At 69.6% G+C, this 88,818-nt stretch carries 73 protein-coding genes, 2 tRNA genes and 1 other RNA gene (1 of these 76 running past the window's edge); 18 read left to right on the top strand and 58 right to left on the bottom strand.

Annotation, left to right across the window (positions count from 1 at the left end):
* From ACP93_RS20815 to hflK, 6 genes are all read right to left on the bottom strand, one after another.
* Positions 1–2,202: tetratricopeptide repeat-containing diguanylate cyclase (locus tag ACP93_RS20815; RefSeq protein ID WP_131721599.1), on the bottom strand; the 2,202-nt coding region annotated here is incomplete at its 3' end.
* A gap of 302 nt (positions 2,203–2,504) precedes the next feature.
* Complete coding sequence (locus ACP93_RS08120; RefSeq protein WP_048490197.1) at positions 2,505–3,740, bottom strand: DUF1444 domain-containing protein; 1,236 nt, start codon at positions 3,738–3,740, stop codon at positions 2,505–2,507.
* A 309-nt stretch (positions 3,741–4,049) separates the two neighbouring features.
* The gene (locus tag ACP93_RS08115; RefSeq protein ID WP_010340110.1) at positions 4,050–5,342 is read right to left on the bottom strand and encodes an adenylosuccinate synthase; all 1,293 of its coding nucleotides are present in this window, start codon (positions 5,340–5,342) and stop codon (positions 4,050–4,052) included.
* Positions 5,343–5,609: 267 nt separating this feature from the next.
* On the bottom strand, positions 5,610–5,795 hold the full coding sequence (locus ACP93_RS08110) for a DUF2065 domain-containing protein (RefSeq protein WP_048490196.1): 186 nt from the start codon (positions 5,793–5,795) through the stop codon (positions 5,610–5,612).
* A 235-nt stretch (positions 5,796–6,030) separates the two neighbouring features.
* Positions 6,031–6,897 carry a protease modulator HflC gene (locus ACP93_RS08105; protein ID WP_048490195.1) on the bottom strand — a complete coding sequence of 289 codons (867 nt, stop codon included), beginning with the start codon at positions 6,895–6,897 and terminating at the stop codon, positions 6,031–6,033.
* Positions 6,894–8,036 carry an FtsH protease activity modulator HflK gene (gene hflK, locus ACP93_RS08100; RefSeq protein ID WP_048490194.1) on the bottom strand — a complete coding sequence of 381 codons (1,143 nt, stop codon included), beginning with the start codon at positions 8,034–8,036 and terminating at the stop codon, positions 6,894–6,896. Before hflK ends, ACP93_RS08105 begins: the two co-directional genes overlap by 4 nt.
* A 142-nt stretch (positions 8,037–8,178) precedes the next feature.
* Between hflK and ACP93_RS08095 the strand changes: the two genes are divergently transcribed.
* Complete coding sequence (locus ACP93_RS08095; RefSeq protein WP_048490193.1) at positions 8,179–9,183, top strand: acrylyl-CoA reductase family protein; 1,005 nt, start codon at positions 8,179–8,181, stop codon at positions 9,181–9,183.
* 82 nt (positions 9,184–9,265) lie between these two features.
* Positions 9,266–9,643 (top strand): twitching motility response regulator PilH, encoded by a 378-nt coding sequence (pilH, locus tag ACP93_RS08090; RefSeq protein ID WP_048490192.1) that lies wholly within the window; start codon positions 9,266–9,268, stop codon positions 9,641–9,643.
* Positions 9,644–10,164: 521 nt separating this feature from the next.
* Here pilH and ACP93_RS08085 read toward each other — a convergent pair.
* Together ACP93_RS08085 and ACP93_RS08080 are read right to left on the bottom strand one after the other, a co-directional pair.
* Positions 10,165–11,052: a DnaJ C-terminal domain-containing protein gene (locus tag ACP93_RS08085; protein WP_048490191.1), complete on the bottom strand. Its 888-nt coding sequence runs from the start codon at positions 11,050–11,052 to the stop codon at positions 10,165–10,167.
* 136 nt (positions 11,053–11,188) lie between these two features.
* Entirely contained in the window at positions 11,189–11,656 is a 468-nt protein-coding gene (locus ACP93_RS08080) for an Hsp20/alpha crystallin family protein (protein ID WP_048490190.1), read from the bottom strand.
* Between the two features lie 169 nt (positions 11,657–11,825).
* Between ACP93_RS08080 and ACP93_RS08075 the strand changes: the two genes are divergently transcribed.
* Together ACP93_RS08075 and ACP93_RS08070 are read left to right on the top strand one after the other, a co-directional pair.
* Entirely contained in the window at positions 11,826–12,308 is a 483-nt protein-coding gene (locus tag ACP93_RS08075; RefSeq protein ID WP_048490189.1) for a peroxiredoxin, read from the top strand.
* A gap of 31 nt (positions 12,309–12,339) precedes the next feature.
* Positions 12,340–12,924, top strand: coding sequence for a ferritin-like domain-containing protein (locus ACP93_RS08070; RefSeq protein ID WP_048490188.1), 585 nt, complete (start codon positions 12,340–12,342; stop codon positions 12,922–12,924).
* A gap of 581 nt (positions 12,925–13,505) precedes the next feature.
* Here the strand turns inward: ACP93_RS08070 and pbpC are convergent.
* The 6 genes from pbpC to ACP93_RS08040 all read right to left on the bottom strand — a co-directional run bounded on the left by pbpC (position 13,506) and on the right by ACP93_RS08040 (position 23,531).
* Positions 13,506–15,899, bottom strand: coding sequence for a penicillin-binding protein 1C (pbpC, locus tag ACP93_RS08065; protein ID WP_048490187.1), 2,394 nt, complete (start codon positions 15,897–15,899; stop codon positions 13,506–13,508).
* A gap of 305 nt (positions 15,900–16,204) precedes the next feature.
* Positions 16,205–16,693 (bottom strand): sensor histidine kinase, encoded by a 489-nt coding sequence (locus tag ACP93_RS22120; protein ID WP_204243657.1) that lies wholly within the window; start codon positions 16,691–16,693, stop codon positions 16,205–16,207.
* A gap of 799 nt (positions 16,694–17,492) precedes the next feature.
* Positions 17,493–18,887: a sigma-54-dependent transcriptional regulator gene (locus tag ACP93_RS08055; RefSeq protein ID WP_048490185.1), complete on the bottom strand. Its 1,395-nt coding sequence runs from the start codon at positions 18,885–18,887 to the stop codon at positions 17,493–17,495.
* A gap of 163 nt (positions 18,888–19,050) precedes the next feature.
* Positions 19,051–21,492, bottom strand: coding sequence for an ADOP family duplicated permease (locus ACP93_RS08050; protein ID WP_048490184.1), 2,442 nt, complete (start codon positions 21,490–21,492; stop codon positions 19,051–19,053).
* Positions 21,489–22,259 (bottom strand): ABC transporter ATP-binding protein, encoded by a 771-nt coding sequence (locus ACP93_RS08045; RefSeq protein ID WP_048490183.1) that lies wholly within the window; start codon positions 22,257–22,259, stop codon positions 21,489–21,491. The genes ACP93_RS08050 and ACP93_RS08045 overlap by 4 nt, the downstream gene beginning before the upstream one ends.
* Before the next feature lie 21 nt (positions 22,260–22,280).
* Positions 22,281–23,531, bottom strand: a complete 1,251-nt coding sequence (locus ACP93_RS08040) for an efflux RND transporter periplasmic adaptor subunit (RefSeq protein WP_048490182.1) — start codon at positions 23,529–23,531, stop codon at positions 22,281–22,283.
* Between the two features lie 303 nt (positions 23,532–23,834).
* Here ACP93_RS08040 and ACP93_RS08035 point away from each other — a divergent pair, with 303 nt between their 5' ends.
* Complete coding sequence (locus ACP93_RS08035) at positions 23,835–25,106, top strand: alpha/beta hydrolase (protein ID WP_131721598.1); 1,272 nt, start codon at positions 23,835–23,837, stop codon at positions 25,104–25,106.
* 144 nt (positions 25,107–25,250) lie between these two features.
* On the opposite strand, the gene ACP93_RS08030 is transcribed toward ACP93_RS08035, so the two are convergent.
* The 14 genes from ACP93_RS08030 to prpB all read right to left on the bottom strand — a co-directional run bounded on the left by ACP93_RS08030 (position 25,251) and on the right by prpB (position 48,903).
* Positions 25,251–26,192 carry a glycerophosphodiester phosphodiesterase family protein gene (locus ACP93_RS08030; RefSeq protein WP_048490180.1) on the bottom strand — a complete coding sequence of 314 codons (942 nt, stop codon included), beginning with the start codon at positions 26,190–26,192 and terminating at the stop codon, positions 25,251–25,253.
* A gap of 19 nt (positions 26,193–26,211) precedes the next feature.
* Positions 26,212–29,124 carry a TonB-dependent receptor gene (locus tag ACP93_RS08025; protein ID WP_048490179.1) on the bottom strand — a complete coding sequence of 971 codons (2,913 nt, stop codon included), beginning with the start codon at positions 29,122–29,124 and terminating at the stop codon, positions 26,212–26,214.
* A gap of 245 nt (positions 29,125–29,369) precedes the next feature.
* Positions 29,370–30,161, bottom strand: a complete 792-nt coding sequence (locus ACP93_RS08020; RefSeq protein ID WP_048490178.1) for a DeoR/GlpR family DNA-binding transcription regulator — start codon at positions 30,159–30,161, stop codon at positions 29,370–29,372.
* Positions 30,158–30,817 carry an HAD family hydrolase gene (locus tag ACP93_RS08015; RefSeq protein ID WP_048490177.1) on the bottom strand — a complete coding sequence of 220 codons (660 nt, stop codon included), beginning with the start codon at positions 30,815–30,817 and terminating at the stop codon, positions 30,158–30,160. The genes ACP93_RS08020 and ACP93_RS08015 overlap by 4 nt, the downstream gene beginning before the upstream one ends.
* Before the next feature lie 28 nt (positions 30,818–30,845).
* Positions 30,846–31,934, bottom strand: coding sequence for an MFS transporter (locus ACP93_RS08010; RefSeq protein ID WP_228135975.1), 1,089 nt, complete (start codon positions 31,932–31,934; stop codon positions 30,846–30,848).
* 441 nt (positions 31,935–32,375) lie between these two features.
* Positions 32,376–37,265 carry an alpha-2-macroglobulin family protein gene (locus ACP93_RS08005; RefSeq protein ID WP_204243656.1) on the bottom strand — a complete coding sequence of 1,630 codons (4,890 nt, stop codon included), beginning with the start codon at positions 37,263–37,265 and terminating at the stop codon, positions 32,376–32,378.
* Positions 37,266–37,830: 565 nt separating this feature from the next.
* Positions 37,831–38,826: a nucleoside hydrolase gene (locus ACP93_RS08000; RefSeq protein WP_048490174.1), complete on the bottom strand. Its 996-nt coding sequence runs from the start codon at positions 38,824–38,826 to the stop codon at positions 37,831–37,833.
* A gap of 69 nt (positions 38,827–38,895) precedes the next feature.
* Positions 38,896–41,115 carry a TonB-dependent receptor gene (locus tag ACP93_RS07995; protein ID WP_048490173.1) on the bottom strand — a complete coding sequence of 740 codons (2,220 nt, stop codon included), beginning with the start codon at positions 41,113–41,115 and terminating at the stop codon, positions 38,896–38,898.
* Between the two features lie 409 nt (positions 41,116–41,524).
* A complete protein-coding gene (prpF, locus tag ACP93_RS07990; RefSeq protein ID WP_048490172.1) occupies positions 41,525–42,718 on the bottom strand; it encodes a 2-methylaconitate cis-trans isomerase PrpF in 1,194 nt (397 codons plus the stop codon).
* A 37-nt stretch (positions 42,719–42,755) separates the two neighbouring features.
* Positions 42,756–43,259: an SRPBCC family protein gene (locus ACP93_RS07985; RefSeq protein ID WP_048490171.1), complete on the bottom strand. Its 504-nt coding sequence runs from the start codon at positions 43,257–43,259 to the stop codon at positions 42,756–42,758.
* Between the two features lie 30 nt (positions 43,260–43,289).
* Positions 43,290–45,905: a Fe/S-dependent 2-methylisocitrate dehydratase AcnD gene (gene acnD, locus ACP93_RS07980; protein ID WP_048490170.1), complete on the bottom strand. Its 2,616-nt coding sequence runs from the start codon at positions 45,903–45,905 to the stop codon at positions 43,290–43,292.
* A 263-nt stretch (positions 45,906–46,168) separates the two neighbouring features.
* Positions 46,169–47,335 carry a bifunctional 2-methylcitrate synthase/citrate synthase gene (gene prpC / locus ACP93_RS07975; protein ID WP_048490169.1) on the bottom strand — a complete coding sequence of 389 codons (1,167 nt, stop codon included), beginning with the start codon at positions 47,333–47,335 and terminating at the stop codon, positions 46,169–46,171.
* A 40-nt stretch (positions 47,336–47,375) separates the two neighbouring features.
* The gene (locus tag ACP93_RS07970) at positions 47,376–47,984 is read right to left on the bottom strand and encodes a DUF1003 domain-containing protein (protein ID WP_048490168.1); all 609 of its coding nucleotides are present in this window, start codon (positions 47,982–47,984) and stop codon (positions 47,376–47,378) included.
* 31 nt (positions 47,985–48,015) lie between these two features.
* Complete coding sequence (gene prpB, locus ACP93_RS07965; protein ID WP_048490167.1) at positions 48,016–48,903, bottom strand: methylisocitrate lyase; 888 nt, start codon at positions 48,901–48,903, stop codon at positions 48,016–48,018.
* Between the two features lie 118 nt (positions 48,904–49,021).
* Between prpB and ACP93_RS07960 the strand changes: the two genes are divergently transcribed.
* The 5 genes from ACP93_RS07960 (at position 49,022) to ACP93_RS07940 (ending at position 56,205) form a co-directional block, all read left to right on the top strand.
* Positions 49,022–50,263 carry a citrate synthase family protein gene (locus ACP93_RS07960; protein WP_048490166.1) on the top strand — a complete coding sequence of 414 codons (1,242 nt, stop codon included), beginning with the start codon at positions 49,022–49,024 and terminating at the stop codon, positions 50,261–50,263.
* A 75-nt stretch (positions 50,264–50,338) separates the two neighbouring features.
* On the top strand, positions 50,339–50,947 hold the full coding sequence (lexA, locus tag ACP93_RS07955) for a transcriptional repressor LexA (protein ID WP_048490203.1): 609 nt from the start codon (positions 50,339–50,341) through the stop codon (positions 50,945–50,947).
* Positions 50,947–51,567: a translesion DNA synthesis-associated protein ImuA gene (gene imuA / locus ACP93_RS07950; protein WP_048490165.1), complete on the top strand. Its 621-nt coding sequence runs from the start codon at positions 50,947–50,949 to the stop codon at positions 51,565–51,567. The genes lexA and imuA overlap by 1 nt, the downstream gene beginning before the upstream one ends.
* A 10-nt stretch (positions 51,568–51,577) precedes the next feature.
* The gene (locus ACP93_RS07945) at positions 51,578–52,996 is read left to right on the top strand and encodes a Y-family DNA polymerase (RefSeq protein WP_048490164.1); all 1,419 of its coding nucleotides are present in this window, start codon (positions 51,578–51,580) and stop codon (positions 52,994–52,996) included.
* On the top strand, positions 52,993–56,205 hold the full coding sequence (locus tag ACP93_RS07940) for an error-prone DNA polymerase (RefSeq protein WP_048490163.1): 3,213 nt from the start codon (positions 52,993–52,995) through the stop codon (positions 56,203–56,205). Before ACP93_RS07945 ends, ACP93_RS07940 begins: the two co-directional genes overlap by 4 nt.
* 117 nt (positions 56,206–56,322) lie before the next feature.
* On the opposite strand, the gene ACP93_RS07935 is transcribed toward ACP93_RS07940, so the two are convergent.
* The 16 genes from ACP93_RS07935 to ACP93_RS07870 all read right to left on the bottom strand — a co-directional run bounded on the left by ACP93_RS07935 (position 56,323) and on the right by ACP93_RS07870 (position 70,082).
* The gene (locus ACP93_RS07935; RefSeq protein ID WP_048490162.1) at positions 56,323–57,090 is read right to left on the bottom strand and encodes a DNA-formamidopyrimidine glycosylase family protein; all 768 of its coding nucleotides are present in this window, start codon (positions 57,088–57,090) and stop codon (positions 56,323–56,325) included.
* A gap of 294 nt (positions 57,091–57,384) precedes the next feature.
* Positions 57,385–58,125, bottom strand: coding sequence for an HIRAN domain-containing protein (locus ACP93_RS21070; protein WP_131721597.1), 741 nt, complete (start codon positions 58,123–58,125; stop codon positions 57,385–57,387).
* Entirely contained in the window at positions 58,122–58,994 is an 873-nt protein-coding gene (locus ACP93_RS21065) for a HipA domain-containing protein (RefSeq protein WP_228135977.1), read from the bottom strand. The genes ACP93_RS21070 and ACP93_RS21065 overlap by 4 nt, the downstream gene beginning before the upstream one ends.
* A gap of 103 nt (positions 58,995–59,097) precedes the next feature.
* A tRNA-Val gene (locus tag ACP93_RS07930) sits at positions 59,098–59,172 on the bottom strand.
* 87 nt (positions 59,173–59,259) lie between these two features.
* Entirely contained in the window at positions 59,260–59,613 is a 354-nt protein-coding gene (locus ACP93_RS07925) for a PilZ domain-containing protein (RefSeq protein ID WP_010342469.1), read from the bottom strand.
* On the bottom strand, positions 59,610–60,572 hold the full coding sequence (locus ACP93_RS07920; protein ID WP_048490161.1) for a DNA polymerase III subunit delta': 963 nt from the start codon (positions 60,570–60,572) through the stop codon (positions 59,610–59,612). Before ACP93_RS07920 ends, ACP93_RS07925 begins: the two co-directional genes overlap by 4 nt.
* On the bottom strand, positions 60,569–61,240 hold the full coding sequence (tmk, locus tag ACP93_RS07915; RefSeq protein WP_048490160.1) for a dTMP kinase: 672 nt from the start codon (positions 61,238–61,240) through the stop codon (positions 60,569–60,571). Before tmk ends, ACP93_RS07920 begins: the two co-directional genes overlap by 4 nt.
* Complete coding sequence (gene mltG, locus ACP93_RS07910) at positions 61,237–62,298, bottom strand: endolytic transglycosylase MltG (protein WP_048490202.1); 1,062 nt, start codon at positions 62,296–62,298, stop codon at positions 61,237–61,239. Before mltG ends, tmk begins: the two co-directional genes overlap by 4 nt.
* A 74-nt stretch (positions 62,299–62,372) precedes the next feature.
* Entirely contained in the window at positions 62,373–63,725 is a 1,353-nt protein-coding gene (locus ACP93_RS07905; RefSeq protein WP_048490159.1) for an aminodeoxychorismate synthase component I, read from the bottom strand.
* A 183-nt stretch (positions 63,726–63,908) separates the two neighbouring features.
* Positions 63,909–65,144 carry a beta-ketoacyl-ACP synthase II gene (fabF, locus tag ACP93_RS07900; RefSeq protein WP_048490158.1) on the bottom strand — a complete coding sequence of 412 codons (1,236 nt, stop codon included), beginning with the start codon at positions 65,142–65,144 and terminating at the stop codon, positions 63,909–63,911.
* 129 nt (positions 65,145–65,273) lie between these two features.
* Entirely contained in the window at positions 65,274–65,513 is a 240-nt protein-coding gene (gene acpP / locus ACP93_RS07895; RefSeq protein WP_010342475.1) for an acyl carrier protein, read from the bottom strand.
* Between the two features lie 198 nt (positions 65,514–65,711).
* Positions 65,712–66,455, bottom strand: coding sequence for a 3-oxoacyl-ACP reductase FabG (fabG, locus tag ACP93_RS07890; protein WP_048490157.1), 744 nt, complete (start codon positions 66,453–66,455; stop codon positions 65,712–65,714).
* A gap of 91 nt (positions 66,456–66,546) precedes the next feature.
* Positions 66,547–67,491 (bottom strand): ACP S-malonyltransferase, encoded by a 945-nt coding sequence (gene fabD / locus ACP93_RS07885; protein WP_048490156.1) that lies wholly within the window; start codon positions 67,489–67,491, stop codon positions 66,547–66,549.
* Between the two features lie 704 nt (positions 67,492–68,195).
* Entirely contained in the window at positions 68,196–69,179 is a 984-nt protein-coding gene (locus ACP93_RS07880; RefSeq protein WP_048490155.1) for a beta-ketoacyl-ACP synthase III, read from the bottom strand.
* Between the two features lie 97 nt (positions 69,180–69,276).
* On the bottom strand, positions 69,277–69,471 hold the full coding sequence (rpmF, locus tag ACP93_RS07875; RefSeq protein ID WP_010342479.1) for a 50S ribosomal protein L32: 195 nt from the start codon (positions 69,469–69,471) through the stop codon (positions 69,277–69,279).
* Positions 69,472–69,572: 101 nt separating this feature from the next.
* Positions 69,573–70,082: a YceD family protein gene (locus tag ACP93_RS07870; RefSeq protein ID WP_048490154.1), complete on the bottom strand. Its 510-nt coding sequence runs from the start codon at positions 70,080–70,082 to the stop codon at positions 69,573–69,575.
* A gap of 138 nt (positions 70,083–70,220) precedes the next feature.
* Between ACP93_RS07870 and ACP93_RS07865 the strand changes: the two genes are divergently transcribed.
* Complete coding sequence (locus ACP93_RS07865) at positions 70,221–70,793, top strand: Maf family protein (RefSeq protein ID WP_048490153.1); 573 nt, start codon at positions 70,221–70,223, stop codon at positions 70,791–70,793.
* 268 nt (positions 70,794–71,061) lie between these two features.
* Here the strand turns inward: ACP93_RS07865 and ACP93_RS07860 are convergent, their stop codons facing one another.
* Genes ACP93_RS07860 through ACP93_RS07850 form a run of 3 tightly spaced genes read right to left on the bottom strand, consistent with a single transcriptional unit; the run spans position 71,062 to position 75,784 of the window.
* Positions 71,062–72,906 carry a glycosyltransferase 87 family protein gene (locus ACP93_RS07860; protein ID WP_082143394.1) on the bottom strand — a complete coding sequence of 615 codons (1,845 nt, stop codon included), beginning with the start codon at positions 72,904–72,906 and terminating at the stop codon, positions 71,062–71,064.
* Entirely contained in the window at positions 72,903–73,889 is a 987-nt protein-coding gene (locus ACP93_RS07855) for a glycosyltransferase family 2 protein (RefSeq protein ID WP_048490152.1), read from the bottom strand. The genes ACP93_RS07860 and ACP93_RS07855 overlap by 4 nt, the downstream gene beginning before the upstream one ends.
* 50 nt (positions 73,890–73,939) lie before the next feature.
* The gene (locus ACP93_RS07850; protein ID WP_048490151.1) at positions 73,940–75,784 is read right to left on the bottom strand and encodes a glycosyltransferase family 39 protein; all 1,845 of its coding nucleotides are present in this window, start codon (positions 75,782–75,784) and stop codon (positions 73,940–73,942) included.
* A 36-nt stretch (positions 75,785–75,820) separates the two neighbouring features.
* Here ACP93_RS07850 and ACP93_RS07845 point away from each other — a divergent pair, with 36 nt between their 5' ends.
* Genes ACP93_RS07845 through ACP93_RS07830 form a run of 4 tightly spaced genes read left to right on the top strand, consistent with a single transcriptional unit; the run spans position 75,821 to position 80,193 of the window.
* Complete coding sequence (locus ACP93_RS07845; RefSeq protein ID WP_048490150.1) at positions 75,821–76,774, top strand: AAA family ATPase; 954 nt, start codon at positions 75,821–75,823, stop codon at positions 76,772–76,774.
* Between the two features lie 5 nt (positions 76,775–76,779).
* Positions 76,780–77,736 (top strand): DUF58 domain-containing protein, encoded by a 957-nt coding sequence (locus tag ACP93_RS07840; RefSeq protein WP_048490149.1) that lies wholly within the window; start codon positions 76,780–76,782, stop codon positions 77,734–77,736.
* On the top strand, positions 77,729–79,678 hold the full coding sequence (locus ACP93_RS07835; RefSeq protein ID WP_048490148.1) for a transglutaminase TgpA family protein: 1,950 nt from the start codon (positions 77,729–77,731) through the stop codon (positions 79,676–79,678). Before ACP93_RS07840 ends, ACP93_RS07835 begins: the two co-directional genes overlap by 8 nt.
* Entirely contained in the window at positions 79,675–80,193 is a 519-nt protein-coding gene (locus ACP93_RS07830) for a Slp family lipoprotein (protein WP_048490147.1), read from the top strand. Before ACP93_RS07835 ends, ACP93_RS07830 begins: the two co-directional genes overlap by 4 nt.
* An 81-nt stretch (positions 80,194–80,274) precedes the next feature.
* Here ACP93_RS07830 and ACP93_RS07825 read toward each other — a convergent pair whose 3' ends face one another.
* From ACP93_RS07825 to dnaX, 4 genes are all read right to left on the bottom strand, one after another.
* On the bottom strand, positions 80,275–80,622 hold the full coding sequence (locus tag ACP93_RS07825) for a histidine triad nucleotide-binding protein (protein ID WP_048490146.1): 348 nt from the start codon (positions 80,620–80,622) through the stop codon (positions 80,275–80,277).
* Positions 80,623–80,697: 75 nt separating this feature from the next.
* Positions 80,698–81,312, bottom strand: a complete 615-nt coding sequence (recR, locus tag ACP93_RS07820; protein ID WP_048490145.1) for a recombination mediator RecR — start codon at positions 81,310–81,312, stop codon at positions 80,698–80,700.
* Between the two features lie 216 nt (positions 81,313–81,528).
* Complete coding sequence (locus ACP93_RS07815; protein ID WP_048490144.1) at positions 81,529–81,849, bottom strand: YbaB/EbfC family nucleoid-associated protein; 321 nt, start codon at positions 81,847–81,849, stop codon at positions 81,529–81,531.
* A 6-nt stretch (positions 81,850–81,855) separates the two neighbouring features.
* On the bottom strand, positions 81,856–83,715 hold the full coding sequence (dnaX, locus tag ACP93_RS07810; protein WP_048490143.1) for a DNA polymerase III subunit gamma/tau: 1,860 nt from the start codon (positions 83,713–83,715) through the stop codon (positions 81,856–81,858).
* 235 nt (positions 83,716–83,950) lie between these two features.
* Here dnaX and ACP93_RS07805 point away from each other — a divergent pair.
* A tRNA-Ser gene (locus tag ACP93_RS07805) sits at positions 83,951–84,043 on the top strand.
* A gap of 260 nt (positions 84,044–84,303) precedes the next feature.
* Positions 84,304–84,400, top strand: an RNA gene (gene ffs / locus ACP93_RS21060) — signal recognition particle sRNA small type.
* 209 nt (positions 84,401–84,609) lie between these two features.
* On the opposite strand, the gene ACP93_RS07800 is transcribed toward ffs, so the two are convergent.
* From ACP93_RS07800 to ACP93_RS07770, 7 genes are read right to left on the bottom strand one after another with little or no spacing between them, the layout of a single operon-like run.
* Positions 84,610–85,056 (bottom strand): molybdenum cofactor biosynthesis protein MoaE, encoded by a 447-nt coding sequence (locus ACP93_RS07800; protein WP_048490142.1) that lies wholly within the window; start codon positions 85,054–85,056, stop codon positions 84,610–84,612.
* A gap of 3 nt (positions 85,057–85,059) precedes the next feature.
* Positions 85,060–85,305 (bottom strand): MoaD/ThiS family protein, encoded by a 246-nt coding sequence (locus ACP93_RS07795; RefSeq protein ID WP_048490141.1) that lies wholly within the window; start codon positions 85,303–85,305, stop codon positions 85,060–85,062.
* On the bottom strand, positions 85,302–85,820 hold the full coding sequence (moaC, locus tag ACP93_RS07790; RefSeq protein WP_048490140.1) for a cyclic pyranopterin monophosphate synthase MoaC: 519 nt from the start codon (positions 85,818–85,820) through the stop codon (positions 85,302–85,304). The genes ACP93_RS07795 and moaC overlap by 4 nt, the downstream gene beginning before the upstream one ends.
* A gap of 31 nt (positions 85,821–85,851) precedes the next feature.
* A complete protein-coding gene (locus tag ACP93_RS07785) occupies positions 85,852–86,226 on the bottom strand; it encodes a nuclear transport factor 2 family protein (protein WP_048490139.1) in 375 nt (124 codons plus the stop codon).
* A 3-nt stretch (positions 86,227–86,229) separates the two neighbouring features.
* Entirely contained in the window at positions 86,230–87,264 is a 1,035-nt protein-coding gene (moaA, locus tag ACP93_RS07780; RefSeq protein WP_048490138.1) for a GTP 3',8-cyclase MoaA, read from the bottom strand.
* The gene (locus ACP93_RS07775) at positions 87,261–88,019 is read right to left on the bottom strand and encodes an MBL fold metallo-hydrolase (protein WP_048490137.1); all 759 of its coding nucleotides are present in this window, start codon (positions 88,017–88,019) and stop codon (positions 87,261–87,263) included. Before ACP93_RS07775 ends, moaA begins: the two co-directional genes overlap by 4 nt.
* Entirely contained in the window at positions 88,019–88,768 is a 750-nt protein-coding gene (locus tag ACP93_RS07770; protein ID WP_048490136.1) for a 3-deoxy-D-manno-octulosonic acid kinase, read from the bottom strand. Before ACP93_RS07770 ends, ACP93_RS07775 begins: the two co-directional genes overlap by 1 nt.
* Positions 88,769–88,788: 20 nt before the next feature.
* Between ACP93_RS07770 and ACP93_RS07765 the strand changes: the two genes are divergently transcribed.
* Positions 88,789–88,818: the start of a glycosyltransferase family 9 protein gene (locus ACP93_RS07765; RefSeq protein WP_048490135.1), read on the top strand. The gene runs 1,020 nt beyond the window's last position; the window shows 30 of its 1,050 coding nt (coding positions 1–30); the start codon lies at positions 88,789–88,791; the stop codon falls past the right edge of the window.

The following is an 88,818-nucleotide window of genomic DNA, read 5'->3' as shown; positions in this document are numbered from 1 at the left end:
CACCACCCCATCGCCCCCACCCCCCGTCTGCCGCAGCTGCCCTTCCGCCTCCAGCACCTCCAGCGACACATCGGCGCCGAGGTCGCTAGCCCCACCTTCCAGCGTCAGCCCCACCCACCGATCGCGACCGGCGCGCTTGGCGCGATACAGGGCGGCATCGGCGATGCGCAGGCTCAGCGGCCAGTCGCCGCCAGGATGGGCGGGGAACAGGCTGACGCCCATCGACACGGTGAGGGCAATGCGTCCGGTCGGGCGCACCAGCGGGTCGGCCTGCAGGCGCTCGCGCAGGCGGCGGAACAGGCGCGGGGCGTCGGCCAGGGTGCCGCCGGGGCAGATCCACAGGAATTCTTCGCCGCCCCAGCGGGCGATGACGTCGGAACTGCGCGCGCACTCGCGCAGCAGGTCGCCCAGGTGCATCAGCGCGTGGTCGCCGCCTTCGTGGCCGTGCAGGTCGTTGACGCGCTTGAAGTGGTCGATGTCCAGCAAGGCGATCAGCAGCGGTTCCTGCGTGCGCTCGGGCGTCGCGGCGGCCTCGCGCGCCTGCAGCCAGGCGGTGACGTAGCGGCGGTTGCGCAGGCCGGTGAGGGCGTCCTCTTCGCTCTGGCGGCGAATGGTGGCGGTGAGTTGTTCCAGTTCGCGGTGCTGGGTCTGGATCTCGTCGTTCTTGCGCGCCAGTTCGGCGTTGACGCGCCGGCGTATGCGGCCTTCGCGCACCTTCAGCAGGAAGAAGCCGGCCAGCGCCAGCAGCGCGGCCAGCAAGCCGTAGAGCACGCTGCGCTGGCGCTGTTCGCGCGCCTGCAGTTGCGCGTAGGCGGCCTGTTCGGCGGCGCGGGTGCGGCCAAGCGCCGCCAGTTCGCTCTTCTTGCGCGCCAGGTCCACCGCCGATTCCAGCTCGGCGATGCGGGTCTTGGATTCGACGTTCACCGCATCGTCGTTGACCGCTTTGTACTCGCGCATCAGCGCCAGCGCCTCGCGGTCGCGGCCGAGTGCGTCGAGGTTGTCGATCATGCGCGGGTACAGCTCCAGCCGCCGTGGCACGTTGTCCGACTGCGCGAACAGTTGCCGCGAGCGCTCGAACGCGGTGGCCGCCGCCTCGCGCTGGCCGAGGTCGGCGAGGGTGACGCCGAGGTTGGAATAGACGATGGCCGCCTCGCCGTTGTCACCATGATCGCCGCCACGCGCGACGTTCTCCAGGGCGGCGGCGGCTTCGCGCAGCAGCGGCAACGCCTCCTGCGGGCGATGCTGGCGACGCAGCACGTTGGCGAGGTTGTTCAGGGGACCGATCACCGACGCCTTGTCGTCGGCGCGCGCCGCCGCCAGCGCTTGCCGGTAGATGGCCTCGGCGCGCGGCAGTTCGTTGGCGCCTTCGTAGGCCGAGCCGAGGTTGTTGAGCACGTCGGCACGCGCAAGCCCCTTGCGCGGCTTGAGGTCGTAGGCGGCCAGGGCGCGCTGGCCATATTCGATCGCCTTTTCCCATTCGTGCGCATACACGAACACGCCGGTGGCGTTGTGCAACATGGCGGCGTCGTCCGGCTTGCCCAGCGCCTTGCCCACCCGCTCCACTTCGAGCAAGGCGGCGATGGCATCGGGCATGCGCCCCTGCTGCGAGGACACGATGAAGATGATCTGGTTGGCGTTGTACTCCACCAGGTCGGGATGTTTGCGCACCTTCGACAGGGCGATGCGCGCGACCCGCAATGCATCGTCCTGCGCGCCCATCAGGTAGTAGGAAGCGGCCAGCTGCCGCCACAGTTCGGCGATATGCGGGTCGTCCGGCAGGTCCTTCTCCAGCCGTCGCATGTCGGCTTCGAGTTCGGCGATGCGGGCGGCGTCGCGCGGCTGCCAGATGGCGCCGTTGAGTTGCTTGAACAGGCGCAGGCGCTGCGGCGGCGACAGCGGCTGGGTGAGCAGGGCCGAGCCGAGGGCGACCACGGTCTCCGGCTTGCCGGCGGCAGAGGCCGCGTCCACCAGTTCCAGGCCGAGGGGAATCAGGCCCTGCTTGTCGGTGGCGGCGTCCCAGGCCGGCATGCCCATGCGCAGCGCAGCCGCCGGGTCGTCGGCACGCACGGCCGCCACGCAGGCCGGCAACGCCTGTGCCGGCGCACACGCGGGCGTTATCACCGTCTGTGCCGCCACGCCCGGCACGAGCACACCCCACCACAGCAGCGCCCCGAGCGACTGCCAAACCAAGCGACTGCGCACTGCCGTTCTCCCCCAAGATGCCACGGCGCACGACGGAGCCCTGGGCGCGGCGGCTGCCGTCGCAAGCGGGTCCCCGCGTGTCGCTGCCGATGTGCAGCGACGCCGATCCGTGCGCTGCTATCGGCCGCAGAGGCGATTTCTTGAGTTTTATCCCATGCGGAAAGCTACGTAATGCACGCTAAGCCTGCACGCGCCTGCGCCAGGGTGTACCGCAATCAGCCCATCTCCAACCGGGAGAGCGGCTGGGGTGAGGTCGGTAGCAAGCAGAACACCCACGCAGCCCCAGTCGTGATCCCCGCCCATTACAGCGGCGTAAGCTGCTTGAGCTGCGCGTCATCGGGAAACGCTTGCACGCGGTAACGCGACGGATACAGCGGCGGCTGTGGCTCCATCAGGTCGCCGAACGCCGCAACAGCTTCGCCCCAGGACACCAGGACGACCTCTTCCTCCTCGGCGTCGTCGCGCGGAACGACCAAGGCGATCCGGTCGGCCCTGGGCAGCAAGGTATCGACGCCCTTGGTCCAGGTGCAGAGCGAAAACTGCCGCCCACCGTCGTCGCGCTCCTGGTAGACACTGAACGACGCGACGAAGATGTCCTGGTCGGTCGCGTCGTGGAGCTTGTCCAGCGCTGCCTTCTGATCGGCATAGGCAGGCGCGTCCAGCAACCGGCGCAGGTCGGCCTGGCGCTGGCGATGCTCGGGCAACGCCAGCGCGAACGGCACCATGCGGCGTGCCTCGTCGTAAGTGAACACCAATGCGGAAACGTTGCGACCTTGCGCGGCTGCTTCCACGCTCAGCTCCAGCATCGCGCCGATGGCGGCGGCGTCACGGTCGCCCACCACCAGCAGGCAGTCGCGCGCCGGCAGCATAAACAGCGGATTGCCCGCCACCGGTACGCGGTACAGCACGTCGGGCAGCAAGGCGCGGCTGGTGTCGTAGGCATCCTGCCATGCGCCGCGGAACACGCCCGGCGCGACTTCGACGAAATGGTCGACCGTTGCATCGCGCAGATTGTCGCGGGCGATGGCCAGGCCTTCGTCCAGAGTGATCCCCCATGCCGCACGCGGGCCCTGGAACAGCGTGGAGATCGTGTCCGGCAGGTCCAGCGCCAGCAGCTCGACGCAATCCTCGGCAATGTCGCGCCATGCGTACGGTAATGGCGCATCGAGGCCTTTCTCCAGCAAGTGCTCCAGCCGCATCTCCTCGAACATGCCGCGATTGCGAATCACCGGCATCAGCGTCGCGCGCACTTCGTCGAATGTCTTTTCCCTGCCACTCTCTTCCTGCGCGTTGAGCGAGGACGTCACATAGGCGCGCAATGCCTCGGCGCGGCCTTTGCGCGTCGCGGTCCTGTAGGCCTGATAGGCGTTGTGCAGGTAGATGGTGTAGCCATTGCCGCCGACCAGCCGGAACGCGTCAGACTGATAGACCAGCTCCTCGCGATAGCCCCGCGCGCGCAGGGCGTCGGTGTACAACCTGGCGAAGGCATCGGGGCTGGGCGTGCGGTTGAACAGCGTGTCGAACAGTGCAGCGAACATCGGCGGTCGTCCTTGTCGAGTGGCGGCATGCGTGCGCCGCGCGGAATGCTAGCGCAGCTTTGCGGCAGCCGCAGATGGACGCGGACCGCAGTGTAGGCAATGGCACTCCGGCAACTCCGATTGCGTCGAGCAGCCAGAAAGCGTGCGCACGCTGCTCGGCCAGCTGTCCTCCCACGTGCATGCACGGCGCACTGCATTACGCGTGTCAGTGTGCGGTGTGAAATAAAAAGCCCCGCTGTCGCGGGGCTCTCTGGAGACTCGGTACTTCCTTCTCCCGCATGCGGGAGAAGGAGCCACGTGCTGCCCGCCTCAGGCGAACGGATCCTGCAGCACCATCGTGTGCTCGCGGTCCGGGCCGGTGGAGACGATCGAGATCGGGCAGCCGGCCAGTTCCTCCAGTGCGCGCAGGTAGGCGCGGGCGGCGGGCGGCAGTTCGTCCCACACGGTGATGCCGTGGGTGTTCTCGCTCCAGCCCGGGAACTCCAGGTACACCGGGGTGCACTCTTCCCAGCCCTGCGCGTCCAGCGGCGCGTACTCGGTGCGCTTGCCGCGGTATTCGTAGGCGATGCACACCTTCAGCTTCTCCATGCCGTCGAGTACGTCGAGCTTGGTGATGCACAGGCCGGAGATGCCGTTGATGGCCACCGCCCGCTTCAGCGCGACGATGTCCATCCAGCCGCAGCGGCGCGGGCGGCCGGTGGAGGCGCCGTACTCGGCACCGCGGTCGCGGATGCCCTGGCCGATTTCGTCGTCCAGTTCGGTCGGGAATGGACCGCCGCCGACGCGGGTGGCATAGGCCTTGGCGATGCCCAGCACGTAGTCGATGTCCTGTGCGCCCACGCCGGTGCCGGCCAGCGCGCCACCGACGGTGGTGTTGGAGCTGGTGACGTAGGGATAGGTACCGTGGTCGATGTCCAGCAGCGCACCCTGCGCGCCTTCGAACAGCACGCGCTTGCCCTGCTTGCGCAGGTCGTGAAGGATGCCGGCCACGTCGGACTTCATCGGCTGCACGTACTCGCCGAAGGCCAGCGCTTCGTCGAAGGTCTTCTGGAAGTCGACCGCTTCCACGCCCAGGTACTTGGTCAGCACGAAGTTGTGGTAGTCCAGCGCGGTGCGCAGTAGCTCTTCCAACTGCGGCGGGTAATGCAGGTCGGCGACGCGGATGCCGCGGCGCGCCACCTTGTCTTCGTAGGCCGGGCCGATGCCGCGGCCGGTGGTGCCGATGGCCTTGCCGCCGGCGGCCTTCTCGCGGGCCTGATCCAGGGCGATGTGGTACGGCATGATCAGCGGCGCGGCCGGCGAGATCTTCAGGCGCGAACGCACTTCCACGCCGGAGGTCTCCAGCTCCTCGATCTCCTTGCGCAGCGCGGCCGGGGAGATCACCACGCCGTTGCCGATCAGGCACAGCGCGTCGGCGCGCAGGATGCCGGACGGGATCAGGTGCAGGACGGTCTTCTTGCCGTTGATAACGAGGGTGTGGCCGGCATTGTGGCCGCCCTGGAAACGCACGACGGCACCGATTTCCTCGGTGAGCAGATCGACGATCTTGCCTTTGCCTTCATCGCCCCACTGGGCGCCGAGCACGACAACTGACTGACCCATGGCTGGGTAACTCCTGGTTTGCTGCGCGACCGTCGGGGCCACGCGGATGTGGTGGCCGTGCGGGGATCGACCGACACCAGCGCGGTTGCTCCATCGGGGAGCGTCCAGGCGGCGGCAGGGCCCATACACGGAAAAAGCCGGTCGAGACGCTCGCGTGGAGCGGGCCCGGCCGGCTTTTGTGCATTATCCGGGTTTTGGGTGGCGGTCACCACCCCTTCCCCTGCCGCGTTCAGCGACCTGCCCGACGGCAGCAATCGGGATGCGGGGTCAGGCGCGAACCCACAGCAAGGCGAGCAATCCCACCGCCAGGGCCACCCCACCGGCGATCCGCAATTGCGTGGCCGGCATGGCCAGCATCTGCTGCACCATCCGCTTCCAGGCTTCCGGCGCCACCAGCAGGATCAGGCCTTCGAAGACGACGACCAGGCACACCGCGGCGATCAGATCGTGCATGGGGGTCTCGGCAAGCGGGAATGGGCGGAGCGCGCGGCGCTCAAGCGTGTTGACCTTGTAGGAGCGACTTCAGTCGCGACAGGCTTTACCAGGAAGGCTCGTCGCGACTGAAGTCGCTCCTACAAAGGCTTCCAGCGCCGGGCGCCAGCCGCATGCAGCCGGCCCCCCTGTACATCGTCAGAGACCGGGGACCCGCTCTTGCGAATCCCCACTCTCGACTCCCCAATCCCCGCCCTCAGCGCTCGCTCTTGAGGTACTGCAGGAACGGATCGTTCTTGTCGAGCACGATCACGCCGTTGCCGTCGGCCATGGCGCCGCGGTAGGCCTCCAGGCTGCGGTAGAACGCGTAGAACGACGGGTCGGCGGAGCCGGCCTTGCCGTACACGCTGGCGGCCTCGGCATCGCCTTCGCCGCGCAGCTTCTGCGCGTCGCGTTCGGCCTCGGCGACCAGCACCGTGCTTTCGCGGTCGGCCTGGGCGCGGATGGTCAGCGCCTGCTCCTCGCCCTCGGCGCGCAGCTTGGCCGCTTCCTGCTTGCGCTGCGCGCGCATGCGCTCGTACACGTCGGTGATCACCTGGCTGTCGGTCGGCAGGTCGATCTGCTTGATGCGCAGGTCGACGATCTGCATGCCCAGGGTCTTGCTGGCCGCGTTGATCGCCACCAGCTGCTTGGCGATCAGCTCGCTGCGGTCGCCGGACACCAGCTGCTGCAGGGTGCGCGAGTTGATCTGGTTGCGCAGTGAGTCGGTGATGATCGGCGCCAGCAGGCTGTTGGCCACCTTCTCGTCGCCGCCTTGGGTGGCGCGGTAGAAGGCGCGCACGTCGGAGATGTAGCCGATGGCGAAGAAGCTGACGCTGACGTCCTTCTGCTCGGCGGTGAAGTAGCGCGCCGGGTTGGTGTCGATCACCTGGAAGCGGCGGTCGAACATGCGCACCGACTCGACCAGCGGCACCTTGAAGTGCAGGCCCGGCTTGAGGTCGGCACGCACCACGCGGCCCAGGTTCAGCACCATCGCCGCCTTGTCCTCGGGCACCACGAACACCGAACTGAGCAGCGCGAACAGCGCGACGACGGCAATGCCCGCCCACAATGACAGTTTCATCGCTGGATCTCCTCACGGCCGGTCGGGCGCGGCGTGCGCTCCGGGTTGCGGACACTTTCGGCCGAACTGCTGTTCAACGCCGGCATCAACACCTCCTGCGGCACCGTCGGCAGCGACGTGGTCGGCGTCGGCGGCGTCGAAGCAGCCGGCGCCTTGTTGTCGGCCGGCATCGGCACGTAGATCAGTTGGCGGCCATCGCCGCCGATGACCTTGCGGTTCTCCGCCAGCACCTGCTGGATCGTCTCCAGCCACAGCCGCTTGCGGGTGACCTCCGGCGCGTTCTGGTACTGCTGCTGCAGCAGGGTGAAGCGCTCGGCGTCGCCCTGCGCGCGGGCGATCGCCGCTTCCTTGTAGCCTTCGGCGACGGTGCGGGTGCGTGCCGCCTGGCCGCGCGCCTCCGGCACCACCTTGGCGGCGTAGGCCTGGGCCTCGTTGATCAGCCGCTCCTTGACCTGCTGGGCGCCGTTGACCTCGTCGAAGGCCGACTTCACTTCTTCCGGCGGACGTGCGTCGGGCAGGGTCAGACCGGTCACGATCAGGCCGGTGTGATAGGCCTTCAGCGCGGCCTGCAGGCGCTCGCGCGCGGCCACCGCCATCGGCCCGCGGTTGTTGAGCACAGTGTTGAGATCCGAACGACCGATCTGCTCGCGCACCGCGCTCTGCGCGGCCTGCTCCAGCACCAGGTCGGCGTTGCGCGCGCCGAACACGTAGGTGCGCGGGTCCTCGACCCGGTACTGCACGTTGAGCGAGACGTTGACGATGTTCTCGTCGCCGGTCAGCACCGGCAACTGGCTGTCGAAGGTCTTGATGCGGGTGGCATCGACCTTGCGCACGGTCTCGATTGGCCACGGCAGCTTGAAGTTCGGGCCCGGCTGCAGGATCCGCGAGAACTGGCCGAAACGCAGGACCACGCCGCGCTGCTGCTCGCCGATCAACTGGAAGCTGCTGAACAGCAACACCAGCACCACCGCACCCAGGATCCAGCGGCCGATGCCGCCGCCGTCGCCGAACAGGTCCTTCAACGGACCGGGCAAGCCGCCCCACTTTCCTCCCCCATTGCCGCCACGCGGCGGCCAGGGACCGCGCCCGTGATTGTCGGGGCCGTCTCCGCCCTTGCCGCCAGGTGTGTTCCAGGCCATGCATGCTCCAAGAAGGAAGGTGGCGACGCGTCGGTCACGCGCCGGTCACCGGATAATGAGTCGCCGATTCTACAAGATGGGGCAGACCCGCCGTTTCGAAAGGGTATCTTGGTGCATTCCTGCGTGCCGACCAAGGTGTTCCATGTCCGTTCCCGCCCAGTTCTCCGCCTTCCGCATCCACCAGGACGCCAGCGGCTACCACGCCGGCCTCGTGCCGCTGTCGCTGGACCAGCTCAGCGACGGGGAGGTGGTGATCCGCGCCGCCTGGTCGTCGGTGAACTTCAAGGACGCGCTGGCCGGCACCGGCCAGGGCAAGATCCTGCGCCGCTTCCCGCTGGTCGGCGGCATCGACGTGGCCGGGCACGTGGTCGCCTCCAGCGACCCGGCGTTCAAGGAAGGCGACGCGGTGCTGGTCACCGGCTGCGGCCTCAGCGAGACCCGCGACGGCGGCTACAGCGCATACGTGCGCCTGGAATCCAGGTGGGTGGTGCCGCTGCCGGCCGGGCTGAGCCTGCGCGAGAGCATGGTGCTGGGCACCGCCGGCTTCACCGCGGCGCTGGCGCTGCTGCGCCTGCTCGACAACCGCCAGACCCCGGCGCACGGCCCGCTGTGCGTGACCGGCGCCACCGGCGGGGTCGGCTCGCTGGCGATCGACATCTTCAGCCGCGCCGGCTTCGAGGTGCATGCGGTCAGCGGCAAGGCCGAGCGCGCAGAGCAGCTCAAGGCCTGGGGCGCCACCCAGGTGCTGGGGCGCGAGGCCCTGCAGACCAGCCGGCCGCTGGAATCGGTGCGTTTCGGCGGCGGCCTGGACAACGTGGGCGGGGCGATGCTGACCAGCCTGCTGGCGCAGACGGCACCGTACGGCAACGTCGCCAGTGCCGGGCTGGCCGCGACCGCGGAGCTGGACATGACGGTGATGCCCTTCATCCTGCGCGGGGTGTCGCTGCTGGGCATCGGCTCGGCCGGCACCGCGCGCGACCTGCGCGACCGCATCTGGCAGCACCTGGGCAGCGACTGGAAGCCGCGCCACCTGGAGACCATCTGCACCCGCGAAGTGGACCTGGCCGGCCTGCCGGAGGTGTTCGCCACGATGCTGGCCGGGCAGTCGTTCGGGCGCACCGTGGTGCGGCTGGATCCAGGCGCGTAGCCACGCCGGCGCTTTGTGACACGCAACGCTTTCCGCCCTCGCGCCGCTGCCACTACACTCCAAGCTTCCTAGGGGGAACCACATGGCACGCATTCTGATCGTCGACGATTCGCCGTCGCAGTTGCTGGGCATCCAGCGCATTGTCGAAAAACTGGGGCACGAAACGATCACCGCCACCGACGGCGCCGCCGGCGTGGAAGCGGCCAAGGCGTCCTTGCCGGACCTGGTGCTGATGGACGTGGTGATGCCCAACCTCAACGGCTTCCAGGCCACCCGCACCCTGCGCCGCGAGCCGACCACGCAGAACATCCCGGTGATCCTGGTGACCACCAAGGACCAGGACACCGACCGCATGTGGGGCATGCGCCAGGGCGCCCGCGCCTACATCACCAAGCCGTTCTCCGAGGACGAGCTGTACGAGGTGATCGAGCGTGTGTTCAGCGGCGAGGATGCGCCGTAGAAGCCGGGAATCGGGATTGGGGATTGGGGATTCGTAAGGGCGGGTTTCCGGGCGGTGTTTGAGCGCGCGGCGTAAGGCTGCATTGCAATCGGCGCCCCTTGTAGGAGCGGCTTCAGCCGCGACGGGCGTTACCGGTAATGCCTGTCGCGGCTGAAGCCGCTCCTACGACAAGCCGGGCAATGCATGGAACCATAACGAAGAGCCGGTGGCGTCTCTTGTGGGAGGGGCTTCAGCCCCGACGCTTCAAAGGTTGAGGCGTCGGGGCTGAAGCCCCTCCCACAGAAAAGCAGCACAGCTGCAGACTTGCGAAGCGCGTATGCGGATCGGCGACGCCGCTGCGGCCGTGCGTCGCAGCGGCTCCAGCGCAGTCACGCCTGCAGGCGCAGGCCGGGCCGGGCCGCACAAGCGGGTACGGCCGCTTTATCGGGCCGGCATTGCGGCTGATGCCGCCCCCACAACGCCACAGCGCGAAGGGACGCCGCTCTTGCGAATCCCCAATCCCGACTCCCCAATCCCCGCAATCAAACGGCCTCGCCAAACGCCTTGGCCAGCCCGCGATACGCCTTGCGCTGCGCTTCGGTTTCCGGTGCCGGCGCCAGCACTTCCAGTTCGACGATCTGGTCGCCCGGCGGGGTGCCGGGCAGGCCGCGGCCGCGCAGGCGCAGCTTGCGGCCGGCATCGGACTCGGGCGGGATCTTCAGTTCCACCGCCCCGCCCAGGGTCGGCACGCTGATGCTGGTGCCCAGCGCGGCCTGCCAGGGCGTCACCTGCAGGGTGTAGAGGATGTTGCGGCCGTCCACCTCGAACTGCGGATGCGCGGCGTACTCGATCTCCAGCAGCAGGTTGCTGCCGCCGTTGCCCTGCCCGCTCAGCCGGATCACCTGGCCGGGGCGCACGCCCTTGGGCACGCGCACGTCCAGCTGCTTGCCGTTGATGGTGATGCGCACGCTGTCGCCGGCATACACCGCCTCCAGCGGCACCGCCAGCTTGGCGCGGGTATCGCCGCGCGGTGCACCCGGCCCCGGACCGGGGCCGGCGCCGCCCTGGCGGGCGCGCTGCTGGCGGGCGAACAGGCTCTCGAAGAAATCGCTGAAGCCGCCGCCGGCGCCGCCGTTGCCGAACACTTCCTCGAAGTCGAAGCCCTGCGCACCACCGTAGTTCGGCGGCGCGTGGAACTCCTCGCCCGGGCGGTAGCCCTGCGCGCGCAACTGGTCGTAGGCGGCGCGCTTGGGCGGGTCGCGCAAGGCCTCGTAGGCCTCGTTGATCGCCTTGAACTTCTCTTCGGCCCCAGGCTCCTTGCTGACGTCGGGATGGTACTTGCGCGCCAGCCGCCGGTACGCGGTCTTGATCTCGGCATCGCCGGCGCTGGGTTCCACGCCCAGGGTCGCGTAGTAATCCTTGAATTCCATCCATCACCTCAAAAAAGAGTCGGCCCGCCGCCTTGCGGCAACGGGCCGGTTGCATGCATTGCACCATCGCCCGGCCATTCTACGGCCGGCCGCGAGGGCGCGGCGTCGCGGTGGCGACGCCGCTGCGAGCGGGCGCTTACTGCACGATCGTGGCCCCGGTATCGACCTGGATGCGGCGCGGCGTGCTCGCCGGACGCTTGGGGATGCGCACTTCCAGCACGCCATGGTAGCCGGTGGCGGAAATGCCGTCCGCATCGGCGCTGTCGGGCAGCGCGAAGCGGCGGTGGAAGCTGCCGTAGCGGCGCTCGATGCGCGAGAAACGCTCGGTGTCGGCGGCCGATTCGCTCTTGCGTTCGCCCTTGATCGAAAGAATGCCCTTGTCCATCGACACCTCAATCTCCGACGGGTCGATGCCCGGCAGGTCGGCGTACAGCACGAAGCGCTCCGGCTCCTCCTTGATGTCCACGCGCGGCACCCACTGCGCAGTGACGACGGCCGATTCGTCGGTGCCGCCGTTGGGATCGAAGAAGCGGTCGAACACCTGCTTGATCTCGTTCTGGAATGCGGCCTGGGCCGGCCACTGGCGATAACGGACGATGCTCATCGTGGTCTCCTGAAACGTGAATGAGGTACACCCCGAAGGGGACGGTTCGCGGCGGCGGGACCGGCCCGCCGTCCATGCCCGTCAGATAGGCCTGCCACGGCGCTTTTCAAGGCGTTGACGCCACCTTCCCATTTCCGTTTCTAGACTCGGTTCATCCAAGGAGCCCGACATGCCCATCCAGATCGGCGAACGCATTCCCGAAGTGGTGCTGCAGCACATCCGCGACGGCGTGGAAGCCGTGGATACGCGCACCCTGTTCGACGGCCGCCGCGTGATGTTGTTCGCGGTGCCCGGCGCCTTCACCCCGACCTGTTCGGAGAAGCACCTGCCCGGCTATGTCGAGCACTTCGAGGAGTTCCGCAAGCGCGGCATCGAGGTGTACTGCATGGCGGTGAACGACCCGTTCGTGATGCAGGCCTGGGGCAAGAGCCAGCTGGTGCCCGACGGCCTGCAGATGCTGTCCGACGGCAACGGCGACTTCGCCAAGGCGCTAGGCCTGGAGCTGGACGCCAGCAGCTACGGCATGGGCGTGCGGGCGCGTCGCTTCGCGCTGTACGCCGACGACGGCGTGGTGAAGGCGCTGTTCGTCGAGGCGCCGGGCGAGTTCAAGGTCTCCTCAGCCGACTACGTGCTGCAGCATCTTCCCGACTGATCCCCTTACCCACCACAGGAAACGGCCAGCCATGTCCAACAAGCCAGCCTCCCCGAACACCGACGCCAAGCCGCTGCAGCACACCGCCGGCCTCACCGACACCGCCACGCTGCGCGCCAACGCCCGCCAGAGCATCGAGGACGGCGCGATCACCAAGAGCTACAGCGCCGACCGCGAGGCGGTGATCAAGATGCTCAACGACGCGTTGGCCACCGAGTACGTGTGCGTGCTGCGCTACTACCGCCACTACTTCATGGCCGCCGGCATGCTCGCCGACGCGGTCAAGTCCGAGTTCCTGGAGCACGCGCAGCAGGAGCAGGCGCATGCGCACAAGCTGGCCGAGCGCATCGTGCAGCTGGGCGGCGAGCCGGATCTCAATCCGGATACGCTGACCGCGCGCTCGCACGCCGAGTACAAGGAAGGCGAGGACCTGCGCGACATGGTCAAGGAGAACCTGATCGCCGAGCGCATCGCCATCGACAGCTACCGCGAGATGATCAACTTCGTCGGCGACAAGGACACCACCACCAAGCGCATCCTGGAAGAGATCCTGGCCCAGGAAGAAGAGCACGCCGACGAGTTCTCGGACATGCTGGAAGGCTGGATCGGCAAGTAAGCCGGCTCAGGCTTTATGCTCTCTCGTAGGAGCGGCTTCAGCCGCGACAGGCCGTCTCGATGGTGCCTGCCGCGGCTGAAGCTGCTCCTATGGTGCTTCTTTTCGCACTACAGGCAAATCTCAAGCCACGGCAAAGGCTTTCGCCCTTACGGGCGAGTTACTTTTCTTTGCTCGCGCAAAGAAAAGGTAACCAAAAGAAAGCGCGCCCTGCCTACGCGCCCTCCGCGCTGCGCGCTCCGGGTCCGCGAACCAGACGGGATCCGCGGAAGGGGCATCCTGCCCCTGCCGCGGACGGCGCACGTCCCTGTGCGCCGCCCTTCGGGTGTTTCCCGCCTGGTTCGCCGCTTCGGAAGGGAACCCGGCAAGTCAAAAGCAAAAGCAAGAGCTAGAGCAACAGCCAAAGCCAAAGCCAAAGCAAAAGCCAAGCGACCGCGACTCCCATAGGGATTCGCGGTTATCGGTGTCCGGGAGCGATGTGGGAGGGACTTCAGTCCCGACTGCTTCCGAGGTCGGATCGCCCGCCTACGCTGATCGTCGTGGCTGCATGACAGTTGGCTTCTACGAGCGCGCGCCACCGCTGCTCAACGCAACACCCGGAACCGCACCTGGGTCCAGGCGCCGTTGCTGGCCAGGGCGGTCAGGGTGTGGTCGCCGGCGTCGGCGAAGTCGCGCTGGAAGGTACGGGCGCCCTCGGTGCGGGCGATCCAGCGGCCGTCCAGCAGCCAGTCCACCGGCGCGCTCGTGCCCAGCGCGCGCACCTGCAGGCGCACGCTGGTGCTGCCTGGCGCGCGCGCCAACGTGGCGCGATCGTTGAGGCCTTCGATGCGCAGGACGTCGCTGCGGCCGCGGCCGTCGTCGCGGCAATCCGGCGCCAGCGCCGGCAGTTGCCCGGCCTGGCGCTCGCTGGCGTGCAGCCACGGCGTCAGCAGCGCCGGCCAGCGCGCCAGGTCGCGGGTGACCGCCTCGTGCGGTTGCGCGCAGTCCGGCGACAGGCGCAGGCCGCTGTGCGCGTCCACCTGCACGGTCTCGCGGCCGGCGCTCCACAGCCGCGCGTCGCGCTCGGCGAAGGTCGGCGGCACCGCGCCGTCCAGCGCATAGGCGGAGAAACGGCGCTGACACAACGACGGCGGGGTCTGCTCGGCGGCGATGCCCAGTGGCCAGCACACGTCCACCTGCTGCACGTTGGCGGGCATCGGCCGCGGTGCGTTGTCGCCGCGCAGGCGCGGCAGGCTGTCGATGGTCTCGAACATCAGCGGCAACGCGGTCACCGCGCCGTACTGGCCGGGCAGCGGCGTACCGTCGGGGCGGCCCACCCACACGCCGACGGTGTAGCGGCGGGTGCTGCCGATCGCCCACGCATCGCGGTAACCGTAGCTGGTGCCGGTCTTCCACGCCACGCGCGGGCGCGTGCCGACGTCGAAGGTGCCGACGCCGTAGCCCGGACGCGGATTGGCCTCGAGCATCTCGCGCACGATCCAGGCCGCACCGGGCGACATCAGCCGCCGTTCGATGCGCTTGTCGGACGCGCTGTAGCGCACGTGGCCGGCGATGCCGTCGCGGTTGAGCGCGGCGAAGGCGCCCACCAGTTCCTCGAGTTTGGCGCCGGTGCCGCCGAGGATCAGCGCCAGGTTGGGCGTGCTGCCGCGCGGGAACTTCAGGCCGATGCCGGCGTTGCTCAGGCGCGCGGCGAAGCGCGCCGGCCCGACCCGGTCGAGCAGGTCCACCGCCGGCACGTTGAGCGACAGGCGCAACGCGCTGGCGGCGCCGATCGGGCCGTTGAAGGCTTCGTCGAAATTGCCCGGGCGGTAGTCGCCGAAACTCTGCGGCGCGTCGACCAGCAGGCTTTCGGAGTGGATCAGGCCGTCGTCCAGGGCCATGCCGTACAGGAACGGCTTGAGCGTGGAGCCGGGCGAGCGCCAGGCCTGCACCATGTCCACGTCGCCGAGCCGACGGCGGTCGCCGAACTGCACCGAGCCGATGTAGGCGCGCGCCTGCAGGTCGCGGTTGTCCACCACCAGCAAGGCGGCGGAGGTGCGCTCGGGCAGTTGCGAGAAGTAGGCGCTGACCCGGTCCTCGAGGGTGCGCTGCAGGTCGGCGTCGAGGGTGGAAACGATGTGCGCGGCGTGCGGGCGCTGCCGGCGCAGGCGCTCGGCCAGCAGTGCGGCATGCAGCGGCGTCTGCAGCGAGCGCGCCACCACCGGCTCGATGCGCGCGTCGTCGACCTGCGCGCGCGGCCACACGCGCAGCGCGACCATGCGTTCGAGCACCTTGTCGCGCGCCGCGCGCGCCGCCTCCGGATGCCGGTCCGGGCGCAACCGGCTCGGCGCCTGCGGCAGTACCGCCAGCAGCGCCGCCTCGGCCTGCGACAGGCGTGCGGCCGGCTTGCCCAGGTAGGCCCAGCTCGCCGCTTCCACGCCCTCGATGGTGCCGCCGTAGGGCGCGCGTTCCAGGTACAGCTGCAGGATCTGCCGCTTGCTCAGGTGCGCTTCCAGTTGCAGCGCACGCAGCGCCTGCTGCGCCTTGCCCCACGGCGTGCGCGTGCTGACCTCGGGCGGCATCAGGATGCGCGCCACCTGCATGGTCAGGGTGGAACCGCCGGAGACGATGTGGCGCGAGAACAGCCACTGCTTGGCCGCGCGCAGCAGCGCCCAGGGATTGACCCCGGGGTGCTGACAGAACCAGCGGTCCTCGTAGTTCAGCAGCGCCTGCAGGTACAGCGGCGAGACGCTGTCCGGCGTGGCCGGATAGCGCCAGACGCCGTTGCCGTCGGCGAAGGCGCGCAGCGGGCCGCCGTCGGCGGCGACCACCAGGGTCGAGGTGTCGCGCGACTTCGGCAGCGGCAGCGGGAACGCCAGGTCCAGCAGCAGCAAGGTCGACAGCAGCGCCACCGTGCCCCAGCGCAGCCACGGCAGCAGGCGCGTCCAGCGCCGGGGGCGCCGCGCGACGTGCGAGGCGGCGGTGTCGTCCAGTGGCATGCGTGCTCCCGATCGAAGCGGCCATTTTGCCTGTTGCGGCGGCGACGCGGCGAGCGGGATCGCCCCGGTGCGTACGGCGTCATCGGCGATACGCGGGCTGGCGTCGGGACACCGCCAACCGTTCGCGGTTGCCACGACGCGATTGAAGCGCTTGCGTTCTGTAGGAGCGGCTTCTGCCGCGACGGGGTTATCGGGACCGCCCGTCGCGGCTGAAGCCGCTCCTACGACGGCAAGGAACCTCCCGAAGACGCGCAATGCCAGCATGTGGCGCAAGGGTGGATCCCGCCGAAGCTCCCCACCCCACCCTACGCCAGCGGCAGGCGCAGCGTCGCCACGCTGCCGGGCGCATCGGTGCGGGCTTCCAGGTACAGGCTGCCGCCCTGCGCTTCCAGGATCTGCCGCGACAGGACCAGGCCGATGCCCGAGCCGCCGGGCTTGGTGGTGAAGAACGGCACGAACAGGTTGTCGCTGGGCGGCAAGCCGGCACCGCCGTCGCGCACTTCGATCAGCACAGCTGCGCCGTCGTCGCACGCGCGCAGCGTCACCGGCGCGGTGCCGCCGGCTTCCAGCGCGTTGCGCAGCAGATTGATCAGCACCTGCTCGAGCTGATCGGCGTCGGCGCACGCGTGCAGCGCCGGTGCGATCTCCAGCTGTATCCGGGCATCATCCAGCAGCCGCTGCACGCGCGCGCACAACGGCGCCAACGCCACCGGCGCCGGCACCGGCGCGGGCAGCCTGGCCAGCCGCGCGTAGCCGCCCAGGAAGCGCTGCAGCGCGGCGCTGCGCTGTTCGATCACACCCAGTCCGTTGTGCAGATCGACCTGCAAGTCGGCGTCGAGTGCCTGCGGCGCGGCCGCCAGCAGCCGCGCGAGGGTGTCGGCGATCGAGGCGATCGGCGTCAGCGAGTTGTTGATCTCGTGGCTGAGCACGCGCAGCAGGCGTCGGAAGGCCTGCGCCTCCTCCTCGCGCAGCGCGCGCTCCATCGGCTGCACCAGCAGCAGCCGCCCGGCCTGGCTGCGGCTGCGCAAAGCGGCGTGGCCGATCTGCCAGCGCCCCTGCTGCCCGGCGAACGCGTGCGCCTGGATGCTGCCCGAGGGCACATCGAACAGGCCGGCGAGTCCCAACGCCTGCGCGGATTGCCCGATCGCCTGCTGCGCGGCGACGCCGAGCAGGCGCTCGCCGGCCGGATTGACCAGGCGCAGGCGCTGGTCCTGTTCGAAGGCGAACACCGCCCCGTCCAGTGCCGCCAGGGTCTTGCTCAACAGTTGCAGGCTTTCGTGCGAATCGCGCTGTTCGTCCTGCAGGCGTTGCGCCAAGGCATTGAACCGCGCCAGCAGGCCGTCGGCATCGCGCGCGTCCTGCGCCGCGCGCACGCTGTAGTCGCCCTCGCGCAGCGCGTCGAGCAGGCCGCCGAGGGTGCGCAGGCGCTGTCCGGCGTCGCGCTGCTGCCGGCGCCACAGCGCCGCGGTCAGCAGCAGCACGCACACCAGCAGCACCGCCGCTTCGGGCAGCCGCGGCGCGCCGGCGACGAGCACCAGCAGCAAGGCCAGCAAGGCCGGCGCCGCCAGCCACAACGGCCGCCGGCGCTGCCGCTCAGCCGCCGTCATCGCTGCGCAGCCCATGCTTGCCCAGGCGCCGATACAGGCTCTGCCGGGTGATGCCGAGCTGGTCGGCGGTGCGCTGCAGGTTGCCCTGCTGCTGTGCCAACGCCTGCTTCAGCAGCAGCGCTTCGGCCTCTTCCAGCGTCAGTTGCGTCGACAGTGTCGGCGCAGCGTTGGTCGCCGGCTGCAGCCGCAGATCGTCGCTGCCCAGGGTGCTGCCGTCGGCGAGCAGCGCCGCGCGCTCCATGGCGTGCGCAAGTTCGCGCACGTTGCCGGGCCAGGCGTAGCCCAGCAGGGCGCGCTCGGCGTCGCGCGCCAGCGTCGGCAGCGGCCGCCGATAGCGGGTGCAGGCGGCGGCCAGGTAGTGCCGCGCCAGCGGCAGGATGTCGGCACCGCGCTCGCGCAGCGGTGGCACCCGCACCTGGAACGTGTTGAGCCGGTACAGCAGATCCTGGCGGAAGCGGCCGGCCGCCACCTCCGCCTCCAGGTCGGCATTGGTCGCCGCAACGATGCGCACGTCCACCCGCTGCGTGCGAGAAGAACCGAGCCGCTCGAACTCGCCGTCCTCGATCGCGCGCAGCAGCTTGGGCTGCTGCTGCAGCGGCAGGCTGCCGATCTCGTCCAGGAACAGGGTGCCGCCATCGGCCAGTTCGAAACGGCCGGCACGGTCCTGGCGCGCGTCGGTGTAGGCGCCGCGCACGTGGCCGAACAGTTCGGCCTCGAACAGGGTCGGCGCCAGCCCGCCGATGTTGACCTTGACGAAGGCCTGCGCGCGCCGCGGCGACCACTGGTGCAGCAACTGCGCCAGCAGGCTCTTGCCGGTGCCGTTCTCGCCCAGCAGCAGCACGTTGGCGCCGCTGCCGGCGATGCGCAGCAGGTCCTCGACCAGGCGCTGCATCGGTGCCGATTCGGCGACGAAGCCGGCCGCGCCGTCCTGCAGCAGCCGCGCCTGCGCCTCGCCCAGCCGCTGCGCGCTGCGCCGGCTGCGCTCCAGCGCGATGCGGCTGTCCAGCACCGCCAGCACCCGCGCGTTCTGCCAGGGCTTCTCGATGAAATCCACCGCGCCCTCGCGCATCGCCGCCACCGCCAGCTCGATGCTGGCCCAGGCGGTCATCGCGATCACCGGCAGCCCCGGCCATTGCGCGGCAATCTCCGCGATCAAGGCCAGGCCTTCGGCGCCGGAGGTGGTGTCGCGGGCGTAGTTCATGTCGACCAGCACCGCGGCGAACGCGTCGCCGCGCAGGCAGGCCAGCGCCAGCTCCGGCGATTCGGCACCGACCATGCCGTAGCCGGCGCTCTTGAGCAGCATGCGCAGGGCCTCGCGCACGTCGGCCTGGTCGTCGACGACGAGAATGCGCGGCAAGGGCGGGAGACGAGGCTCATTCATGGCGCAGAGTCTAGGGCGTACGCCGCAGGTTGCGGCCAGACGCGGCCCGCGCCCGGCATCGGCGGGTGCCACGCGCGTGTCGCGCGGCACCCACGATGCGGCAGGCCACCGGCAGGCGCCACGGCCGCTGCCGCGGCGCCCGCGCCTCGGTTGCCGGCGCCCATCATTCGGCGCGCAAGGCCTGCATCGGCGGCACCCGCGCCGCGCGCCGCGCCGGCGCCAGCGCGGCGAGCACGCCGGCCGCGGCCAGCACCAGCAGCACCGCGCCGATCGCCAGCGGGTCGGCCACACGCACCTCGAACAGGAACCGCTGCAGCAGCCGCGACACCGCCATCGCCACGCCCAGGCCCAGCAGCAGGCCCACGCCGATCTGTACGCCGGCCTCGCCCAGCACCTGCCGGCGCAGCCGTGCCGGCGGCGCGCCGAGCGCGGCGCGCACGCCGAACTCGTGCTGGCGCGCGGCCACCGCCACCGCCATCACCGCGTACAGGCCGACCGCCGCCAGCAGCAAGGCCAGTCCCGCGAACAGGCCCACCAGCAGCAGGTTGAGCTTCTGTTCGCCGGTGGTGGTGGCGACCAGCGCCTGCATCGGCTGCAGGCCGGCGATCGGCTGCTGCGGCGCCACCTCGTCGATCGCCGCACGCAACGCGTGCTCGTCGGCGCCCAGTGCGCCGGCCCGCAGATGGATGGCATAGGTCAATGCGCCGAAACCGCGGATGATCTGCCACATCGGCTCGCTCATCTGCGCCAGCGGCTGGTACACCGTCGGCTCCGGCGGCTCGGCCGGGCTGGTGTGGCGCACGTCGCCGACCACGCCGACCACGCGCATCGTCAGGCGCTGATCGCCGCCGTCGTCGGGCACGGTGACGAGTTTGCCGAGCGCCTGCCCGTGCAGGTAGCGCGCAGCGAAGCTGGCGCTGACCACGCAGACGCGCTCGGCACCTGCCACATCGCTGTCGGCGATCCCGCGCCCGGCCAGCAAGGGGATGCGGAACACCTCCAGGAACTGCGGCGTGGCCAGCCGGTACTGGCTGTCGACGGACGGCGCGCCATCGATCTCCACGCTCCAGCTCAACCGCGTCGCCGTCGGCGGATTGGTCGACACCCCCACCTGGTCGATGCCCGGCACCTGCTGCAGTCGCGCAACGATGCGCCGTGTCTGCTCCACCGCATCGGCCGCGGTGGCGTAGCGCTCCTTCACCGGCGCCAGGGTGAATACCACCGCCGAGCGGCTCTCGAAACCCATCGGCACCTCTGCCAGCTTCTGCAGGGTGCGGGTGAACAGGGCCGCGGCGATCAGCAGCACCACGGCGATGGCCACCTGCGCGATCACCAGGACGCGGCCGAGGCGGCCGGCCTGCAGGCTCCAGCCCCCGCGCCCACCGCCGGCCAGTTCAGTGACCAGATTGCGACGGCGGCCGCGCACGACGCCCAGCGCCGCCGCAAGCAACGCGGTGGCGCCACCGGCGAGCAGCGCGAACAGCACGCTAGCGCCGCTCAGATGCGGCGCCTCGCCGCGCATCCACAGCAGCGGCACCCAGCCGCCGAGCAGGCGCAGCCCGAGCCAGGCCAGCGCCAAGCCGGCCAAGCTGCCGAGGGCGCCGATCAGCACGCCTTCGGCCAGCGCCGGCAGGCTCAGCCGCAGCCACGATGCGCCGAGCGCGGCGCGCACCGCGCTGTCGTGGCTGCGCCCGAGCGCACGCAACAACATCAGGCTGGTCAGGTTGATCGCGGCGATCAACAGCACGCAGGCGGCCGCGGCGAAGAATAGCCACAGCGTGTTGCCGCTGTTGGCGGCGTACAGGCTGTCCTGCAGCGGCAGCGCATTGGGCGGCCGTCGCTGCAAGGACGCCCACCACGACGCGTCCATGTGCGGGCTGTTGCGCAAGAGGGCCTGGAGCGTCGTCGCGGTCTGCGCAGAAGCGGCGGCCACGCTGACGCCGGGCCGCAACCTTGCCACCACGATCTCGTTGGTGGACAGGTTGGTCGCGGCCAGGTCCGGCTGCATGTTGCGGATCAGGTCGAACGGTTCGGCCCAGGGAAACTCCGCCGGCAACACGCCGACGATCTGCACCGGCTTGCCTTCCACCTGCAGGGTGCGCCCCACCGCCGCCGGATCGCCACCGAAATAGCGCTGCCAGAAGCGATGGCCGAGGATCACCGCCTGCGGCCCGCCGGGCCGGCTTTCCTCGTCGTTGAAGTTGCGCCCGGCCGCCATCGGCAGGCCGAGCGTGCGCAGGAAGCCGGCATCGGCGCTGATCGCGCTGACCACCTCGCTGGCAGCGCCGCGGGCGACGTTGGCCGGCACCGGGAACCCGCGCGCAATGCCGATCGACTGCAGGCTCGACATGCGCCGCAACACCGGGTAGTAGCCGGGCGCGGCGACATTGCGACCAGGGTCGCTGGACAGGCCAAGGGTGACCAGCCGCTCCGGCTGCGGGAACGGCAATGGCTTGAGCAAGGCCTGGTCGAGCAGCGCGAACACCGCGGTGGTGGTGGCCACGCCGAGCGCCAGGGTCAGCACCGCCAGCAGCAGATAGCCCGGCTTGCGCGCCAGCGCGCGCCAGGATTGGCGCATCTCGGCCCAATGCAGGGCGGCGCTCATCGTGCCTGCCCCGCGGCGCGCGCCGGCAACGCCACGTCCTGCTCGTGGCGTAGCCGCTCGAAGGTGTCCTCGTCGACGATGCGGCCGTCGAGCATGTGCACGATGCGCTGCGCGCGCCGCGCGAACGCCGGATCGTGGGTGACCATGCACAAGGTGGTGCCGTTGTCGTGCAGTTGTTCGAGCAACTGCATCACCGCCTCGCCGTTGCGGCTGTCCAGGTTGCCGGTGGGCTCGTCGGCCAGCAGGATCGACGGATTGCCGGCCAACGCGCGCGCCACCGCCACGCGCTGCTGCTGGCCGCCGGACAACTGCCCCGGATAGTGCTTGTGGCGATGCTGCATGCCGACCAGTTCCAGCACCTCGCGCACGCGCTGGCGGATCTGGCTGCGCTGGGCACCGGCGCGGTAGGTCAACGGCAGCGCCACGTTCTCTTCCACGGTGAGGTCGGCGATCAGGTTGAAGGCCTGGAAGATGAAGCCGATCTCGGCGTTGCGGATGCGCGCGCGGCCGACCGTGTCCAGCTCGGCGACGCTGCGGCCGTTGAGCCGGTAGGTGCCGCCGCTGGGCGCATCGAGCAGGCCCAGGATCGACAGCAGGGTCGACTTGCCGCAGCCGGATGGGCCGGTGATGGCGACGAAATCGCCCGGCGCCACGTCCAGTGCGATCTCGGCCAGGGCGTGGGTTTCCACTTCCTCGGTGTGGAAGACCTTGCTGAGCCCGTGCAGGTGGATCAGCGGCGCGGCGGATGGTGCGGGAACTGCGGTCATGCGGGATCTCTCCTGGTGAGGCTAGCGTAAGCGCAAGGTGGCGTCGGCATTCCACTGGCTGGTGTCGGACAGCACGACGCGGTCGCCGGCGCGCAGGCCTGTGCGGACTTCGATGCGGTCGCTGGAGGCGGCGCCGAAGCGCACGCGGATGCGCTGTGCGGTGTCGCCGCCGTCGCGCAGCACGAACAGGCTGCCGGCGGTGTTGGGCACGGCCAGCGCCGGGCGCGGGATGCTGACCACGTCGCGCAGCGTGCCGAGCACGATGCGTCCGTCCACCGACAGGTCCGGGCGCACGCCGGGCGGCAGCGGCAGCGTCAGCCGCACGTCGACCGCCACGCTGCCGCTGCGCACCGCCGGATCGATCCGCGCCACCTGCCCGCGAACCACGCCGTTGTGCGTGTCCACCGCCACCGGCAGGCCTTCGATCACGTCCTTGGCCAGGACTTCGGGCACCTGCAGGCGTGCCAGCAGCTCGTCCGGGCGCGCGACCCGCGCCAGCTTGGCGCCGGCCTCGACGCGCTGGCCAGGCTCCACGTCCACCTGCTGCAGGATGCCGTCGCTGCCGGCGCGCACCTGCAGCGAGGCGGCCTGTTGCATGGCGATGGCCAGCGCACTGGCGGCCTGCTCGCGCCGTGCCTGTGCCGCACGCAATTGCGCCGCCATGTTCTGCCGGAATGCGGCGACGCGCTTGCGTTCGATGTCGGCGCGGCCGCGCTGCTGCGCCTCGACGATCTGGCTCTGGGTCAGGTCGATGGCCGAGATCGCACCGCCCGCGTGGCCGCGCTGGTAGGCCTTGGCCTTGATCTGCGCGATCTGCAACTCGGACTCGGCCTGCGCCTGCAGCGCCTGCTGGTCGAGCAATTGCGAGGCCAGCGCCGCGTGCAGTGCGGCCAGGTCGGCATCGGCACCGGCCAGCGCGGCGCGGGCGCGGTCCAGGCCGGCGTCCAGTTCGGGATTGGCCAGTTGCAGCAGCGGCGTGTCGGCCTGCACGCGCGCGCCGGCCTCGACCAGTTGCTGTTGCACGGTGGCCGGCGCGCCGGCGGTGATCCAGCGGATCTGTCGCGGCACCAGCACGCCGTTGGCGCGGACCTCGCGACGCATCTCGCCGCGCGTGGCCGCATCGATCCACACTTCGCTGCGCGCCACCCGCGGTGCGGCGCGGCCGCTGCCGAGCAGCGCCACGCCCAGCAGCACCACGCCGATGGCGGCCGCCACCAGCCAGCGGCGGCGCTGGCGCCAGAACGAACGGTTCGGGGATTTCGCGATATCCATGGCAACAGATGAAGCAGATGGCGTGCCACGCCACACCTTCCGCAAACCATTGAATCCACATCATTTCCGGGAGAACCGCTGTACCCCAGACGTCCGTCTACGGACGATTGCCGACCGATTCCGGACATTTCGCACAGCGTTGCCTGCAACCCGGGATGCCGGCTCTGCAGCACACTGCGATGCCGAGTCTACGGAACGACGTGACGCTCGAGAATGACATACGAGCTGAGATAGAGTGAGCCGCGCAGATGCGCGCCCTCAGCGGAGACACTTCGACGCCATTGAGCAAACGGAAATTGCTGTGTGACGGACGATGACCTCGCGCAAGTCAACAACAGCACCGGAACAAGAACAATGCAGCATCGAAAATTTGGGTTCGACCCGGCTATCATCACGCGGGCCATTTGCACCGAGATTCCTTTACGCCAGATGGCAACTGCCGCACGGAGGCTCAGCATCCTGCTTGCCATGCTCGTCTGGTACAGCCCTATGGCGGCAGCGACTCAGCGGTTCCCCGCGCCAGCAGCCGAAGTCTCCATCAACAACAGCTACAAACATGCATTCGTTGCCAGCAATGGCGTTTCTTATGATTTGACCGTGTTCCTGCCCAAGGGATACGACCCCGAAAAGAACAATCGTTATCCCGTCTTCTATTTCATCCCGGGAGATGGATTCGAGATCTTTTTCAGCCAGGTCATCTCGTTCCTCTCGGCAGGCGATATCCCAAAAATGATCCTGGTAAGCGTGGACCTGTCCGACGACGATTACTTCAAGGACCTGCCCAGCGCGGGGCATGACACACATTTCGATGTCCCCAACGAACGGGGCGCCGGGAACTTCCTCAAAATACTCACCACCGAGATCAAACCCTGGGTGGATACGCAGTTCCCGACCAATCCACACGACACCGGGATCGGCGGCCATTCGCTCGGCGGCTTCTTCGCGCTATACGCCTTCCTGCACCAGCCGGAGACGTTCCGCCATGTCTACGCGTCCAGTCCGTCGCTGGTGTGGCAGGATTTCATCCTGCTGCGTTACGAGGCCGACCTTGCCGCGCGCGTCAAGGATGTCAATGCCAGCGTGGTGGTCGACCAAGGCGGACTGGAGGGCGACGACGGGCGCCTTGAACAGCTTTCCCACGCGATCACGGGCCGAGGCTATCCGTCGCTGCGCTGGACGGCGGAGCGTATTCCAGGACAGACGCACCAGACGATCGCGCTGGCCAACGGACTGAATGCGCTGTACGCCATCTATGGGCCGACGCTGCGCACGGCGCCGACCGACGAACTGAACACGCTCGCTGGCACCTACCTCGCCTCCGATGGATCGAAGTTCGCCATCAAGGTGGAATCGGGAAGGCCCTATCTTGTGGGATTCAGCCACAGCGACGGAGGGCGGCTCGAGTTGCAATCCTCCGAACCCAACCGTTGGTTCGTTCGATATCTGGAATGGCGCTTCGACGTCGTTCCTGCCGATCGGGGCCCAACCAAACTGACGATCCAGTTGGAGAGCACTCCAGGTCCGAACGGAGCACCGACGACCCCCAAACTCAGCGCCACCCGATTGGAGCGTTGAGCGTCGCCGCACGGACGTAGTGAACGTCTGACGCAACACGCGGTGGCGGCGGGCTGCTTGCGCTGGATGCCGCCGATCCTGCACCCACTGCAGCGCAGGATCGGCAATCACGTGGCAGCGGCGCGTCTCTTGTGGCGCGCAGCGTCAGCGCGCCTCCAGCGATGCGCGATAGCGCAGCAGCGCTTCCGGCTCGTCGGTCTGGAAGGCGCCGATGCCGGCGCGGTACAGCCGCCCCCACACCGCTTCCGGATCGCGCACCGCATCGGCATCGCCACCGACGTCGGCGACGAAGCCCTCCCACAGCGTATTGACCAACAGCCGCAGGTGCCGCTGCCTGGCCAGCGCCGCCACCCCCGGCAACTGGGCCAGGCGCATCCGCGGCAGTTCGATCGCCACCGGCCGCACCTTGCCGCCGGTCTGTGTGCGCACGGTCTGCACGAGGTCGTCGGTGCCGGGCGGGTTGAGCAGCACCGGGGTGAAGTTGATACGGTCGAACGGCGGCATCGACGCCAGATCCTGGCTGGCGACGCCGACCTCGGTCTTGACCACCACCTGCCGCTCCATGCCGGCGCGGCGCACCGCGTCGACTACCTCGGCGTAGATCGGCGCCTTGACGTCGAGGTTGAGCATGATCCGGCCCTTGGCCGCGGCCAGCATCTGCTGCAGGGTCAGCGGATGCTGGTCGGTGAGCGGCGCGTCGGCCCCGCCCTCGTCGTCGCGCAGGCGCAGCCGCGCCAGTTGCGGCCAGGTCAGTTCGGCGACCTTGCCGGTGCCGTCGGTGGTGCGGTCGACGGTGGCGTCATGGAACATCACCAGGGTGCCGTCGCCGGCGCGGCGGATGTCGGTTTCCAGCATGTCCACGCCCAGCGCCACGCAGCGCTCCAGGCCCAGCAGCGAGTTCTCCGGTGCGTGTCCAGGAAAGCCGTGCGCGGGCGCGGGGTTGTGGCAGCCGCGGTGGGCGACGACGAAGATGCCGCCGTCGGGATTGGCCAGGCGCGCCTGGATCGGGGCAATCGCGGCGACGGCCGGGGCCGTCGCGGTCAGCAGCGCGGCAATGACGGCACCGCGCGAGAAAAGCAGATTCATGGAAGGTCTCCGGCAACGGTCACAGCGACGGGGTGAAGCGCAGGCCGAGCCAGTAGGTGGTCGGCATCGAATAACTGTCCTTCAGCAGGTTCTCGCCGGGGCCGGTGAAGCTGGTGAGGCGGCTGTGGGTGACATTGCTGATCTGGCCGACCACGCTGAGTTGCTTGCTCAGCGCCCAGGTCGCCGACAGGTCCAGCTGCGAGCGCGGCGCCCAGTACAGATCCTGCCAGGCGATGTTGCTGACGATGGCGCGCAGCGCCTTGCCCTGGCGGTTGTAGGCCGCACGCAGTTCCACGCCGCCGACGGTGTAGAACAGCGAGGCGTTGGCGGTGTAGTCCGGCTGCCCGACCAGGCGATCGACGGTGCGCTGACTCTGCACCAGGTTGGGCGCGCTGCCGCTGGTGAAAGGCACGTCCATGCCGCCATCGAGCAGGGCCAGGTTGGCGCTGGCGCCCAGGCCGGACAGCGCCGGCACGCCCGGGAACAGGGTGTTGAACACCGCGCTCAGCTCCAGGCCGCGCACATGCGCCTTGGCGGCGTTGGCTGGGGTGCTGATCAGCACGTTGGAATAGGTGGTGCCGTTGAAGCTGAACTGGTCGGTGCGCGAGAGGGTGAAGATCTCGTCCTGGATGCGCTTGTCGAACAGCGCCGCGGCCAGCATGCCGTCGAAGTCGTCGGGCAGGCGCCATTCCAGCGACAGGTCCAGGTTGGTGGACACGCGCGGCTTGATGTCGGGGTTGCCGATGGTGACGGTCACGCCCTGCGCGTTGGGATTGCCCATGTCGCTGCTGTTGACGAAGCCGATCGAAGTGCGCGCGGCATAGGCGTCGTAGGGCGGGCGGCCGAGCGTGCGGCTGGCGCCGGCGCGCAGGTCGAGGCGGTCGTTGACGTGATAGGTCATCACCGCCGAGGGCAGCACCTTGGCGTAGCGCGACTCGGTCGGCGCGTCGACGTAGACGTAGCTGCCGCTGGCCGCATCCAGTTGCCGCTGGCGGCCGACGGTGGACTGGTCGGTGTGGTCGTAGTGCAGGCCGGCTTCCACGTCGAATGCGTCGGTGCGGTAGCCGAGCAGGCCGTAGGCGCCGAAGATCTCCTCGCGATGGCTGAAGTTGTCCTGGTTGCTGAAGGCGCTCTGATCGGTGCGGTTGAACGCGCTCAGCGGGGTGGCGCTCAGCACTTGGTTGGCCTTGTCCGGATCGATCGCGATCAGGTTCAGGCCCAGGTAGCGCATCGGCGCGTTGGACGGCGCAAGCACGTCGGCGATCTTCAGCGGCGGCACGCTGCGGTTGGGCTGGTATTCCACGCGGTAGATATCGAAGCCGGGTTCGTCGCGGGTATAGCTCAGGCCGCTGCCGAAGCCGAAGCCGCGGTCCATCTCGCCGCGGTTGAAGGCGTAGTCCAGGCGCCCGGTGAGCACCTTGTCGCGCGCATTGCGCTGGTAGTCCGGTCGCCAGTACAGCAGGCTGTAGTTGTCGTAGTTGTAGTACGACTGCGCCGACATCGGGAAGCGCTGGTTCAGCGCGGAGGTGTCGTAGTTGAAGCCATAGGCCGCCGTCGGCACCACGGTGACGCCGGGGCCGGTCTGCCCGGTGGGCACCGCCGCCGGGCGCTGCGCGCCGGTGACGTACTTGATCATCTTGATCGGTTCGGCATAGGTGGCATCGGACCAGGAGCCGCGCGCCGACAACGCCTGCCGGTCGTCCGGGCGCCATTCGAAACCGGTCTGGGCGAGCTTGGTGCGGGTGGTGGTGATCTGGTGGGAGTAGCCCACCTCCACATCGCCGACCGGGTACGTGCCGCTGGTGGCGGTCTGGTTGTAGACGCGGTTGCGATTGCGCGGATCGAGGATGATCTCGTTGCGCTCCATGTTGTCGCGGAAGTAGTAGTAGCCGGCCGTGGCGTAGGCCTGCAAGGATTCGCTCAGCCGCGCCTCGAACTTGCCGGTGAGACCGTAGCGGTCGCGCTTGTCCATCACGTACCAGTACTTGTCCTGCTGCGGCACGGCCCAGCCGTTGCCCAGGTTGGTGCCGTTCTGCAGTACGCCGCTATTGTCGTAGAACCCGTAGTGCACCGTGTCGGTGGTCATGTGGGTTTCGGTGTAGCTGCTCAGCGTCTGGTAGTTGCCGGACAGGGTCAGGCCGTACTGGCCTTCACTGCCGAAGGTGCGGCTGCCGGTGGCCAGCAGGCGGTAGCCCGGGTCGTCCTGGTCGCGCGGCTTGCCGACGTCGTTGGCATGGCCCAGCGAGGCCTCGGCGGTGAAGAACGGCTTGCCGCCGTTCTCGAACGCGCTGCGGGTCTTGAGGTTGATCGCACCGCCGGTGGCGTTCGGGTCCAGGTCGGGGGTGAAGGTCTTGATGACCTGCAGTTCGCTGACCATCGAGGCCGGCAGGATGTCCAGGCGCACGCCGCGGGTGATCGAGCCGAGCGTGCCGTTGGGCGTGCCCGGCGAGGCCACGGTCAGGCCATCAATGGTGACGTTGTTGTACGACGGGCCGAGGCCGCGCAGCACCGGCGTGGCGGCTTCGTCGCGCGGATGCTCGTTGTCGGTGGCCGGCAGCACCGACAGGCCCGGGATGCGGCGCAGCGCCTCGACGATGGTGGTGTCCGGCAGCGCGCGCACGTCGGTGGAGCTGACCACGTCGGTGATGTTGGTGGCCGCGCGCTTGCTCTCGATCGCCGCGGCATTGGCCTTGCGCACGCCGGTGACCTGCACGCCGGACAGCGTGGTGGTGCCGTCGCCGCTGGCGCCGTCGTTGGGCGTGGTGTCGGGCGTGGTGTCGCCGGCGGCCGGCGCAGTGGCGGCCGCGACGGCGCTGGCGTCGGCGGCGACCGTCGCGGTGGTGGAAGCGGCGTCCTGCGCCAGCGCGGCCTGGCAGCTGGCGGCGAGCGCGCAGACGATCAGCGCGCGGCGCCGATGGGTGAGTGGTTGCATGGCGATGTCCCCTGGGTGACTGAATTAAGTAACTTAAAGTTCGTTATTTAATCCCAGGGATATGACGCTGCGATGGCGGCCTCCGGAAAGTGCGAAGACACGGCGGCCCTGCCGATCTTGCTCACGCTCAGGCGAGCAGCTCGCAGCAGGCAGACGCGACGCAATGGCGTGGACCTGCGGGCGGATGGAATCCGTGCCGCGTCCGCCGTCGCTGGTGGATGCAGCGGCCGCTTGGCGGCGACGCCTTAGTCCTTGGCCGCCGGCGCGGCGCGGTGCACCTGCACCGCCTGGGCGGCGAACGCGGCGAGCACGCCGGCCGGGGCGTCGTGCTCCACCACCAGCCGGTCGATCGCCTCCACGCCGACCACGCGATGCGCGGCCAGGGTGCCGAGCTTGTCGCTGGTCACCACCGCCGCGGTCTCGGCGCTGGCCTCGACCATCGCCCGCTTGAACAGGCTTTCCTCGTCGTCCACGCCCCACAGGCCGCGCTCGGGGTCGATCGCGCAGGCGCCGGGGAAGCACAGGTCGGCGCGCAGCTGCCGCAGCTGCTGCAGCGCCTGGGCGCCCACCGCCGCGCCGCTGCGCGGATCCAGCCGGCCGCCGATCAGCAGGATCGCGATGCCCTCGCGGCGCAGCAGGATCTGCGCGATGTCCGGTGCATTGGTCACCACGCTCAGCCCAAGGCCCGCCGGCAGTGCTGCGGCGATGGCGCTGTTGGTGGAGCCGGCATCGATCAGCAGCCGCTGCCCAGGCTGGACCAGCGCCACCGCGGCCAGCGCCAGTGCGCGCTTGCGCTCGGCATGCTCGGCCTGGCGCTGCGGCAGCGGCGCGAAGGTCGGCGTGGGCAGCAGCGCGCCGCCATAGACGCGCCGGCACAGGCCCTGCGCGGCGAGTTCGCGCAGGTCGCGGCGGACCGAATCCTCGGACACGGCGAAGCGCTCTGCCAGTTCCGCCGCCACCACCCGGCCGTGCTCGCGCAAGCGCTGCAGGATCGCCTGCTGCCGCTCCTGCGGCAGCGTGTCGCGCTCGCCGCTCATGGCGCCGCGGCGTCGGTGCGCGGCAGCAGCAGGCCCAGTGCGACCAAGTCCTCGCGCAGCGTGGCGGCGTCGCGGAACTGCAGCGCGTGCATGCCAGTGGCGGCCGCGGCGTGCACGTTGCGCGGCGCGTCGTCAATGAACACCGCACGTACCGCGTCGATCGCATAGCGTTCGCACAGCAGCGCGAAGATCGCCGGATCCGGCTTGACCAGGCGTTCTTCGCCCGATACCAGCACGCCCTCGAACCACCGCAGGAACGGATAACGTTCGCGTGCGATCGGGAAGGTTTCGTGCGACCAGTTGGTCAACGCGTACAACCGCAGCCCCTGCCCGCGCAGTTCGTCCAGCACCGCCACGGTGGCCTCCAGCGCGCCGCCCAGCATCTCCGGCCAGCGCGCATGGTAGGCAGCGATCATTGGCGCATGCGCCGGATGCAGCGCACTCAGTTCGGCCACCGCCTCCTGCCACGGCCGCCCGGCGTCCTGGCGCTCGTTCCACTGCGGGCTGCACACCTCGCGCAGGAAGGTTTCCATCGTGGTTTCGTCGTCGAACAGGCGGCGATACAGATGGCGTGGATTCCAGTCGATCAGGACGCCGCCGAGATCGAACACCACGGTGTCCAGGGAGGGTGCGGCGGGAGGATCGGACGACGGCATGACAGGCTCCAGCAGACGAAAGTGAGGATCAACGACGCACCAAGCGCGCAGCGGCGGCGACCAGCAACAGCAGCGCCGCCACCGCCGCCAGCGCCAGCGGCAGGCCGATGGCGTGGGCCAGGAACCCGATCAGCGCCGGCCCGGCGAGCAGGCCGGTATACCCGAGCGTGGTCAAGGTCGCCAGCGCCAGGGCGGGCGAAGTGCCGGGCATGCGCCCGGCGGCGCCGAACATCACCGGCACTAGATTGGAGGCGCCCAGGCCGACCAGCACGCAGCCGAGCAGGCCGCTGCCCGCCGCCGTGCCGGTGCTGGCCAGGAACAGGCCTGCGGCGGCCAGCACCGCGCCGAAGGCGACGGTGCGCACCGGCCCCAGCCACGCCACCAGACGGTCGCCGCCGAGCCGGCCCAGCGCCATCGCCACCGAGAACGCGGCATAGCCCAGGCCCGCCACGCTCGGCGCCAGGCCGTGATGCTCGCGCAGCAATACCGCGCTCCAGTCGAGCATGGCGCCCTCGGCCAGCAGGCAGACGAAGCACAGCGCGCCCAGCAGCAGCACCGGGCCGCGCGGCAGCCGCATCGGCACTGCTTCGCTGGTCGACGTCGCGTGGCGCAGCAAGCCGCCGCGCTGCCACAGCAGCACGCCCAGCAGCAGCACGGCGACCAGGACGGCGCCGGCCAGCAGCGGCAGCCCGGCGCCGAGCAAGGCGCTCATGCCGGCCGCACCGATCAGCCCGCCGACGCTGAACACGCCGTGGAAGCCGGACATCGCCGCCTTCTGCAGGCGCCGCTCCACTTCCACTGCATGCGCATTCATCGACACGTCGAGTGCGCCCAGCGCCGCACTGAAGTACAGCAGCGCCGCCACCAGCAGCGGCACGCTGGGGGCAAGCGCCAATGCCGGCAGCGCCAGGCACAGCGCAAGGGCGCTGATCACGATGACCTTGCGGGCGCCCAGGCGGTGGCTGAGCAACCCGCCCAGCGGCATCGCCAGCACCGAGCCGGCGCCGAAAGCCAGCAACACCATGCCCAGCCGCGCGTCGTCCAGGGCGAAGCGCGCCTTGACATAGGGAACCATCGGCGCCCAGGCGGCCATGGCCATGCCCGACAGCAGGAACATGCCGCAGGTGGCGGCGACGGCGCGGGAGACGGTGGGCGTTGGGGCTGGCGCGGAAGCTGGAGGCGAGGCGGACGGCATGCGGGGACCCTGGTGATCGAATGCCGGGGCAGCTTAGACGAACATGCATAATCATGCAAAAACGTGCATTAATAGACAGCGGAAGATTGCGATGGTAAGTCGGCCTCCCATCAGCGGCGGCCGCAATCCCATTCGAGAGCCAACGCAGCGGCGACTTTGCGCTGGCCCAAACGACGACAAGACCCTGCGGGTCCTGTCTTGGGTGCTGCGGAGCATGGGAAACGTGTGCGGCGCGATGGGTACGGCGGTCTCTGGTCGCCTTACCCGGGGGAGAGGGGAGTTTGGTGCAGCGGTCTTTGGCGCATCTCTGGCGGCCGTACCCTCACCCCCGACCCCTCTTCCGTGGGGAGAGGGAAGTTTCGATCAGGGCTGCACGACGTTGATCGTGCCGGGGTTGCTGCGGCCCACCCCGCGCAGGTCGGGACGGTACATGTCCTCGACCAGCGACGGCGGCACCGTATAGGTGCCCGGGGTCACCGCGCGCACCAGGTAGAACACTTGCGCCTTGCTGCCCGCCGACAGGCTCAGCGCGGCCACGTAGCGGTCGTCGCGGAACTCCTCGTGCTTGACGTCGGCGGCGTTGGAGCGGTCGCTGATCTCGATGCCGTCCACCACCACGTCGGCCCACTGCTTGGCGTCGCCCAGGTTGAAGTTCTCGATCTCCAGGCCGGCCGGCAGCAGGTCGGTCAGCAGCGCGTCGGGCATGCTGGTGTCGGAGGTGATGGTCACGCGCACGATCAGCGCCTCGCCCTCCTTCAGCGGCTGCGGCGTCCACGGCTTGCCGTCGGTGCCGTAGAAGCTGCGCTCCACCTTCAGCGTGCTGTCGTCGGCCACCGGCGGGGTGCGCGGCACGCCGGCGATTTCCAGGCTGGCGTACAGCGGCGGCTGGCCCTGTGGCACGAAGTGCACGCCGCGCGCCAGCTCGGCCTCGTCGAACTGGCGACCAAAAGCCTTGGCCGGGGCGATCGTTTCGCTGCTGTCGCCGATGCTCAACTGCCCGGATACCTGCGCGGTCTGGCTGTTGAGCAGCGCCTTGCCCATGCGCGCCAGCGCCACCTGCTCCTGCGTGCTCAACCACAGCCAGCCACCACGGCGGCGCGCATCCAGTTCGCGGCCCAGCGCCACCACCCGTGCGTCGTACTCGGGCTTGGCGAGGCCGCGCTCGTGCAGCAGCGCGACCATCAGCGCGTCGTCGCGGACCACGCTGCCGTAGTCGCCGAAGTAGCGCGGCCGGTCGGCGCTGTCCTTGGCGAAACCGGCGGCGATCGCCGCCTCGCCGCGCTTCTTGTCGCCCTGCAGCGACAGCGCCACGCCCAGGTGCACCAGCGACAGGCCGGTCAGCGCCTTGCCGCGGTCGTTGTCGTACAGCGCACGCAGCGTGCCCAGCGGCGCACGGTTGACCCGCGCCAGCACGTAGCCGGACCAGGCCTGGTTGGCGAACTTCAGGTTCTCGCGGCGGTCCTGGCCGTAGAAGTTGTTGCCGCCGGACAGCAGGTCCTCGCTGAGCCGGTTCAACGCCTTCTGCAGCACGTTGTCGGGGACTGCGAAACCGGCGTCCTTGGCATCGAGCAGGAACTCGGCGATGTACGGGGTCAGCCCCGGATTGACGTAGCCGTCGTCGCCCCACATCGAGAAGTGGCCGCTGGACACCTGCATCGAGGCCAGGCGCCCGAACGCGCCTTCCATGCGCGCGCGGCGCGTGGCCGCATCCAGGCCCTTGACCCCGAGCAGGCGCGCGGTGGCGTCGTCGAGCAGCAGCGCGGCGTAGCCCTTGCTGGTGGTCTGCTCGGCGCAGCCGTAGGGGTACTGCAGCGCGCCCTGCAGGGCACTGGCGAACGGGATCGGCGGCAAGGCGCTGACCAGCATGCGCGCGTTGACCGAGCCGGCCATCAGGCCCTCGGCATCGCTGGCGCCTAGCGTCACCGGTGCCAGTTGGTCGAGCACGCGGGTCTGCGTGCGCAGCACCGACGGCCACGCCGCGCGCACCGGCAGGTCGTAGCGGCGGTCGGCGGCATAGCCATTGCCTTCCACGCGCACCCGCACCTTGGCCACGGCGTAGCCCTCCTGCGCCACCAGCGGGAAGCTCAGCGTGGCCTTGCCGTCCTTGCCCAGCTTGGCGCTGCGCGCGTTGTCGGCGATCGCCAGCGGGCCTTCGCCCTCCACGCGCACCTTGAACTCGCCCGGCTGGCCGGTGAAGTTCTGCACGTCCAGGGTCACGGTGCTGCGGTCGCCCGGCGCCATCACCCGCGGCATGCTGGCCTCGGCCACGATCGGCGCGCGCACCAGCGTCTCCACGTCGCGGTTGCCGTAACGCTCGTCCGAATAGACCAGCGCCGACACACGCAGGGTGCCGTTGAAGTCCGGCACCGGCAGTTGCACGCGGGCGTTGCCCTTGGCGTCGAGCTGCACCGGGCCGGAGAACAGGTCCACGGTCTGCACGCGCGCGGTCGGGCGCTTGGCCTGCGGCAACGCCGCCAGCGCCATGTCGCCACCGAAGCGCAGCTTGCCGGTGCCGCCCTCGAAGCTCTCGATGACCCGGCCGTAGATGTCGTAGGCGTCCACGCCCAGGCGCCGCTGCGCGAAGAACTGCGCGTTGGCGTCCGGCACCGGGAAGCGGGTGATGTTGAGGATGCCCACGTCCACCGCGGAGATGGTCACGTGCGCCTGCTTGCCGGCCAGTTCCGGCACGCTCACCGTCACCGGCAGCGGCTGCTCCGGGCGCATCTGCTTGGGCGCGACCAGGCCCACCGCCACGCGCCGGGCCTTGCGGTCCATCGGCACGTAGGCCACGCCGACCGCGCGCGCCGGGGTGATCTTGCTCGGCGCCGAACCGCCGCGGAACACCAGCGCGGTGACGTAGACGTCGTGGCGCTCCCAGTCCTTGGTCACCGGGATCTCGAAGCTGCTGCCCGGCTTCACGTCGATGTCCTGCACGTACAGCATGCGGTCGCTCTCGACCATCAGCAGGCCGGGGCCGGCATGCGGCGGGGTCAGGGTGACCTTGAGCGTGTCGCCGGCCTTGTAGCCGGTCTTGTCCAGCGCCAGCTTGACCTTGTCCGGGCGCGCATCGAGGCCGCGGTTCTCGTCGTTCCAGCTCCAGCCGGCATGGAACGGATAGCGCGTGGTCAGGCCGGTCGCCGGGTCGAACACGTCCACCCGGTACTCGCCCCACTCCACCGGGAAATCGAACTTGGCGGCGCTGGCGCCGGCATCGACGGTGAGCGTCTGCTTGTTCTCGAAGCGGCGGGTGAAGTCGTAGTCCCAGCGGTTGTCGGTGAATGCCCAGTGGTAGTCGCGCAGCTCGCGCACCAGGGTCACCTTCAGGCCCTTGGCCGGCTGCGGCTTGCCCTGCGCGTCCACCCGCATCAGTTCGAAGCGCGCGTTGGCGTTGGCGTCGGCACCGTCCTTGTCGTCGAACAGCGGGCGCACGCCGACCAGCGCCGGCGCCGGCCACAGCACGCGCTTGAGCGTGCGGGTGACGGTGCGGCCGCCGGTCTCGTACACGCTGGCCGAGACCAGCGCGGCGATGGTGCTGGTCGGCTTGGCCTCGTCGGGCAGCGCCAGGTCTTCGCTGAGCTTGCCGTCGGCGCCGAACTCGGTATCGACCACGTCCTTGGCTTCGCGTGGCAACTGCAGGGTCGGGTCGCCGAAGAAGTAGCCCGGCAGCGCCTCCACCGGGTGCTGCTCGACCGCCACCGCCAGCTTGGCGGTGAAGCGGTTGCCCGCGGCCGGCGCGCCGTACAGGTAGGCGGCGGTGGCCTGCAGCTTGAACGGCTCGCCCGGCTTGAGCGTCTTCTGCGCGCTGTCCAGGTCCAGCTTCATCCGCTCGGGCAGGAATTCCTCGATGCGCAGGGTCATGCCCTGCACCGCTTCCTTGCTGGTCGGGTCGGTGCGGAACTCCACCTGCCAGCGTCCGGTCGGGGCATCGGCGGGGATCAGCTGCTCGAAGCTGAAATAGCCCTGGTCGCCCGGCTGCAGCCGGGTCTCGCGGAAGATCTTGCCGTCGGGCTGCTTGAGCCGCAGGAACACCGGCTGCGCGCCCTTGCCGGTGGTCGGCACGGGCTTGCCGTCGTTGTCGCGCAGCAGCGCCGACACCCGCACGGTCTCGCCGGGGCGGTACAGGTCGCGACCAGACCAGGCGAACACGTCGAACCAGGCGTTCTCGCGCCCGGCCACGGCGAACTCGCTCAGGTCCAGCGCCGGCTGGTTGAACGGCAGCATCGACAGGTCGGTGCCGCTGCGCGCCACCAGCACCTGGCCGGCGTCGAGCGTGTAGTTCAGCAGCGCGTTGCCGTTGTCGTCCGTCTGTCCCTTCAGGAACAGCTCGCCGTCGGCGCTGAGCACGCGCAATTCCACCTTCTTCAGCGGCTCGCCGCTCTGCAGCGAGGCGGTGTGGACGAACAGCTTGTCCTTATAGGCGCGCGCGTGCAGGCCGATGTCGCTGACGGTGAAGAAGGCGGTGTCGTACTCGTTGTCGAACTTGCCGGGGCGGCGCAGCACCGCGAAGTACAGGCCCGGCGCCTGCAGCTCCTTGATCTCCTGGATCGGCAGGTAGGTCAGCGCGCGCTCGTTCTTGTCGCCGCCGAGCACGAAGCGGTTGGTGTAGACCGAATCGGCCATCTGCGAGATCGGGGTGTGGTCGCCGTAGTCGCTGTCCAGCTCCCAGGTGCCGCGTCGGCCGCCGCGCTGGTACTGGGCAAAGAACGTCGGCAGCGCGCCGTCCTTGACCCGCATGAACTCCACGTCCACTTCCGGCACGTTGAGCGAGACCACCGGCAGGCCACGGCTCTCGCGCGCCGGCAGCACGCTGACCTGCGAGGCGAAGCCGACCGCCGGGGTCAGTTCGCCGGTGTAGACCTTCTGCTTGAGCGGCTTGCCCAGGCGGCTGCCGTCGGCGGCCAGCAGGTCGGCCGAGATCACCACGGTGTAGTCCTTGGCCGCCTCCACGTAGGGATAGCGCAGGGTCTTGCCGTCGTCGGACAGCGACCAGGCGCTCTCGTCGGTGCCGACCTTCTCCTCGAAGCGCAGCAGCTTGTCGAAATCCTGCGTGCCGACCAGCGGCCGCGAGAACTCCAGCGCCAGCGACAGCCCGTCGCCCTTCTGGTCGGGATAGGCGCGGACCAGGCCGAAGCCCTTCATCGCTTCCTTCTGCCCCTTCACCGGCTCGCCGCTGGCCTCGGGCAACTGCCCGGATTCATTGCGCTTGCAGCCGCCCAGCGCCAACGCCAGGCCCAGCAGCAGAAACGTCCCCATCAACCCCGCGCGCAGGCCCGCCCAGCGCCGCTTCGAATCCGTGTGCATGCGTTCGCTCCATGAATGTGGCGCGAGTATAAAGCGCCAGCGCGATGGCTGGAGGGGCGAAGGTGCGCCATCCGTCGGCGTTTTCCGCGGACGTCGCCGTCGGCGCGGAAGTCCCACCCGCAACGGCACCAGCGACCGCCGCGTGGATCTCGTAGGAGCGGCTTCAGCCGCGACAGGCATTCACGGGAAAGCCCGTCGCGGCTGAAGCCGCTCCTACCCCCTGAATGAGTACCCGTGCGCCCTCGCCTCGAGATCATGTGGGAGGGACGTCGGTCCCGACGCGACGGCAATGGATGCGCCGATAGCTTCACGCGTCGGGACTGAAGTCCCTCCCACAAGAAAGCCAATCCGATGGCCCTGCCGACAGCACTCACGGCGCAAGGCTCATGTGGGAGGGACTTCAGTCCCAACTGCAGCGTGACGGATCACGCTTGTCGCGACTAACACGTCGCCCAGGGGCGCTGCGATGGCCTCATGGCGAGCCGCCCCTGCACCGCCACGTGTGCGCGCACCGGCCTCAGCGCAGCAGCCGCTGCATGTACAGCGCGATCAGCCGCGGCCGGTCCAGCGCCAGGCACACCTGGGCGTTGGCCGCAGCGCCCGGCGCGTCCGCCGCCGGCGCCTCACGGGTATAGCCCTTGTCGTCGACCACGATGCGCAGCGGCACGGTGGGGCACAGGCCCGGATCGAGCAACTGCGCTACCGGCACCACATCGAACAGGGTCGGGGTGGCGCTGGCCCAGGGCTGGTCGGTGTCGCGCCACTGGTAGTAGAGCTGCGCCAGCGCGTCGGTCAGCGGCTCGCCATGGGCGAACAGCGCCACCCGCTCCGGCTCCTCCAGGGTCACCTGGGTGGCATCCAGCGGCAGCATCACGATCGGCACGCCGGCGGCGAACACGCGCTGCGCGGCAGGGATGTCGGCGGCGATGTTGTACTCGGCCGCCGGCGGATTCGGCGGGCGGTAGCGCGACTTGCCGTAGCCCACGCGCACCGAACCGCCCATCAGCACCACCTGCTTGAGCTGGGCGAAGCCGGCCGGATCGCGCTGCTGCGCGCGCGCTGCGTCGGTCAGCGGGCCGAGCACCAGCAGGGTGACTTCGCCGGGATGGCGCCGCGCCTGCGCCAGGATGAAATCGGCCGCGTCCGGCGCCGCCGCAGGCAGGCGGCCCTTCGCCGCCCAGCGTGCCTGGCTGAAGGGAATCGCGCTGTCGGTGCGCTGCCCGATCGCCAGCGGGATGTCACTCCGGCCGGCCTGCTGCAACAGTCGCTGCAGCAGTTGCGCGCGCAGGCCGGTGTCGCCCCAGGCCGAGGCGATGCCCAGCACCTGCAGCTCCGGGCTGCGCAGCAGCAGCCCCAGCGCAAACGCGTCGTCGATGTCGTCGCCGATGTCGGTGGACACCACCACCTTCTGCATCGGCGCGGTCGCTGCAAGCGCCGGAGCCGCCGCCGCATCGGCGACCCACACGGCCGCGATCAGCAGTGCCGACGCCGCCCATTGCTTCAGAACGCGCATGTGCGTCTCCCAAAAAAGAACCGCCGGCATGATAGCCGGCGGTCGGTCGTGCAACGGCGAGGCCGCGGATCAGAAGTTGGCGCGGAACTGCGCGCCGACGATGCGCGGATCGTTGATGAAGCCGGTGAGGTTGTTGAAGTCGATCGCACCGGTGGCGCGGATCTGGTTGGTGCAGTTGCGGCAGAACACCGAGACCTCGTACGCGCCGGCGCCCCAGTTGTAGCCGATCTTGGCACCGCCCTCGAGCAGCGGCTGGCCGACGAACTCGCGCGAGTCATACAGGAAGAAGTTGATCTCGCTGCGGTAGGACCAGTCGGTGAAGAAGAAGAACTCGGCGTCGTCGCCGACCGGGATGCCGTAACGCAGGGTCGCGTTGCCCATCCACTTGGCCGCCTGCGGCAGCACGTTGCCGTCGATCAGCGCGCGACCGGAGGCATTGACCGGATCGGTCACGGTGCAGGTGCGGCACACGCCCACCGACAGGGTCGAGTCCTCGATGCGGGTCCAGTTGTAGGCGCCACCCAGGGTCATGCGCAGGTTCTGGGTCAACAGCGCTTCGAAATCGAACTCGGCACCGCGCGCCTTGGAGGCCTTGGCGTTGAGCAGGCGCACGTCGTTGGAGGCACCGCCGACCGCGGTCAGCTGTTGGTTCTTCACCTTGAAGTCGTAGACGTCGAAGCTCAGGCGCGCGCGCTTGTCGAACAGGTCGGACTTGATGCCGACCTCGAACGAATCCACGGTCTCCGGCGCGGCCACGGTCAGCGGCGCGGTGGCCGACGGCACGCCGAAGCTGGCGCCGCGGAAGCCGCGGGCGGCACGCCCGTAAACGTTGACGTTGTCGTTGATCGTGTAGGTGGCGCTGAGGTCGCCGGTGACCTTGGAGTTGTCGGTGCTGCCGCTGGAGGGCTGCTGCAGGGTCACGCGGTCCAGTTGGAGGACGTCGAAGATCTTCTTGTCGTAGGTGTAGCGGATGCCGGCGCGCAGGTTCAGGCGCTCGGTGGCCGCGTAGTTGAGCGAGCCGAACGCCGCCCACGAGGTGTTGCGCTGACGGGTCAGCTGGTAGCTGGACAGGGTGCCGCCGGCCAGGGTGTTGTAGGTGTAGTTCTCGCCTTCCACCGAATCGTGGAAGTAGTACAGGCCGGCCTGCCAGTTCAGCGGACCGGCGTACTGCGACTCGGCGCGCAGCTCCTGCGAGTACTGGTCCAGATTCTTGATGCCGCCGGCGGTCTCCACCGGGAACGGGATCACCCCGGGGCCCGACGGCGGCGCGAACACCGCGCCGTAGCCGCCGTCGATGTCGCCGCGGCTGTAGTACTTGCCGATGCCCTCGTAGCCGGTGATCGAGTGCAGCACGATGTCGCCCAGGTCCCAGGTCAGGTTGGCGCTGCCGCCGTAGGTCTGCAGTTCCTGGGTGTTCTTGCCGTCGATGGAGACCTTGTCCGGATCGAAGCCGGCGACCAACTGGTTGGTGCCCGGCTGGAAGATGTTGGCGCGGAACAGCCGCGCGGTGCCGTCGAGGTGGCGCGCGTGCGCGTTGAACAGCGCGCTGAAGTCCTCGCCCGGCTGGAACAGCACCTGCAGGCGCACCGCCGAGTCCATGTAGCCTTCGAAGGAGCGGTTGTCGACGGTGTTGTCGACCCAGTCGCCGCGGCGCTGGCCCAGCGCCGAAAGGCGCGCGGCCCACTTGTCGCCCATGGCCACGCTCAGGCCGGTTTCCATGGTCATGGTGCCGTAGGTGCCGTAGGACAGACTGGCGTAGCCGTCGTTGGCGCCGATGGTCGGCTTGACCGAGTTGAACTTGACCACGCCGGCGGGGGTGTTGCGGCCGAACAGCGTGCCCTGGGGACCGCGCAGCACTTCCAGGCTCTGCAGATCGAAGATCGGGAAGCCCTTCAGGAACGCGTTCTCGGCGACCACGTCGTCATAGATCAGCGACACCGGCTGCGAGGCGTAGGTGTTGAAGTCGGTGTTGCCGTAGCCGCGGATGTAGAAGCGCGGGAACACGCGGCCGTTGGACGACTCGACATTGAGGCTGGGCGCCTTGCCGGCCAGCACACGCACGTCCGAGCCGCTGGTGGCGATGGCGTCCAGGTACTCCGGGCGCAGCACGCTGGCCGACACCGGCACGTCCTTGGAGTCCTCGGCGCGGCGCTCGGCGGTGACTTTGATCGTATCCAGACGGGCGACCCCGTCGGTGCTGTCCGCCTGCTGGGCGGCGGCGGGGAACGAAAGCGCGGAAACGACGGCAACGGCAAGCGCACTGGCGCGCAGCGACCAACTGGCAGACATGGGAACTCCGGGATGGGTGGGCGTAATCGGGAGCGCGCCGAGTCCTTGCCGCGCCGCAGCATAATTAACACAAAATATACATCCTGCGGCGGCCGGCGTCACCTGGGGAGGCCGGGATTTGGGATTGGGGAGTCGGGATTTGTCACAGCAGGCTGTCGCTAGGCCACACCTGACAGCCCGGCCGACTTCCCTCCCTCGCATCGCGGCACCCGTCTGTCATCGCGTCGGGACTGAAGCCCCTCCCACAGGGCTTGCCTCCCCTGCGCATGACGCATCAGGCTGGCGAAGTGCCCCCACCTGTATCCATCTGTAGGAGCGGCTTCAGCCGCGACGAGCGAAGCGGCACCACCTCCGTCCTCTGGACGCTTGGGGCCGCACTCGCTGCCGCCCGGCCCAGCCGGCCGGCGGCTCAACCCGCCGGCGTCTCCGGCACGCGCACCCAGCCTTCCATCAGCACCCGCGCGCTGCGGCTCATCAAGGCCTTGGTGACGGTCCACTGGCCGTCCACCTGGCGCGCCTCGGCGCCGACCCGCAAGGTGCCCGAGGGGTGGCCGAAGCGCACCGCGGTGCGTCCGCCGCCGCCGGCGGCGCGGTTGACCAGGGTGCCGGGAATCGCCGCGGCGGTGCCGATCGCCACCGCCGCGGTGCCCATCATCGCGTGGTGCAGCTTGCCCATCGACATCGCCCGCACCAGCAGGTCGATGTCGGCGGCCGCCACCGGCTTGCCGCTGGAGGCGGTGTAGTCGGCCGGCGGCGCGACGAAGGCGACCTTGGGCGTGTGCTGGCGCGTCGCAGCATCGTCCAGCGTGGCGATCAGGCCCATCCGCAGTGCGCCGTACGCGCGGATCGTCTCGAAGCGCTGCAGCGCCTGCGCATCGCCGTTGATCGCGTCCTGCAACTCGGTGCCGCGATAGCCCAGCGCCTGGGCCTCGAGGAAGATGGTAGGGATGCCGGCGTTGATCAGGGTCGCCTGGAAGCTGCCGACACCCGGCACCTCCAGCGTGTCGACCAGGTTGCCGGTGGGGAACATGGTGCCGCCGGCGCCGTCCTCGTCGGCGGCCGGGTCGAGGAATTCCAGCGCGATCTCCGCCGCCGGGAAGGTCACCCCGTCCAGCTCGAAATCGCCGGTCTCCTGCACCGCGCCGTCGCTCATCGGCACCTGCGCGACGATGGTCTTGCCGATGTTGGCCTGCCAGATACGCACCGTAGCAAGGCCGTCGCGCGGAATCCGCGCCGGATCCACCAGCCCGGCGGCGATCGCGAACGGCCCCACCGCGGCCGACAGGTTGCCGCAGTTGCCGCTCCAGTCCACGAACGCGCGCTCGATCGCCACCTGGCCGAACAGATAGTCCACGTCGTGGTCGGGGCGCGTACTCGGCGCCACGATCACGGTCTTGCTGGTGCTGGACGTGGCCCCGCCCATGCCGTCGATCTGCTTGGCGTAGGGATCGGGGCTGCCGATCACCCGCTGCAGCAGCGCATCGCGCGCCGGGCCCGGCGTCTGCGCCGCCGCAGGCAGGTCCTGCAGGCGGAAGAACACGCCCTTGGAGGTGCCGCCGCGCATGTAGGTGGCGGGGATGCGGAGTTGCGGAGCGTGGGCCATGGCGGTTCCAGGTGCGTAAGAAAAAAGAGACGACGGATCAGGGCGAATCGGGGATCTCGGGCTCGACCAGTTGCGTCAGCAAGGTCAGCGACTCCTGCCAGCCGAGATGGCAGAACTCCACCGGGATCTGCGGCGGGATGCCCTCCTGCACGATCTCCAGCGCGGTGCCGCAGGCCACCGGCCGCAGCCTCACGGTCACGATCATCTCGCCGGGCAGGTCCGGGTTGTCGAAGCGGTCGGTGTGGCGGATCAGCTGGCCGGGCACCAGTTCCAGGTAGGTACCGCCGAAGGCACTGCTGGTGCCGGTGCCGAGGTTGGTGAAACTCATCCGGAAGCTGCCGCCCACCCGCGCGTCCAGCGCATGCACGGTGGCGACGAAGCCGTGCGGCGGCAGCCATTTGGCCAGCGCCGCCGGTTCCAGGAAGGCGCGGTAGACGCGCTCGGCCGGCGCGCGCAGCACGCGGTGCAACTGGACGGTCCCGGTGGTGGTGGCGGATGTGCTCATGGCGGTTTCCGCGGCGGTGGCGGGCGCGGCCAGCATGGCACGTGCCCGATGACAGCGGCAGCCGGCTCAGGCGCTGCGGGCGTCCTCGAGGAAGTCCTGGGCGAAGCGCTGCAACACGCCGCCGGCTTCGTAGATGGACACTTCCTCGTTGCTGTCCAGCCGGCACAGCACCGGCACCTCCACCGCAGCGCCGTCCTTGCGCACGATGCGCAGCGTCAGCGTGGCACCCGGGGTGCGCGCGCCGACCACGTCGAAGGTCTCGCTGCCGTCGATGCCCAGGGTCGTGCGCGTGGTGCCCGGCAGGAACTGCAGCGGCAGCACGCCCATGCCGATCAGGTTGGTGCGGTGGATGCGCTCGAAGCCCTCGGCGACGATCGCCTCGACCCCGGCCAGGCGCACGCCCTTGGCCGCCCAGTCGCGCGAGGAACCCTGGCCGTAGTCGGCACCGGCGATCACGATCAGCGGCTGCTTGCGCGCCATGTAGGTCTCGATCGCCTCCCACATGCGCAGCACCTGCCCGTCCGGTTCCAGCCGGGTCAGCGAGCCCTGCTGCACCTTGCCGTCGAGCACCGCCATTTCGTTGATGAGCTTGGGGTTGGCGAAGGTGGCGCGCTGCGCGGTCAGGTGGTCGCCGCGATGGGTGGCGTAGGAATTGAAGTCCTCTTCCGGAACGCCCATGTGCGCCAGGTATTCGCCGGCGGCGCTGTCGGCCAGGATCGCGTTGGAGGGCGACAGGTGGTCGGTGGTGATGTTGTCGCCGAGCACCGCCAGCGCGCGCATGCCGCGCAGCGTGCGTTCGCCGGCCAACGCGCCTTCCCAGTACGGCGGGCGGCGGATGTAGGTGCTACGCGGGCGCCAGGCGTACAGCGGCGTCACCGGCGTCCCCTGCTCCACGCGCACGTTGAACATCGGCGCGTAGACCTGGCGGAACTGCTCCGGCTTCACCGCGGCGCGCACCGCCGCATCGATCTCGGCGTCGCTGGGCCAGATGTCCTTCAGCCGCACCTCGCGCCCGTCGGCATCGGTGCCCAGCACGTCCTTCTCGATGTCGAAGCGCACCGTGCCGGCGATGGCATAGGCGATCACCAGCGGCGGCGAGGCCAGGAACGCCTGCTTGGCGTAGGGATGGATGCGCCCGTCAAAATTGCGGTTGCCCGACAGCACCGCGGTGGCGTACAGGTCGCGCCCCACGATCTCCTGCTGGATGCGCGGATCCAGTGCGCCGCTCATACCGTTGCAGGTGGTGCAGGCGAAGGCGACGATGCCGAAGCCCAGCGCCTCCAGGTCCGGCAGCAGGCCCGCCTCTTCCAGGTACAGCTGCACCGCCTTGGATCCCGGCGCCAGCGAGGTCTTCACCCACGGCTTGCGGACCAGGCCGCGCGCGCGCGCATTGCGCGCCAGCAGGCCGGCGGCGATGACGTTGCGCGGGTTGGAGGTGTTGGTACAGCTGGTGATGGCGGCGATGATCACCGCACCGTCGGGCATGCGCCCCTGCGCCTGCTCGGCTTGGCCGGCGGCCAGCTTGCTGGCGTCGGCGATGCCGCGCGCGGCCAGCTCGGTGGTCGCCACGCGCTTGTGCGGATTGCTGGGGCCGGCCATGTTCCGCACCACCTGCGACAGGTCGAAGCGCAGCACGCGCTCGTACTGCGCGGTGGCCAGCGCATCGGCCCACAGCCCGGTGGTGCGCGCGTACTGTTCCACCAGCGCCACCTGCGCTTCCTCGCGCCCGGTCAGGCGCAGGTAGTCGAGAGTCTGCTGGTCGATGTAGAACATCGCGGCGGTGGCGCCGTATTCCGGGCACATGTTGGAGATGGTGGCGCGGTCGCCGATGGTCAGCGCTGCGGCGCCTTCGCCGAAGAATTCCAGGTACGCGCCGACCACGCGCTCCTGGCGCAGGAATTCGGTCAGCGCCAGCACCACATCGGTGGCGGTGATGCCGGGCTGCGGCCGGCCGCTCAGTTCGACGCCGACGATGTCCGGCAGGCGCATCCACGAGGCACGGCCGAGCATCACGCTCTCCGCCTCCAGCCCGCCGACGCCGATCGCGATCACCCCCAGCGCGTCCACGTGCGGGGTGTGGCTGTCGGTGCCCACGCAGGTATCGGGGAAGGCGACGCCGTCGTGCACGTAGATCACCGGCGACATCTTCTCCAGATTGATCTGATGCATGATGCCGTTGCCTGGCGGGATCACGTCCACGTTGCGGAACGCGCGCTTGCTCCAGTCGATGAAGTGGAAGCGGTCCTCGTTGCGGCGATCCTCGATCGCGCGGTTCTTGGCGAAGGCCTGCGGATCGTCGCCGCCGCATTCCACCGCCAGCGAGTGGTCGACGATCAACTGCACCGGCACCACCGGATTGACCTTGGCCGGGTCGCCGCCCTGCTCGGCGATGGCATCGCGCAGCCCGGCCAGGTCCACCAGCGCGGTCTGGCCGAGGATGTCGTGGCACACCACCCGCGCCGGAAACCACGGGAAATCCAGGTCGCGGCGGCGCTCGATCAACTGCAGCAAGGCCTCGTGCAGCAGGTCCGGATCGCAGCGACGCACCAGGTTCTCGGCGAACACCCGCGAGACATAGGGCAAGCCGGCATAGGCGCCCGGGCTGATCGCATCGACTGCGGCCTGCGCGTCGAAGTAGTCCAGCGCGGTGCCGGGCAAGGGAAGGCGGTAGTGGCTGTTCATGGCTGGCTACAGTAGAAAAAAAGCGAAGACAGGATCCCCTTCTCCCACCGGGAGAAGGTGCCCCGAAGGGGCGGATGAGGGTACGGGCGAAGCCTCGTGCAACCAGATTCCTCATGAGGGCGGATGAGGGTACGGGCGCTAGGAAGTTGTCTGGAAGAAAGCACTTCCATCGCAGACGTCCCTGGCGCCCGTACCCTCACCCCCGACCCATCTCCCGGCGGGAGAGGGGAGTGTCACTCGGGGTAGACGATTTTTTGGCTGCATCACTTGCGCTGATCGATCGGCACGAACGCCTGATCCTCCGGACCCGTGTAATTCGCGCTGGGGCGGATGATCTTGCCGTCGACGCGCTGCTCGATGATGTGCGCGCTCCAGCCGGCGGTGCGGGCGATGACGAACAGCGGGGTGAACATCGCCGTCGGCACGCCCATCATGTGGTAGCTGACCGCGCTGAACCAGTCCAGGTTGGGGAACATCTTCTTGATGTCCCACATCACCGTCTCCAGGCGCTCGGCGATGTCGTACATCTTGCGGCTGCCCTGCGCCTCGGACAGTTCGCGCGCCACGTCCTTGATGACCTGGTTGCGCGGGTCCGACACCGTATACACCGGGTGGCCGAAGCCGATGATGACTTCCTTGCGCTCGACCCGCGCGCGGATGTCGGCCTCGGCCTCGTCCGGCGTGTCGTAGCGCTTCTGCACCTCGAAGGCGACCTCGTTGGCGCCGCCGTGCTTGGGCCCGCGCAGCGCGCCGATGCCGCCGGCGATGGCGCTGTACATGTCGCTGCCGGTGCCGGCGATCACCCGGCAGGCGAAGGTGGAGGCGTTGAACTCGTGCTCGGCGTACAGGATCAGGCTGGTGTGCATCGCCTGCACCCATTCCTCGTGCGGCTTGAAGCCGTGCAGCAGGCGCAGGAAGTGCCCGCCGATCGAATCGTCGTCGGTCTCCACCTCGATGCGCCGGCCGTTGTGGCTGTAGTGGTACCAGTACAGCAGCATCGAGCCGAGGCTGGCCATCAGCTTGTCGGCGATGTCGCGCGCGCCGGGATGGTTGTGATCGTCCTTCTCCGGCTGCACGCAGCCCAGCACCGACACGCCGGTGCGCATCACGTCCATCGGATGCGCCGACGGCGGCAACTGCTCCAGCGCGGCCTTGACCGCGGCCGGGATGCCGCGCAGCGAGCGCAGCTTGGCCTTGTAGCCACGCAGCTCGCTGTTGCTGGGCAGCTTGCCGTGCACCAGCAGGTAAGCGATCTCCTCGAACTGGCTGCTGCGCGCCAGGTCCAGGATGTCGTAGCCGCGGTAGTGCAGGTCGTTGCCGCTGCGGCCCACCGTGCACAGCGCGGTGTTGCCGGCGGCGGTGCCGGACAGGGCCACCGATTTCTTCGGCTTGAAGCCGGGGGCGGTCTGCGGAGCGGTGCTGTCGTTCATGGCGAATCTCCCGGTGTTGCGGTCGGATGAGTGCAGTGGATCAGGGGGCCTGCGGTTGCGGCGGCGGCGAGACCCCGGCGCGCTCGAGCAGTTGCTGCAGCATGAGGATCTGGCGGTTCTGCAGTTCCACCAGCGTCGCCCAGTCCTGCTCGCGCAGTTGGTTGAGCTTCTCGTGCACCTGCAGGATCTCCAGCTCGGCCTTGATGTTCACTTCGTAGTCGTTCTGCGCGTGCAGGCGGTCCACCGCCGCCTGGCGGTTCTGGCTCATCATGATCACCGGCGCCTGGATCGCCGCCAGGCACGACAGGCACAGGTTGAGCAGGATGTAGGGATACGGATCGAAGGCGTGCGCCAGCAGCAGGCTGTTGAGCACGATCCAGCCCAGCAGCACCACGCAGAAGCCGATGATGAACGTCCAGCTGCCACCGATCGCAGCGACGCGATCGGCCACGCGCTCGCCCAGCGAGCGATCGCGGTCGGCCTGCGTGACGATGTCGCGGGCCACGTGGCGCTTGGCGATGAAGCGTTCCACCACCTCGCGTTCGGCCTCGGACAGCTTGTCCAGTTCGGTCTGCAACAGATGCCGCGCGGTCTGGCGGCGATCGATGCGGCTGCGCAGGAACGCCGCAGCGCTGGCGTGGGTATTCATGGGCAGGCTCGGGCAGGAAGATCGCCGCCGATCATGCGCCCTTGCCGGCGAACAACGCATCCAGGCGCTGCTCGAAGGCGTGGTAGCCGATGCGCTCGTACAGCTCCTCGCGGGTCTGCATGCGCTCCAGCACCGCCTGCTGGTGACCGTCGCGGCGGATCGCGGTGTACACGTCCTCGGCGGCCTTGTTGGCGGCGCGGAACGCGGACAGCGGGAACAACTGGATCGCCACGCCGGCCGCGGCCAGTTCGTCGCGGGTGAACAGCGGCGTCTTGCCGAACTCGGTGATGTTGGCCAGCACCGGCGCCTTCACTGCGTCGACGAAACGGCGGTAGGTGTCCAGGTCGTAGGCGGCCTCGGCGAAGATGCCGTCGGCGCCGGCCTCCACGCAGGCGATGGCGCGTTCGATCGCCGCGTCCACGCCATCCACCTGGATCGCGTCGGTGCGCGCGATCAGGAAGAAGTCCGGATCGGTCCTGGCATCGGCCGCGGCCTTGACCCGGTCGACCATCTCGCCCTGGCTGACGATCTCCTTGCCCGGGCGGTGGCCGCAGCGCTTGGCGCCGACCTGGTCCTCGATGTGGCAGGCGGCCGCGCCGGCCTTGATCAGCGCCTTGATGGTGCGCTCGATGTTGAACGCGCTCGGCCCGAAGCCGGTGTCGATGTCCACCAGCAGCGGCAGCTGGCACACGTCGGTGATGCGGCGCACGTCGATCAGCACGTCGTCCAGGGTGTTGATGCCCAGGTCCGGCAGGCCCAGCGAGCCGGCGGCGACGCCGCCGCCGGACAGGTAGATGGCCTTGTAACCGGCACGCTGCGCCAGCAGGGCATGGTTGGCGTTGATCGCACCGATCACCTGCAACGGCGCTTCGGCGACCAGGGCGGCGCGGAAACCGGCGCCGGGGGAAACGAGGGACATGGGCGGCTCCTGACGAAGAGGCGGCGCGCCCCGCCGGGCGTTCCGCGATGGGCGCCAATCTGGCACTCTCGCTGGCACGGATCAATCTTGATTCAATGAATCAACCTATCGTCCCTTCATGTCCGACGCCACCGACCACAACCTGATCTCCGCCGCACAGGCCTGCGCCCTGCTCGGCATCAGCAGCGCCACCCTGTACGCCTACGTCAGCCGCGGCCTGCTGAGTTCGCGCGCCGGTCCCGACCACCGCAGCCGCGCCTACCTGCGCGCCGAAGTGGAGCGGCTGGCGCAGCGCAAGCGCGCCGGTCGCGGCGCCGCACGTGGCGCCGCGCAGAGCCTGGACCGCGGCCTGCCGGTGCTGGAGACGCGGATCTCGCTGATCCGCCCCGACGGCCCCTACTACCGCGGACGCTCGGCGGTGGCCATGGTGCGCGCCGGCGCCAGCCTGGAGGACGTCGCGCGACTGTTGTGGGACTGCCCCGACGGCGAAGACCCGTTCGCCAGCGCGCCGGTCGCGCCGTGGCCGGCGGTGCTGGCGCCATTGGCCAGGCATGCGGCGCTGCCGCCGCTGGAACGCGCCATGGCCTGCATCCCGCTGCTGGCCCTGGACCTGCGCCAGTCGCTCAACGCCGCCCCCGGCGTGCGCCGCGAAATCGCCGCCACCCTGCTGCGGCAGAACGCCGCGCTGCTGGTCGGCAGCGCGCCGGACGCGCGTCCGCTGCATCGCCTGATCGCCGACCACTGGCGTCCCGGCGACGCCGACTTCGCCGAACTGGTGCGCGCCGTGCTGCTGCTGTGCGCCGACCACGAACTCAACGTCTCCGCCTTCGCCGCCCGCGTGGTCGCCTCCACCGGCGCGCCGCTGCACGCCACCGTCAGCGCCGGCCTGGCCGCGCTGTCCGGCCCGCGCCACGGCGGCGCCACCGCCCGCGCCCACGCCCTGCTGCGCGACGCCCAGGACGCGCCCAGCGCCGCCGCCCTGATCGCCGAACGCTGGCAGCGCGGCGACGACCTGCCCGGCTTCCACCACGCCCTGTATCCCGACGGCGATCCGCGCGCGGCCGAAGTGCTGCGCCTGCTGCGCGAACGCAGCGGCGGCAGCGCGCGCATGCAGCACGTGGACGCGGTGATCGCCGCCGCCCAGGACTGCAGCGGCCAGCGCCCGAACATCGACTGCCTGCTGGCCGCGCTCTGCTTCGTCCACGACCTGCCGGCCGCGCACGCCCTGGTGCTGTTCGCCGCCGCCCGCCAGGCCGGCTGGCTGGCCCACGCTCTGGAACAGCAGGCCCTGGGCAAGCTGATCCGGCCACGGGCGCGCTATACCGGCGCGATGCCGGAGGATGGCGCCGGGCGGGGCTGACGACGCCGGGACACGCCGAACGCATTCAGCGCCCCATCTCGCCAAGGGCGCGCCCTCGGTGTACAAATGTACACCATGACCACCCTATCCCCGCAGCGGGCCGCCATCCTCGCCTACGTCCACGCCTGCATCGAGCAGGAGGGGCGGCCGCCGAGCCTGGCCGAGATCGCCGAACGTTTCGGCTTCGCCTCGCGCAATGCCGCGCGCAAGCACGTGCAGGCACTGGTCGAGGCCGGGCTGCTGGCGCAGGTGCCGCAGCAGGCGCGCAGCCTGCGCCCGGCGCAGGCCGGCCACCGCAGCGAACTGCTGCAGTTGCCGGTGCTGGGTCGGGTCGCCGCCGGCGCGCCGATCGGCGCCGACATCGGCCTGGACCAGCAGTTGCGCCTGGACCGCGCGGTGTTCGCGCTGCGTCCGGACTACCTGCTGCGGGTGCAGGGCGACTCGATGATTGACGACGGCATCCTCGACGGCGACCTGGTCGGTGTGCGCCGCGCCGCCGACGCGCGCAACGGCCAGATCGTGGTGGCGCGGCTGGACGGCGAACTCACCATCAAGCGCTACCGCGCCGATGGCGACAGCATCGCGCTGCTGCCGCGCAATCCCGCCTATGCGCCGATCGTGGTCGGCCCTGGGCAGGACTTCGCCATCGAAGGGCATTACTGCGGCCTGATCCGGCCCGGCTGATGGCCGCCGTCGTCGCCCTCGACCGCCTGCTGGCCGAGCGCCGGGTCTGGCGCGGCCAGCCGACGGCGCTGCCGCCCAGCGCACAGCCCACCGGGCACGCCGCGCTGGACGCGGTGCTGCCCGCGCGCGGCTGGCCGGAGATGGCGCTGACCGAGCTGCTGCACGCCGCCGACGGCATCGGCGAGTTGCAGGTGCTGTGGCCGACGCTGGCGCGGCTGTCGCAGGGCGGCGGCCGCATCGTGCTGGTCGATCCGCCGTACCTGCCCTACCCCGCCGCCTGGGCGCAGGCCGGGGTGGCGCTGGCGCAGTTGCAGATCGTCCGCGCCGGTGCCGACGCAGCCTGGGCCGCCGAACAATGCCTGCGCTCGGGCAGTTGCGCGGCAGTGCTGTGCTGGCCCGGGCTGGCCGGCGACAAGACCCTGCGCCGGCTGCAGGTGGCGGCCGAGAGCGGGCGCACCCTGGGCTTCGCCTACCGGCCGCTGAAAGCCGCCGCCAATCCGTCGCCGGCTGCGCTGCGCATCGCCATCGACGCCGCGCCGGCGCAACTGCGCGTGCTCAAGTGCCGCGGCGGGCTGCCGCCAGCGCAGCCGCTCGCCCTGTCCGCTCTGGCGAGCGGGTGAGGCCGCGGGCATGCGCTGGGCCTGCATCCTGTTGCCGCAACTGGCGCTGGACACCGTCCTGCGCCGCTGGCCGTCGCCGGACGAACCGCTGGCGCTGCTCGACGGCCCGCCGCAGCGGCGCACGCTGAAGGCGGTCAACGCCGCCGCGCGCGCCCGCGGCCTGCGCCCCGGGCAATCGCTGGTCACCGCGCAGGCGCTGTGCGACCGCTTCGCCACCGCCTTGCACGATGCCGAAGAAAGCCGCCGCAGCCAGCAGTTCCTGGCCGCCTGGGCGTACCGCTTCAGTTCGCTGGTCAGCACCGACTACCCGGGCGCGCTGCTGCTGGAGATCGAGGCCAGCCTCGGCCTGTTCGGTCCCTGGCCGCGCTTCGAGGCGCGGCTGCGCGAGGAACTGACCGCGCTGGGCTTCCGCCACCGCATCGCGGTCGCGCCACACCCGCTGGCCGCGCGGGCGCTGGTCAATGCGCACGACGGCATCGCCCTGCTCGACAACGCCGCGCTGCAGCGCGCGTTGGGGCAGTTGCCGATCGCCCGCGCCGGGCTGTCGCCGGCCCTGGCCGACGGCTTCGCGCGGATGGGCCTGCGCCGCCTGCAGCAGCTGTTCGCACTGCCGCGCACCGCGCTGGCGCGGCGCTATCCGCCGGCCCTGCTGCAGCACCTGGATGCGTTGCGCGGGCAGGCGCCGCTGCCGTTGCAGTACTACCTGCCGCCGGACCGTTTCGATGCGCGCGTGGAACTGGGCTATATCACCGAATCCAACCAGGCGCTGCTGTTCCCGCTGCGCCGCCTGACCCAGGACCTGGCCGCGTTCCTGGCCGGGCGCGATGGCGGCGTGCAACGCTTCCGCCTGCTGCTGGAACACGAGGACCTGGAGCCCAGCGTGGTGCCGGTGGGCCTGCTTGCCGCCGAGCGCGATGCGGCGATGCTGTTCGAACTGGCGCGCGGGCGCCTGCAGCAGGCCAGCGTGCCGGCGCCGGTGCAGGCGCTGCGCCTGTGCGCCGACGAACTGCCGCCATTCGTGCCGGCTGCGCGCGAACTGTTCGACGAGCGCGCGCAACAGGCGCTGCCGTGGGAGCAACTGCGCGAACGCCTGCGCGCGCGCCTGGGCGACGACGCCGTGCACGGCCTGCGCGCGCACGCCGACCATCGCCCGGAACTGGCCTGGCGCGCCGAATCCGCCACCGCGCACAGCGCGCCCGCCGCTGCTGCACCGCCACGGCCTGGCTGGCTGCTGCAGCAGCCAATTCCGCTACGCGAACGCGCGCCCGAACGCCTGGCCGGGCCGGAACGCATCGAGAGCGGCTGGTGGGACGATGGCGACGTGCGCCGCGACTACTACGTCGTGCGTACCCGCCAGGGCCAGCGCGCCTGGGCCTTCGCCCCGGCCGACGCGCCTGATGCGCTGATGCTGCACGGCTGGTTCGCATGAGCCACACCCCGCCGCATCCGCGCATGCCGCCGCGCCTGCGGCTGCTGCCGACGCCTGCGCCTGCGCAAGCCAGCGCACCCGCCGCCAGCGCGCCATGCGCGCCAGCGGACCCCACGCTGCCCGACTACGCAGAACTGCATTGCCTGTCCAACTTCAGTTTCCAGCGTGGCGCCTCGCACCCCTGGGAACTGTGCGAACGCGCGCTGCGCCACGGCTACCGCGCGCTGGCGATCACCGACGAATGCAGCCTGGCCGGCATCGTGCGTGCATGGCAGGCGGCCCGGGACATGGCCTTGCACCTCATCGTCGGCAGCGAGATCCAGTTCGAGCACGGCCCCAAGCTGGTACTGCTGGCCGAGACCCTGCACGGCTACCAGCGGCTGTGCCGGCTGATCACCCTGGCCCGGCGCCGCGCCGACAAGGGCAGCTACCGTGCGCTGCGCGAGGATCTGGCCAACACGGACGACGGCGCCGGCCTGCTGTGTCTGTGGCTGCCGCGCGGCGATGGTGACGACGCGGCGGACGGCGCCTGGCTGCAGGCACGCTTCCCGCGGCGGCTGTGGCTGGCCGTGGAACTGCTGCGCGGCCCCGACGATGCCGCGCTGCTGCAGGCGCGCCTGCAATTGGCGCATGCGCTGCAGTTACCGGCCGTGGCCAGCGGCGACGTGCACATGCACGCACGCGGCCGCCGCGCCCTGCAGGACACCCTGACCGCGATCCGCCAGCGCCTGCCGTTGCACGAAGCCGGCGCCCACCTGTATCCCAACGGCGAACGCCACCTGCGCCCGCGCGCCACGCTGGCCGCGCTGTATCCACCGGCGCTGCTGGCCGAGACGGCACGCATCGCGCAACGCTGCAGCTTCAATCTCGAGCAACTGCAGTATGAGTACCCGCACGAACTGGTGCCGCCCGGGCACACGCCCACGCAATGGCTGCGCATTCTCACCGAACGCGGCGCAGCCGAGCGCTGGCCGCACGGCGTGCCGGACAAGGCGCGGCGCCTGATCGAACACGAACTCGGCGTGATCGAGCGGCTGAAGTACGAGTCCTATTTCCTCACCGTCTACGACCTGGTGCGCTTCGCGCGCTCCAAGGACATCCTGTGCCAGGGCCGCGGCTCGGCGGCGAACTCGGCGGTGTGCTACGCGCTAGGCATCACCGCCATCGATCCGGATCGCATCGGCATGCTGTTCGAGCGCTTCATCTCCGAGGAGCGCAAGGAGCGGCCGGACATCGACATCGATTTCGAGCACGACCGCCGCGAGGAAGTGATCCAGTACATCTTCAGTCACTACGGCCGCGAGCGCGCCGCACTGGCGGCGGTGGCGATCAGCTACCACACGCGCAGCGCGGTACGCGACGTGGCGCGCGCGCTGGGTCTGCCCAGCGACACCGTGGATGCCCTGTCTTCCGCGCTGGGCCAGCGCGATCCGGTGGAGTCGGCGCAGGAGCTGCTGCGCGAGCGCGGTTTCGAGCCGGACACGCCGGTGATGCGCCGGCTGCTGGTACTCGCCAGCCAACTCATCGGCTTCCCGCGGCACCTGTCGCAGCACCCCGGCGGCTTCGTCATCTCCGAGCATGCGCTGCACACCTTGGTGCCGGTGGAGAACGCGACCATGGCCGAGCGCACGGTGATCCAGTGGGACAAGGACGACCTGGAGCTGGTCGGACTGATGAAGGTCGACGTGCTCGCGCTGGGCATGCTCAGCGCGCTGCGGCGCACCCTGGACCTGCTGCGCGCGCACCGCGGCCGCGACTACACGCTTGCCACTATCCCTGCCGAAGACACGCAGACCTACGCGATGATCCAACGCGCCGACACCATCGGCGTGTTCCAGATCGAATCGCGCGCGCAGATGGCGATGCTGCCGCGGCTGCAGCCTAAAGAGTTCTACGACCTGGTCATCCAGGTGGCGATCGTGCGCCCCGGGCCGATCCAGGGCGGCATGGTGCATCCGTACCTGCGCCGGCGCAGCGGCGAGGAGGCCACCGATGATCTGCCCGACGAATTGCGCGAGGTGTTCAAGCGCACGCTCGGCGTGCCCCTGTTCCAGGAACAGGTGATGCAACTCGCGGTAGTCGCCGCCGGCTACACGCCGGGCCAGGCCGACCAGCTGCGCCGTTCGATGGCGGCCTGGAAACGCCACGGCGGCTTGGAACCGCATCGCGACAAGCTGTTGGAAGGCATGCTGAAGAAGAACTACAGCGCCGAATTCGCCGGACGCATCTTCGAGCAGATCAAGGGTTTCGGCAGCTACGGTTTTCCCGAAAGCCACGCCGCCAGCTTCGCCCTGCTCACCTACGCCAGTTGCTGGCTCAAGTGCCACGAACCGGCGGCCTTCACCTGCGCCCTGATCAACAGCTGGCCGATGGGCTTCTACAGCCCCGACCAGTTGCTGCAGGACGCACGTCGCCACGGCCTGCAGGTGCGGCCGGTGGACGTGCGCTACAGCGGTTGGGACTGCAGCCTGGAAGCGTACAGCCCCGACCCGCAGGTGCAGCCGGCGATCCGCCTGGGCCTGTGTCTGGTCCGCGGCATAGCCGAGGAAGACGCGCTGCGCCTGCAGCAGGCGCGCGCGCAGGCCCCGTTCCACGACCTCGCCGACCTGTGCCACCGCGCCGCGCTCGACGACAAGGCCCGCGCCGCGCTCGCCGACGCCGGCGCGCTGAAAGCGCTGGCCGGCCATCGCCACCGCGCACGCTGGGCCGTGGCCGGCGTCGAAGCGCAGCGCCCCCTGTTCGAAGCGCTCGCCGCCACGCCCGAGCAGCAGGTCGCACTGCCACTGCCCAGCCTGGGCGAAGACATTCGCGCCGACTACGCGACGATCGGCACCACCCTGGGCAAGCACCCGCTGACCCTGCTGCGCGCGCAGCTACGCGCGCGCCGCTATCGCCATTCCGGCGAACTACGCGCGTTGCCGCATGCCAGCGCCGTCGCCATCGCCGGCCTGGTGACCATGCGCCAACGCCCGCAGACCGCCAGCGGCGTCACCTTCGTCACCCTCGAAGACGAACACGGCCTGGTCAACGTGGTGGTGTGGCGACGCCTGGCCGAACGCCAGCGCCAGGCCCTGCTCGAAGCGCGGCTGCTGCTGGTGCGCGGCCGCGTCGAGACCGAAGGCAAGGTCCGCCACCTGATCGCCGCCCATCTGGAAGACCTGACCCCCATGCTGCTCGGCCTGGATATCCGCAGCCGGGATTTTCATTGAGGCGGCAAGCGTCACCGCCACAGTAGCGCCGGGATCAACGTTGTGACAGCTGAGGGTGCAACCTATGCCTTGTTTCTTCAGGCACCAGCGTTCTCCAACCTACTGATGCAAGTAGGACTACTTGAACATTTCAGTCTGCACCTCCGACAACGCATACCGCCGCTGGCAATGTTCGCAGAAGAACGCGCGCCGCTGCGCCTTGCCGAGCTGCTTGCGATAGGTGAGCAGATGGCCGTCGCGTGGACACACCGTCTTGGTGTGCACCTGATAGTGCTTCTTCAGTTCGTAGGCTTTCTTCCAACGATAGAAATCGAAGCTGTACTCGCGCGCCTGCGTCACCAGTTCGCCCAGCTTGCGCGGCGGCAATGCACCGATTTCGCTCTCCGGATGCACGCGGATGCGGTGCAGCACCTCGTTCTTGATGATGTTGCCGACCCCGGCGAACACGTCCTGATCCAGCAAGGCATCGGCGGCGAGCGTATGCGGCCGCAGCCGCAACTTGCGCCGCGCCTGCGCCGCATCCCAGTCGGGATTCATCACGTCCGCCGTCCAGTCGTAGGCCGCATCCAGCGGGCCGTCGATGAACTTGATCGAACATGCGTAGAAGTTCAGCTCCTCGCCCTTGGCGAAGCCCAGACTCAAGCGCGCCGACGCGTCCTTGCGCGCATTGATCCGATAGCTGCCGAACAACAAAAAGTGGATGCGCACACTGAACGCATCGAACTCGATCAGGAAATGCTTGCCCCAACTGCGCAGCGACAGGATCTTGCGGTTGCGCATCCGCTCCAGGTCCAGCTTGCTGTTGCCGGAGACCCGCAACACCTTGCGCCCGGCAAACGCGGCAGCTTCTTCCTTGAGGATGACGATCGAGGGGCCTTCGGGCATGACCTCAGTATCGAGGGCCGGCGTGAGCGGGCCGTGAGTCGTATGCGCTCAATGATACAGAACTGACTCGACCTGGAACGCGGTGATCCTATCGCTGCAGGGCTACAAAGAGATGAAATAAATCACCTAGCTACTGCGCACGCAAAGAACACGCAACGCCTGTGAAATTCACCACTCAATGGAACGGCCGTAGCAGGCGGCAGGACCCTACGCGTTACGCCATACTTGGGTAGCAGCCAGGAAATTCACACCTCAAGAATTGTTGCTGCAGTTGAGACAACTGCAGCAACATCCCTACATCTTAGCTACCGCCGAATTAGGCACTTCATCAAACACATGGGAGCTAAAAAATTCAAAACCTTCCGGCCATGGCGCCGTAACTTTGCAAAGAACCCTGTACGCAGCGGGAGCCCCGATGTTCACTCGTTCAACCGTGACACAAAAGTCGCCTGCGTGACATTCGCCAGCCAACCGCGAAAGATCATGACTGTAGTAACGAGGAGCATAGCCGACCAACGACACAGGATCGTCAGTGCGCAGGAGTAGGGCTGCAGGATCTCTCTCGTTTTGAAAGTCCTTCATCACGAAAAGCCGATCACCAGCTTTGATGTCCACACCCATAGCACTTGGGATATGGCTGATTCCGCGTACAAAAAAATAGGCTTCAAAGGTTCCATCAGGCCTTTTTTCAGGCGAAGGAATGAGTTCAATTTGATCAGTTGCCCGAAGACCGCCAGACCGCGCTAATTCGTCTAGTTCATCGTGTTCTTTAACAGACAAACCAAGCCATGAGATGTAGCTCTCATACTCTGGCCGGGACCTAGGCAAAGTTCGGTTCTTTAAGATCGGAAAGATCTCAGTAGAGCGGTACTCTTGGCCCAGCACCTGCATGCGAGCAAATCCGCCAAAGCCAGGAACATCCCAGGCACCTTTGGTGTACACAAACCGATACACACCATCTGCCTTGGTGACCTTGGCAACAGGAGACCAGCGACGACTCTCAATTTCCTGGATGGCGAGATAAAGAGATTTCATGATTCTTCCAAAAGCCGGTTTCTGTTGACCTTGAGTAGCTCGACAGCAAAACGCCGTGCAGGCTCCGTGATCCAGCCTGAGGGCACACTATCAAGTAGGGCATTGAATCTATTTGGATCTATTTCACTCAATCGCTCTAGCCAGTGGGATCCTGAGTTGGGGCAAATACGTGCCAAAGCAACAAAAGCCTCACTCGGCCGCAGCGGGTCTGTCCCATCATAGATGGGCGCTCTCGCTCTCCTTGCATAACCGTAGACGCCATGATCTGGATTATTAGCTTTCAGCTTCTGCTCCCGTCGATCATCCGTCTCGTTTCGCCCCAGGCTCGACGCATGATCGAACGTAGGCGCAAGATAGATCGCACCTCGTGAATTGATAAAACCCCAGTTCTCTTCATGGCGATCTTGGTTTCCAATCAAGGCGTCGAGCAATAGATAGCCTGACATCACATCTGCAGCGTTGAAGGATGGGATGGGGGCAGGCCAGTCAAGTGGCAACGCGATCATAGGTGAGTTCAGAAGGGCACCGAGACGACGAATCGTGTGAGCTTGACGCCTAATATGCCGATCGACTGTCTCACCACCTGCGAACATGATCAACTCGTTCCCAAGCACGAGGCGGGCACCCAAAGGAACGAAAGAGTCTGTAACAACCCCTCTCCGGTCCTCGTACTCTGCCAAACTGTAACGAGCATGAGGCAAGCCTAGCAGGGCAGCGATCTCGGCGGCGACTACCTCGGCCCAGTTCTCACCCGTGCCTGGGCGCCCCTCCTTAAATAAACGCCGACTGTCATCAAACCAAAATTTGGCCTTTGTCCCCATCTGCTCTGGCAGATCAGCGGCGCCACTAGGAATTCGCAAGATCTCCATCACCGGCTGATCCTCCTGACCTTGCCGAAATTCGCACTGTGCGCTTACCGCGCCCTATGAAAAAACCGGCTCAAGGCCGGTTTTGTTAATTACGCTAATTGTATGGTGGGCGGTGCAGGGTTCGAACCTGCGACCCTTGCCGTGTGAAGGCAATGCTCTACCGCTGAGCTAACCGCCCGTGTCGCGAGCCGCACATTATAGGGCTGTGGCGCGCGGCGTCAATGGGTCCTTGCGAAGTGCGTGGCCCGGCGTCGCCGCGCGGCCGCTACATGGTCTGGGTGGGCTTGTCGGCGTTGAGGATGCCGGCCAGTTGGGTCTCGATCTTGGTGCGGATGGTCTCGCCTTCGCTGTTGTCCGGCAGTTGCACGCCGATGCCGGCGGCGCGGTTGCCCTGGGCGCCGACCGGGGTCACCCAGATCACCTTGCCGGCGACCGGCAGGCGCTCGCTGGAATCGGGCAGGGTCAACAGCAGGAACACTTCGTCGCCGAGGAAATAGCGCTTGGGGGTGGGCACGAAGATGCCGCCGTTCTTCACGAACGGCATGTAGGCGTTGTACAGCGCCGCCTTGTCCTTCACCGCCAGCGACAGGATGCCCTGGCGTCCGCTCATCGCGCTCATCGTTGTGCCCCTCTCCGGGCCGGGCGATCGCCATCGCGCCAGGCCAGCAACAGTTCCGCGATCGCCAGGTCGGCGCGCACGGTGGTGCGCAGCAGATCGCGGGTGCGATTGGCGGCGTCGAACCACGCGGCCAGCTTGTGCAATCGCGCCGGGTCGGTCAAGCCGGCCTGCGACGCCTGCGCCAACGCCAGGTCGGCGGCATGGCCCAGGCGCTGTTCGGCCAGCGCGTCGCCGCTCCAGCGCTGCGCAGCGTCCAGCGTGCCGAGCTTGCCGGCGGCGACCTGCTCCAGGTCCGCAGCCACCTGCCGGCGCAATTTCAATCCGTCCTCGCGCAGCCACTGCGCGGCCAGCCCGTGATGGCCGCGCGCGGCGTCCAGCGCTTCGCGTGCGGTCTTCTCCGGGAAGTCTTGCGCCAGCAGCCAGGCGATCGCTTCGTCGGCCGGCGGCAGCTTGAACTCCAGGCGCTGGCAACGGCTGCGGATGGTCGCCGGCAGCCGCGCCGGCTGCGCGCTGATCAGCCACAGGTAGCGGCCGGGCTGCGGTTCTTCCAACGTCTTCAGCAAGGCATTGCAGGCGGCGCGGTTGATCGCGTCGGCCGGATCCACCACTACCACCTGCGCCACGCCGTACTGCGGGGTCAGCGCCAGCTTCTGCGAGATCTCGCGCACCTGCTCGATGACGATCTCGGTGCGCAGCTTGTCGCCGGTGCGGTTGGGGATGAACGAGATGAGGTGCAAGTCCGGATGGGTGCCGGCGGCGATCAGCTGCGCGCTGCGCAGGGCCGCGGCCGGTTCGCCCTGGCCCAGCACGTGCGCGGCCAGCTTCAGCGCCACCGCGCGCTTGCCCAGGCCTTCCGGCCCGCAGATCAGCAGGCCATGGCCGAGGCGGCCGGCATCGAGCGCGGCCACGGTCTGGTCGTAGGCGCGCTGCTGCCAGGGCGAAAACGGCAGATCGCTCATGGCGTCGGCTCCTGTTGCTGCTGCATCCACGCCGCCAGCGCGGCGGCGACCGCCTGGGCGACCGCCTGTGGCGGCTGGCTGGCGTCGATGACGCGGAAGCGTTGCGGATCCTGCGCGGCGCGCTGGCGGAAGCCGGCACGCACGCGCTGGAAGAAATCGTCCTGCTCGCTCTCGATCCGGTCCGGCCACAGGTCGCGACCGCTGGTGCGGGCGCGGCCGATCTGCACGTCCAGGTCCAGCAGCAGGGTCAGGCCGGGCTGCAGGCCGACCGCACGGCGTTCCAGGTCGGCGATCCAGGCGCGGTCCAGGCCGCGGCCCTCGCCCTGGTAGGCGTAGCTGGAATCGGTGAAGCGGTCGCTGACCACGTAGGCGCCGCGCTGCAGCGCCGGGCGGATCACCTCGCGCACGTGCTGCGCGCGCGCGGCGAACACCAGCAGCAGTTCGGTCTCGGCGGCCAGCGGCTCGGCGACTTCGCCGGGCGTCTTGTCCAGCAGCAGCGCGCGGATGCGTTCGGCCAGCGGCGTGCCGCCCGGCTCGCGGGTCAGTACCACCTCGTGGGCCTGCGCCTGCAGCCCGTCGCGGATCGCGTTGATCGCAGTGGTCTTGCCTGCGCCCTCGCCGCCTTCCAGGCTGACGAAGCGATGGTGGCTCAGCACGGCCTCGCTCATGGCGTCACCGCCGCGCCGCTGCGCGCCTGGCGCAGGCGCTGCAGGTAGCGTGCCACCGCGGCGTTGTGCTCGGCATAGCTGGAGGAGAACGCATGCGCGCCGCTGCCGTCGCCGATGGCCACGAAGTACAGGCTGTCGCCCGCCGCCGGGTTGGTGGCGGCACGCAGCGCCTCACGCCCGGGCATGGCGATCGGGGTCGGGGTCAGGCCGGTGCGGGTGTAGGTGTTGTACGGCGTATCGGTCTCCAGGTCGCGCTTGCGGATGTTGCCGTCGTAGGCGCTGCCGATGCCGTAGATCACGGTCGGGTCGGTCTGCAGTTTCATGCCCAGTTGCAGGCGGCGCACGAACACGCCGGCGATCTGCGGGCGCTCGGCGGCCAGGCCGGTTTCCTTCTCCACGATCGAGGCCAGGATCAGCGCCTGCTCCGGCGACTGCAGCGGCAGGTCCTTGGCGCGCGCGTCCCAGGCCTCGGCCAGCGCCTTGTCCATGGCCGCATGCGCGCGGCGCAGCAGCTGCAGGTCGGTGTCGCCGCGCTGGTAGAGGTAGGTCTCGGGCAGGAAACGGCCTTCCGGGTGCTGGCCGGGCTGGCCGAGCTTGGCCATCAGTTCGCTGTCGCTGAGATCGGTGGTGGTGTGCACCAGCGGCGTGGCCGCGTTCAAGGCGCTGCGCAACTGGCGCACGTTCCAGCCTTCGACGATGGTGAAGCGGTACTGGATCACCTGGCCCTTGCGCATGCGCAGCAACAACTCGCGCGGGCTCAGCGCCGGCTGCAGCGCATACTCGCCGAACTTGAGCTTGCCGGCCACGCCCAGTTCGCGTGCCAGCACCTGCCATTGCAGGTCGCTGCCCTGGGTCACGCCGGCGGCGCGCAGCTTGCGCAGCACGCCGTTGAGCGAGGCGCCGCGCGCCACCTCCACGCTGGGCTGGGTGGCCTGCAGCGGCTGCTCGGCGAAGGCGCGATAGCCGTGCCACCACCACGCGCCGGCCGCGGCGAGCAGCAGCGCCAGCACCAGCAATGCCGCCAGCAGGGTCAGACACCCGCGTTTAGCCCAAGCCACGACCACCTCGGAGCGAATTCAATGGCGTGCAGGATACCGCGCGGCCGGCACCGCCCGGTATCACTCGGCCCTGCTCATGGCTCCAGTGCACGCAGCAGGCCGCGCGCCTTGGCCCGGGTCTCGTCGAGCTCGCGCTCCGGGTCGGAGTCGAACACGATGCCGGCGCCGGTGCGGAACTGCACCTGCGCGCCGTCCACCTCGGCGGTGCGGATGAGGATGTTCAGGTCCATGTCGCCGTCGCGGTTGAGCCAGCCGAACGCGCCGGTGTAGGCGCCGCGCGGGGTCTGCTCCAGCTCGGCGATGATCTGCATGCAGCGCACCTTGGGGCAGCCGGTGATGGTGCCGCCGGGGAAGGTGGCGCGGATCGTCTCGCCCGGAGTCGTTCCCGCACGCAGCCGGCCGCGCACGTTGCTGACGATGTGGTGCACGTGGGCGTAGCTCTCCACGGTCATCAACTCGTCGACCTCGACGCTGCCCGGCGCGCAGATCCGCCCCAGGTCGTTGCGCTCCAGGTCGATCAGCATCACGTGCTCGGCACGCTCCTTGGGATGCCCGACCAGTTCGCGGATGCGCGCGGCCTCGTCGTCGCCCGGCGCGCGCGCGCGGGTGCCGGCGATCGGCCGGGTCTCGACCACGTCGCCGCGCACCGACACCAGCCGTTCCGGCGAGGAACTGACCACGGCGCGGCCGTGGCCGACGAACAGGCCGGCGAACGGCGCCGGGTTGGCGCGACGCAGCTGCGCGTACAGCGCCGCCGGCGCCAGCGGCGCAGCGCAGCGCGCCGACCAGCGTCGCGACAGGTTGACCTGGAACACGTCGCCGGCGCGCAGGTAGTCGAGGATGCGGCGCACGCCGTCGACGAAACGCTGCGGCGGGTCTTCCTCGATCGCCAGCGGCGCCTGCCACGCCGGCGCAGGGGCCGCCGCGGGCAGCGCCTGCAGATCGGCGAGTACGGCGTCCAGCAACGCCGCATGCGCGGGCTCGGCCAGCGCCACGCAGTCGCCGGTGACGTGATCGCGCAGCAGCGCCGCGGGGCAGCGCAGGGCCAGCGCCGCGGGCGTGGTCGCAGCGGACGGCGGCAGTTGCAGCACCGGCTCCACCTGCGCGGCCAGTTCGTAATCCAGCAGCAGCGCCCAACCGCCACGAAACGGCCAGCGCGGCTCGTCGCGTTCGCAGCGTTCGGCCTGCCAGTGCGCATCCAGTGCGCTCAGGAAATCCCCGGCGACCGCGGCGCCATCGAGCGTCCGGGTGACCCCATCGCGATCCAGCCGCAGGCCCTGCCCGTCGTCGGCGACCAGCAGCAGATCCCACCGGCCCTGCGCCGTGCCCGACGCCGCGGATTCCAGCAACACCGGATACCGCTGCGGCGCCAGGCGATGCAGCGCCAGCAGATCGACGTCGGCCGGCAAGGGAACGGTACGCAGCATCGAAGATCCGCTGGAAGAATGAAAACGTGGGGCGGCGCAGGCGCTGCCGGGCAATGCGGCGCCGGAGAATCGCAGCGCGGACCTGCCGCGCATCCGTGTCAGGGAGAAAAGCGCGACATCAATCAGGCGCCGGCTTTACCCAATCCCGAATCCCCACTCCCGAATCCCGAGGGGCTACGCCCCTCAGACCCGCTTGAACACCAACGTGCCATTGGTCCCGCCGAAGCCGAACCCATTGGACATCGCCACATCGATCTTCTTCTCGCGCGCCACGTTCGGCACGTAGTCCAGATCGCAGCCTTCGCCCGGCTCGTGCAGGTTGATGGTCGGCGGGATGATGCCGGCATGGATCGCCATCACCGAGAAGATCGCCTCGGCACCGCCGGCAGCGCCGAGCAGGTGGCCGGTCATCGACTTGGTGGAGCTGACCATGGTCTTGTAGGCGTGATCGCCGAGCGCACGCTTCATCGCCAGGGTCTCGGCCAGGTCGCCCAGCGGCGTGGAGGTGCCGTGCGCGTTGAGGTAGTCGATCTGGTCGGGATTGAGCTTGGCGTCCTTCATCGCCGCCACCATGCTGCGCGCGGCGCCCTCGCCGTCCTCGCTCGGGGCGGTCATGTGGAAGGCGTCGGAGCTGGCACCGAAACCGACCAGCTCGGCATAGATGCGCGCGCCGCGCGCCTTGGCGTGTTCGTACTCTTCCAGCACCAGCACACCGGCGCCGTCGCCGAGCACGAAGCCGTCGCGCTCCTTGTCCCACGGCCGCGAGGCCGCAGCGGGATCGTCGTTGCGGGTGGACATCGCCTTCATCGAGCAGAAGCCGCCCACCGAGGTCGGCGAGGAGCCGCGCTCGGCGCCGCCGGCCAGCATCACGTCGGCGTCGCCGTGCTGGATCATGCGCATCGCGGTGCCGATGGAATGGTTGGAGGTGGCACAGGCCGAGACCGCGGAGAAGGTCGGCCCCTTCAGCCCTTTGATCAGGCTCACCTGGCCCGGCAGCATGTTGATGATGGTGCTGGGCACGTAGAACGGCGAGATCTTGCGCGCGCCGCCCTCGTGGAATTTGATGGTCTGCTCCTCGATGCCGAGCAGGCCGCCGATGCCGGAGCCGAGGATCGCGCCGATGCGCTCGGCATTGGCCTCGGTGATCTCCAGGCCGGAATCGTCCAGCGCCATGAACGAGGCGCCGACGCCGTAATGGATGAACGAATCCATCTTGCGCGCGTCCTTGGACGAGATGAACTTGGTCGGATCGAAATCCTTGATCTCGCCGGCGATCTTGGTGGTGAACTGAGACGCATCGATCTGGGTGATCGGGCCGATGCCGGAGCGTCCGTTGACGATCCCTTCCCAACTGCTGGCCAGGTCATTGCCCAACGGCGACACCAGGCCCATGCCGGTTACGACGACACGACGGCTCATTGCGAAATCTCCTCACCGCGATACGCGCGGCCTTGACGCTGTAAAAACACAGGGCCGCATGCGCGGCCCCATGGGATTGTCACGCGCATCGGGCCCACGCAGGCGCCGATGGCGATCGCGAACGCAGCCTCAGCTCTTGACGTGCGCCTTGACGTAGTCGATGGCCTGCTGCACCGAGGTGATCTTCTCGGCTTCTTCGTCCGGGATTTCGCACTCGAACTCTTCTTCCAGGGCCATCACCAGCTCGACGGTGTCCAGCGAGTCGGCACCCAGGTCATCGACGAACGATGCGTTGTTGGTGACTTCTTCTTCCTTGACGCCGAGCTGTTCGACGACGATTTTCTTGACGCGTTCTTCGATGGTGCTCATTGGGATATCGCTCCAGATGGAGTAGTGGTGGTTCGAGTTGAGGATCCCGCACATCGTGCGGTACTCCTGAGGGACTCACAAAACGCCATCGGGCTGCGATGGCCGCGTTGGATAGTGTAGTGGAAACCGACTGGCCCTTGCAGCGCTGCACAATTGCCGGCCGATCAGCCACTTAGGCGCGTCCGCTGCGCCGCAGGCTCACGGCATGTACATCCCGCCGTTCACGTGCAGGGTTTCGCCGGTGATGTAGCCGGCGCCAGGACCGGCCAGGAACGCCACCGCATTGGCGATGTCCGATGGCTGGCCGAGCTGGCCGAGCGCGATCTGCTCCAGCAGCGCGTTGCGCTGCGCCTCCGGCAGCGCCTTGGTCATGTCGGTATCGATGAAGCCCGGCGCGACCACGTTGACGGTGATGCCGCGCGAGCCGATCTCCTTGGCCATCGATTTGGAGAAGGCGATGATGCCGGCCTTGGCCGCGGCATAGTTGGCCTGGCCGGGGTTGCCGGTCACGCCGACCACCGAGGCGATGTTGACGATGCGGCCCTTGCGCGCCTTCATCATGCCGCGCAGCACCGCCTTGGAGGTGCGGAACACGCTGGTCAGGTTGGTGTCGATGATCGCCTGCCAGTCGTCGTCCTTCATCCGCATCAGCAGGTTGTCGCGGGTGATGCCGGCGTTGTTGACCAGGATCGAGACCGGGCCGAATTCCTTGGCGATCGTCTCGATCAGCGCATCGACCGCGGCGGCGTCGGTGACGTCCAGCGCGCGACCGTGGCCGCCATGGGCGGCCAGGCGCGTGCCGATCGCCTGCGCGCCGGCGTCGGAGGTGGCGGTGCCGATGACGGTGGCGCCCTGCGCGGCCAGTTCGTCGGCGATGGCGGCACCGATGCCGCGGCTGGCGCCGGTGACCAGCGCGATCTCGCCCTGCAATGGCTTGCTCATCTGCGTTTCCTTGGAGACGGACGGCGCATGGCGCCGGTGGAAAGGGGGGAAACCGGCGCGGGCGACAGACGCACCGCGCGGCGGCCGGCGATCAGGAGGCCCAGGCCTCGCGTGCGCCGGCGAACTCGGCAGGCGTGCCCAGGGCGCGACCGTCGAGCGACTTGTCGATGCGCTTGACCAACCCGGTCAGCACCTTGCCCGGGCCGCACTCGGCCAGGCGGGTGGCGCCACCGGCGGCCAGCGCCTGCACGCAGCCGGTCCAGCGCACCGGCAGGTACAACTGCTCGACCAGCGCCTGGCGGATCGCCTCGACGCCGTCGTGCACCTGCGCATCGGCGTTCTGCACCACCGGCAACTGCGGCGCCTGCCAGGCCAGCCCGCGCATCGCCTCGGCTAGGCGATTGGCCGCCTCGCGCATCAGCGGGGTGTGCGAGGGCACGCTGACCGCCAGCTTCACCGCCTTGCGCACGCCGCGCTCGGCCAGCAGCGCCAGCGCACGATCGACCGCCGCGGCATCGCCGCCGATCACCACCTGCCCCGGCGAGTTGTAGTTGGCCGGCACCACCACCTGGCTGCCGGCGGCCTGTGCGCAGACCTCTTCGACCAGCGCGTCCTCGGCGCCGAGCACGGCGGCCATCGCGCCCACGCCGGCTGGCGCAGCGTCCTGCATCAGTTGCCCGCGCAGCCGCACCAGGTGCGCGCCGTCGTGCAGCGACAGCGCGCCGGCGGCGACCAGCGCGCTGTACTCGCCCAGGCTGTGCCCGGCCAGCTGCGCCGGACGCGCCCCGCCCTCGGCCAGCCACAGCCGCCACAGCGCCACGCTCGCCGCCAGCAGCGCCGGCTGGGTGTACTCGGTGCGGTTGAGCATCTCTTCCGGGCCGCCCTGGCTCAGCGCCCACAGGTCCACGCCGGCGCCATCGGAGGCTTCGGCGAAGCTGTCGCGCAGCTGCGGATGCAATTCGGCCAGTTCGGCCAGCATGCCCAGCGATTGCGAACCCTGGCCGGGGAAGACGAAGGCGAGTGTGGAATCGGTCACGCGGTTGGCCCTGCGAAAATCGAGCGGCGATGATACGGGCGAAACCGGCCGGGCGTCTGTACCCGGGCGTATGTGAAATGGCGGCCAACCCACCGCGCGGCGCCAGCGGCGCTCCGCTCCGCCGTGCCGGGCGCCATGCCGACAGCGCGCGTGGCGGGCGCGACGCATGCGCCCGGAAAGCGCTGCGACCGGGTGCGTCAGGCAAGGCGACGGCAGCGCATGCCGACAGCGAAACGGCGCGATGGGCATGGGTCGAACGGGCATGGGCTCGACGACCAAGATGGCGCGATCGACGCGCACGCCCTGGCGGCCGCTCGGGTCGAACAGCATCTCGACCGACCGGGCTCAGGGCACCGCAACAACCCGCTCTGCCGCCGCGCAACGGGGTCACCTCGTTGCCCCCGTAGGAGCGGCTTCAGCCGCGACAAGCGTTCCCGGGAAAGCCCGTCGCGGCTGAAGCCGCTCCCACAGGGGCCTGGCTAAGGCGCCGACGGGATGCAGCGACGGACACAGCGCACGCAGGCACCCTCCGCACGTCAGGACGCCGCGACTGCGCACAATCGAGGGTGCGCGGGCTTGACGCGCACTGGCATCGATAAAGACGGGGTCGGCCAGCGCATCGCCGTGCGTCGTGGAGACGACGCGCAGCATCCGGCATTGCCGCTGCGTACCGCGGCGCCGATGGCGCCGGGCACGGGACAGGCTCAATAGCGCAGCAGCGCCGAGCCCCAGGTGAAACCGCCGCCGAAGGCTTCCAGCAGCAGCAGTTGGCCGCGCTGCACGCGACCCGAACGCACCGCCACGTCCAGCGCCATCGGCACCGAGGCGGACGAGGTGTTGCCATGGATGTCCACCGTCACCACCACCTGCTCCATCGGCAGGTCCAGGCGCTTGGCGGTGGCCTCGATGATGCGCAGGTTGGCCTGGTGCGGGATCAGCCAGTCCAGGTCGTGCTTGTCCAGGCCGTTGGCTTCGAGGGTCTCGTCGACCACCGCGTCCAGCGCCTTGACCGCGTACTTGAACACCTCGCTGCCCTTCATCTGGATGCCGCCGGCGGCCGGGTCACCGGTGCCGTCGCCCAGCCCGGTGGCGATACCGACCGGGTTCCACAGCAACTCCTTCTTGCTGCCGTCGGCATGCAGATGGGTGCTGAGGATGCCCGTGTCGTCGTCGGCGCGCAGGACCACTGCGCCGGCGCCGTCGCCGAACAACACGCAGGTGGTGCGCTCGGTCCAGTCGACGATGCGGCTGAGGGTTTCGGTGCCGATGACCAGCACGGTCTTGGCGTCGCCGCTGCGGATGAACTTGTCTGCGACGCTGAGCGCGTAGACGAAGCCGGAACAGGCGGCGTTGACGTCCAGCGCCGGGCAGCCGACCACGCCGAGGCGGGCCTGGATCAGGCAGGCGGTGGACGGGAAGATCAGGTCCGGCGTGGTGGTGCCGACCACGATCATGTCGAGTTCGGCGGCATCGATGCCGGCGGCTTCGATGGCCTTCAGCGCGGCCTCGTAGCCCAGGTCGCCGGCGGTCTCGCCGGCGGCGGCGATGTGCCGCTCGCGGATGCCGGTGCGGCTGCGGATCCATTCGTCGCTGGTGTCGACCATCTGCGACAGATCGTCGTTGGTCAACACTTTTTCAGGCAAATAGCTGCCGGTGCCCGCGATCCTGGAATAGATCCGCTTGCTCATGCTGGTTCCTGTTGCCTGTTACGCAGGCCGCTCCGGTGCGGCGCGGCCTGTGAAGATGGGTGACTCCGTCCGCCGCAGCGCGGTGGACGGGCACGAATCAATCTTCTTCGACCTGCGCGGTCTTGGTGGCGATCACCTTCTTGCCACGGTAGTAACCGTCGGCGGTGACGTGGTGGCGCAGGTGGATCTCGCCGCTGGTCGGATCGGTCGACAGCTGCTTGGCGCTGAGGGCGTCGTGCGAACGGCGCTGGCCGCGGCGGGACGGGGTGACACGGGATTTCTGCACAGCCATGGGATTGCTCCAAACTCGGTTCGTTTACATCTGTCGTCATTACGTCGCGCAGGACGCGCGCGTCCGGCAACAACCTCAGGCAGCGGCAGGCGGACCGACCGCTACTGTTTCTTCAGCGCCGCCAACGCCGCGAACGGGTTGACCTTGCTCGTTTCTTCCTCGGTCGCCGGCCAGTCGCGATCGACCGCCTCGCTTCCGGGCGCCACCGGCACCAACGGGACCGCCAGCACCAACTCGTCCTCGACCAGATCGGCCGGCCGCAGCATGCCGTCTTCCGGCACCAGCAAGGCCTCGTGATCCGGCGGCAGCGCGGCTTCTTCTTCCTCGCTGCGGATCAGCCCCAGCCGCTGCACGCTCGACACCGGCAGCAGCCAGCGCTGCAGGCTGCGCTGACAGATCAGCGGCAGCTCGGTTTCGATCTTCAGTTCGACATAGGACACTTGCAGTACAGCGTCGCGGCCGAATTCCAGCGTGTAGCGGCATTCGCCTTCGGTGTCGGCCAGGCTGCCTTGCAGACGGGTCATCGCCGAGAGCGGCAGGCGGTCTTCGAAGACCCTGCGCGCTGCGACCATCCGCCAGGCATCCAACAGTTCGGGCACGTTCGCGGACATAAGCCGCAGAATGTTAAGGACTGCCAGCGTCGCTGTCAAACCGCCCCCCAGCCCGGCCATCGGTCGGCTTGCCGGTCCGCGCCGGCCGCCGCAGACTGCCGGCCCCGGCCCGCCCGCAGCTGCCCTGCCCCACCGCCGATGCCGCCGCTGATCCTGGCTTCCACCTCCGCCTACCGCCGCGAACTGCTGGAGCGGCTGCGCCTGCCCTTCGACTGCGCGCGCCCGCAGGTCGACGAGACCCCATTGCCCGGCGAAGCCCCGCTGGCGCTGGCGCAGCGGCTGGCCGCGGCCAAGGCGGCGGCGGTCGCGGCCACTGCCGGGGAGGCCTGGGTGATCGGCTCGGACCAGGTCGCCGACCTGGACGGCCAACCGCTGGGCAAGCCCGGCGACGTGGCCGCGGCGCACGCGCAGCTGGCGGCCATGTCCGGGCGCAGCGTGCGTTTCCATACCGCGGTCTGCCTGCAACGCGGCGCGCGCACGCTGCATGCCTGCGACCTCACCGAGGTCCAGTTTCGCGACCTGCAGGCCGACGCCATCGCCCGCTACGTCGCCGCCGAACAGCCATTGGACTGCGCCGGCAGCTTCAAGTGCGAAGGCCTGGGCATCAGCCTGTTCCGCGCGATCCGCACCCAGGATCCGACCGCGCTGATCGGCCTGCCGCTGATCGCGCTGGCCGAGTTGCTGCGCGAGGCCGGCTATACCCTGCCCTAGGGCGTGCCATCCCTCCCCGAGCGCACCGCGCCGCGGTTGCGCGTGCCTGCGGCAAGGAAGCGCGAGGACGTGGACGTGGGTCCACGCCGGAGCGATGACACGGCCACGGGCGCGCGCAACCGTGGCCCTTCGGGTTGGGCCTGGCAGGCACGCTGCCGGCGCCGCGCGGCTTGACCTGACGGCCAGTCAGGCGCTGCGCCACGCAACGCCGGCAGCGCGCCTACCAGACCCAACGCGACGCGCTCGGGAAGGGATGACACGCCCTAGCTCACTGCAGCCGGCACCACTGGTACGGGAAACGCGCCTGGCCGACCCAGGACGCATAGAGCTGGCAGGACCCCGGCTGCAGGGCCAGACCGTAGCGGGCCAGTTGCTGCGCGGCCAGCGCCTGGGTCTGGCGGTCCGCGGCGGCGACATCCACGGCCCGTTCCGGCAGCAGCACCCAGCGGCAGCGGCCGGCGCCCACCTCCACGCCCGCGCGCACCGGGCGGTGCGCCAGGCGCCGCATCAGTGCGCAATCAGGGCCGCGATCCAGGCCCAGGCGCGCGGCCACGGCATTGAGCCGCTGCAGGCGCTCGACATTGCGATCCACTTCCGCCGGCAGCATCGCATAGCCCTGCCCGCGCGCTGCCAGCATCGCGCGCACCCGCGCGGCATAGGCCGGCGTTTCCGGGAAATTGGAGGCAACCGAGGCGTACGCCGCCCGCTCGGGCAGGAACGGGATGCGCCAGGACTCCGGCGCATCGCCGACCAGCAGCACCAGACTGCGCTCCGGCTGCGGCATCGGCGGCGCCTGCACCCGGAACGCCTGCCGCGCCCAGCGCTCATGCCCCCATTCGCCCCAGCCGTACAGCGCAAAGGCCGCGCAGGCGATCAGGATCCAACGTGCCGCCGGGGCGGCGATGCGCGCCGGCAACAGGCGCCGCAGCCCGACCCACAGCAGCAGCGGCGCCAGCAGCTCCGGCACCACCAGATAGCGCTGGATGCTGAAGGTTGCCTGCCAGGCAACGAAGGCCACCAGCACGAACACCAGCACCGCACGCCACGCCGGCGCGACCACCTCCGCCGCCGCGGAGGCGCGCGGACGCCGCAGCACCCAGCGCAGCAGCGCGACCAGTCCCAACAGATACAGCAGCGGCCACACCAGTTGCCGCAGGCGCACCTCGCTGACCCGGTTCGGCGCCAGCGAGAACTGCAGCGGCCAGGTCAGCCATTCCCACAAGGTCTTCGGCAACCAACGCGTGTCGCTGACCGCCACCGGCTGCGCCAGGGGCGCCAGGAAATGGCTGTTGAACTGGGGGAACAGCGGATTGCCGAAGGTCTGCCAGACCCGCAGCAACCACGGCCCGGCCAGCAGCGCGAAACTGAGCAGCGCCACCGCAGTCAGCACCGCGGCACCGCCGATGCGCTGCCGCGGGCGCCCGCCGGCGACCAGCGCGGCCACGCCCAGGGCCAGCGCGAACAAGGCATTGGTCAACTTGCAGGCCATCGCCAACCCGAGCAGGGCGCCGGCCAGCGTCCACCAGCCCAGCGCCACGCCCTGCCCCGCGGCCTGCTGGCGACGTTGCGCATGCAGTGCGGCGAGCAGCGCGCCCAGCACCGGCAGCGCGCTGGTGTTGTCGGCCATGGTGCCGGCGAACTCGGACAGGAACGCGGCGCTGCACAGCCCCGCCAGCGCCAGCCACGGCACCAGCCGCGCGCGATCCAGCCGCGGGTCCAGCACCTGCCAGACGATGCCGGCCAGCAGCAGGAACGCCAGCGCGTGCAGCACGCCCATCACGAACCCGGCCAGCGGGGCAGGCAAGCCGACGAACAACGCGTAATGCAGCACGTCCAGCAGCGGATTGAAGTAACTCTGCATCTGCGCCGGCGCCAGGTCGATGCCGAGGCGGCCGTGCAATGCGGCGTAGCCGTTGTACAGGTGGTAATTGCGCAGGTCCCAGTTGGCGTCCTGGCCCAGCCACAGCGACAGCAGCCCGCCCAGCAGCGCCACCACGATGCCGGCGGCGATGACGTTGCCGCGGCTGTGGAAGGCGAAGCGGCGATCCAGCGCGGCCAGCAGGCGCTGGCGGCGCGTCGGGCGCGGCAGCGCAGCAGCAACGATCGTGCTCATGCGGCATCACTCCGCTGCGCACCCTGGGCATCCACAGGCCAGGCCGGGATCGCCAGGTAGGCCAAGCGCTTGGCCTCGATGCGGCCGCGTGTGACCGTGTCCAGGATCAGCCCGCAGGCCAGCAGCAGCACGCCCAGCAACACCAGCGCCGAGCACAGGATGGCGGTGGGGAAGCGCGGCACCAGGCCGGTCTGCAGATAGGTCTGCAGCAAGGGCACCGCCAGCCCCAGCGCCAGCAGCACGCAGGCGCCGAAACCCAGCGAGAAGAACAGCAAGGGCCGCTCGGCCTTGAACAGGCGCAGGATGGTCAACAGGATGCGGGTGCCGTCGTGCCAGGTGCGCAACTTGCTCTGCGATCCTTCCGGACGCGCGCCATAGGCGGTGTCCACCTCCGCCACCGGCATGCGCAGTTGCAGCGCGTGCACCGCCAGTTCGGTCTCGGTCTCGAAGCCGGCGGCATGCGCGGGAAACGACTTCACGTAGCGCCGCGAGAACACCCGGTAGCCGGACAGCATGTCGTCGAAGCTGCGCCCGAACAGGAAGCCCACGCAGCGGGTCAGCAGCACGTTGCCGGTGCGATGGCCGGCGCGATAGGCCGCCGCCGCGTCGCTGCGACGCGCACCGACCACCATGTCCAGGCCGTCGCGCAGCAGGCGCTCGACCAGCGCCGGCGCCATCGCCGCATCGTAGGTCGCATCGCCGTCGACCAGCACGTAGACGTCGGCCTCGATGTCGGCGAACAGGCGCCGCACCACGTTGCCCTTGCCCTGCAGCGCGACCTCGCGCACCGCCGCGCCGGCCGCACGCGCCCGGGCGATGGTGGCGTCGCTGGAATTGTTGTCGAACACGTGGATGCGCGCGCCAGGCAGATGCGCGGCGAAATCGGCCACGACCTGGCCGATGGTGGCCGCCTCGTTGTGGCACGGCACCAGCACCGCGATCCGCGGCGCGGCCGCGGGACGGTCGGAGGGGAAACTGGACATGGGCGGCGTGCGGTCCTGCGCGACGGCGTGGAAAGGCGCGCCATCCTAGCTCAGTGCGGGCGCAGCATGATCGGTTGTTCCCACCAGTCCTCGACGCTGCCGTCGCGGCCGTGCAGGCGCAGGCCCAGCCAGTGCGTGCCCGGCGCCAGGCCGCCTGCATCGACGGTGGCGCTGAAGCCGATGTTCGGATGGCCGGGATCGGTGGAGATCTTCCAGAACTTGGTGACGTCGTAGAACTCTCCGTAGTGCGCCTGCGCCGCGACCTTGCCGTCGAGCAGCACCTCGACCCGGTCGATCCCTACTCCGTCCTTGAACGCCCAGCCGGAGACGTCGACGCGGCGGCCGACGGTGGCGCCCACGTCCGGCGTGTTGAACCAGGCCATCGCCGGCGTGGTGCAGGGGCCGGCCGCGCGCTGCGCCGGCAGCGCGAACAGCAGGAAGCGCTGGCTGCCGTGGTCGCTGGACACCACCCGCGGCGGCGGCAGCGGACCGACCAGGTCGCAGACCGCGTGGTAGCGCTGCAGCAGCAGCCGGTACTTCATGTCGCTGGGCGAGAGCACCAGCAACCGCGGACCGTCGCGGTGACCGTCGCTGAGCAGTCCCCACTGCTGCAGCTGCGCGCTGCGCCCGTGCTTGTCGTTCAACGGATGCGGCAGCACCTGGATGTTCGGGTCGCGCAGTTCGAAGCCGAGTTCGGCGCCGACCTTGAAGTTGTCCGCCAGCACCTTGGTGCCTGCCGGCATCGCCGCCAGTTCGCGGCGCACCGCGCTGGCCAGCGGCCGCCAGCCGGCGAAGTTGCGCGGGTAGTACTTGTCGCCGGCGGCGTGCTCGCGCACCGCCGGCACCGACACCGCCAGGTAGTAGCCGAACGCGCCGACCAAGCCGAGCCCGGCCAGCAGCCAGGTGGCGCGGCGCAGCGGCTTGCTCCAGCCGTTGAGGATCACCGGCGTGGCGATCAGCAGCGCCAGATAGCCCGGCAGCGGCCAGTGGAAGCTGACCCGCTCGGCGTCGGTGAAGAACCCGAGCAGGAAGATGCCCAGCGTGGACACCCCGCCGAGCAAGCCGAAATAACGCCACTGCACCCGCGTGCCACTGCTGCCGCCGCGCGTGGCCATCAGCGCCACCTTGGTCATCGCCACCGCCAGCAGCGGCGTGACCAGCAGCAACTGGATCAGCACGAAGGCGATGCCGGCGGGCTGGAAGCTCCAGGGATGGCGATCGACCAACTGGAACTTGAGCCCGGCCTCGCCGTTGTCCACGTTCCAGGCCAGCAGCGGCAACCAGGCGACCATGCCCAGCGCCAACGCCACCCACACCTGCGGATCGCGCAGCATGCGCCGGCCCTGCGGAATCAGCAGCAGCGCGATCGCGCCGACGCCGATCACGCCGACGAAGCGGTAATGGCTCAGCGCGCCGATGACCAGGCCCAGCGCCAGCTCCACCGCGCTCATCGCATCGGTCTGGCGCAGCAGCCGCGCGGTGGCATCGATGCACAGGATCGTCGCCAGCGCCATCGGCACGTCCGGCAGCGCCAGGATGCCCAGGGTGCCGGACAACGGCATCAGCAAGGCCAGGCTGCCGGCACGCCAGCCCGCCACCGCACCGAACCAGCGCGTGGCGATGCGCGCGATCAGCCACGGCATGGCCGCGCCCAGCAGCAGGAACGGCGCGCGCAGCGCCAGCAGGTGATCGCCGCCGAGCGCCACGCCCAGCCGCGCCAACCACGCGGTCAGCCCGGGCAGATCCGAATAGGCCAGCGCCAGATGCTGTCCTTCCTGCCAATAGAACGCCTCGTCGACGAACAATGGCAGGCGCGCGGCGACCAGCAGTTTGGCGGCGGTGACGAGCGTCCACAGCACGATGAAGACACTGCGTGCACGTTGTTCCCCTTGCATTGCCCGTACACTCCCTGAAACCGTTGCGAGACTGCGATGCCTACTCCGCTCCGCTTGCCGGAAATGCTAACCGATACCTTGCGCGAGGCGCTCACGCGCGCCCAGCAGCAGGTCAATTCGCTTGTCCTGGGCAAGCCGCAACAGGTACGCATGGCGTTTGTCGCCCTGCTGTCCGGCGGACATCTGCTGATCGAGGACCTGCCCGGCCTGGGCAAGACCACGCTGGCGCATGCGCTGGCGGCGAGCCTGGGGCTGGGCTTCCAGCGCGTACAGTTCACCTCGGATCTGTTGCCGGCCGATGTGCTGGGCGTGTCGGTCTACGACGCGCAATCGCGCCAGTTCCAGTTCCACCCGGGGCCGGTGTTCACCCACGTGCTGCTCGCCGACGAGATCAACCGTGCGCCGCCGCGCACGCAAAGCGCGCTGCTGGAAGCGATGGCCGAACAGCAGGTCACCCTCGACGGCACCACGCACCCGCTGCCGTCGCCGTTCTTCGTCATTGCCACGCAGAACCCGGTGGACCTGTCGGGTACCTTCCCGCTGCCCGACTCGCAACTGGACCGCTTCCTGCTGCGCCTGGCGCTGGGCTATCCGAACGCCGAGGCCGAACGCGCGCTGCTCAGCGGCAGCGACCGCCGCGACCTCATCGCACAGGCACAGCCGCTGCTCGGCGAGGCCGACATGGCCACGCTGCGGCAGGGCGTGGAGCAGATCCACGCCAGCGAGGCGCTGGTCGGCTACGTGCAGGCACTGCTGGCGCGCAGCCGCCAGCACCCGGGCGTGCGCGTCGGCCTGTCGCCGCGCGCCGGCATCGCCCTGCTGCGCGCGGCCAAGGCGCATGCGCTGCTGCTCGGGCGCGGGCACGTGCTGCCCGACGACGTGCAGGCGCTGTTCGTGGCCGTCGCCGAACACCGCCTGGTGGCCGAACAGGAATCGGCCTCCGGCCAGGCCCTGGCCAAGGCGATCCTGCACAGCGTCGCGGTGGACTGACGCCGATGCCGGGCGGGCGGCGCGACTGGCGGCAGCGACTGGCGCAGTTGGCCGCGCCGCGCGCGCCGGAAGCGTTGCCCGTCCATCTGGACCGGCGCCGCATCTATATCCTGCCCACGCCGTTCGGCGGCTTCCTGGCATTGCTGCTGGCGGCGATGCTGCTCGGCGCGTTGAACTACAACAACAACCCGGCGCTGCTGCTGGCGATGCTGCTCGGCGCGGCAGCGATGGCCAGCGCCATCGTCGCCCACCTGCAGTTGTCCGGGCTGCGACTGGAGGCGCTGTCGGCCGAGCCGGTCGCCGCCGGCCAGCCGCTGCGCCTGCGACTGGCGCTGGCCACCGCCGACGGCCGCCGACGGCGCGGCCTGCGCGTGCGCCACGGCGCCGCGCACACCTATCTGGATCTGCTCGGCGACGACCACAACGCCGCCGACCTCGAGGTGCCCACCGAGCGCCGCGGCTGGCTCGACCTGCAGCGCATCCAGATCTCCACCACCCAACCGCTGGGCCTGCTGCGCGCCTGGGCCTGGTTCTGGCCGGACACCCCGCTCCTGGTCTACCCGCAACCGGAGGCCGACGGTCCACCGCTGCCGGCCGGCGCGGGTACCCCGACCCAGACCCGCCTGCACGCGCTCGGCGAGGAACTGCACCAACTGCGTCCCTACCGTGCTGGCGACGCACCGCGGGCGATCGCCTGGAAGCACTCGGCGCGCCGCGACACCCTGCTGGTGCGCGAGTACGAACGCCCGATCGGCGTGGACGTGGTGCTGGACTGGCGCACGCTGCCGGCCTTGCCGCACGAACGCCGCATCGCGCGGCTGGCGCGCTGGGTCGAGGACGCCGAACGCGACGGCCGCCGCTATCGTTTGCTGCTGCCGGGGCAGCCGGCGCTGGGCCCGGGCCGCGGCCCACAGCACCGGCATCTGTGTCTGCGCGCGCTGGCGCTGCTGCCGCATGGCTGAGCCGCGTTCGCCCGCGCTGCATGCCGCCAGCCGTGCCTGGGCGCTCGGCGCGGCGCTGCTGGCCTTGCTGCCGCTGCTGCTGCAGTTGCCTGCGACACTGGCCTGGCTGATCGCACTATCTGCGCTGCTGATCGGCGCCAGTTCGGCGTGGCGGCCGCTGCCGGCGCTGCTGCGCCTGGCCCTGGTCGCGGTGATGCTCGCGGCGCTGTACTGGCAGGTCGGCCTGCGCTTCGGCCGCGACACCGGCTGCGCGTTGCTGGCGGCGATGCTGGCGATCAAGCCCTCGGAACTGAAGAGCCTGCGCGATGCGCGCAGCTTGCTCGGCTTCGCCCTGTTCGCGCCGTTCGCCGCCTTCCTGCTCGACCAGGGACCGGTGACGATGGCGCTGGCGCTGGCCGCAGTGATCGCGGCGCTGCTGTGCATGCAGCGCCTGGCCGACCAGGAAGGGCACAGCGCGCGCCGCCCGCTGCGCGGGCAACTGCGCGGCGTCGGCCGCCTGCTGGCGCTGGGCCTGCCGCTGGCGCTGGCCGCGTTCTGGCTGTTCCCGCGGCTGGGCTCGCCGCTGTGGGGCGTACCGGAACGTGCGCTGGGCCGTCCCGGCCTGTCGGACACGATGAGCCCGGGGCAGTGGCTGGACCTGTTGGCCGACGACACGCCGGCATTGCGTGTGCAGTTCTTCGGCCCGGTCCCAACACCGGCGCAGCGCTACTGGCGCGGGCCGGTGCTGTGGGATTTCGACGGCCGCACCTGGCGTGCGCAGCGCGACAACGCCTGGGCACCGGCACCGCCGATCCAGCTCGCACCCGGCGGCTGGGACTACCAACTCGAGGTGGAACCGACCGACCGCCGGCAATTGGTCGCCCTGGACCTGCCGCGGCAGGCGCCGGCCGGCACCCGGCTGACGGCCGACGCCGTACTGCAGACCGAGCGCCCGCTCAGCGCACTGACCCGCTGGCGGCTGCGGTCGGCGCTGCCGCAGCGGGTGGAGCCCGATCTCGCGCCGGCGCAACGGCAGCGCGCGCTGGCGCTGCCGCCGGGCTACAACCCGCGCACCCTGGCGCTGGCCCGGCAATGGCGGCAGCAGGCCGGTGCCGACGATGCGGCGATCGTCGCCCGCGCCCTGCAATGGATCCGCCGCGACTTCGCCTACACCCTGGAGACGCCCTTGCCCGGCCGCGACGGCGTGGACGAGTTCCTGTTCCAGCAGAAGGCCGGGTTCTGCCAGCACTTCAGTTCGGCGTTCGTGGTGCTGATGCGCGGCGCCGGCATTCCCGCGCGCGTGGTCACCGGCTATGCCGGCGGCACCCGCAACCCGTTCGGCGACTACTGGGTGGTGCGGCGCATGGACGCGCACGCCTGGGCCGAGGTGTGGCTGCCGCAACGCGGCTGGGTGCGGGTGGACCCGACCGCGGCGGTGGCGCCGGAAGGCATCTACGACACCCTGGAGGACCGCCTGGGCAGCGGCGGCGGTACGCAAGGCGATGGCGCCGACTGGCGCTGGCGCGATCTCGCCGACTGGGCGCGGCGCGGCTGGAACGACCTGGTGCTGTCGTTCGATGCCAACCGCCAGCAGCGCCTGCTCAGCCAGTTCGGCGTGGCGAAGTTGGAGCCCGGCCAACTGGTGGCGCTGTTCGCCGGATTCGCCGCCTTGCTGCTGGGTGCGATGGCCTGGTGGCTGGCCCGCGGTGAGCGCGAACGCGATCCCTTGCTGCGGGCCTGGCGGGGACTGGGCCGGCGCTACGCCAAGCGCGGCCAGGGCCGTGAACCGCACGAGCCGGCGCTGGCGTGGGCGGCGCGGGTGCAGCAGGAAACCGGCGATGCAACCCTGATTCCACTCAGCCAGCGTTTCGCCGATGCGCGCTACGCTGGCGCTGATTCGGACAGCGCTTCATTGTTGCGCGACCTGCGCAGGCACCGTCCGCCAACTGGAGCATCCCGATGAAGATTCGCCTGCTGTTCCCCGTGATCGCTGCGTTGGCGCTCGGCGCCTGCGCCACTGCTCCCAAGCCGCTGCAGGGCCAGTTCGCGCCCGTCAGCCCGCGCGATTCGGTCGCCGGCCAGCAGGCCGGCGCGCCGGTGCGCTGGGGCGGCAAGATCATCAAGACCACGCCCGGCCAGGGCCAGACCTGCTTCCAGATGCTGTCGCGCCCGCTCAATGCCAGCGGCCGTCCGGACAGCAGTTCAGCCGACGCCAGCGATGGCCGCTTCATCGCCTGCCGCGCCGGCTTCTACGACCCGGCGGTGTTCGAGCCCGGCCGCGAGGTGACCTTCATCGGCCACGTCTCCGGCTACGACAACACCCGCATCGGCGAGTACGACTACCGCCTGCCGAAGATGGATGCAGACGTGGTGTACCTGTGGCCGGTGGTGCGTCAGGTCGAAGTGGTGCCCGCCTACCCGTACGGCCCCTGGGGCGGCCCGTGGGGTCCGTGGGGTCCGCGCTGGGGCTGGTGGTAAGCCTGCCGCGTTCGCCGTAACGAAAAACGCCGCTGACCCAGCGGCGTTTTTTTATGCCTGCACGTTTGTGCCCGCCGTGGCTCAGGGCGTACCGAAGCGCCCCAGCGGCGCGCCGGCGAGCAGATGCAGGTGCAGATGGAACACGGTCTGTCCAGCGTGCTCGCGGCAGTTGATCACCACCCGATAGCCGTCCTGCGCCAGACCCTGCTCGCGCGCGTAGCTGGCCGCGGCCAGCACCAGCCGGCCGACCAGGGTCGCCTGCTCCGGCGCCAGCTCGTCCAGGGTCGGAATCTCCACCTGCTTTGGGATGAAGAGCACATGCACCGGCGCCTGCGGCGCGATGTCCTTGAAGCCGAGCACGGCGTCGTCCTCGTAGACGATGCTGGCCGGGATTTCGCGACGGATGATCTTGCCGAAGATGGTGTCCATGAAACGCGCCCGGAACGAAAGAAGGGGCCGCCGTTATAGCCCAATTCGGCGTCGCGCCGCAGCCGCGTGCAGCGCTTACTCGCTGGCGCCGGCGCGCGGCACTTCGCTGCGGCTGCCAAAGGCATGCGACAGCGTGCCGCGATCCACGTACTCCAGCTCACCACCCAGCGGCAGGCCCTGCGCCAGCCGGCTCGGCCGCACGCCGTGCTGACGCGCCAGTTGCGCCAGGTAATGCGCGGTGGCCTCGCCTTCGACCGTGGAGTTGGTGGCGATGATCAGCTCGGCGACCTCGCCCTGCGCCAGCCGCGCCGCCAGCCGATCCAGGCCCAGCTCGCGCGGGCCGATGCCGTCCAGTGGCGACAGCCGGCCCTGCAGGATGAAGTACAGCCCGCGGTACCCGGTGGCGTGCTCGATCGCCAGCCGGTCGGCCGGCGATTCCACCGCGCACAGTTGCTGGCGGTCGCGCGCGGGACTGGCGCAGATCGCGCAGACCTCGGTTTCGCTGAAATCGCGGCATTGCGCGCAATGGCCGATGCGCTCGATCGCCTCCTGCAACCGCTCGGCCAGGCGCTGCCCGCCCTCGCGCTCGCGCTCGAGCACGTGGTAGGCCATGCGCTGCGCGGTCTTCTGGCCGACGCCAGGCAGCACGCGGAACGCATCGATCAGTTGTTCGAGCAGCGGCGAGCTCATTGCGGTTGGGGATTGGGGATTGGGGATTGGGGATTCGCAGGGAAAACATCGCTGTCACGCGATGTTCTTGTAGGAGCGGCTTCAGCCGCGATGGGCATTACCGGTAACGCCCGTCGCGGCTGAAGCCGCTCCTACGAAGGCAATTCACCGAAGGAGGAGGGGCAGCGCACTCGCGGGAAACCACGAATCCCGAATCCCCACTCCCAAATCCCGGCCTCAGAACGGCAGCTTCATGCCCGGCGGGATCGGCATGCCGGCGGTGGCCGCGCCCATGCGCGCCTTGGACTCGGCATCGATCTTGTTGGAGGCGTCGTTGAAGGCGGCGGCGATCAGATCCTCGGCCATTTCCTGGTCGGCCAGGATGCTCGGATCGATCCGCACCTTGCGGCACTCCTTGGCGCCGGTCAGGGTCACGTTGACCATGCCGCCGCCGGCGCTGCCGGTGACTTCCAGCTGGGCCAGCTCTTCCTGGGCGCGCTGCAGGTTTTCCTGCATCTTCTGCGCCTGTTGCATCAGTTGGGCGATATTGCCGCGCATCGTGGCTCACTCATCGTAGGGACGGATGGAATCGGGGACGACCCGCGCGCCTTGCTGCTGGATCAGCGCCTGCACCGCCGGGTCGTTCAGGAACGCGGTCTCGGCCGCGTTCTGGCGCTCGCCGCGTTGCCGATGCGAGCGCTCATGCAGGGTTTCGGCATCGACCGCGATGCCGCTTTCGATGACGATCTTCGGGCGCTGGCCCAACGCATCGGCCAGCGCCGCGGCCAGTTCGCCGAGCGAGCGTTCCGACTGCAGATATTCAAAGCCCGCCGACAGCGACAGCCGCAGCACGCCCTCGGCATGGCTGACGAAGGCGGCATTGGCGGCGAGCTGCCGCGATGGGCCGGTCAGGCTGCAATCGGCGACCAGTTCGAGCCAGTCCTCGGCACTGTGCAGCGCGCGCGGCAGGTCGGACACGGCGGCGTGGGTGCGCGGGGTCTGTGCCAGCGGCGGCACCATCGCCATTTCCGGCTCGGCGGCCGTGGCTGAGGCCGGGACGACTGCTGGCGCCGGAGTCGCGATGGGCGCGGGCGGCGCAGGGCGCGCTGCCGGCGGATCCCATGGCGGATCCAGCGGGGCCGCGGCGACGCTGGGCGCAGCCGTTACAGGCGCAGCGGGGACCGGCACCGGCGTGGCAACGACAGGCGCCGCCGGGGTAGCGGCAGCCACCGTGGCTGGTGCCGCCATCGCCGCAGCAGGCGCACTGGCCGCAGCGGCCGACGCATTGCCGTGTCCTTGCGTGGTCGCACCGGTCGCGGTGCCAGCCGGCAGCGCCGCCGCGCCCATCGGACGGAACGCCAGCATGCGCAGCAGCGCCATCTCGAAGCCGGCGCGCGGGCTCGGCGCCAGGTACAGGTCGCGGCGCCCGTTCAGCGCCATCTGGTACCACAGCTGCACGATCTCCGGGCGCAGGCGCTCGGCCAGCGGCGCCGGGTCCAGACCGTCCAGCGCGGGCATGGCGGCGCCGGGCACCAGTTGCCGCACCTGGATGCGATGCAGCGCCTCGGCCAGCGCCTCCAGCACCCCGCCCCAGTCTGGCGAGAACTCGGCCAGGCCAGCCACCACCTGCAGCAGCCGCTGCCCATCGGCCTCGGCCAGCGCGTCCAGCATCGCGCCCACCTGGGTGCGGTCGACCGTGCCCAGCATCGTCCGCACGACGTCGTCGCGCAACGCACCGCCGGCATAGGCGATGGCCTGGTCGAGCAGCGACAGGCCGTCGCGCAGGCTGCCGTCGGCGGCCTTGGCCAACTGCACGATCGCCGAGGCATCCACCTCGATCTGCTCGGCGGCCAGGATCTTGGTCATCTGCCCCTGGATCTGTTCTTCGTCCAGGCGCTTGAGGTTGAACTGCAGACAGCGCGACAGCACCGTCACCGGCAGCTTCTGCGGGTCGGTGGTGGCGAGCAGGAACTTCACGTGCTCCGGCGGCTCTTCCAGGGTCTTCAGCAGCGCGTTGAACGCCGCCTTGGAGAGCATGTGCACTTCGTCGATCAGGTAGACCTTGAACTTGCCGCGCGAGGGCATGTACTGCGCGTTCTCGATCACCTCGCGCACGTCGTCCACGCCGGTGTTGGACGCGGCGTCGATCTCCAGCAGGTCGATGTAGCGGCCGGCATCGATGTCCAGGCAGGCCGCGCACTGGCCGCACGGATCGGCGCTGGTGCCCTGCTCGCAGTTCAGCGACTTGGCGAAGATGCGCGCGATGGTGGTCTTGCCGACGCCGCGGGTGCCGGTGAACAGGAACGCGTGGTGCACCCGGCCGCTGTCCAGCGCGTTGGTGAGCGCGCGGACCACATGCTCCTGCCCCACCAGCTCGGCGAAACGCTTGGGGCGCCACTTGCGGGCGAGAACGAGATAGGACATCAGGCGACCGTCTTCATCTGAACCGCCATTGTGCCACGGCGGGCCACCATGATCGTTCAGCCGCCCGGTCAGCCACCGTCACGCGCGCGCCGCCTCCGGCGCAGGGCGGACTGCGACGATGAATAGAGCGCAGATCAGCGCAGTTCACGCAACCGCGGTGGTTCGCCTTGTGAATGGCCGCCATGACGGCTAGAATTCCCGCCCTTGCCCGGACCGCATGGCCCGCGCCAGACCCGGAGAGGTGTCCGAGTGGTTGAAGGAGCACGCCTGGAAAGTGTGTAAGCGTCTAAACCGCGCTTCGGGGGTTCGAATCCCCCTCTCTCCGCCAGATTGAAAGTGTTGAGATGGCCCAGTCGCGTGAGTTTCGCCGGCGCCTGGGAGGGGGTGAGAACCCTCGGGTTCGACAGGTGGCGTAGCCACCTGCACGGCGAAGCCGCCCGTAGGGCGAGGCATCGAAGATGCCGAGTGAATCCCCCTCTCTCCGCCAGATTCGAATGCGTTTTTCCCGCGCAGACTTCCTTCGCCGCAGGCGGAAAAGTCTAAAGAGGAAGACCGCGCCACTGGCGCGGTTTCGTCTCTATGGTGGCCCCGTCGGCCCCTCGCGACGCTAGGTCGAAAACCCCGCCAGGGCCGGAAGGCAGCAACGGTATCGATCGACGCGGGCGCCGAGGTCAGCCGGCGGGGTTACCACCCTTCTACGACGACGAACGATTAGCCTCGATCGCAAGCAACTGCTGCGCCTGCAGAAAGCAACAGCCATCCCAGCGTGTCATTCGTTCCGGCCGTGGCGACGGCACAGAAATCCGCACAGCGGCAGGCTATGCCGGGCGCGGTCAGCCGGCGGGGTTACCACCCTCCTCTACGAAGACACGATCAACCCCTGATCGCGCGCCGCTATTCGCGTTGCGACGCCTGCACCTCCGGATGCAGCCAGCCCGCGTCGCCGTCGCGATAGCGTTCGCGCTTCCAGATCGGCACCCGTGCCTTGACCTCGTCGATGACGTAGCGGCAGGTGTCGAACGCGGCCCCACGGTGCGCAGCGGCCACGCCAACCCAGACCGCCAGATCGCCGATCGCCAGTTCGCCGACGCGGTGCACGCAACGCAAATCGAGGACGGCGAAGCGGGCCAGGGCCTCGTCGACGATGCGCTGCCCCTCGGCTTCGGCCAGCGCGGCATAGGCCTCGTAATGCAGGCCGTCGACCGCGCGGCCGTCGTTGTGGTCGCGCACCCAGCCTTCGAAGCTGGCGTAGGCACCGGCCTGGGCGTGCGCCAGCGGGGCGCGCAGCGTGGCGATGTCGAGCGGTTGGTCGGCCAGCCGGAAACGCGGTTCGGTGGACATGGCTCAGCCTCCCGAGACCGGCGGAATGAACACCACTTCGCTGCCGTCGCGCACCGCCTCGTCCCAGCCGACGAAGGCGCCGTCCACCGCCACCCGCAACCGATCCAGCGGCCAGCGCAGGCCATGGCGAGCATCGAGTTCCGCATACAGCGCGCGCAGGTCGGGCGCATCGGTGCGCACCTGTTCGCGCTCCAGGCCGGCGGCTTCGCGCAAGCTGGCGAAGTACAGCACGGTCACCTCGGCGCTCATGCCACGCTCCCGACGTCGCGCTTGCCGCCGCGCTTGCCGACCAGCCGCACCGGGCCGATGGTCATTGCATGGGTCAGCGCCTTGCACATGTCGTAGACGGTCAGCGCGGCGACGCTCGCGCCGGTCAGCGCCTCCATCTCCACGCCGGTGCGGTGTACGGTGCGCACCGTGCACTCGATACCCAGCACCTGCGGCGAGCGCCAGTCGCTGGCGAAGCGGCAGCCGTCGATCGGCAGCGGATGGCAGAACGGAATCAGTTCGTGGGTGCGCTTGACCGCCATGGTGCCGGCGATCACCGCGGTGTCGACGATGCCGCCCTTGGCGCTGCGCAGCGCATCGGCGCGCAATTGCGCGGCCACGGCGGCGGGAAAGCGCACCTGCGCCTGCGCCACCGCCACGCGCGCGGTGGCGGCCTTGGCGGAGACGTCGACCATCGTCGGCAGCCCCTGCGGGTCCAGGTGGGTCAGCGCCGGCGCGGTCGCGCGCGCGGACGTGGCGGAGGTCTTCTTGGTCATGGACTGCGCTGCCGCTCCTACGGCGCGATCTTCAGGCGCCGCCGGGAATCGGCGTGCCCTGGTGGAACAGCATGCGCCATCGGCCGTCGCGATACTGCCAAAGCGAACTGCGCAGCGCCTGCCGCGGCGGCTCGCCACCGCCGCTGCGCTCGCTGCGATAGCGCACTTGCGCCAGCTCCGGCGCCAGCGACTGCACCTGGATGTCGAAGGCGCGATAGCGAAAGGCACCCGACTCGGCCGGCAGCGTGTGCAGCACCGCCGGCTTGTCGAAGCAACGGCCGGAGGCGCCGAACTCGACGAAGGCGTCGTCGAGCAATTCGGCCACGCGCGCCGCCGAGGCCCGCACTGCCGGCTCCAGCAATTCCAGCTCCAGCGCGACCAGCGCGCGTTGCACTGCGGTGTCCATCGCTCAACCGCCGATCAGGAACATTTCGACGTGCTTGCCGCGCGTGGCCGTCGCCGCGCCACGCAATTCGCTGTAGCGATCGTCGCGGCGCTCCCAAAGCGCGCGCACCCGCTCGGCCAGCGCGTCCTCGCCGCCGGCCAGTGCCGGCCGCAGGTCGGTGCCCTCGCCCGCAAACAGGCAGGTGTAGAGATGGCCATCGGCAGACACGCGGGCACGGTGGCAGTCGCCGCAGAATGGCGTGCTGACCGAGGTCACGAAGCCGAGCTCGCCACCACCGTCGGCGAAGGCGTAGCGCGCAGCGACCTCGCCGGGATAATGCGGCGCCAGCGCCTGCAGCGGCCAGCGCGCGGCGATGCGGTCGCGCAGCTCGGCGGCCGGCACCACCCGTTCGCGGCGCCAGGCGTTGCAGGTCCCCACGTCCATGTACTCGATGAAGCGCAGCACGTGGCCGCTGCCGCGGAAATGCGCCAGCAACGGCAGCACCTGGTCGTCGTTGATGCCGCGCTGGACCACGCAGTTGAGCTTGACCGGCCCGAACCCGGCTGCGACCGCCGCGTCGATGCCTTCCAGCACCTGGGCGATCTCGCCGCGGCCGCCGGACAGTTGCCGGAACACCGCCGGCGCGATCGCATCCAGGCTGACCGTGACCCGGCGCAGGCCCGCCTCGCGCAAGGCCTGCGCGTGCCGCGCCAGCAGCGCGCCGTTGGTGGTGATGGCCAGATCTTCCACGCCGGGGATGCGCGCCAGCCGCCGTACCAGTTCGGGCAGATCGCGGCGCAGCAGCGGCTCGCCGCCGGTCAGGCGCAGCTTGTTGACGCCGTTGCGCACGAAGGCGCGGGCCACCGTTTCGAGTTGCGCGAACGACAGCCGCGATGCGGCATCGAAGCCGTAGTCGTCCGGCACCTTGTCGGCAGGCATGCAGTAACCGCAGCGAAAGTTGCAGGCCTCGATCACCGACAGGCGCATGTCGCGCAACGGCCGCCCGCGCCGGTCCGCCGGCGTCGTCGACGCAAGCGGTGGGCGCGGCAGCGCGTTCATCCTGCCGGCACCTGCGGCGCGCGCGGCGCGGCCAGCGCCACCCGCTCGCCCGGCTGCGCCACGCGGTGGCCGCGCGCACGCAGGGCCTCGGCATCCTCGGCGCTGGCGTAGTGATAAAGCATGGTTCGTTGCAGCAGCTCGGCGGGATACTCCCGCTCCAGGTCGTCCACGCCAGTATGCGACGGGTTGCCGTGAAGACCGCAGTCGTGGGCCACCAGCTCGCCGTCGTCGGCATACCGGTTCAGCATTTCCGGGATCGGCCGGGTGTCCCCGCTCCACACCAGCGCGCCCTGCAGGCGCAGGCCGTAGGCGGTCTCCGGCCAGTGGTGGCGCGCCGGGAACACCTCCAGGCGCACGCCTTCATGCCAGAACGCATCGCCCACCGCGATCAACTGGAACGCGTCCCAGAAGTTGGCGCCGCCCTCGGCCAGCACGTTCGGATAGTCGGCCACCCGGCGGTGCAGCAGCGGCAGCACCGTGGCCGGCACGTATAGCCGCACCTTGCCGCGGCGCTCGGAGAAATAGCTGTCCACGAACAGCCGCTCGAAGCCGGCAACGTGATCCAGATGCACATGGGTGACGAACAGCGCCTGCGGCATCGCGCCGTAGTGCGCCTGATAGGCGGTCAGCCCCTCGCCGCCGCAGTCGATGGTCAGCCACGGCCGGCCATCGCGCTCGATGGTGGCCATCGGCGAGCCCAGCGTCACCGCCGAGGCATTGCCCACGCCCTGAAAGCGCAGCGCCCAGTCCGTCATCAGCAACCACGCTCCCAGGCCAGGTCGTAGGCGCGGCGCAGGCGGGCATAGTCCTTCTCCACCGCATCGACGCTGCGCTCGCCGCGCAGCTTCATCAGCGAACGGCGCAGCCGCTTGAGGTTGCGCTCGCGCCAGCGGGTGGCGGGAATGCGCAGTACGCCGCGGTCGAAATCGATCAGCCAGCCGCGGCCGTTGCCGTCGAACAGGATGTTCTGCGCATTGAGGTCGGCGTGGTCGAGGCCGGCGCGATGAAAGCGCGCAATCAGCCGCCCCGCTTCCTCCCACGGGGCGCCGCGGCCGGCCACATGCGCGCGCTCGGCCAGCGAGCGCACGCCCTCCAACCGCTCCATCAGGATCGCCGCGCGGTAGCGCAGCCCCTGGCGTAGGTAGCAGGCCGCCAGCGGCCGCGGCACCGGCAGCTTGCGCGCGATCAGCGCACGCATCAGCCGGAACTCGGCGAAGCTGCGGGTGCGGTCGGCGCCGGTCCACAGGTAGCGATCGCGCACCAGCTTGGCAACCAGCCCGCCGCGGCGGTACTGGCGCAACACGCAACTGCCGAACGGGGCATCGACGAACCAGGCGCCGCCGCGGCCGCCGGCATCCACCGGGCGCGCGCGCTCGCCCCAGGCGACGGCGGAGAACAGCGCCGGTTCGGCTTGCCGCAGTCGTTCGCGGTCGAACAGAATGGCGCCGTAGCCGCGGCCCTCGCGGTACGGCGTCAGCGCTTCGGTGGCGTCGAATGCAACCATCCAGCGAGTCTAACAACACCATGCCGGCAACGCTCCCTTCGTTGTGCCTG

It is taken from the genome of Xanthomonas sp. NCPPB 1128 (assembly GCF_001043115.1).
Classification (GTDB): Bacteria; Pseudomonadota; Gammaproteobacteria; order Xanthomonadales; family Xanthomonadaceae; genus Xanthomonas_A.
This window is presented reverse-complemented; position numbering and strand designations above follow the sequence as displayed.

Excerpts from the sequence above, each read along its gene's own strand:
- ACP93_RS08010 (WP_228135975.1), bottom strand. The coding sequence starts at position 31,934 with ATGTTCCTGCTGTCGGGCATGGCCATGGCCGCCTGGGCGCCGATGGTT.
- ACP93_RS08045 (WP_048490183.1), bottom strand. The coding sequence starts at position 22,259 with ATGACCGCAGTTCCCGCACCATCCGCCGCGCCGCTGATCCACCTGCAC.
- ACP93_RS07770 (WP_048490136.1), bottom strand. The coding sequence starts at position 88,768 with ATGGTTGCATTCGACGCCACCGAAGCGCTGACGCCGTACCGCGAGGGC.
- ACP93_RS07940 (WP_048490163.1), top strand. The coding sequence starts at position 52,993 with ATGAGCCACACCCCGCCGCATCCGCGCATGCCGCCGCGCCTGCGGCTG.
- ACP93_RS07925 (WP_010342469.1), bottom strand. The coding sequence starts at position 59,613 with ATGAGCGCGATGAGCGGACGCCAGGGCATCCTGTCGCTGGCGGTGAAG.
- ACP93_RS08075 (WP_048490189.1), top strand. The coding sequence starts at position 11,826 with ATGCCCATCCAGATCGGCGAACGCATTCCCGAAGTGGTGCTGCAGCAC.
- acnD (WP_048490170.1), bottom strand. The coding sequence starts at position 45,905 with ATGAACAGCCACTACCGCCTTCCCTTGCCCGGCACCGCGCTGGACTAC.
- ACP93_RS08095 (WP_048490193.1), top strand. The coding sequence starts at position 8,179 with ATGTCCGTTCCCGCCCAGTTCTCCGCCTTCCGCATCCACCAGGACGCC.
- ACP93_RS07995 (WP_048490173.1), bottom strand. The coding sequence starts at position 41,115 with ATGTCTGCCAGTTGGTCGCTGCGCGCCAGTGCGCTTGCCGTTGCCGTC.
- ACP93_RS21065 (WP_228135977.1), bottom strand. The coding sequence starts at position 58,994 with ATGGAGATCTTGCGAATTCCTAGTGGCGCCGCTGATCTGCCAGAGCAG.
- ACP93_RS08120 (WP_048490197.1), bottom strand. The coding sequence starts at position 3,740 with ATGTTCGCTGCACTGTTCGACACGCTGTTCAACCGCACGCCCAGCCCC.
- ACP93_RS08030 (WP_048490180.1), bottom strand. The coding sequence starts at position 26,192 with ATGAATCTGCTTTTCTCGCGCGGTGCCGTCATTGCCGCGCTGCTGACC.
- prpC (WP_048490169.1), bottom strand. The coding sequence starts at position 47,335 with ATGAACGACAGCACCGCTCCGCAGACCGCCCCCGGCTTCAAGCCGAAG.
- ACP93_RS21070 (WP_131721597.1), bottom strand. The coding sequence starts at position 58,125 with ATGAAATCTCTTTATCTCGCCATCCAGGAAATTGAGAGTCGTCGCTGG.
- pbpC (WP_048490187.1), bottom strand. The coding sequence starts at position 15,899 with ATGCCACTGGACGACACCGCCGCCTCGCACGTCGCGCGGCGCCCCCGG.
- ACP93_RS07815 (WP_048490144.1), bottom strand. The coding sequence starts at position 81,849 with ATGCGCGGCAATATCGCCCAACTGATGCAACAGGCGCAGAAGATGCAG.
- acpP (WP_010342475.1), bottom strand. The coding sequence starts at position 65,513 with ATGAGCACCATCGAAGAACGCGTCAAGAAAATCGTCGTCGAACAGCTC.
- ACP93_RS07935 (WP_048490162.1), bottom strand. The coding sequence starts at position 57,090 with ATGCCCGAAGGCCCCTCGATCGTCATCCTCAAGGAAGAAGCTGCCGCG.
- ACP93_RS07945 (WP_048490164.1), top strand. The coding sequence starts at position 51,578 with ATGCGCTGGGCCTGCATCCTGTTGCCGCAACTGGCGCTGGACACCGTC.
- ACP93_RS07825 (WP_048490146.1), bottom strand. The coding sequence starts at position 80,622 with ATGGACACCATCTTCGGCAAGATCATCCGTCGCGAAATCCCGGCCAGC.
- prpF (WP_048490172.1), bottom strand. The coding sequence starts at position 42,718 with ATGGCCCACGCTCCGCAACTCCGCATCCCCGCCACCTACATGCGCGGC.
- ACP93_RS08055 (WP_048490185.1), bottom strand. The coding sequence starts at position 18,887 with ATGAATGAGCCTCGTCTCCCGCCCTTGCCGCGCATTCTCGTCGTCGAC.
- ACP93_RS07835 (WP_048490148.1), top strand. The coding sequence starts at position 77,729 with ATGGCTGAGCCGCGTTCGCCCGCGCTGCATGCCGCCAGCCGTGCCTGG.
- moaA (WP_048490138.1), bottom strand. The coding sequence starts at position 87,264 with ATGAACGCGCTGCCGCGCCCACCGCTTGCGTCGACGACGCCGGCGGAC.
- ACP93_RS07785 (WP_048490139.1), bottom strand. The coding sequence starts at position 86,226 with ATGGACACCGCAGTGCAACGCGCGCTGGTCGCGCTGGAGCTGGAATTG.
- ACP93_RS07800 (WP_048490142.1), bottom strand. The coding sequence starts at position 85,056 with ATGTCCACCGAACCGCGTTTCCGGCTGGCCGACCAACCGCTCGACATC.
- pilH (WP_048490192.1), top strand. The coding sequence starts at position 9,266 with ATGGCACGCATTCTGATCGTCGACGATTCGCCGTCGCAGTTGCTGGGC.
- ACP93_RS08070 (WP_048490188.1), top strand. The coding sequence starts at position 12,340 with ATGTCCAACAAGCCAGCCTCCCCGAACACCGACGCCAAGCCGCTGCAG.
- ACP93_RS08085 (WP_048490191.1), bottom strand. The coding sequence starts at position 11,052 with ATGGAATTCAAGGATTACTACGCGACCCTGGGCGTGGAACCCAGCGCC.
- fabG (WP_048490157.1), bottom strand. The coding sequence starts at position 66,455 with ATGAGCAAGCCATTGCAGGGCGAGATCGCGCTGGTCACCGGCGCCAGC.
- lexA (WP_048490203.1), top strand. The coding sequence starts at position 50,339 with ATGACCACCCTATCCCCGCAGCGGGCCGCCATCCTCGCCTACGTCCAC.
- recR (WP_048490145.1), bottom strand. The coding sequence starts at position 81,312 with ATGAGCTCGCCGCTGCTCGAACAACTGATCGATGCGTTCCGCGTGCTG.
- ACP93_RS08015 (WP_048490177.1), bottom strand. The coding sequence starts at position 30,817 with ATGCCGTCGTCCGATCCTCCCGCCGCACCCTCCCTGGACACCGTGGTG.
- ACP93_RS07855 (WP_048490152.1), bottom strand. The coding sequence starts at position 73,889 with ATGTCCAGTTTCCCCTCCGACCGTCCCGCGGCCGCGCCGCGGATCGCG.
- ACP93_RS07795 (WP_048490141.1), bottom strand. The coding sequence starts at position 85,305 with ATGAGCGCCGAGGTGACCGTGCTGTACTTCGCCAGCTTGCGCGAAGCC.
- ACP93_RS07860 (WP_082143394.1), bottom strand. The coding sequence starts at position 72,906 with ATGAGCACGATCGTTGCTGCTGCGCTGCCGCGCCCGACGCGCCGCCAG.
- ACP93_RS08000 (WP_048490174.1), bottom strand. The coding sequence starts at position 38,826 with ATGCGCGTTCTGAAGCAATGGGCGGCGTCGGCACTGCTGATCGCGGCC.
- ACP93_RS08005 (WP_204243656.1), bottom strand. The coding sequence starts at position 37,265 with ATGGGGACGTTTCTGCTGCTGGGCCTGGCGTTGGCGCTGGGCGGCTGC.
- imuA (WP_048490165.1), top strand. The coding sequence starts at position 50,947 with ATGGCCGCCGTCGTCGCCCTCGACCGCCTGCTGGCCGAGCGCCGGGTC.
- dnaX (WP_048490143.1), bottom strand. The coding sequence starts at position 83,715 with ATGTCCTATCTCGTTCTCGCCCGCAAGTGGCGCCCCAAGCGTTTCGCC.
- ACP93_RS08040 (WP_048490182.1), bottom strand. The coding sequence starts at position 23,531 with ATGGATATCGCGAAATCCCCGAACCGTTCGTTCTGGCGCCAGCGCCGC.
- rpmF (WP_010342479.1), bottom strand. The coding sequence starts at position 69,471 with ATGGCTGTGCAGAAATCCCGTGTCACCCCGTCCCGCCGCGGCCAGCGC.
- hflK (WP_048490194.1), bottom strand. The coding sequence starts at position 8,036 with ATGGCCTGGAACACACCTGGCGGCAAGGGCGGAGACGGCCCCGACAAT.
- ACP93_RS08020 (WP_048490178.1), bottom strand. The coding sequence starts at position 30,161 with ATGAGCGGCGAGCGCGACACGCTGCCGCAGGAGCGGCAGCAGGCGATC.
- ACP93_RS08050 (WP_048490184.1), bottom strand. The coding sequence starts at position 21,492 with ATGAGCGCCGCCCTGCATTGGGCCGAGATGCGCCAATCCTGGCGCGCG.
- ACP93_RS07850 (WP_048490151.1), bottom strand. The coding sequence starts at position 75,784 with ATGCAAGGGGAACAACGTGCACGCAGTGTCTTCATCGTGCTGTGGACG.
- ACP93_RS08025 (WP_048490179.1), bottom strand. The coding sequence starts at position 29,124 with ATGCAACCACTCACCCATCGGCGCCGCGCGCTGATCGTCTGCGCGCTC.
- ACP93_RS07970 (WP_048490168.1), bottom strand. The coding sequence starts at position 47,984 with ATGAATACCCACGCCAGCGCTGCGGCGTTCCTGCGCAGCCGCATCGAT.
- ACP93_RS08105 (WP_048490195.1), bottom strand. The coding sequence starts at position 6,897 with ATGAAACTGTCATTGTGGGCGGGCATTGCCGTCGTCGCGCTGTTCGCG.
- ACP93_RS07985 (WP_048490171.1), bottom strand. The coding sequence starts at position 43,259 with ATGCTGGCCGCGCCCGCCACCGCCGCGGAAACCGCCATGAGCACATCC.
- ACP93_RS07920 (WP_048490161.1), bottom strand. The coding sequence starts at position 60,572 with ATGAGCGATCTGCCGTTTTCGCCCTGGCAGCAGCGCGCCTACGACCAG.
- ACP93_RS08080 (WP_048490190.1), bottom strand. The coding sequence starts at position 11,656 with ATGAGCATCGTCCGTTATCGCCAGTGGCCGGCCCAGGCCGCATTCCAG.
- tmk (WP_048490160.1), bottom strand. The coding sequence starts at position 61,240 with ATGAGCGAGGCCGTGCTGAGCCACCATCGCTTCGTCAGCCTGGAAGGC.
- prpB (WP_048490167.1), bottom strand. The coding sequence starts at position 48,903 with ATGTCCCTCGTTTCCCCCGGCGCCGGTTTCCGCGCCGCCCTGGTCGCC.
- ACP93_RS08115 (WP_010340110.1), bottom strand. The coding sequence starts at position 5,342 with ATGGGTCAGTCAGTTGTCGTGCTCGGCGCCCAGTGGGGCGATGAAGGC.
- moaC (WP_048490140.1), bottom strand. The coding sequence starts at position 85,820 with ATGACCAAGAAGACCTCCGCCACGTCCGCGCGCGCGACCGCGCCGGCG.
- ACP93_RS07775 (WP_048490137.1), bottom strand. The coding sequence starts at position 88,019 with ATGACGGACTGGGCGCTGCGCTTTCAGGGCGTGGGCAATGCCTCGGCG.
- ACP93_RS07830 (WP_048490147.1), top strand. The coding sequence starts at position 79,675 with ATGAAGATTCGCCTGCTGTTCCCCGTGATCGCTGCGTTGGCGCTCGGC.
- ACP93_RS08110 (WP_048490196.1), bottom strand. The coding sequence starts at position 5,795 with ATGCACGATCTGATCGCCGCGGTGTGCCTGGTCGTCGTCTTCGAAGGC.
- ACP93_RS07840 (WP_048490149.1), top strand. The coding sequence starts at position 76,780 with ATGCCGGGCGGGCGGCGCGACTGGCGGCAGCGACTGGCGCAGTTGGCC.
- ACP93_RS07865 (WP_048490153.1), top strand. The coding sequence starts at position 70,221 with ATGCCGCCGCTGATCCTGGCTTCCACCTCCGCCTACCGCCGCGAACTG.
- ACP93_RS07960 (WP_048490166.1), top strand. The coding sequence starts at position 49,022 with ATGTCCGACGCCACCGACCACAACCTGATCTCCGCCGCACAGGCCTGC.
- fabF (WP_048490158.1), bottom strand. The coding sequence starts at position 65,144 with ATGAGCCGTCGTGTCGTCGTAACCGGCATGGGCCTGGTGTCGCCGTTG.
- ACP93_RS07905 (WP_048490159.1), bottom strand. The coding sequence starts at position 63,725 with ATGCTGCGTACCGTTCCCTTGCCGGCCGACGTCGATCTGCTGGCGCTG.
- ACP93_RS07845 (WP_048490150.1), top strand. The coding sequence starts at position 75,821 with ATGCCTACTCCGCTCCGCTTGCCGGAAATGCTAACCGATACCTTGCGC.
- ACP93_RS07870 (WP_048490154.1), bottom strand. The coding sequence starts at position 70,082 with ATGTCCGCGAACGTGCCCGAACTGTTGGATGCCTGGCGGATGGTCGCA.
- ACP93_RS07880 (WP_048490155.1), bottom strand. The coding sequence starts at position 69,179 with ATGAGCAAGCGGATCTATTCCAGGATCGCGGGCACCGGCAGCTATTTG.